The following is a 114,637-nucleotide window of genomic DNA, read 5'->3' as shown; positions in this document are numbered from 1 at the left end:
ACCGCCGCCACCCTGCCCGGATGCGGCCGCGGCTTCGGCGGCGGCGATGACGACGACGGCCGGATCGAGATCAACATGGTGTGGTGGGGCGACGCCCAGCGCGCCGAGTTCACCCAGAAATCGCTGGACCTGTTCCAGACCGCCAACCCCGGCATCCGGGTGCGCACCGAATACCAGGACAGCTCGCCGTACAAGGACAAACTCGCGGCGCGCTTCGCGGCCGGCGACCCGCCTGACCTGATGGCCATGCGCTTCGACAGCCTCCGCGAGTACGCCGACCGCGGCACCCTGCTCGACCTGGCGAAACACGCCGGCGCCCTGGACCTGACCGGCCTCACCGAGCCGGCCCGGGCGCTCGGCCAGGTCGGCCCGCAGATCTTCGGCGTGCCCTCCGGTCTCAACACGATCAGCTTCGTCGTCGACAAGGCCATCACCGATCGGTACGGCGTGAGCATCCCGGACGGCGACACCTGGACCTGGGCGGACCTCTCCGAGTTCGCCGCCGCCGTCACCAAGGCCAGCGGCGGCAAGGTCTACGGCGCCAACTTCGAACCGTGGACCGTCGCCAACCTGCTCGTCTTCGCCCGCCAGCGTGGTGAGGACTTCTTCACCGCGGACGGCAGACTCGGCGCGACCGCCGGCACCATCACCGCCTGGTTCGAACTGACCGAGGGCCTGCGCGCCGCCAAGGCGTTCCCGCCGGCCGGGTTCATCGACCAGAACAACGGCGCCTCACCGGCCCAGTCCTATCTGGCCAAGAAGTCGATCGCCTCGCAGATCATCCCGTCGAACAACCTGCTCGGCTACAACCAGGCGTGCGGTGGCAATCTCGTCATGCTGCGCATCCCGGGGGAGACCGCCCGCCGCGGGCAGTCCATCGACACCCCGGCCCTGTGGTCGATCGCCGCCACCTCGAAGCATCCCGACGAGACGCTCAAGCTGCTGAATTTCCTGATCAACGACGTGGAGGCGGCACGGGTCGCCGGTGCCACCCGCGGCGTGCCGCCGAACCGGAAGATCGCCGAGCAGATCGCGCCCGACCTGGACGCCGACAACAAGCGGGCCACCGAGTTCCTCACCGCGTTGCAGAACGAGAAATTGCCGCCCTCGTACCCGTACCCGGTCGGCGCCAGCAAGCTCACCAACATCCTCAAGACGATCAGCACCGAGGTCGAGTTCGGGCGGCTCAAGCCGGCCGCCGCCGGAGAGCGGTTCATCACCGAGGCCCGCAAGGAGATCAACGGATGACGGCGATCCGGCGCCAGGACCGGGCCGGCTACCTGTTTCTGCTGCCCTGGTTCGGCGGCATGCTCTTCATGATCGTCCCGTTCTTCGCGTCGCTGTACCTGGCGTTCACCGACTACGACCTGCTCACCGCCCCCACCTGGGCCGGACTGGACAACTTCCGGCGCATGTTCGACGACGCCAAACTGCACCAGTCGCTCAAGGTCACGATCACCTACACGGTCGTCTCCGTACCGTTGTCGTTGATCGTCGCCCTTGCCGTCGCCATGGTCCTGGACCGCGGCGTGCGGGGACTGGCCATTTACCGCAGCGTCTACTATCTGCCGTCACTGCTGGCCGGCAGCGTCGCGATCGTCATGCTGTGGCGCTACATCTTTGGCTACAACGGCATCGTCAACGACTTTCTCGCCTGGTTCGGCATTCAAGGCCCGGGCTGGGCCTCCGATCCCCGGTACGCGTTGAGCACGTTGATCCTGCTGCACGTGTGGACGTTCGGTTCACCCATGGTGATCTTCTTGGCCGGGCTGCGGCAGATTCCGGCCATGTACTACGAGGCCGCGTCGATGGACGGCGCCTCCGGGTGGCGGCAGTTCCGCTCGATCACGTTGCCGCTGCTCAGCCCGATCATCTTCTTCAACCTGGTGCAGGCGCTGATCGCGTCCTTTCAAACCTTCACCCAGGGGTACGTGATCAGCAACGGCACTGGCGGCCCAGGGGAGTCGACCCTGTTCTACAACCTGTACCTGTACCAGAAGGGCTTCGCCGAGTTCGACATGGGCTACGCCTCCGCGATGGCCTGGCTGTTGCTGGTGATCATCGCCGGGTTCACGGCGGTCAACTTCCTGGCGGCCCGCTTCTGGGTCTTCTACGACAACTGACAGGGCTTTCATGACGCTCACCATGACCCGGGAAACCTCCGTCGAGCCACCGGCCGATCAGCCGCCGCCGAAACGTTGCCGTCCCCGCTTCATGCGGCACGTGCTGCTCAGCGCGGTCGGTGTGATCATGATGTACCCGCTGCTGTGGATGATCTCCAGCTCGCTCAAGCCCAGCAACACCGTCTTCACCGACGAATCGCTGTGGCCGGCCGTCCTCGACCTCGGCAACTACTCGCGCGGCTGGACCGCGCTCAGCGAACCGTTCGAGATCTACCTGGTCAACTCGCTGGTCATCGTGGTCCTCAGCATCGTCGGCAACCTGCTGTCCTGTTCGCTCGCCGCGTACGCCTTCGCCCGGTTGCGTTTCACCGGCCGCAAACTGTTCTTCGCCATGATGCTCGGCACCATGATGCTGCCCGGCCACGTGCTGGTCGTCCCGCAGTACGTCATGTTCGACCGGCTGGAATGGCTCAACACCTACTACCCGCTGCTGGTCCCGCACTTCCTGGCCACCAACGGGTTCTACATCTTCCTGATGGTCCAGTTCATGCGATCGCTGCCGCAGGAGCTCGACGACGCGGCCCGCATCGACGGGTGTGGCCCCTTCCGGACGTTCTGGAAGGTCATCATGCCGCTCTGCCTGCCGGCCTTCGCCACCACCGCGATCTTCACCTTCATCTCGGTGTGGAACGAGTTCTTCGGCCCACTGCTCTACCTCACCGACCCCGAGCTGTACACCGTCCCGCTCGCTCTGCGGCAGTTCATGGACTCCGAGGGGCAGAGCCAGTGGGGCGAGATGTTCGCGATGTCGTTCCTGTCCCTGGCACCGGTCATCGGCTTCTTCATCGCCGGCCAGAAATACCTGGTTAAGGGCATCGCCACCACCGGCCTCCGGTAACCCCCGAACCCGGAAGGAAGGATCCCCATGATGCGCAAGGTGATGGTCCTCGCGCTCCTCGCCGCGGGTGTGCTGTTCGGCATGCCCACGGCGCCCGCCCAGGCGGCGCCGGTCACCGGTGTCGCCTATCAACTCAAGGTGACCAAGTCCGGTATGTGTCTCGATGTGCCGGGCGCGTCGACGTCTGATGGTGCCCTGTTGCAGCAGTGGGGTTGCACCGTCAACTCCACGTGGCAACAGTTCACATTGATCGCCTCAGGTTCGAACTATTTGATCAAGAATGTCAACAGTGGCAAGTGTGTTGACGTGCCGGGTTGGTCGACGACGTCGGGTACGCAACTGCAGCAGTACACGTGTGTATCCAGTCAAGCCAATCAACAGTGGCGACTGGTGGCGAGCGGGTCCAATACGTATCAGGTCGTCAATGTGAACAGTGGCTTGTGCATGTCGGACAAGGACGCCTCCACGTCGTCGGGCGGGGCGATCATCCAGGAGACGTGCACCGCCAACACCAACAAGCAGTGGGGCTTCGTCACCACCAGCACGGCCGGCGCGACGGTCGCGGCCGACGGCAGCGGTCAGTACACGACCGTGCAGGCCGCCGTCGACGCCGTCCCGGCCAACAACACCACCCGTCGTGTCATCACGATCGCCCCGGGCACCTACCGCGAGATCGTCACCGTCCCGTCGAACAAGCCCTACGTCACCCTCCAGGGCCTCGGCACCGCCCCCGGCCAGACGGTGATCGTCAACAACCACAGCTCGGCAGGCGGCTACGGCACCTCGGGCAGCGCCACCGTCTTCGTCAACGGCGCCAACTTCGCCGCCACCAACCTGACCATCGCCAACGACTACGGCGAGGGCAGCCAGGCCGTCGCCGCCAACCTCAACGGCGACCGGTCGGTCTTCGACAACGTCCGCTTCCTCGGCGCCCAGGACACGCTGCTGGTCAACAACTACCGGCACTACGTCAAGAACAGCTACGTCGAGGGCACCGTCGACTTCATCTTCGGCAGCGGCACGGCCGTCTTCCAGAGCACCGCGATCCACCAGAAGCGCAGCACCGGTGGCCCGATCACGGCGGCCCGGACCGACGCGGCCAACGCCTACGGATTCCTCTTCTACCGGTGCACGGTCACCGGCGCGACCAGCAACACCACCCAGCTCGGCCGCCCGTGGGGACCGGACGCCCAGGTCCTCTACCGGGAGACCAGCCTGAGCGCCACCATCGCCACCGCCCAGCCGTGGATCAACATGTCCTCCAACGTGTGGACCAACGCCCGGTTCTTCGAATACCGGAACACCGGTTCCGGCGCCACGGTCAACGGCAACCGGCCGCAGATGAGCGACGCCACCGCGGTCAACTACACCCCGCAGAAGTATCTGGCCGGCACCGACGGCTGGAACCCGGTCGGATGAGAGGGGAGTGATCATGCGTAGGTTCTTCGCGATCGTGCTACTGGGGGCGTCCGTACTGATCGGCCTCGGCTCCTCGCCGGCCCAGGCCGCCCCGGCAACGGGTGTCGTCTACCAGCTCAAGGTGACCAAGTCCGGTATGTGTCTCGATGTGCCGGGCGCGTCGACGTCTGATGGTGCCCTGTTGCAGCAGTGGGGTTGCACCGTCAACTCCACGTGGCAGCAGTTCACATTGATCGCCTCAGGTTCGAACTACTTGATCAAGAATGTCAACAGTGGCAAGTGTGTTGACGTGCCGGGTTGGTCGACGACGTCGGGAACTCAACTGCAGCAGTACACGTGTGTATCCAGTCAAGCCAATCAACAGTGGCGACTGGTGGCGAGCGGGTCCAATACGTATCAGGTCGTCAATGTGAACAGTGGCCTGTGCATGTCGGACAAGGACGCCTCCACGTCGTCGGGCGGGGCGATCATCCAGGAGACGTGCACCGCCAACACCAACAAGCAGTGGGGCTTCGTCACCACCAGCGCACGCACCTGGCCGTCGATCCCGGACGGCTTCGCGTCGACCGGCGGCGGCACCACCGGGGGAGCGGGCGGCACGACGGTCACCGTCACGACCCAGGCCGACCTGACCCGATACGCGGCCGCGTCCGGCTCCTACGTGATCCGGGTGGCGGCCGCCATCACCATCAGCCCGATCGGCACCGAGATGCCGGTGACGTCCAACAAGACGATCGTCGGCGCCGGCCGAAGCGGACAGATCGTGGGCGGCGGCTTCTTCCTCGGCGCCGGCACCCGCAACGTGATCATCCGGAACCTGACCATCCGCGACACCCGGATGGCCGACGACGACCCGGGCGACGACGTCTACGACTACGACGGCATCCAGATGGACACCGCAGACCACATCTGGATCGACCACAACCTCATCACCCGGATGAACGACGGCCTGATCGACTCCCGCAAGGACACCACCTACCTGACCGTCTCGTGGAACGTCCTCGCCGACGGCAACAAGGCATTCGGCATCGGCTGGACCGACAACGTCACGGCCCGGATGACGATCCACCACAACTGGATCCACAACACCGGCCAGCGCAACCCGAGCACCGACAACGTCGCCTACGCCCACCTCTACAACAACTACCTGCAAACCATCAGCGGCTACGGCAACTACTCACGCGGCGCCACAAAGATGGTCCTGGAGAACAGCTACTTCGACGGAGTGAAGGACCCCTTCTATCCGGACTCCACGGCACAACTGCGCCAGTCCGGCAGCATCCTGGTCAACTGCACCGGCAAGCAGACCACCCTCGGGTCGGCCTTCACCCCGGCGAGCTTCTACTCCTACACCCTCGATGCGGCCGCCGACGTGCCCGCCATGCTGCGGACCTACGCAGGCCCTCAGGCCGACATCGGAACCTGATCGACCCGGCTCCGGCCCGCGGAAAGATGGCCCGCGGGCCGGAACCGGAATCTGAACGACCCGAACGACGGCGCGTAGACCCCAGGACCCCCAAACCGGCATCGAAATCTGAAACCACGGCCCGCGGACCCACGGCCCGCGGGCCGGCTCGCTACCGCCGAGGACCGTGGATCTCGCGGTGCAGCCGCTCCATACGCTGATCGAGCCGTGCCGCGTCCTCAGCCGCCGCGGTCAGCTCGTCACGCAACCGCGGCGGTACCACGTCCGGATCGTGCTTGTAGTAGATCTTGTGTTCCAGGGTGGCCCAGAAATCCATGGCCACGGTCCGTAGCTGCACCTCGACCGGCACCGCCACCACCCGGTCCGACATGAAGACCGGGACCTCCACGATCAGGTGCAGGCTGCGGTACCCGTTGGGCTTCGGGTTGGTGATGTAGTCCTTCTCGACGACCAGGTGGACGTCCGGCTGACGGGTCAACATCTTCGCCACCGTGTAGACGTCCGACACGAAACTGCACACGATCCGGATCCCGGCGATGTCCCGAATCTTGTCACGTAGGTCTTCGAACGTGAGCGAGCAGCCCAGCCGCCGTGCCTTCGCCGTGATGCTGGCCGGCGTCTTCAGCCGTGGCAGCACGTGCTCGATCGGGTTGCTGCTGCCGCGATGGGTGAGTTCCTCGGCCAGGATGGTGATCTTCGTGTTGATCTCGGCCAACCCGAACTTGTACACCATGAGGAGGTGGTTGAGGTCGGTGAGCTGCTCGTGCCACGTCTCGGGATGGACCCGGCGGGCGATCTGTCCGGGATGATCGGTCGTCACGTCGCATCTCTCTCTACCCGATAGCGGCACGTCAGCGCTGCCGCGCCACGGACTTCGCCCGGTACATGGCGGCGTCCGCCTCGCGGAGCAGATAGTCGGGGTCCGAGGTGCCGTCGCCGGAGATCGCCGCCCCGATGCTGAGACCCACCTCGACGACGTGCCCGTCGATGGTGAACGGTTCGGTCACGGTGGCCTTGATCGCGGCGATGACCTCGTGAGTCCCACCCGACCCGGACACCCCGTCGATCAGTACGACGAACTCGTCCCCACCCAGCCGGGCCACCGTATCGGTGCGCCGCAACCGCTTCGTCAACCGCCGCGCCACCTGTATCAGCAGCTGGTCGCCGGCCGCGTGACCGTGGGTGTCGTTCACCGCCTTGAACCCGTCCAGGTCGAGCAGCAGGATAGCGAACCGGTATCCCGCCTCCCGGGCGGCCCGCCGTTCCGCCTGCGCCATCCGGTCCTCCAGCAGGACCCGGTTCGGCAGGCCGGTCAGATGATCGCGCAGCGCCGCCTGCCGCAGCTTCTCCTGCATCACCCCGTAGTCCAGGGCCTTGGCCAGCAGCGACCCGGAATGGTTCATCATCTCCCGGCCCGGCGGGGTGGTCGACTGGATCCGGCCGACGGCGGCCAGCAGGCCCCAGTCCTGAGCCGGTGTCCGGATCGGCACCACGAACACGATCTCGCCATCCGCGCCGTAGGCCCGTTCGAACAGGTCCGCCGGCGGAAATTCATCCACCGGGAGGAGCCCGCCGGCCGGGAACCGGAACCCGCCTCGCACGTGCAGCGTGTCCGCGAGATCCGGTTGCCACAGGCCGAGGCAGCCGGCCGTCGCCGGGGTCAGTTCCAGCCAGGCCAGGTCCCGCGGGTCCCGCTCCTGGGTGCCGAGCAGCGCCACACCCAGCTCGTACTGGATGTTCAACGTCTCCTGCAGATAGCTGACCTGCCCGAACAGCGCGCGGGTGTGGGCCTCGGACACCGGAAGCCCGTCGTTGGTGCAGCCGCACGACTCCCGGTTCACGAAGACGGTCGGCACCTCGCGGCGGGGAACCGGGTGATCCATCAGCTCGTACAGTGCCCGGCCTAGTTCGTCGAGCGGCTGCCGCACGCTGGACAGCGCGGGTCGTAGATAGGCCGCGTCGGCGATGTCGTCGAATCCGACCACCGCGATATCACCCGGCACCGCGTATCCGGCCGCCCGCATCCGCCCGATCAACCCGATCGCGTTACGGTCGGTGCCCAGCACGATCGCCGACACCGGCATCCCGGCCCGGATCAGCAGGTCGGCGACCGCCTCCCCGCCGCTCTCGTGGTTGTCGCCGGTGTCCATGACCAGCGGTTCCAGGCCGTTAGCGGTGAGCGCCTCCGCGTACCCGGCATGCCGTTCCCGCAGGTCGAAGTGCGCCAGGTAACCGGCGAACGCGATCCGTTCGTGACCGTGTTCGATCAGATGTGCGACCGCGTCCCGTACCCCGCTGCGGTTATCGGCCAGGACCACCGACGAAGCCGGAGCCTCCTGCGCCACGAAGACCACCGGAAGCCCGGCCTGCCGGGCGTCCGTGGCGTAGCCGGTCGCGACAGCGCCCGGCAGCACCGCCAGCCCGGACAGGTGCCGCCACGCCAGCGGCCGATCGAAATCGGGCAGACCGCTGCGGTCGGCGCTGTGCGAACCCGGATTCAGGGTCTGCATCGCCATCACCCGGTCGCCGGCGGCCACCGCGGCGGCGTTGGCCCCCTCGATGATCGCGCCGTAGTAGTCGCCGCCGACGAACGGCGAGAGAATCCCGAACACACGCCCACTCACACCGCCCATGATTCCGCAAACCGGGCGGGCTCACGCCCAGGTCAGGACGATGCTCAGCGCAGACCCAGTGCGGACAGCGCGGAACGCACCGCCGCACCCGCGGGCCGCAGGATCTCGTCGCGCACCCAGCGCCCGGCCGGGGCCACGATGGCGCGCCATACCCACGCGAGGCCCCGGAACAGCAGCCCGAACGTGTACCGCCAGACGAACCGGATCACGATCCCGATCGGTCGCAGCACGAACCGGTAGGCGCCCTCCCAGCCGATCTTGAGGAACCACAGCAGCGCCCGGCCCACCGGGGCCAGCACCCACCGCCAGACGAACTCCAGGCTCACCGCGATCGCGATCCCGATGGGCCGCAGCACCCAGCGATAGAACGCCTCCGCGACCGGCACGATCACGGTGCGCCACAGCCACCGCAGCGGCACGGCGAGAACCGCGATGACCCACGCGAAAACGGCCACCAGACCTTTGCCCACCCAGCGCAGCACCGGCGCGAACACCGCCCGCCACAGCCACTCGAGCGGGATCACCACGAGATGACGCCACAGCCATGCGAGCGGGATGACCACGAGATGACGCCACAGCCAGACGACCGGCGTCATCAGGTAGGCGAGCGCCTCGAACAACAGGCGGAACGGCAGCACCACGAGGATGGCGACGACCCGGACCGGCCACAGGAACCACGGAAGCTCGGACTCGCGGGACTGATCGATGTTCGGCACGCGCTCAAGGTAGCCGATGGCGCAAACGATTACGGTGTTCAAGTGATCAAGATCGAACAGCACGCCGTGAGGGCCTGGCCCGCCATCGAGAACGAGCGGACCGACGGCTGGCTGCTGCGGCACACCCCCGGTGTGACCAGGCGCCGCAACAATGCCGCCCTGCCCCCGCCCGCCGACCGTCACCCGGAACGGTCCATCGGCGCGGTCGAGTCCTACTACCGGTCCCGCGGCGCGGCGGTGACCATCCAGGTCAGCCCCGCCGAGAAACACGCCACGCTGGACGCCGCACTGGCCGCGCGCGGCTACCGCCTCGACGCGCCCACGCTGGTCCTGAGCGCTTCAGCGGCCACGATCACCGACCGGTCCACGCCGGCGATCCCGGTGCAGATCACCCCGGAACTGACTTCCGCGTGGCGCGCCGCCTACGGCTCCGCCGCGGTCAGCGACCTCGTCCTCTCCCGCATCTGCGCCCCCACCGGCTTCGCCAGCATCACGGTCGATGGCGAGATCGCCGCGTTCGGCCTGTTTGTCGCCGGCGACGGCCTCACCGGCGTGTTCTGCATGGCCACCGCCCCGGCCCATCGCTGCCGCGGCTACGCCGCCGCCATCCTCCGCGCCGGCGCCGCCTGGGCCCTCACCCACGGAGCCCGCACCCTCTACCTGCAGGTCGAGGCCGACAACGACCCGGCAAGACGCCTCTACGAGGCCGCCGGGTTCACGCACTCCCACAGCTACCACTACCGCATTCTCTAAACCCCATTTCGTACGGGCTACACGAACCCGATCCTCCATTTCCGCGAGCAACTGCCACACCGGACCGTGCCGCGCCCGCCGGGCGTGAGTGGGTGGCCGGTCCACGATCACAAACCCGTCCGAACAGCAACCGAACATTCCCAGCCAGCTGGCCATTTCGGCTGGTCGTGAGCGCTGTTTCGGCGCAGCTGAGACAGCGCTGGGAACCCGCCGGTCGGTTCCATCTGGTTGTGTGAGGGTTGCTTCAGCACCGTTGAGAACGCACTGACGATTCCGGCCGGCCGTGAGTGCTGTCTCAAGCTCCGAAACAGCACTCACGGCCAGCCGGGCAAGACCGACCACAGCGCGCGGCCGCCTGGAAACGGACCGGACCATGATCACTTTCGCGATCCCAGGATCCACGTTGCGGGTGGTCGGGCGTGTTCACGTTCGTGATTTCCGGATCAGCGCGCTGGCGGGTGTGGCGTGGCGCTGCATGATGACGGGACGGTGACGGACTGGATCGGGTGGCGTGGCGCTCGCACGATGACGGGACGGTGACGGACTGGATCGGGTGGCGTGGCGCTCGCATGATGACGGGATGGCGACGGACTGGATCGGGTGGCACCGCGACTACGACGACCCCGGCTCCGAGTTGGCCCAGCGGCTTGGGGTGGTCCGGGCGCACCTCACGTGGGCACTGTCCGAGTTCGACGGTGAGATCCGAGTGATCAGCCTCTGCGCGGGCGACGGCCGCGACGTCCTACCGGTCCTCGCCCGCCACCCCGGCCCGGTCCGGGCGACCCTGGTCGAACTGAACCCCGATCTCGCGCGGCGCGCCCGGGAAACGGCCCACGAACTCGGCCTGACCGGCATCGACGTGCGCACCGGCGACGCGGGCCTGGCCGGAACCTACCTCGACGCCGCCCCAGCGCACATTCTCACCGCGTGCGGCGTCTTCGGAAACATCTCCGAAGCGGACGTACGCCGTACGATCGCTGCTCTTCGCTCTTTGTCGCATCCCGGCGGCGTGGTCGTCTGGACGCGCGGGCGCGGCGACGCCGGGCCGGACCCCAGCGACGACGTCCGCGCCTTCTTCGACCGCGACGGTTTCGAGGAGGTCGCGTTCACCCGCCCGGCCGGCGCCCGCTTCCGGGTCGGCGTGCACCGACTGATCGCCGCCCCGCAGCCGGTGGCCACGCTGGCGGGAAAGCGGCTGTTCAGCTTCGTTCGCTGAGTGCGGCCGCTTCGATGACGTCGCGAATCTCCCGGATGCCGACCTCCACCCGGGGCCGGACATGGGCGGCCATGGCATGCGGCAGCACGTCGGTCTGCCACACCAGACGGCTGCCGGCCTCGTCCTCGAACACCTGGAACGACGCGTGATGGTAGGTGAGCGGCATCCGCTGGCCCTCGACCACGGTGTACGCCATCCGCCGCAACTCGTGGTCGACGGAGATGATCAGCTCACGGACCTCGGCACCGTCCGGCATGGTCAGAATCCGGTGGTCGCCGTCGATCTGGACGTTCAGCACTCGGCGCGGCAACATCCGCTGATGCACCGCCCCGACGTCGGCCACCGCCTCCCACACCTGCTGAACCGGAACGGACAGGACAGTATCGACGCGTACGGTGGCCACCGGCCAACCCTAATCGCGCCGCCTGTCCGGTGGATCACCCGGGGCCGCGCCGCGAAAGCCGGCCGTCACAGCAACGAGTAGACGCTCTTCGGTGCTTGCCCCGCATTGATCTTGCCGGGCACCGGGGTCGATCCGAAGCCGGAGTACTCCACCCGGTACACGACACCGTCCGGCAGCGTCACGGTCATCCCGGAGACCACCTCGTCGGTGACGGTCACCTCGAACGGCACTTCGGCGGCCCGCTCGCCCAGCTGGTCGACGACGTCACGCGGCATGATCGAGTCGGTGCGGTCCACGGTACGCAGATCGACCGTTCCCGCGAAGCGGCCCGGCGCCGGCTCCCGGATCTCGGTCGCGAACTTCACCGTGTCCCGGATCTCCGCGACGTCGCCTCCGTCACCGTCCACCAGTACCGGGAACAGTTTCTCGGCGGGCAACCGGTTCTGGTCGAGCGCCATCCATTCTGTGGGCACGCCGAGGCGCCGATGCCACGATGCCGGCTCCAGTGCCACTCGGACCCACACCGGGGTGCCGACCCGTCGTGCGGTCACGGTCATCCGCAGGTCACGTCCCGGTACGGTTCGCTGCTGCGTGACCTGCATGACACTGTCCGCGTCGGAGAACACCCCGGCCACCGGCGTGCCGGGTCCGCTGATCCGGAAGGCGTAGGCGCCGTCGGCGAAGTCGGGAATCGCCGCCAGCAGGCCCTTCCGGTCAACCGTGGGCGCGGGTTGCGGCGTGCTCGCCGGCGGCTCGGCCGGGGCCGTGCATCCGGCCAGCGCACCCGCCATGAGAAGCGCGATCCCGATTCGCACGAGCACTCCCTACCCATCGACAAAATCAAGATCATAATTGGGTACGGGGCGCAGTGCGCCAGCCGGGTCCACTTCTCGTGGGCGTGCCCGGCCGGCGACCACCGGCCACCGCTCGGCCCCGATCCTTGACGGGCGGCGGCGTCGGCAAGGTCGCCGAGAAGCCGCCAGAAGGCGACAGCCGAAGCCGGGAACAGCGTGCCCGCACACGGCTGGCCGTGTGATCTTACGGGTGCCTGGCCGGGAACGGTGGGATCAGAGTGCCTGCACATGGCTGGCCGTGTGGTCTTACGGGTGCGCGGCTGGAGATGGCGGAATCAGCGTGCCCGCGCACGGCTGGCCGTGTGGTTCTACGGGTGCTTGGCTGGGGGTGGCGGGATCGGGGCGGTCGTGGGTGGCTGGCCGTGTGCTCTCCCGAGCACCTGGCCGGGAACGGTGGGATCAGCGTGTTTGTGAGCGGGCTGGCCGGGTGGTCTCACGAACGTGCGGCCGGGAACGGTGGGATCAGCGTGTTTGTGAGCGGGCTGGCCGGGTGGTCTCACGAACGTGCGGCCGGGAACGGTGGGATCGGCGTGTTTGTGAGCGGGCTGGCCGAGTGGTCTCACGAACGTGCGGCCGGGAACGGTGGAATCAGCGTGCTTGTGAACGGCTGGCCGAGCGGCCTCACGAACGTGCGGCCGGGAGCAGTGGGATCAACCTGCCGTGAACGGCCGGCCGAGTGGTTTCACGAGCGACCGGCCGGCTGTGGCTCGGTGCGCCGGGCGCGGCGCAGGACCACCAGCGACCACACCGACGGCAGCAGGAACGTGATGACGAACGGCACCCCGAACAGGAAGGTCAGGCCGACGCCGAAGTTGGCGCCGATCACTCCGGCCGTCCAGATGCGCTCGGCCCAGCCCAGGTAGGCGCCGATCGCGAGGACCGACACCGCGACACCCCACCAGGCGCGGTGCATCCGCCCGGTGACCGTGCCGTGGATCAGGACGCCGAGTGCGGCCAGCGCCGTCAGGAACGCGACCACGCCGAGGATCACGTCGCCGGCCTCGCCGAACGTGACCGGGTGGTAGGCGTAGTCCAGAACGATGTCGGCGGAGGTGTCGGTCAGGTCGCCGACCAGCCACCACGTGGCGACGGGAACAGCGGGGACCAGCGGGACGAGTGCGAGCGGGTACGCCTTCAACAGTGTTCAGCCTCGGTTTCGTGCACGTCAGGACGGTCCATGCTGACGATGATCAACTCAACCGTCAAGTGCACTCAACACGTACATCATCGGGTTGGAACCAGAGATAGGGTCGCGGCTCCAAGGCCGGGGACAGCACCCGCTCGCGCAGCCCGAGCCCCGCGAGGGCGACGCGGGAGGCGTGCTCGCCCGGCAGGATCCGGAAGACGTGCGACGGAAACGGCCAAGCGGTGAGCAGCCACTCGTGAACCGCGCGGGCGACCGTCGTGGCGAGATCCTGGCGGTCCTGCCGGATCCAGAACGTGACCATCGGAGCACCCGCCGGAAAACAGCCCCGCAAGCGCTCGCGCACCGGGTTCAGGTACAGGCAGCACAGTGACGTGGTGTGCGCCGGATCGAGCAGCGCGAACGTGTACGCCCGTCCGGCCCGGTGATCGTCCTCGTGCCCGGCGAGCTGCGCGAGATCCTGGTCGAGCGTGAACCCGTCGACCGGCCAGCGACCGTCACTGTGGATCCGGATCACGTCCGGGCTGGCCATGTAGGCGGCGTAGTCCAGCTCCGCCAGCGCCGTGGTCAGCGGAACCGCGTGGAAGTCGTCGTGCCGCAGCTCCATGGTCTACTGCCTCCGTGACATTGCTGTTGGTGGATCTCGACAACACGCTGATCGACCGGGACGCCGCCTTCCGTGCGGCGGCCGCCGCGTTCCTGGCCGAGCACCGGCTGCCCGCCGGCGATCTTTCCTGGCTGATGGGTGTGGACGCCAGCGGATACGCGCCCCGCGAGGTCGTCGGCAACGCCCTGATCGACCGGTACGGCGTCCCCGGCGCCGCCGTCCGCGCCCTTCTCGACACCGGCGCCGCCGACCGCGTCACCCTCGCCCTGGCCACCGCCGGCGCCCTCGCGACCGCCCGCGCCACCGGCTGGACCTGCGTGATCGTCACCAACGGCCGCACCGCCCAGCAGACGGCCAAGATCCGCAACACCGGGCTGGACCGGCTGGTCGACGGCTGGGTCGTATCCGAGGCGGCCGGCCACAAGAAGCCCGCTCCGCAGATCTTCCACGCCGCTGCCGCCGTAGCCGGTCTCCCGCTGCGCGACGCGTGGGTGATCGGCGACTCGCCGCACGCCGACATCGCCGGCGCTGCCGCGTGTGGCCTGCCCAGTGTCTGGATCTCAGCGGGCCGCCCGTGGACGGCGCCCGGCCCCCGCCCCACCCGAATCGCCCACGACGCGGCGGCCGCCCTGAAGCAGGTCACAGCCGGGCGGTGGCCGGCCAGGCCGTGACTACCGACAGCAGGACAAGGCCGATCAGCGGGGGCTCTTACAGCCAGGTGGTGGCCGACTAGGCCGTGACCACCGACAACAGGACAGGCCGATCAGCCGGGTCTTACAGCCAGGTGGTGGCCAGCCAGGCCGTGACCACCGACAACAGGACAAGGCCGATGTTCAGGCCGATCAGCCGAGCCTCGCCCCGGCGCAGGTGAGTGATGATCGCGCCCACCTGGAGCAGCGTGAGACCCACGGCGGCCGCCATGCCGAGGTACGGGGGCAGCAGCAGCCCGGCCGCACCCAGCAGTTCCAGCGCCCCGATGACCCGGACCAGCCGCATGGGGATCTGATCCACCCAGCCCATCATCGGCCGCAGCTGATCCTGACTCTGCGTGACCTTCTTGCCGCCCGAGTAGGCGTAGAACACCGCGAGCAGCACGGCGAGTACCCAGTACGCGATAAGCATGAGAGTTACCTTTCGTAAGTAGCCACATCATGCGGTACTAAGGTGAGGCGTACAAAAGGCACACGGATGTGCCCAAGGCACAGAGAGTTGTCACCGGTGGACTACGAACACACCTGCAAGATCCGCGGCGACGGCGGCCGCACGCTGCGTGCCATCCTTGACCAGATCTGCAACAAGTGGACGCTTCTGGTCGTCGCCACCCTCGACCAGGGCACTCTCCGCTTCGGCGACCTGCACCAGCAGGTCCCCGGCATCTCCCAGCGGATGCTCACCCTCACCCTGCGCAACCTCGAACGCGACGGCCTGGTAACCCGCACCGTCTACGCCGAGGTGCCGCCGCGCGTCGAGTACGCGCTCACCCCTGTCGGGAAAAGCCTCATCCCACCGGCTCTCGCCCTGGCCGCTTGGGCCATCGAGCACGTGCCGGGCATCGAGGCTCGGCGAGCCGATCATCTTTCGAGGGGTGCGTCGTGAGCGCATCGGCGTTCGGCTTGGCGGCGTGGGCCGTCGCCCATGTGCCGGGCATTGAGGCTCGGTGTGCTGATCACGATCTTTCGAGGGGTGCGTCGTGAGCGCATCGGCTTTCGTCTTGGCGGCGTGGGCCGTCGAGCATGTGCCGGGCACCGAGCCTCGGCGAGCCGATCACCCCTCGACGGGTACGCCGTGAGCGCACCGGCTCACGGAAGGCCCGGCCGCCGTGGCCGATCGGGACGCAGCGCGTGGTCGAGGGCGGCCTCGCAGTGCAGCCGGGTGGTCGGGAACACCGGGACCGCGCTGTCGCTCTCGCCGACCAGCAGCTCGATCTCGGTGCAGCCGAAGATGACGCCCTCCGCCCCGTCGGCGATCAGCCGGCCGATGATCCGGCGGTAGGCGTCGCGGGACTCCGGCTTGACGATGCCCAAGCACAGCTCGTCGTAGATGACGTCGTTGACGATCCGCTGGTCCTCGGTGGACGGCACCAGCACCGTGAGGCCGTGCCCGGCCAGCCGGCCGCGATAGAAGTCCTCCGCCATGGTGAATCGGGTGCCGAGCAGCCCCACCGTGGTGACGCCCCGCCGTTTCACCGCCTCGGCCGTGGTGTCACCCAGGTGCAGCAGCGGAATGCCGACGACGGCGGCCACCCGGTCGGCGACCTTGTGCATCGTGTTGGTGCACAGCACGACGAAGTCCGCCCCGGCCGCCTCCAGCGCCCGGGCCGCCTCGCCCAGTGCCGCCCCCGCCTCGTCCCACCGGCCCTCGGCCTGCATCACCTCGATGGCGGCGAAGTCGACCGAGTACAGCACGCAGCGCGCCGAGTGCAGCCCACCGAGCCGCTCGCGGGTCAGATCGTTGAGCAGCCGATAGTACTCGGCGGTGGACTGCCAGCTCATGCCGCCGAGAAGCCCAATCAGGCGCATCTGTCGACCTTATCCGAGGCTGCTGAGGAGCCCGATCAGGCGCATCTGCCGATCCTGTCCGAGGCTGCCGAGGAGCCCGATCAGGCGCATCTGCCGACCCTGTCCGAGGCTGCTGAGGAGCCCGATCAGGCGCATCTGCCGACCCTGTCCGAGGCTGCTGAGGAGCCCGATCAGGCGCATCTGTCGACCCTGTCCGAGGCTGCTGAGGAGCCCGATCAGGCGCATCTGTCGACCCTGTCCGAGGCTGCTGAGGAGCCCGATCAGGCGAATCTGTCGACCCTGTCCGAGGCTGCTGAGGAGCCCGATCAGGCGAATCTGCCGACCCCATCCGACGCCACCGGGAGCGGGGCGTCTCACGTGTAGAGGCAGAACGGATGCCCGGCCGGATCCAGCAGGACCCGGACGTTCTCCTGCGGCTGATGGCCGGGAAGTTCGGCGCCGAGGCGGAGAGCGTGCGCCACGGCCGCCTCCAGATCGGTGACCTCGAAGTCGAGGTGCACCATCATCTGCTGCCGGCCCGGAGCCGGCGGCCAGGTGGGCCGCACGTAGTCCGGGTTGTACTGGATGCTCAGGTAGGCGACACCCTCACCCAGGTCGAGGGCCGCCCCGGTCTCATCCTGTTTCCAGATCGCCCACCCGCGCAGTTCGGAGTAGAAGCGGGCGAGCACGGCCACGTCAGGCGCGTCCAGGACGACGCCCCACCAGTCGTGGCGGGCCGAGCGGTCGGCGGGCGGATTCTCCGGCATGTGGTCACGTTACCGGCGCTTCGGCGGCCCAGCGCAGCAGCCGAGCCAGGTGCGGGCCGGCGTCCGCGGTGGCCGTCTCGGCGACACCGAGGACGATCTCGCCTCCGGTGCCGTCGATGGTGACGACGGTGCCCTCCGGATGGGATCGTCCGTCCACGATGATGCGGTCGGCGGCGACGGTGACGGCGGCCGCGCCCACGACGGCGGGTTTGCCCATCGACCGGGCGACGACGGCGGCGTGGCTGGTCAGGCCCCCGGTCGTGGTGACGATCCCGGTCGCGGCGGCCAGCCCGTGCAGGTCGAGCGGGGAGGTGTGTGGCCGGACCAGGACGACCGGCCCGCCGGCGGCCATCCGGACGGCGCCGTCCGCGGTGACCGCCACCCGGCCGGTCGCCACGCCCGGCCCGGCTCCCCGCCCGCGAGCGAGGATCTGCGCGGTGCGGATCCGTGGGACGGCGGCCGCCCGCAGGTGACCCGGCGTGATCCGGCGGACGGCGGTGGCCCGGTCGATGAGCCCCTCGTCCACGAGGTCGACGGCGACCCGGACGGCCGCGTGCCCGCTCAGCCCGCCGGGACGGACCTGGAGCAGCCACAGGCGACCGGACTCGACGGTGAACTCGACGTGGCACACGTCCCGGTAGTGGCGTTCCACCCGGTCCAGCGCGTCCATGAGCGCCGCCCACACGGCCGGCTCGCGGCCGGCCAGGGTATCCAGGGGCAACGTCGGGACGGTGCCGGAGACGACGGCGTCACCCTGACGTCGCGGCAGCACGTCACCGTACGGCCGCCGCTCGCCGGTGCTCGGATCACGGCTGAACGCCACCCCGGCGCCGCTGTGCTCGTCCCGGTGGCCGTGGACCATCGCCTGCACCACCACGGCGGTTCCCCGATCGTGCGGGATGTCGTGCAACTCCCGGTAGGTGACGGCGCGCGGCGCGTTCCAGGAGGCGAACACCCGGCGCACCGCCGCTCGCAGGTCGTCGATGGAGTCCACGTCGAGCAGGGTGTCCATCATTCCGGGCATGGACACGGCGGCCCCGGAACGGACCGACACCAGCAGCGGCCGGGCCGGATCGCCGAATCCGCGACCGGTCACGGCCGCCAGCTCACCGACCGCTTCGGCCAGCTCGCCGCCGGGAAGGCGACCATCGTCCAGAAAGGCACGGCAGGCGGCGGTGGGGATGACGAACCCGGGCGGCACGGGCAGCCCGAGCCGCATCAGGGTGACCAGGCCGTGCGCCTTCCCACCGATCACCGACGGGTCCAGGCCCAGGCCGGGAGCGAGCGCGTGGATCGCACTCATCGGGGGATCCCCAGGGTGACCAGCAGATCCTCGTGGAGCTGGAACCACACGTTGTGGTACGACGAGGTGCTCTCCGCCAGATCGCCGCGCGCCAGGGCCGTGCTGAGCCGCGTCCGGTAGGAGCCGAACCGGGGCAGCGCCGCGGCCAGCGCCGCGCACACGGGGGAGACCCGCCGGTCCAGGTCGGTGAAGCGGGCCAGCACCCGGTCGTCATAGCCCGCGTCCGTGTGGTCGTTGGCCGCCGCGACGCCGTCGACGGTGCGCAGGTGCCAGGCCGTGGACAGGTCGAGAAGTTCCGGGTTGAGGACCATGAAATCCTCGTACGCGCTGGTCACGGCCGCACGTGCCCCGGCCTTGTCCAGCTCCTCGGCGACGAGGCGGGCGTCCTCGATCTTGCCGGCCTCGGTCGGCCCCCACCCGCCGAAGGCCCCCGGCGTACGGGTGACGAGCCCCTCGACCGCCAGGTCGATCAACCGTGACTCGGTCTCCTCCGGCGGCAGCCCGGCCACCGACGCCACCCGGTCGAGGTCGGTGAATCCCATGCACCGCAGCGTGTGCAGCACGCGCAGGTCGGTCATGCCGTCGCCGCCGCGTGCCCGGCGCCACGGCCGTCGGCGCGGGCGACGACGCGCCCGTCCCGGATCCGCACCGCCGCCTCCGTGTCGTCGCCGACCGGCGCCCCGATGGCGTGGGCGAAACCCTCCGCCCCGTCGACGATGACCCGGACGGGTGGTCGCACCCCGCCGGGGAAGATCTGCCGCAGCATGGCCATGGTCCCGTCGACCCGCAGCCGCACGAGCGCCCCGAGCTCGGCGGGATCGCCGGTCACGGCCGCGATGGTGACGTTGTCGGCGGCCCGCACCGTCTCCTCGGCCGCGCCGAGCCGCCGGGCGCCGAGCACCACCAGCACCCCGTCGTCGATCTCCTCGGGTGGCTGCCACGGGTCGTCGCAGGCCCGCGCCGCCGGAATGAACGGCAGGTGCGGCGGGTCCCACTCGTCGTGCAGCGCGATGGTGGCCAGGTGACCGCAGGCGCGCGCCAGATCGAACGGGTCGCCGAACCCGGGCGCGGACTCGGCCAGGTGGTCGGCCCCGTGCAGCAGGGTGAGGATCGTCTCGGCGAGCCGTACCCGCCGCCCACCCGGCGGCCGGCACGACTCCAGCGCCAGCCCGAGCAGGAGCCCTTCCAGACGGGTGATCTCGCCGAGCACCCGCCGGCCCGGCTCGTCGTCGAACACCCCGGCCACCGATCGCGCCCGCAACCGCGCCCCGGCGGCGGTGTCCCCGGCCAGCGGCAGCCGGTCCAGCCAGATCCGGGCGAACGCCTCGGCCGCCGCCGCGACGCCGAAGGCCGGGCCGTCCGCGATGCCGAACGCCGGCGAGGCGCCGGCGACGGGCCGGTGCGGCCACTCGTCGAGCAGCACCGCCAGATAGAGGGACCGCTTGCTGGAGAAGTTCGAATACACCGCCCCGCGGGTCAGCTCGGCCCGCTCCGCGATCCGGTCGACCTTCGCCTCCGCATAACCGTGCTCCTCGAACTCCGACACCGCGGCGGCCAGCACCGCGGCCCGGGTGCGCGCCTGCTGCTGCGCCCGCGTCAACCGAACCATGCCCACAGGATACTCACATCATCCCGATGACGAGAACATCCGAAAAACGGGTGGCGGCCGCGAGCATCACCCCGCTAGCGTGGCCGGCATGCATTCAGGGATCGCTTTCATGAGGTTGCGCCTCCGCCGCTGACGGCGGCGCGACTCGCACCATGCCCGCCGTCTCGGCGTCCTGCCGGGCGGCCCTCTCCGGCTACCCGGCTCCTCTTCGAGAGCTGCGGAGCAACCCTGTGTCCCTGGAAACCATCACGGCCGCGCACCTGCGCGCCGACGACATCACCGTCACCCTCGGCGCCCGCCGGATCCTCGACCACGTCTCGGTCACCGTCTCCCCGAGGTCCCGGCTGGCGATCGTCGGCGAGAACGGCCGTGGCAAGACCACGCTGCTGCACGTCCTGGCCGGCCTGCTCACCCCGGACGCCGGCACGGTGCGCCGGGTCGGCTCCGTCGGCCTGGCCGCGCAGGCGCTGGCGGCCGGCCCCGGTCAGACGGTCGGCGCCCTCACCGGCGAGGCCCTGCACGCGTCGCACGCCGCCCTGACCGCTCTCGATCAGGCCACCTCCGACCTGACCGCGGGCCGCCCGGGCGCCGGCGAGCGCTACGCGGCAGCGCTGGAGGCGGCCACCCGGCTGGACGCGTGGGACGCCGACCGCCGTGTCGACGTCGCCCTGGAGGCGCTCGGCGCCTGCGCCGACCGCGACCGCGAACTGTCCACCCTCTCGGTGGGCCAGCGCTACCGGGTGCGGCTGGCCTGCCTGCTCGGCGTACCCCATGATCTGTTGTTGCTGGACGAGCCGACCAATCACCTGGACGCCGGCGGCCTCGCCTTCCTGACCGCCCGCCTGCGCGCGCATCCCGGCGGCCTGGCGCTGGTGAGCCACGACCGGCAGTTGCTGCGCGACGTGGCGGGTGAGTTCCTGGACCTGGATCCGAGCAGCGACGGCCGGCCCCGCTGGTATGCCGGGGGCTACGACGCCTGGCGGGACGGCCGGCGCCGCGACCGGCGGCGCTGGGAGCAGGAGCACGAGGAGCAGCAGGCCGAGCATCGCCGTCTGGAGCAGGCGGTGGACCGGGCCCGGGCCCGCCTGACCACCGGCTGGCGCCCCGACAAGGGCGTCGACAAGCACCGGCGCCAGTCCCACACGCCCGGCGTGGTGCAGGCCCTGAACCGCGATCGGGAGGCCCTGGCCGCGCACCGCGTCACCGTGCCGCCACCCCCGCCGGCTCTGCGGTGGCCCGAGCCGCCGACGCGGCCCGGCCTTCCGATCATGCATACCCGGGGGGTACGCGTGAGCGGCCGCCTGACGAAGCCGGTGACCCTGCACCTGGCCGGTGGTCAGCGACTGCTGGTCACCGGTGCGAACGGCGCCGGCAAGTCCACCCTCCTGGCCGTCCTGGCCGGGCGCCTCGCCCCGACCGAGGGCACGATCCACCGGTCGGACGCGGCGAGCGTCGCGCTGGTCGCTCAGGAGATCCCGGACTGGCCGCCGGACGCCACGGCACGCCGGATCTGCCCCGCCGACGCGACCGGCCTGCTCGACGCGGAAGCCCGGCGTACCCCGGTGTCGCGCCTGTCGCTGGGCCAGCAGCGCCGCCTCGACCTGGCGTCGCAGCTCACCGCACGACCGGATCTGATCATCTTCGACGAACCGACCAACCACCTGTCGGCCGCCCTGGTCGACGAGCTCACCGCCGCCCTGCGGCGTACCTCGGCCGCGGTCGTGGTCGCCACCCACGCCCGCCGACTGCTCGCCGACCTGGCCGGCTGGCCGACCCTGAACCTGGATCGATAGCGGGATGTCAGCCGATCAGATGCAGGCCGGCGGCCGCGTACCGGGCCAGCAGGAAACCCACGATCCCGACCACCCAGCCCATCATGTCGCTGCGGGCCAGCCACTCACTGAACCTGGTCAGCACCGGCAGCAGCCGTTTGCCGGTGGCCAGGCGCACACCCAGCAGCGCCACCGCCGGGGTGATCATCACGAGGCAGTAGCCGGCCATCGTCAGGGTGATCTGCGCGGCGTTCATCGACGACGCGGTGATCAGGCCGATCGCCGCGATGTACGGCAGCATCGTCGTCACCTCGGCGGCGGCCGCCGCCAGCGCCAGCCCGGCCAGCGGCAGCAGGCTGCCCTCCAACGGCGGCGTGGGCAGCGGCTTCTTCCGGCCGTCCATCCGGAAGCTGTAGAAGAACATGCCGACACCGATCGCCAGCAGCGCCCACAGCACCGGCCGGCTGTCCAGCAGCCGGGTCAGCTGCGGCACGAACCGGTCGGCGCCCAGCGCCGCCGCCACCCCGATGCCGAAGTAGAACAGCGCCACCGTGCCCAGGAAGAACAGGACCCGGCTGGCGCGCACCGGTCCCGGCTGGATCAGGAACCAGATCGGGATCAGCAGGGTGCCGAAGCTGGTCGAGTCGATGAGAGCGAGCACGACCAATGACGCGAGATCCATGTCCGCCACTCTCGGACAGCGGGCCGGGCGCGCGCGTCGGCCGAAGGATGTACGACCATCGGACCCCGCCGTGGTGGGATGGGACGGTGCGGGAACGGTGGCGTACGGACATGCGGTTCCAGGACCGTGTCACCGCGGTGTCCACCTTCGCGGCCGGTGTGCTGCTGAACCTGGTCGGCCTCACCGGCCTGTGGCGGAGCCCGACCGACCTCCCCCCGGCGTGGCATCACGTCACCCTGTTCGCCGGCTGCCTCGTCATGCTCGGCAAACGCCGCCACCCGATGCTCGCCCTCGGCGCGGGCACCGTGATCCTGGGTGCGGACGCGCTGCTCGGCGGGAGTGTCGCGGTCATCCTGGTGCTGTTCGACCTGCTGTTCTCGGCCGGGCTGTTCGCCTCCGACCGGGCCCGTAACGCCCTCACCACCGTCGTGTTCGTGATCACCGGCACGGCGACCGTCGTGGGTGGGCTCGCCGCCGGGGAGTTCCGGGTCGCCGTGTTCATCTGCTTCCAGCTGGTGACGCTGCTGCTCGTACCACTGTGGTGGGCCGGCAACATCCGCCAGCAGCGGCGGCTCGGGGAACTCGCGGCCCGCGAGGCGGTCGTCGCCGAACGGGCCGCCATGGCCCGCGACCTGCACGACGTCATCGCGGCCCACCTCACCACCACGGCCATGCACTCCGGGGCGGCGCTGGCCCGCCCGCCCGACACCGACCGGGACCGGGCCGCGCTCCAGGCGGTCCGGACCAGCAGCCTGGCCGCCCTCGAGGAGATGCGGTCGATGATCCTGCTGCTGCGCGCCGACGACCCGGCGCCCCGCGACCCGGCCCTGCCCGGCGGGCTCGACCGGCTGCCCGACCTGGTCGCCGCCGCGGGCCCGCACGTCGAGACCCGCATCGCGGACCTCCCGCGGGTGCCGGCGGTGGTGGCGCAGACCGTCTACCGGATCGTCGGGGAGGCGCTCACCAACGCCGGGAAACACGCCCCCGGATCGCCGGTGACCCTCGACGTGCGGCCCGACGGCGACCGGCTGACGGTCACCATCACCAACACGCTGACCGGTACGAACGGTGTCGATCACCACGCGCTGACGGCCGGCACCGGGCTCGTCTCGATCCGCGAGCGGGCCGCCCTGCTCGGCGGCGACCTGACCGCCGCCCGCGACGGCGACCGCTGGCGGGTCCGGGCCACCCTGCCACTGCGAGGAGAGACATGATCCGGGTCCTGCTGGCCGACGATCACGCCGCCGTACGGGCCGGCATGCGGCTCATGCTGGAGGCGGCCGCCGACATCGAGATCGTCGGGGAGGCCGCCGACGGGGCGGTGGCCGTCCGGCAGGCGTCCGCGCTGCGGCCCGACGTGGTGCTCATGGACATCCGCATGCCCGGCACCGACGGTATCCACGCCACCCGCGAGATCACCGCCGCCGGGCACGCCGACGTGCTCGTCCTCACCACGTTCGACCTCGACGACTACCTGTTCGGCGCGCTCCGGGCCGGGGCCGCCGGGTTCCTCCTCAAGTCCGTCGAACCGGCCACCCTGATCGACGCCGTCCGCCGCGTCGCCGCCGGTGACGGCATCCTCGCGCCGGAGGTGACCCGCCGGCTGCTCAGCGCCTTCGCCGGGACCCCGGCGCCGAACGCCGCCCCGGCCGCCGTCGACCACCTGACCGGCCGGGAACGCGACGTGCTGGCCGCCCTCGGGCGCGGCCTGTCCAACGCCGACCTCGCCGCCGAGCTCGCCATCACCGAGGCCACCGCCAAGACGCACGTCTCCCGCGTCCTGGCGAAACTCGGGTGCACGTCGCGGGTCCAGGCCGCGATCCTCGCCAAGGAGGCCGGAATAGCCTGAGCGCATGAGGATCGTCGTCGCCGGGCTGGGCGGGACCATCGCGATGTCCGGGCATCGCGACGGCCGCCTTCGGTCACGCGTAGCAGTTCCGCTCGTCGTGTTCGAGGCCCCACTCGGCGACCCGGTTCGCGATCGGAGGGCACGGGTCGACAACGGCGGAATCCGGTACCCACACAGGTGGAAGTTTTCCGGGCGCCGGTCCGCCGGCCGCGGGTCGTGATCGGGTCGATGCTGTGCTGACGACGACGATGGCCCTGATCGGGATCCTGACGATGCTGACGGCGGGACCGGCGACCGGCCCGGGACCGGAGGATCCCGCCGCCCGGCTGGCCGCCGGCAACGCCCACACGTGCGTGGTGGACGGCGCGGGAAGGGCGTTCTGCTGGGGCTACAACTACGAGGGTCAGCTGGGGCACAGCGGCACCGCGAACCGGTCCCGCCCGATCGCCGTGCGGGCGCCCGCCGGGATCCTCTTCACCCAGATCACCGCCGGTGACGGGCACACGTGCGCGCTGGCCCGCGGTGCGCGGGCCTACTGCTGGGGTGACGGCCGGCTCGGTCAGCTGGGCGACGGCGGCACCGCGGACCGGCGGGTCCCGGCGGCGGTGAAGGGACCGGTGCTCGTCGCGCTCACCGCCGGCGACGACCACACCTGCGGGCTGGGCGCCGATGGCCGGGCCTACTGCTGGGGTGAGGGTGAGTACGGCCAGCTGGGCGACGGGGGACTCGGTCGGCGGCCGGTGCCCGGGGTGGTGCCGGGGCCGCTCCGGTTCCGGCAGCTCAGCGCCGGTGGTGGGCACACCTGTGGGGTGGCCGCCGACGGCCGGGCCTACTGCTGGGGCAACGGCGTCTACGGCCAGCTCGGCGACGGCGGCGTGGTGAACCGGTCGCGGCCGGTGGCGGTGCTGACTCCCGCCGGGGTGCGCCTGAGCGGGGTCGCCGCCGGCCGCTTTCACACGTGCGCGCTGGGCAGCGACGCCCGGACCTACTGCTGGGGCCAGGGCACCTCGGGTGAACTCGGCGACGGCGGGACGGCCAACCGGGCCCGGCCGGTGCCGGTGAAGTCCCCCGCCCGGGTGAGGTTCACCCGGCTCGCCGCCGGCAGCGGGCACACCTGCGCGCTGGGCAGCGACTCCCGGACCTACTGCTGGGGCCAGGGCGGTTCCGGTGAACTGGGCTACGGCGGCCGGGCGAACCGGGCGGTGCCGGTCGCGGTGCGGACCCCGGCCGGGGCCGTCTTCACCCAGCTCACCGCGGGGGAGAGCCACACGTGCGGGCTGGTCGGCGGCCTCCGCGTCTACTGCTGGGGCGAGGGCCTGGCCGGCCGGCTGGGTGACGGCACCAACGCGTACCGGAAGGTGCCGGTGGCGGTGACCACCCCGGACAGCCCGGCGGCCGCGCGGCGGCCGTGACCCGGCAGCGCCCGGTGCGAACAGGCGGAACGGCCACGTTTCGCCGGGGACGGGCATGCCCGTACCGAAAAGGGGGTCTGGCGGGTGACCCTCGCCTCCTGACGCCCCCCGGATGGGATAGGGGTCGGCAAGATCGGGATAGGTTTCTAGACTTCGGTGGCCGTGGCCGCCGGCCCGACGACCCTGAGGAAGGACGCCTCGACGTGACGTTGACCCAGCACGCTCCCGCGCCGCACCCGCACCCGCGGGCGGAGCTGCCGCAGACCGCCGACCAGGCCGTGCTGATCGTGCACGGGCGGGACAGGACCGGCATCGTGGCGGCGATCAGCGCGGTGCTCGGGCGGCACGGGGCGAACATCGTCTCGCTGGACCAGTACTCGGACAATCCGCACGGTGGGGCGTTCTTCCAGCGGACCGTCTTCGGGCGCGCCGACCTCAAGGCGGCTCTCCCGGCGATCGAGGCGGACCTGCGCGCCGAGCTGTCCGGCGGGTTCGAGCTGGAGTACACGCTGCGGGACCTGTCGGCGCCGAAGCGGGTGGCGATCTTCGCCTCCAAGACCGACCACTGCCTGCTCGACCTGCTGTGGCGGCACCGGCGCGGCGAACTGCCGATCAACATCGCGATGGTGATCTCGAACCACGCGCACTCGGCCGACGAGGTCCGCTCGTTCGGCATCCCGTTCTTCCACGTGCCGTCGCAGGGCGCGGACAAGTCGGCCGCCGAGGCGCAGCACCTCCAGCTGCTGACCGGCAACGTCGACTTCATCGTGCTGGCCCGCTACATGCAGATCCTGTCCGCCGACTTCATCGAGCGGGTCGGCGTGCCGATCATCAACATCCACCACAGCTTCCTGCCGGCGTTCATCGGCGCCGACCCCTACGCGAAGGCCAAGCACCGCGGCGTCAAGCTGGTCGGGGCGACCGCGCACTACGTGACCGAGGACCTGGACGAGGGCCCGATCATCGAGCAGGACGTGGTCCGGGTGAACCACGCGCACACCGTCGCCGAGCTGCGCCGCCGGGGTGCCGACGTGGAACGCGACGTGCTGTCGCGGGCGGTGCTGTGGCACGCCGAGGACCGGGTCATCCGGCACGGCAACCACACCATCGTCTTCCAGTAGCCGGTCACCGCCGCCACCAGGGGCGGCGCGGCGCCCGGGCGGCGCCACGGACGGCGGCGTGCGGGTCGGTGACGATGATCGGCACGGGCAGGCCGGCCCCGCGCAGCCCGGTCGCCAGCCCGGTCTCCTCGCCGGCCAGCACCACGGCGCCGACCTCGGCCGGGGTGACCTCGGCGTCGGCCAGCACCTGCTTGATCACCTCGGGCAGCCGGTCGACGTGGGCGGCGGCCGCGATGGCCAGGTCGTCGCGGGTCAGCACGAGCGCCTGATGCGGCTCGGGCAGCAGCATCGGCGCGCGTGGCTGCACGGCCAGCCGGGCCCGGGTCTGCTCGATCTCGCGGGTGAGCCGCCAGTCGTCGGGGTCGGCCTCGAAGCCGGCGCGGACCGCGGCGATCCGCAGCAGCGCCTCGTCGACGGCCGGGGCGCCCGGGGCGCGGACCGGGGCGGCGGCCAGCTGCCGGTAGCCGTCGTCGCCCCGGGCCAGCACGGACAGCTCCGGCCAGGCCGTGCCGGTGAGGGCGACCAGCACGACCCGGGTGCCGGCCAGGGCGGCGAGGGCGGCGCCCGCGGTGGTCACCCGGGGCCGGGGCAGGCATGCCGCGGACGCGGCCCGGGACAGTCGATGCAGGGCCGGCTGGCCCCAGGCCTGGGCGGTGACCACGGTGAGGGCGGTGATCCGGCCGGCGGCGTGGTCGGCGACGTGGGCCAGGACCGCGGCCACGGCGGTCACCGGGTCGAAATTCGGGTCCGAGGTGCCGCCGTGCCGCAGCAGCGTCATCGGGTCGGGCCGGTAGCCGTCCGGATGGTAGGTGCCGGCGGTCAGCGCCGCCGTGCCGGCCGTGAACTCCCCGCCGTCCTGGAAGACGCCGCTGGGGGAGCGGCCGCGACCGTCGACGACCAGTGGCTGGATCGTGCCGGCCGACTCGGACACCGCGGTGATCCACCAGGCGCCGATGTCGACGACGAGGTGAAGATCTGTCGCGGCCATGCCGGGAAGTGTCCCAAATAGACTGACCTTTCACGGCTCCGATCCGGATTTTTCCCCAGATGCTGAGAGATCGACTCTTTGGTCACTACTCGGCAATAGTTTGTTCACTTATGAACTTTGTGAGCCGCCGGAGGATCTCCTCCAGCACCGGGCGTGACGTCGCGAAGTTCAGCCGGGCGAAGCCCTCGCCGCCCGGCCCGAAATCCGGCCCCGGACTGAGCATCACCCCCGCCTCGGCGCGGATCCGGGCGGCCGGATCCGGGCCCCGGTCCCGCAGGTCCAGCCAGGACAGGTAGGTGCCCTCCGGCTCGGCCACCCGGCCGGGCAGGGCGTCCATCACCATCCGCCGGTTGCGCTCCAGCAGGGCCCGCACCCGCGCCAGCCACGGATCGCCGTGCTCCCAGGCGGCCAGCGTGCCCAGCAGCCCCAGGGTGCCGGGCTGGCCCAGCAGCATCGGCGGCAGCGCGTCCAGCCCCCGGCGGACCCCCGGCGCCGCCACGTCGGCGACCGCGCAGCGCAGCCCGGCCAGGTTGAACGCCTTGCTCGCCGAGGTGAGGGTGACCGTCCGGTCCGGCGCGAACGGGGCGAACGTCAGGAAACGGTGCGGCTCGTACGTCAGATCGGCGTGGATCTCGTCGGCGATCACCAGCAGATCGTGCCGCTCGGCCAGCCCGGCGACCGCGGCCAGCTCGTCGCGGGTGAACACGCGGCCGGTCGGGTTCTGCGGGTTCACCAGGATCAGCGTGCGGCAGCGGTGGGCGCGCAGGTCGGCGTCCAGGCGGTCGACGTCGAACGTGCGGTCGCCGCGCATCGGGACCGGCAGCAGACGGCGGCCCATCCGCTCGATCGTCTCCAGGAACGGCGGATAGCTCGGCGTGTGGATGGCCACCGCGTCACCGGGGTCGGTCGCCACGTACAGGACCGCCTGCAACGCCTGGATCACCTCGGTGAACAGGCGGACCCCGGCCGGGTCGGGCGTGTGGCCGTAGAGCCGGGCGGTGCGGGCGACGTAGGCGCCGACCAGCGGATTGTCCCGTGGATCCGGCTCCCAGACCGGATAGCCGAGGTCGGTGCGGGCCGCCTCGACGATCACGTCCCGCACCGGATCCGGGATCGGGAAGTCCATGTCGGCGATCCACGCCGGGATCGCGCCCCCGGCGTGCGCCCACTTGATGCCGGGCCGCCGCGACAGGGTGGGAACATCGATGTCGTCCAGCATCGAACCAGACTAAACGGTCGTACGGCGACGCGCGTCGAACCACAACCCGAGACCGGTGGCGACCGCGCCGACCGCCTCCCACGCCGCCACGCCGAAGAACGCCCGCGGCGCCGCCTCGGTCACCACCAGACCGGTGAACACCGTGAAGGTGAGCAACCGGAACGGCACCGTGAACGTGAAGAACGGCCGCCACTCGGTCGCCGTCGCCACCAGGTAGTAGACGCCCATGTTCAGCGACGCCATCGACGAGGCCGTCGCGAAGGTGCGGCCCGCGCCGTCCAGGTCGCCGAAGCCGGCGCCGGCCGCCACCGTCTCCGGCGAGATCAGCCCGACCACACCGAAGAAGACGGCCATCACGCCGAAGACGGCGATCGTCCACCCCGCGACCGAGCGCGGCAGCAAGATCCGAAACATATCGAGGACTGTAGAGTGCCCGGGTGCATCCACAGAGTCCGCCCACCTTTCCTGCCGCCCCGATCCGACCGGAGTGGAACGGCAAGACCAACGGTTTCTCCATCGCCGCGCTCGCCCTGTCGCTCATCGGCTGCGCCGGGATCTTCACCATCGTCTTCGGCATCGTCGGCCTCAAGCAGAGCCGCCGCAACGGCGACAAGCGAGGCAAGGTCTTCGCCATCATCGCGCTGAGCATCACCGGGGCGTGGCTGCTCGTCTTCGCCGTCGCCATCGGTGTCGCCGTCGCCCGCGACATCGCCGACGGGCCCGACCGGGACGCGGCCGGCGTCATCCGCGGCGAACGCTCCATCTCGCTCAGCGACCTGCGCGCCGGCGACTGCGTCAAGGACCTCGACGACCAGACCGGCACCTCCATCGACGTGCTGCCCTGCGCCTCGCCGCACAGCAGCGAGGTGGTCGCCGTCTACGACCTGCCGGCCACCGGCGTCACCGACCCGGAAGCCGCCGCCGAGGCCGGATGCGAGAAGGCGTACGAGAAGTACACCGGTCAGAAGGCGCCGGAGGACGCGAAGGTCTTCCTCTTCACCGCCCGGATGGCCGAACTCGGCACGACGAACGACCCGACCGTGCTGTGCTTCGCCCACCAGCTCACCGGCACCGTCACCGGCTCGCTCAAGCGCTGACCCCGCGCGTGACGATCACCCCGGCCCGGTCCGGGGTGATCGTCCGGCGCCGGTGTCAGCAGGCCGGTTCATACGGCAGGGACGGCACGTGCGCCGGCCACTCGGCGGGATCGAGGCCGCTCGCCCGGGCGCAGGCGGCGGCCAGTGGGTCGGCGAGCACCGCCCGCAGCCCGGCGAGGTCGAAGATCTGGATCCCGTCCACGTCGGCGGCCACCAGCTGCGGCCGCACCGGGCTGAACGCCGACCCGGTGTGCGCGCCCGGCAGCACCGCCACCGGCAGCGGATCCTCCCCGTCCGGCAGCGCCCACAGTTCGGTTCCGCTGCCGCTGGTCAGGGCCAGCAGCGACCGGTCCGCGCTCAGCGACAACGTGGTGACCACGGTGCCCGGGATGCGGTCGCGCGGGGCGGACCGCATCACCGGCACGCCGTTGCGTGACGACCAGGTCAGCACGTCCCGATGCACCCCGACGACCAGCCCGTCACGGGCGGTGACCTGGAGGAAGCCGCCCTGCCCGCCGAGCGACGCCGCCCGCCGCGGGCTGGTCGGGTCGGTCAGGTCCCAGATGGTCAGCGCCGACTCGGTGCCGCCGTTGTCGTCGGCCACGACCAGCGCCCCGGTACCCGGATCGAACGCCGCCACCGCGTTCTGTGAGGCGGGAACGGCCCCGAGGATCTCCGGACCCGGCCGCACCCGGTAGATCAGCACCCGCGATCCCCGGTCCAGCACCGCGGCCAGCCCGCGCTCCGGATCGAGGTCGAGCACCGGGAGCGTCCCGTCCAGCAGCACCCGCGGCTCGTCCCCGGACAGGTCGATCACCGCCCCGCCGGTCAGGACCAGCGTCCCGTCGCGCCCGAGCCGCAGCCGGGACGCCCCGCGCACCGCGAGCGGCGTCCGTGCCCGCGCCGGGTGAGCCGGATCCCGTACGTCCAGAAAGGTGGTCCGCGCCGCCGTGGACACCGCCACCAGCCCGTCCGCCGCCACCGCGACCTGCCGGAGCCGGTCCACCTCGCCGGGCAGCCCGGCCAGCCGCGGCGGCGTGAGCGGGTCCAGCCGCCACAGCGCCGCCGACGGGCGGGCCCCCTCCCAGCCGGCGGTCAGCACCCGGCTGCCGTCCGGCGTGAAGTCGATCGACGACACCCAGCCGCCGTCACGGCGCAGCAGCCGGATCGGCACCGCCTGCCCCGGCCGGGCCACACTCCACAGGGCGACGGTGCGTTCCCCGTTCCCGACCGCGAGCACCGTCCCGGTGCGGTCGAACGCCACCGCGGTGGGCGGCCCGTCCTCCTCCCCGACCGCACCCCGGTAGCGGGGCCGCGCCGGATCGCTCACGTCGTAGAACCGGATCCCGTCGGTGACGGTCGCCACCGCCAGGGTCCGGCCGTCCGGGCTGAACGCCAGGTGCAGCACCGCGTTCGCGTCCTCGATCACCGCGATCTGCCGGGCCGGCCCGTCCGGCGGCGTCGCCCACACGGTCAGCAGTTCCCCGGCCGCGACCGCCGCGAGAACCCGGCCGTCCGGGCGGAGCCGCGCCCCGCCCCGGGTGACCGCGCCCGCGTCCATCCGCCACACCGCCCGCGGCCGTGCCGGCTCCCGCACATCCCACAGCTCGATCCGATCGGAAACGGTCAGCAGCCGTTGACCGTCCCCACTGAACTGCACGCTGTCCCAGGCGCCGCCCGGAATCTCGGATCGCACCCTCGCTGCCGCGACATCCCAGATCCGCAGCCGCCCACCGGCCGTGGCCAGCAGTTTCCCGTCCGGGCTGAACGACAGATCGGTGGTCTCCCCGCCGTCGGCCGGCAGTGACGCGGCCGGGGTGAACCGGTGATCGGCGACCGTCCACAGGTCGACCCGGTCGGCGCCGCCGGTCGCGACCATCGCCCCGTCCGGCCGGTACTCCACCGTGTAGACCGCCGATCCGGCGCCCAGCTCACCGTCGTACCCGGTGGCCAGAACCCGGGTGACCGCGGCCCGGCCGCGCGCCGACGGGCTGATCGCCTCGGCGCTGACCGCGAGCCGCACGGCCAATCCCGGATCGGTGTCCAGCACCTCCGCCGACCGGTTCAGCAGATCCCGTTGCACCAGCGCCCGGTCCTGCCGTTCGGCCCGCTCGTAGGAACGGGCCAGCGCCATCCCGGACCCGGCCACCAGCGCGGTGACCAGGCCGGCCGCCAGCGACCAGGCGATCCACCGGCGCGCCGGGCGGCCGGCGGCCTGCGCGGCCAGGGCCACCTTCCGTAGCTCCGGCGTCATGTCCGGCCCCGGCCGGCCGGCGGTCAGCAGCGCGTCCAGCAGCTCGTGGGCGGCGGGCCGGTGCTCCGGATCCTTGGCGAGCGCCCGTTCGGCCAGGTGCCGCAGCGGACCGGTCAGTCCGTCCAGATCCGGTGGCTGGGTCAGGATCCGGCCGATGGTGGCCAGCGGCGAGTCGCCGTCGAAGGGGGTCCGGCCGGTGGCCGCGTACCCGACCAGCACGCCCCACGCCCACACGTCCGCGGCCGGACCGACCCGTCCGCGATCACCGGTGTCCAGGCATTCCGGCGCCAGATAGCCGATCGTCCCGATCACCTGATCGGGGCCGGTCAGATCGGCGCTCAGGTCGGCGCCCCGGGCGATCCCGAAGTCGATCACCTTGGGCAGCCCGACGGCGAGCAGCACGTTCGCCGGTTTCAGGTCCCGGTGCACCACGCCCGCGCCGTGGATGGCGACCAGCGCGGTGGCCACGCCGACGGCCACCGCGTACAGGTCGCCGGCGGTCAGCGCGCCGCGGTCCCGGACCACCTCGGCCAGGCTCGGCCCGTCCACGAACTCGACCACCAGATAGGGCGGATCGTGTTCCAGATCCGAGTGCAACACCGCGGCGGTGCAGAACGGCGGCACCTGCCGGGCCCGTTTCACCTCGCTGCGGAACCGGGCCAGGAACCGCGGATCCGCCGACACCTCGGGCCGCACCACCTTGACGGCCACCTGCCGCCCGTCCGCATCCCGTCCCAGATAGACGGTCCCCATGCCGCCCGACCCGAGCCGCCCGAGCAGCTCGACGTCACCGAGCCGGGCCGGGTCGCCGGCCACCAGCGGGGTCACCGGCACGCGTCTGCCCTCATGCCAGAAGTCTCGGCAGCCGCCGCCCGTCCCGTCAACGCCGGCCACCTAACCTGGACCGATGGCCGCCTCGCCGTTGCACCCGGTCGACGTACTGCTGATTCTCGCCGACGGCGACCGCGTTCTGCTGGGGCTGCGCGCCGGCACCGGTTTCGCCGACGGCCAGTGGAACCTGCCCAGCGGCAAGATGGAACACGGCGAGAGCGCCCTGACCGCGGTGCGCCGGGAGGCCGCCGAGGAGATCGGCCTGCGGCTCACCCCCGGCGAATTGCGCCTGGTCACCACCGTCCACCATCGGACCCCGTCCGGGCACGCCCGTGTCGGCCTGGCCTTCGCGGTCACGTTCACGCCCGGACGCCACGGCCGCCCGGTCAACGCCGAACCCCACAAATGCGCGCGCATCGCCTGGTTCCGCTGGGACGCCCTCCCACCCGAGACCTACCCCTATTCCGCGGCCTGCGTCGAGGCCTGGCGCTCGGCGGCGCCGCTGCGGCTCAGCGGTTGGTGACGAACCCCGATCGGGTACGCGCTCCGCGTACCCGATCGGGTATGTCCGCGAGCCGGTGCCGGGTCCGGACCGTGCCGCGCCCGCCGGGCGTGAGTGGGTGGTCAGGATCCGACGTGGATCCCGGGGCGGCGGGACTGGTCGGACTCGTGTTTGCGGATGATCTCCCGGACGACGGGGGCGGTGTCGCCGCGGCCGAGCAGGAAGTAGCGGACCATGTGCACCAGCGGGGAGCCCTCGGCCCAGGAGAAGTAGCAGTGCGGGCGTACGCCGGTGGCGTCGCGCAGCGCGAGCAGGATGGCCGCGATGGCGTTCGGCCCGGCCGGGGCGTCGGCGCGCAGTACCCGGTACCCGTCGACGGTGACCCCGTGCACGGTGAGGGTGTCGCTGAACTCGGACGGGTCCACGACGTCGATCTCGAGGAACAGGATGTCGGCCGTGCCCGGGACCGGGTTGTCGCCGCGCTGTTCGCGTTCCTTGAACCGGTATTCGGCGGCGTCGCCGGTCTGGCGGCGGTTGGCGATCAGGTTGAGGGCGCCGTCGTGGGCGAGCGAGTCGGTGACGAACCGGCGAGCCGCCTCGTCGAATTGGATGCGGTCCACCCGCAGTTCGGTGGTGCGGCTGACCCGGGAGACCAGCGAGACGGTGATGATGCCGGCGATGAACATGCCGGAGATGGCGATGCCGTCCGGCTTCTCGATCATGTTGGCGGTCAGGGCGTACGCCAGGATGGCGGTGAGCAGCCCGAAGCCGATGGCGGCCGGGCGGCGGTGCTGGCGGATCGCCCAGACGGCGACGGCGAAGGCGCCGGAGACCATCATCGCCAGGATGCCGGTGGCGTAGGCGCCGGCCTGGGCGTTGACGTCGGCGCCGAAGGCGATGGTGAGGACGACGCTGATGGTGGTGTAGACGAGCACCACCGGGCGCACCGCGCGGCCCCACTCCGGCGCCATGCCGTAGCCGGGCAGGTAGCGCGGCACGATGTTGACCAGTCCGGCCATCGCGGAGGCCCCGGCGAACCACAGGATCAGGATGGTGCTGATGTCGTAGGCGGTGCCGACCGCTTCGCCGAGATAGGCGTGGGCCAGCCAGGCCAGGGCGCGCCCGTCGGCTTCGCCGCCGGGCCGGAACTCCTCGGCCGGGATGAGCACGGTGGTGACCAGGCTGGCGGCGAGCAGGTAGACGCTCATGACCAGTGCGGCGGTGGTGAGCAGCTTGCGGCTGTTACGGATGCGGTTCGCCAGGCGCTGCTTCTCGTCGGCGCCGTCGGCGGCGACCAGCGGCATCATGCTCACGCCCGTCTCGAAACCGGACAGGCCCAGAACGAGCAGCGGAAACGCCAGGACGGCCGGTTCCAGGAGCCCGAAGCCGCCGCTCAGATCGGTCAGCGCGGACGTCCACCGCGACCAGGCGTCGGGGTGGCCGACCATCTCGGCCAGGCCGGCCCCGATGGTCAGCGCGTTCAGCAGGAGGAAGACGGCGACGAGTGGGATCGCGACGCCGACGGCCTCGCTGAAGCCGAGCAGGAAGACGAAGCCGAGCAGCAGGAGCAGCACGACGGTCAGGCCGACCTCGTGGCCGTGCAGGAACTCCGGAAAGAACGGGTTCTCCATCACGTGCACGCTGGCGTCCGCCGCCGACAGGGTGATCGTGATGATCCAGGACGTGGCGACGAAGCCGAGCAGCACCAGCACGAACAGCTTGCCCCGCCAGAACGGCAACAGCTTCTCCAGCATCGCCACCGAGCCGGCGCCGTGCGGGCTCTCACTCGCCACCCGCCGGTACATCGGCAGCACCCCGAACAGCGTCAGCGCGACGATCAGCAGGGTGGCCAGCGGGGAGACCACACCGGCGGCCGCCACGGCGATGGCCGGCACGTAGGCGAGGCTGGAGAAGTAGTCCACGCCGGTCAGGCACATCACCTTCCACCAGGCGTGCTGCTCGCCGTGCGTGGCCTCGGCGGCCGGCCCGACCGGCTGGACCCGGTGCCGCAGCAGCCAGCCCGCCACCCCGTGCGCCGGCGGAGCGGAACGGGCCGGGGACTCCATGACGGCGGGTACGGCGTGCGCGGGTTCGGCCGGCGCGGGGGCGCTCTCCTGGTTCACCGGGACAGCGTACGAACGCCGGGCACGCCGGTGGTGCCCGCGGCGGGTGGTGGCGGTCACTGGTGCGGCGTCGTACGCCGTACCCGTGCCCGGACCGGTGAATTCCTACCAGCAGGCCGGGTGGGTCGATAGAGTGTCCGCCCATGGGATCAGGGCACGTGACCCCGGCCCGGTCCGGCCGTGACCGGGCGGGCCTGCCGGTGGGAGGCTGAGCCGTGGCGCGGACCGGGACGATGATGCTCGGGGTGGCGGTCGCCGCGGCCCTCGGTGGCGGCGGCCTTATCGTGGCGCGGATGAACAGTGGGGGAGCACCTGCCACCGCGCTGACCGCCGGCGGCGCCGCCCTCGCGGCCGCCGTGGCCCCGCCGGTGTCGGCTCCGGCCGGTCCGAGCGCCGCCGACCTGGCGGCCGCCGACCGGGCGAAACAGGTCGAGCAGTTGGACGCGGCGCTGAGGAAGCTGGCCGGCGGCACCCCCGACTTCTCGGTGGCGGTGCTGGACCGCAGGACCGGGCAGTCCTACCACTACCGGGGCAAGGTCCGGTTCGACACGGCCAGCATCGTGAAGGTGCAGATCCTCACCTGCATGCTGCTCCGGGCGCAGGACGCCGGCCGTAGGCCCACGTCGGCGGAGATGGCGCTGGCCAAGCCGATGATCCGGCGCAGCGACAACGACGCCACGACGAGGCTGTACAACAGGCTCGGCGGCCGGACCGCGGTCACCAGGTGCAACAAGCGGCTCGGTCTGACCGGCACGGTTGTGAACAGCCGGTGGGGTCTCACCCGGACCACCGCGGCCGACCAGGTGCGGCTGCTCGCCGAACTGGCCGATACCAGGGGGCCGCTCAGCGCGTCGTCGCGCAAGACCGCGTTCACCCTGATGAACACCGTCGACAAGGCACAGGACTGGGGTGTCCCGGCGGTCGCCCGCAAGGGTGAGATCTTCACGGTCAAGAACGGCTGGGACACCCGGTCGGCCGACGGCGGCCTGTGGGCGGTCAACACGATCGGCCGGATCACCGCGAAGAACGGCGCCGTCGACGTGTCGGTCGCCGTCCTGTCGCACAACAACAGGACGATGGCCGCGGGCGTCACCCTGGTCGAGAAGATCGCCAAGCTGACCCGGACCCATCTCCGGTACTGAAGTGTCGTACCCGGCTGAGAGCATGCTCGGGTGAGGCTGAACAGTGTGGAATTCGGGTCGGGCGTGCCGGTGGTGGCCGTGCACGGGTGGACGGCCGATCACCGGCTGATGTCGGGTTGCCTGGAGCCGGTGTTCGGCGAGCGGCCCGGCTACCGGCGGGTCTATCTCGACCTGCCGGGGATGGGGCGGTCGCCCGCGCCACCCACACTGGACAGCTCGGACGGGCAGGTGGCGGCCGTGCACGAGTTCATCGGCGAGGTGCTCGGCGACGAGCCGTTCCTGCTGGTGGGGGAATCGTATGGCGGCTACCTGAGCCGGGCCGTCACCCGGGACCGCCGTGACCAGGTGCTCGGCCTGGCGCTGATCTGCCCGATCGGCGCCGAGGTGCAGCCGTCCCGGCGGTCGCTGCCGGCGCGGGAGGTGCTGCGGCCCGATCCGGCCGCCGTCACGGGGCTGGACCCGGCGACGGCGGCCGCCTTCCTCGAGATGGCGGTGGTGCAGAGCCCGGCGGCGGCGGCCCGCTTCCGCGACGAGATCATGGTGGGGCTGGAGATCGGCGACCAGGAGGCGATCGCCCGGGTCGAGCAGCGGTGGGCGTTGAGCGTCCCACCGGAGACCGGCGAGCCGTTCCGCCGGCCGACACTGATCCTCACCGGGCGGCAGGACCACGTCGTCGGGTGGGCGGACCACGTCGGGCTGCTGCCGCACTACCCACGCGCCACGTTCGCGGTCCTCGACGTGGCGGGGCACAACCTGCAGATCGATCAGCCGGTCCTTTTCGAGGCGCTGATGCACGAGTGGCTCGACCGGGTGAGGCGGGGGTGAGGCCGCGCAGCGGCCGGAGCGGCAGCTCAGCCCGGCGCGGGCGGCACGGGCCGGCCCCGCGCCCGGGTCGCGGTGCGCTACGGGCGGGGTTCGATGTGGTGGGGGGCGGGCTTCCCCGTACCGATGAAGAGGTTCTTGTCGTGGTGGATGAGAGGGTGATCCGGCTCGCCCAGGATGACCTCGATCACCTCGGCGATGACGAGGGTGGATTCGCCGACCGGGACGCGGTGCAGGGGAGTGGCGCGCAGCGCGGCGACCGCGTCCGGCAGGTAGGGCTCGCCGGTCGGGAGGTCGGCCCAGCCCTGACCGGGGGTGAACCGGGCGCCGCCGGAGGAGGCGAAGTCGCGGGCCAGCGTGGCGTGCCCGGGGCCGAGCAGGTTGATCACCAGGCTGGGGGCGCCGAGCAGCGCGCGGCCGGAGCGGGAGCCCATCACCGAGAAGGACAGCGCGGGCGGGGCCGTGGAGACGGACGCCACGCTGGAGGCGGTGAGACCGGCCGGGCCGGCCGCCGTGATCACCGCCACTCCCGCCGCGTGACGGCGGAAGGCGGCGCGGAACAATTCGCTGACCTGGTGGTCCGTGGAACGCACGGTGACGCTTGACACGGAGCAACCGTAGAACCTCAAGCCCGGTTGAGGTCAACTGGCGTGTTACGGTCCGACGCGGGAGGACGTCAACAATGCAGACGCGTACGGATCTCGTTGAAGATCTCATGGGGCGGTTCCCGCACGTGCCGCGCGAGGCGGTGATCAAGGAAGACCTGCTGCGGGGCGGGCTGGCGTTCGACGACTCGGCGCTCACCGACAACGAGAACGGTGACGTGAAGCCGAAGTCGTACTTCATCTTCTCGTTCGACCACCGCACCCTGCCCGAGCTGGGTGAGGCGGCGCTGCGGCGACCGCCGGAGGAGATCGTGCTCACCGGCGGGCCCTACGACCTGCGCCGCACGGTGGTGTCGGTGCGGATCAACCCCACCTCGCCGTACCGGGTGAAACCGGGCGACGACGGGCGGCTCAAGCTGTTCCTGGACGGGCGCGAGATCGCCGAGGTCGGGCTGCCGCCGATGCCGGACTACTACCGGCACACTCTCGCCAACGGCAAGCAGGTGATGGAGGTCGCCCCCACGATCCAGTGGGGTTACCTGGTCTACCTGACGGTCTTCCGGGTGTGCCAGTACTTCGGCGCCAAGGAGGAGTGCCAGTACTGCGACATCAACCACAACTGGCGCCAGCACAAGGCGGCCGGGCGCCCCTACACGGGGGTGAAGCCGGTCGACGAGGTGCTCGAGGCGCTGGCGATCATCGACAAGTACGACACCGCCAAGACGTCGCACGCCTACACGCTGACCGGCGGCAGTGTCACCAGCAAGGTCGACGGGCTGGCCGAGGCCGACTTCTACGGACGGTACGCGCAGGCCATCGAGGAGCGCTTCCCCGGCCGGTGGATCGGCAAGGTCGTGGCCCAGGCGCTGCCGAAGGAGGATGTGCAGCGCTTCTACGACTACGGCATCCGGATCTACCACCCGAACTACGAGGTGTGGGACAAATACCTCTTCGAGCGCTACTGCCCCGGTAAGGAGCGGTATGTCGGCCGGGAGGAGTGGCACCGCCGCATCCTCACCTCGGCCGAGGTCTTCGGGCCGCGCAACGTGATCCCCAACTTCGTGGCCGGCATCGAGATGGCCGCGCCGTTCGGCTTCACCACCGTCGACGAGGCGATCAAGTCGACCACCGAGGGCCTGCAATATTTCATGTCCCGGGGGATCACGCCGCGGTTCACCACCTGGTGCCCGGAGCCGACCACGCCGCTGGGCAAGATGAACCCGGAGGGCGCCCCGCTGGAGTACCACATCCGGCTTCTGGAGGCGTATCGGGCGACCATGGAGGCCAACGGGCTGACCAGCCCACCCGGCTACGGCCCGCCCGGCGCCGGCAACGCGGTCTTCTCGGTCAGCTCGTTCATGGACAGCCTGCCCGCCGAGTGACACCGATCGCATCGTTCCAGGCACTGCTCCGCATCCCCACGGTCTCCACCCGGGATGCGGAGGCCTGGGACCACTCCGTGTTCGACGCGTTCCACGCCGAGTTGCGTGCACAGTTCCCCCTGCTGCACAAGACGCTGGAGCTCACCCGGGTCGGCAGTCACGGCCTCCTGTTCCGCTGGCCGGGCCTCGCCAAGGACCGGCCGGTCGTGCTGATGGCCCACAGCGACGTCGTACCGGTCGAGGGCGAGTGGACCCATCCGCCGTTCGGCGCGGTCGTCGAGGACGGCATCATCTGGGGCCGCGGCACCCTCGACTGCAAGGGCAGCCTCGCCGCGATCTGCCAGGCCGTCGAGGACCTGCTCGCCGACGGCCACACCCCGGCGCAGGACGTGTGGCTGTCGTTCGGCTGCAACGAGGAGGTCGCCGGGGACGCGGCCCCGCTCGCCGTCGAGGAGCTGCGGCGGCGCGGGGTGATCCCGTGGTTCGTGCTCGACGAGGGCGGCGCGGTCGCGTACGACGCCTTCCCCGGCGTCGAGAAACCGATCGCGGTCATCGGCGTCACCGAGAAGGGCATCACCTCCCTCGAACTGCGCGTCGACGGCCGCGGCGGGCACGCCTCCACCCCGGCCCCGCTCGGGCCGACCGCGCGGCTCGCGCGGGCCATCACCCGGCTCGACCGGTCGCCCATGCGGGCTTCCGCGCCGGACGCCACCGTCGAACTCTTCCGCCGGGCGGCGCCCCATGCCAAAACCCCGATGCGGTACGCGCTGAGCGTCGCCGTCCGCAGCCGGGCGCTGCTGACCCGGCTGCTCCTGCTGGCCGGACCCGAGCCGGCGGCCATGGCCCGCAGCACGATCGCGGTCACGACGCTCAGCGGCTCGCCGGCGCTCAACGTGGTGGCCGCCCGGGCCACCGCCGGGGTGAACATCCGGATCCTCGTCGGCGACACGATGGCCGAGGCGATCGCGCACGTCCGCAAGGTCATCGACGACCCGGAGGTGCGGATCCGGGTGGTCGACGCGGGCGAGCCGTCGCCGTCGTCGCCGCTGGACGAGGCGTTCGACCTGATCGCGGCCACCACCGAGGAGCACTTCCCGCACGCGGTGACCTCGCCGTACGTGATGATGGCCGCGACCGACGCCCGCCACTTCACCAAGATCAGCGACCGGGTGTACCGGTTCACGCCGTTCGAGATGACGAAGGCGCAGCGCGAGTCGATCCACACCCACGACGAGCACATCACCGTCGACGCCTACCTCAAGGGCATCGCCTGGTACCGGACCTTGATCGAACGGCTGTAGCCGGGGCCGAGCCGGTGCCGTCGCGCTAACCCGAGCCGGCCGGCGGAGTCCCCGAGCCGGCGCCGGGGGCCGCGCTCGGCTCGGCGCCGGGGGCCGCGCCCGGCCCGGCGTCGAGGGCCGGAGCCGATCGGGCCGTCCCGTGCCGCTCGCCGTGCTGGGCCACCGCCTCGATCGCGGTCGCGACCGCGCTCGCGATGATCGCCGCGGGAGGTCCCGATGCGCCGGCCGAGGCCTGCGCGGCGGTGGACGCCGATGAATTCTGCGTCGCGGGCGGTGGCTTCGCGCCCGTCGTCCGCAGCGAGACCAGCCGGGAGAGCGCGTCGAACCAGAACGGCGCTCCCAGCATCAGCAGCAGGGCGGTGGCCAGCCAGCCGGCGACGTGCGACGTGGCCCACAGCGGGTTGTCCCAATGGGTGCCGCTCTGCCAGCCGACCGGAATGCCGATCCCGGACACGTCCTGCACGGCTTTCACGCTTTCGTCGATCAGGTCGTCCGGTGAGGTGCTCTTCGCGGCGGTCTGCTCGGCGGCATTGAGCGCCGCCTGCCGGATCGACGGTTGTTGCCAGAGAATCTGCGCCAGGTGGAAGATCGACACGTTGCCGGCCACCGCCAGAAAGAGGCCGACGGCGAACAGCACGCCGGTGGCCCACCGCTTGTAGGCGCCGCTGAGCCGGCTCATCGTCTCCTCGTACCAGTTCTCGATGGTCGCCCGCTTCTCGGCGCTGAGCCCTTGACGGTCGGTCTTGAGCATCGCCAGCCGGGCGTCCAGGCCCTTGGCCGGCGCCTCGGTCGCCTTGTCGGTCAATTCCTCGAGCGCGTTCACGAACGACTTCGCGGAGAGGTAGGCGGGGCCGGCGCCGGTTCGGAAGAAGCGCCGCCCCCGGGAGGCCGCGATGGTCGCGCTCTGGTAGATGGTGGTCTCCTTGAACCTCGCCAGGGCGTCCTTCGCCTCCTTGTCGAAGGACCCGCTGCCACTGAGCATCTGCCCGATCGTCTCTTCGAGGTCTTTGGACCGTTTTCGCAGAAGCCGCGCGGCCCCCTCGACCAGCCCTGAGGCGAGTGAGGACAGGACGAAGAGCACCAGCGCGAGCCCGATCGCGGTTTCCAGGGCCTGTGAGCCGAGCATCCGCGTTCCTTCCCTGCGCCGCGTGGGACGTCCGCGCGTTCCCACGCTAGAAGGCGGGTGCCGACCACCTTGATCGAATGCCGCACCGGTCGTTCCGGCGGGTGATCGTGCAGTCCTTCCTGCGGGCCCTGAAGGCCGCCGCCTGATCCGGACCGCCGGCTCGCCCGATCCGTCGAACAGCGTCAGCCGAGGTCGCCGAACTCCCAGAACGCCCGCAGCGCCGCGATCCGGCCCGCCCCGTCGCCGCGGTAGGTGAAGACGCCGTACACCCGGGTGGAGTGACCCCCGGGCAGGGTGATGTGGATGCTGCCGACGTCGGCCACCTCGTCACCGCACAGGTAGGACCGCTCGATCTCGAAACGCATCCCGTCGACCAGCCCGATCACGTCGTCGTAGAACCGGGCGATGGCCGCGGCCCCGCGATGCCCACGACCGTCCGGGCAGAGCGGGGACGGCCCCACCGGATCCTCGACGATCGCGTCGTCGGCGAACAGTCCGAGCCAGCCCGCACGGTCCTTCGCGCCGGCCGCCGCCTGCGACCGCCGCGCCAGGTCACGAACGCTCCATGCCACCCGCGTCATCGCCCGAGAATAGAACACGTTCTACCGGCGGGGAAGGCGAGCCCGGTGCGGCATGGCCGGGGCCGCGGCAACCGTTCAGCGGCGGTAGACCCGTTTGGTCGTGTACTTGACGTTGCCGGCCTTGTCGTACGCCCGGAGCTGGACGGTGAACCTCTTGCCGTACTTCTTGGGGTTGAGGGTGAAGGTGTAGGTGGCGTTCGTGTCGGTGGCGACGACCTTGCCATCGACCAGCAGCTGCACCCGGGCGATGCCGTTACGGTCGGCGGCGGTCGCGGTCAGCGTGGTCCTGGCCTTCAGTTTCGCGAGGTTCTTCGGGGCCTTCCGGTAGGCCACGGACGGCGCTGTGTTGTCGACGATCACCGTTCGCCAGACGAATCGTGCGTTGCCGAGGTTGTCCACGCTGAGCCAGGTGATCTGGCGTTTCCCATCCCTTCCGGAGGACACCGTGTGCGCGTCGGCCCGGGATCCGGCCGGGTTGTCCGGTGCTTGCAGCGCGACGTAGGCGACGCCGTGCGCGTCGGTGGCTTTGACGCCGGTTCGGAACGTGGCGCCGCGGATCAGCGCTCCCTCGGCGGGGTAGACGGTCATGGCTGGGGCGTCCTTGTCCAGGTTCACCGTGAACGAGGTCGACGCGGTGTACCCGAACGGGTCCCAGACCTGCAGGGAGATGTCAGCCGTGGCCGCGGGATGGTTGGCCGGGACCCAGCTCAGGGTGGGATCGCTGGAGACGATCCGGCCGTCCACCCGCCACTCGTAGCGGGCGATCCTCGACTTGTCGCGGATCACGGCGCGCAGGCGACTGACCTGCCCGACCCAGGCGCCGCCCAGATCCACCCGGCCCGGCGAGTACGCGCTCACCGAATCGACACGCTCGATGACCGGCGCCTCAGCGTCCACCACGTAGCGGCTGTCCTGGATGCCCGTGTTGCCGGCCCGGTCGGTGAGCCGGAAGTGCGGCCGGGTAGTGCCGCCGACAGCGTTCCAGGTGAACTCCCACGGCGCTTCGGTGCGCGTGGCCAGGACCTCGCCACCGTCGAACAAACTGGTCATCTCGACCTTGACGATGTCGTCGGCCATGCCCGACAGCCGCACGGTGACCGGTCCGCTGGGCAGTATGGAATTCACCGGCGGTGACAGGGTCACCGGCCCGATCTCCTTGTCGATGCGGACCGTGGTGGTCACGACCTCGCTCCTGTTCCCGGCCGCGTCGATCGCCCAGAGGCTGAGGGGCAGCTCCGCGTCGTGCTGGACCCGGTTGGTGGTCTCCACCGTGCAGGACACCGCTCCGCAGAACACGTGATCGCGCAGACCTCCGAGCAGGCCCTCGATCTTGACGACACCGACGTCATCGGTCACGACCGGTTCGAAACGGAACCTCCGCGGGATCAGTTGCCCCGGCTGAACCCCGAGGTCGACGATCACCGGCGCCGTGGTGTCCGGGTCCGGATCATCAGCGAGGGCGGGACTCGCCGAGGCGGCCACCAGACCGGAAACGACCGCCGCGACCAACACCGGGCCCTGCCTCCGATGACTACCGGCACTGAATACCATCTGAACCCCCGTGATCGAAACCGATCGCAGCGTAACGCATCGATACGACGATGCGGCGGCCGGAGAAGTGTCGGCCTCACGGCAGAGCCCCCGCTCACGCTCGGGGACCTTCGATGGTCGAGGTCCGGGCTCCTAAGCCAGGTCGGCCTGGAGACGGCGGGCGGTCGCGGGGGCGAGCGGGTACGGGCGTTCCGGGGGAAGCAGCCGTTGGGCCTTGGCGGCCTGACCGGACCGGATCAGCGCATCGATCTTGTGAACGGTGGGGGTGAGGTCGGTGAGGCCGACGACCCAGTGGTCGGCGTACGCGCGGATCAGCGCACGGCCGATGCCGACCTGGATGCTGTAGTGGTTGAGCGCCGCTCCCCGGGCCGACCGTTCCGGATCCCACTGCACGTGCACGTTCGCGGCGTCGAACGCCGTGTTCCAGGCGGCCGTGCCGCCGTGGATCCCGGGCACCGGTGCGGTGAGGACCGCCTGTGACAGCGCCTGCTCCCAGCCGGTGCGGGTGATCCGGACGGCCAGGACGCGTTCCTGACCGGGCTTGCGACCCCAGTTGCTCCGGTGCATCAACCACAGCAGAGACGGTTTGATCCACGTCATCCGGGTGAACGAGAACGGGGCCACGAATCGCCCGGCGGCCAGCGCCGGATCCGCGATCGCCGGCCCGAACGCCTGGTACATCACGATCGTGTCGGCATCGAAATCGGCGCGGATCTGGCGCAGCAACGTCATCGGCCCACCCTGTCGTCCGGTCTGATCGATGCCGAACTCTGCCACCCGGGCGCTGCCCGGCCCATCGATTTCGCCGGCAGGGTTCCCGCTCAGTCGTCGGCGGCTACACCGCGATCGCGGCCCGGTCGTCATGGACAGTGCCGCCTCGACCCTCATCGCCGTCCACGGCGCCACCGTAGCGCGATCCTCGGCGCACCTTCGGTGGACCCGGGGATGCCCGTCCGGACAATAGTGGATACGGCGAAGATCCACACCGGGTGGCCTGCGGTACGGTCGGCCGACCGCGGCGGCACGCCGTGCGTACGCGACCGATCGGCGACAGGTCACCGTGGACCGTCGTCGGCACGCGTACCTCGCCTTGACCAGAAGGACCACCGATGGCGGGAAAGCGCAACCCCGGAGTCCTCGACCTGCTGGTGGAGGCGCAGCGGCGCCGTCAGCGCGAGCAGCAGGCGCAGCAGCGCGCCTGGGAGGCCGCCCACGCGGAACAGCAGAAGGCGCATCGTGCCGCGCAGCGGGCGGCCGCCCGCGGGCACAAGGCCCTGCTGGAGGCCTACCAGCGTGATCGTGACGCCGATGCGGCCCGGCAGACGGCCGAGTTGGAGCAGCGCATCATGTCGCTGGGCCGGATCCTGATCGACGGTGTCGCCCTTCCGCCCCTGCAGCCGGCGTACCTGAAGACGACCGCACCGGAGGTGCCGTTCCAGCCCGGGGTCCTCGCCCAGCCGATACCGATGCCTGATCCCGCTCGCTACCAGGTGCCGTCGTTGCCGGCGTTGCAGGCGCTCCACCCCACGGCCCGGCGGGCGCACGCGGATCAGGTGGCTCACGCTCGCGGCCGGTTCCAGCACGACTGGCAGGCGGCACAGGCCGCGGAAGCCGACCGGCTTCGCCGGCTGGACGAGGCGCAGCGGCAGCATCAGGCCTGGCTGTACGCCCAGCAGCGGCAGGCCGCGGAATACAACGTGCGGGTCGACGCCCTGCCCGGGCGACTACAGGCCGGCGTACGCGAGGCGGTCGAGGAGTATTTCACCGCGGCCATGTACGTCGCGGCGGGGTGGCCGGCGCCGTTCCCGCGCCAGGTGGGGATCGAGTGGGACAGCGCCGATCGGCAGCTGATCATCGACTGGCAGCTGCCGGGCTTCGAGATCGTTCCGGACGCCGACCGGATCCGGTACGTGAAGACCAGCGACGAGCACAAGCGGATCGCGATGCCCGCCGGCCGGCGTGCCGCGCTGTACCGTGACGCGATCTGCCAGAGTGCCCTGCGTGTGGTCTCCGACCTGCTTCGCGCCGACCACTACGGATGCGTGACGTCGGTGGTGTTCAACGGTTACGTCATGGCGCGGGATCCGGCCACCGGCCAGGACACCGAGCGCTGCCTGATCAGCGCGACGGTCCGCCGGGAGGATCTCGGCGGAGTGCACCTCGCCGAGGTCGACGCGGCGGCTTGCCTTCGTCAGCTCCGTGCCCAGGTGTCGGCCCGCCCGGAGCGGCTGGAGCCGGTACGGCCCGGCCGCCGGGCCCGCGGTTCCGCTGAACCGCGGGGAGCGGCCGTCGACGACCAGGACGACCTCTACCAGATGGATCCCGGGCGCTTCGAGGAACTGGTGGCCGAGCTGTTCCGCGTTCGCGGACTCGAGGTGACGAAGACCGGCCGCAGCGGTGACGGGGGCGTCGATGTCGAGGCCCGCGATCCGGACCCCATCACCGGAGGACTCATCGTCATCCAGGCCAAACGGTATCGGGCCACCGTCTCACCCAGCGTCGTCCGGGACCTGTACGGCACGGTCCAGCACCGCGGAGCCATCAAGGGCGTCCTCGTCGTCACCTCCGGATTCGGTCCCGGCTCGCAGGAGTTCGCCCACGGAAAACCGCTGACGCTGATCAACGGCACCGAACTGGCGAACCTGCTCGCCCACCACGGTTTGCAGGGCCGCCTCGGAACCCTCGATCACCAGAAACCCTGAAACGCGGCCGTCGGTTCTCGTCCCGAGTCAACGGGGGATCTGCCGGATGAGGACGGCTATGAGCCTGGCCAGGCCCTCGGCGGCGTTGGCGTCGGACACCGGCCAGCGGGTCATCAGCAGCGGCGTGGCCCGGTCCAGCACCACGCCGTCGCGGGCCAGCACGAAGTACAGCGCGAGCGCCGCCGATCGCGCGTTGCCGTCGGCGAACGGGTGGAAGTGCAGCACGTCGAGGTAGACCCGCGCGGCCCGCGACGGCAGGGGTACGGCCGGGTCGGTGGCCTCGGCGAGACACGCCTCGAACAGTTCGGGCAGCTCGTCGCGGTACGCGTACCGTTCCCGGCCGGCCAGCGCCCAGGCGTGCGTGGTGCGAAACGGTGCGGCCGCCACGGCGAGCACCTTCCGTTGCCACACCTCCAGCCGCGCGAACGTGAGAGGGCCGCCCTCGGCCACGTCCGCGTCCACCAGGTCCAGTGCGGCGAGGACGCGGTCGGTGCTGTACTTCTGTTTCGAGAGGTAGTCGGCGATGCCGTCGCGTGCGGTGCGAGCCGGACCGGAGACGTGCTCGGTGGCGTGCTCCCAGCGGGCCGTCTGCCGGACCTGTCGCCAGGTCGTGAGAGCGTCCGGAGCCATCGGTGGCCAGATCCGTGGCGCCCGCATCGCCGTGGGTAGCTCGGTGCTGCGCCGACTCGGCCAGTCCTGCGGCCACGTGTCCGGCCACCCGTCCCGCGGTGGCGTGACGCCGGTCAGCCTCGCCGCCAGGGACTCCGCGGCATCGGCCACCTCCGCGCCCAACGGGGAGACGAAGCTCCAGAAACGCCCGCCGATCGCCTCGTCGACGAGCGCGTCGTGATCTTCGCCGGGCACCTCGGCGACGGTGAGGAACCATTTCAGGGCCAGGGCGCAGACGGGGTACCAGTGTTCGTCCGCGCCGGACCGGGCCGCCACCGTCGCGACCAGAGAGGTGATCGTGGCTTCCCAGGCGGCGGCGGCCGCGCGGGGTTCGGTGGGCAGCGGCAGGTGCCCGGTGAAGAGTTCGGCCAGGTCCTCGAGGAACGTCCGCCAGTCCAGCAGCGCCCCGGCGACGGCACTGAGCGTCTCCTCCGGCGTCGTGGTCGAATCCCGGGCGCCGTTCCATCGCACGATCAGCGCGCCGTCAGCCGTGTGTCCGGCCATCTCGGCGGTCCAGCCGCGGGCCCAGTCGCCGTACTGCTCGCCGAGAGCGACGGTCATCGCCCGCTGCCAGTTCCACCGCGCGTGGTCCGCGTCGTGGTCGAAGCCGCGCGTGGCGTCGTACCGGTAGGGCTCCGGCACGCCGCCCGCCGGAGCCACGGCCCGCACCACGTCCAGCACGGTGCCCGGGTCGAACGGGTGCCGAGCGGGGTCGACATCGGCCCAGGTGAGGGTGTCGATCCGCAGCCGCGGGTCGTCATGATCGATCGTCATCGCGGGCCATCGTGCCATGCGGCTTCGAAGAACATCGACCCTGTCGTCGGGCCCGTGGGGCGTCATGCCGGGCGAGGTATCTTTCCTGCGTGAGGACGCGCAGGTTCCCCCTGGTGCGGGCGGATCTGGATCAGTCCGTGTGCCCGCTGCCCGACGACATCGCCGAGACGCTGGCGGAGACCGTCGTCGTGGTGCTCGATCATCGCGTGCTGGGGACGACCCCGGCGCGGGAGACGTTCGAGGCCGGCGTCGTTCAGGATCCGGGGTGGCGGCTCACCGGGATCGCCTGGCCCGCTGACCTGCGGCCCGGCGTGCTGGTCACGGTCTCCCGCAAGGACGGGCAGGTGCTGCTGCGGACCGTCGTGCTGGACGAGCCGATGCGGGTGGACGGCGTCGACTACTTCCATGAGTACGACCCTCGGGTGATCACCCGCGAGTTCGACCCCGGCGTGTCCAATCGCGGTCAGGTGCTCAACGCGGTGCGGCGGCTCGGGCGGGTCTTCGAGGATGGCAGCGCCGTCTTCGCCGAGGCCGAGCTGCCGCGGCACTGCGGGCTGGGCCGGGGCAAGAAGGGGCAGTTCCTGCTGCGGAACGCGGTCGAGCAGCTGCTGCGCGAGGGCTATGTCACCCGGGTGACCGGCAGCACCGGGCCGGACGGGGAGCTGAACTATCCGGCGGTGGCCGGCGAGGAGACCCTGGACCTGCTGTTCTACGCGCCGCTGGTGGAGCAGGCGCCGCTGCCGGGGGAGTCCGGCGAACACGGCGACGGGCCCGGCGGGGAGCACCGGGCGCACTGGGTGAACGGGTTCGTCCGGCGGCTGCCGGCCGGCGCGCACGCGTCGAAGAAGCAGCTCAACCTGCATCAACAGGCGATGGAGACCGAGGAGATCGACGGATTCACGCTGGAGCCGGGCTACACCTTCGTGAAGAAGCACCACCGCGGCGGATGAGCGCGCCGCACAGGTTCAACCGAAAAACGCTCAAGTAGCGGGATTCAGTCGGACTTTTCAGGGCGTGCACCCGAAGGTCGGAGAAGTCGAACATACGTACCTTTTGGTGGTGTGTGGTATCGAACTCTGACCGTCGCCGTCGTCGCGGCCACGCTCTCCGGAGCGCACGCGGCGGCGCCCGCCCATGCCGAGCCGTCCGCGAACACCGTCACCATCGGCCTGCGTCCCGGCGCCACCGCCGCCGACACCGTCCGGGACCTCGACGCCACCCCGGGCGTCCGGGTCATCGACAGCGACGCCACCCCGCAGCTGGACGCGGTCACCGTGACCGTCACCGGTGACGCGGCCCGCGCGCTCGCCGGCAACCCGGACGTCAGCTACGTCGAGCCGACCCCCACCGCGTCGGCGCTGCTCACCCCCAACGACCCGGTGTACTCCGAGCAGTGGGGCACCAAGATCGTGAAGGCGCCGGCCGCCTGGAACGTCACCACCGGAAGCCCGGACGTCACGGTCGCCGTCGTCGACACCGGCGTCACCGCGGTCAGCGACATCGCCGGCCGCGTCCTGCCCGGCTACGACTTCGTCAACGACGACGCGGACCCCACCGACGACAACGGCCACGGCACCCTGGCCGCCACCGTGATCGCCGCCGCCGGCGACAACGACACCGGACTGGCCGGAATCTGCTGGACCTGCCGAATCCTGCCGGTCAAGGTCCTCGGCGCGGACGGCAGCGGCGGCCACGACGACATCGCCGAGGGCATCGTCTACGCCGTCGACCACGGCGCCGACATCATCAACCTGTCGCTCGGCGGGCAGGACGGTTCGACGATCCTGTCCGAGGCGGTCACCTACGCGGCCGGTCACGGCGTCGTGGTGATCGCGGCCGCCGGGAACGAGGGCGTCACCACCCCGGTCTACCCGGCCGCCTACCCGAAGGCGATCGCGGTGGCCGGATCCACCGAAACCGACGGCCGATTCGACTGGTCGAACTACAACGGTAGTTGGGTCGACGTCGCGGCCCCGGGCGACAACCCGGCGCAAGCCGACGACGGCGACTACTACTGGTTCACCGGCACCTCGTCGGCCGCACCCGTGGTCGCCGGCGTGGCCGCGCTCGGCCTCTCCGCCAGGACCGGCGTCACGGCCGCGCAGGTCCGTGCCGCCATCGAGGCGGCCGCCCACCCGGTCGGCTCCTGGGTCTCCTACGGCCGGGTCGACGCCGAAGCCACCATCAAGGCGCTGACCAGCGCCCCCACCATCGCCTGGACCGCGCCCGCGACCTCCTCGACCCCGCGCCGCGGAAAGATCACGGTCAGCGCGACCGCCGCCGGCGCCGCCCGGGTGGATCTGATCCGCGCCGGGAAGGTGATCGGCACGGACACCCGGGCGCCGTGGTCGTTCACGGTCGACAGCGCCGGGCTCACCGGCACGCACACGCTCACTCTGCGTGCCACCGGCCCGGCCGGTGACACCCGCTCGACGAGCCGTTCGCTGCTCTTCGACAACACCGCACCGACGATCTCCAAGGTCAAGGTGTCGAAAACCCGCACCACCGTAACGATCACGCCAACGGTCCGGGACACCACCGGCCTGAAGCAGGTCAAGGCCGTGATTACCGCCCGCTCGAAGAAGTACACACTGAGCTCGTCGAAGAGCCCGTGGAAAATGAAGTGGAAGCCGTCCGGCCGCCGCGGCACCTTCCCGGTCACCGTCACCGCGACCGACAAGGCCGGCAACACCAGGACCTACAAGACCAAATTCAAGATCTGATCCGGTACGCGCAACCACCGTCCTCCTCCGTTCGGACCGTTCCGCCCCGCCACGCGAGCGGGCTGCCCACTCCCGCCTGTGCCGCGCCCGCCGGGCTCAGATCGGTGGCCGGGGTGGAACGGTCCAACGGCATCGGGACAGCGCCCGGCGTACCGATGAAGGGGTTGTCACGAGCTGACGCCGAGGCTCATGGTCTTGCCGATCGGGTCGAGATCGAACGTGATGAGGCCGTTCTGGACGGCGGTGAGGCCGGCCAGGACGGCGGTGGCCTCGTCGGCCGACTCGGTCTCCAGGAACAGCACGACGCCGGGGACGTCGCCCACCTTGAGGGCATATTCGGTCACCACGCGGTGACGCACCAGGTTCCAGGCCGCCGCCGAGAATCCGTGCTCGCCGAAGAATTCGGCGAGCTGGCCCGCCGTGACACCGTCCGCCGGACGGGAATTCGCCATGAACCGCATGCCCACAATGGTCGGCCGCCCGGGTCAGGCGGGTCCTCATCCCTCGTGGATGATCCCGTCTACACGCGATCCAGGTCACGTAGGGCGAAGCGGAGGTGTTCCCACTCCTCGTCGAGGATTACGTGCAGACAGTGCAGGACCGGCTTCTCGCGGTCGGCGGACCAGGGAACGACGCGGGGCTCGGCGAGCAGATCCGGGGTGACGGTGGCGAGAAAGTCGCGGACCATCGCCTGACGGCCGGCGCGGTAGGCCAGGGTCTCCGGGTACGACGGCGGTTCCTTCACGAAGATCGACAGGTCGTAGCCGTCCGACTCGTACTCGGCGTGGGGCTGGCCGAACCGGTGGAACGGTTCGGAAAGCCGCAGGATGCCCTTGCCCAGCCACGCGTCGGTGGCGAACGCCAGGTGGCGCAACGTCTGCGCGAACGACCACTCGCCGTCGACCGACACGTCCACCGCGCCGGACGGCATCGCCCCAGCCCGGTCGACCGCGGCCCGCCAGGCCACCTCGACCGCCGCCCACGCCGCCCGCAACCCGTCCGGATCGGTCGCCGTGCGCAGGTCACGGCCCGGGAACCGGCGATTCAACTCCGCTTCGACCAGCGGCGCCACATCCACGCCGTTGACCAGCAGCGGGCCGTCGGCGAGCCACGGCGCGTCGATGTCCAGCCCGCGTACGTCGACGCCGCGCATCACGGCGCCGGCCAGCGTCGAGCGTTCGAACCGGGCACCCCGCAGGTCCCGGTCGGCGAATTCGGTCACCATGTCTCCCCGTCTCTTGGTGGTGCCAGCCCTACCCCCGGCGGGGAGGTACGCACCATGGTCCCGAGTCTCTCCGATTCGTACGGTCGATGGCAGTACACCGACGGGGAGAGGAAACCATGGCGGACCATCTGATGCCGCTGATCTGCTCGCCATGGCTGTACGTCATCGTCTTCCTGGCCGTGGCGATCGACGGGTTCCTGCCAGTCGTGCCGTCCGAGGCCGTGGTGATCGGACTGAGCGCCCTGTCCACGGCCGGGTCGCCGCACCTGCTCTGGCTGGCGGTGGCCGTGGTGACCGGCGGCGTGGCCGGTGACCGGGTGGCCTACCTGATCGGCAGCCGCGCGGGCGCCCGGGTCACGAACCGGGGACTGGCGGCCGCCCGGGCGCGGGCCGAGCGGGCGCTGACCCGGTACGGTGCGGCCGCCCTGCTGATCGGCCGATTCCTGCCCGGCGGGCGTACCGCCACCACCATGACGTCCGGTCAGGTGGCGTTGCCGCTGGGCCGGTTCCGCCTGTTCACCCTGTTGGCCGGGGTGGCGTGGGCGGCGTACACGATCGGCCTCGGCCGGCTGGGCGGCGCCCGATTCGCCGACTCGCCCCTGGTCGGCGCCGCGTTCGGGATTGTTCTCGGTGGCGTCCTCACCGCCGTACAGGCTCTCCTGGGCCGGTGGCGGAGTGGGCGGTTGTCGGGCCCTCGTGTGGGTCGGTGGCGGGGCGGGCGGTTGTCGTTTGCTCGTGTAGGCCGGTGGCTGGGCGGGCGGTTGTCGGGTGCTCTCGTGGGTTGGTGGCGGGAGCGGTCGTCGGATGCGGATGTTTCCGCGGGCGGGTGGTGGGCCGGGTGGCCGCCGGGCGCTCTCGTGAACCGGTGGAAGGGCGCGCGACGGTCAGGCCGGCGGGCGGCGGCCGGACCAGACGCAGGTTCGGCGGCGCAACAGGCCGTCGGAGAACGGCAGGGCCAGCAGGCGCTCCCGGAAACCGGCACGGTACGGGTCCGGCAGGCCCTCGATGAAGGCGCGGTAGCCGTGCGACAGCGCCCACGCCCACAGCTGCGCGGTGTCCGCGAAGACGATCTCGACCGTGGCGTGGTCCTCGTGCAGGTCCACGAAACCGGCCCCGTCCAGCAGGTCGGCCGCGTCGATCGGGGAACCCATGCCGCCACCGGGCGGGATGTGTGGCGCGAACTCCAGGAACAGCGCATCCACCCGGTCGGCCAGTGGGGACGACCAGACCGCCGGTTCGGCGTCGTGGTGGCGGGCGCTGCCGCCGGTCAGTGAGAACCGGCCGCCCGGTCGCAGCACCCGGAAGGCCTCGGCCACCCCGGTCGGCGGCGAATCCACCAAGTGGATCACGAAGGACGCCGCCACCTCGTCGAAACAACCGTCCGGCAGGGTCAGGGCCTCGGCGTCCATCACCCGGGCGTCCACCTCGGGATGATCGGTGGCCAGCAACGCGACCATGGTGGGTGCCGCGTCGACGGCCGTCACCACGCACCCCCGGGCCAGCGCGGCCGCGGTGAGGGCGCCCCGCCCGGCGCCGAGATCGAGGAAGCGGCTGCCCGCGGCCGGGCCGAGCACGTCGACGATGGCCTCGCCGTACTCCGCGAAGAACGGCACCACGCTGTCGTAGTCGGCCGCCACCCGATCGAAGACCTTCCACGTCGACGCCATGCCGCCATCCGACAACGCCGCCGCCACGGTGGCAACCCGATTGGGCGGCGCGTCCGAAACTACGGATTCCGCGTCTCCACGATCCGGACCCGACCCATCGTCTTGCGTTCGTGCGCCTGACGGCGGACCTGCGACATCCATTCACCCAGCTCCTTGTCGGCGGTGGGTGGGCGAATCCGGCGACATGAGCACGGCCGCCGCGTTCCGGCCGGTGATCGCGCTCGCGATGATCGTCAACCTGGCGGAACGCCGCACTCCACATGTAAGTGCCGGGGCTGACCTCGACGCCGTAGCTGGTGGCGGCGGTGCTGGGGGAGCTGTCCGCCGCTGGGCCGGGCTACGGCACGCCCGGACCAGCGAAAGCTACGGCTACCACTCGCGAACGTGCTTTTCAGCGTGGCTACGGCTCGCGGACGTGCTGATCAGCGTGGCTACCGCTCGGGCACGTGCTGTTCAGCGTGGTCACGGTTCGCGGACGTGCTGTTCAGCGTGGCTACCGCTCGGAAACGTGCTGTTCAGCGTGGCTACAGCTCGGGGACGTGCTGTTCAGCGTGGCTACGCTGCACCGTTGCGCCCGTTGCCTCCTTTCGCCGTCCGAATGATCCGGAAATCGGCAATGAAACATTAGGACATTCCCGATAAGTGTCAACAACGTCTTTATGGCCCAGGCTGTCTCGACGTGGGATGCGAATCGGCGCGGATCACGGCAGGATGCCGGGAATGAATGATCCCGGCGATGCTTCGGAGAACGGCGCGCGAAAAGGACTGGTGCTGGGTGGCCGGTACCGTCTGCTGGCGCCGATAGGCACCGGTGGGATGGCGGTGGTCTGGCAGGCCCACGACTCGGTGCTGGCCCGGTCCGTCGCCGTGAAGATGGTCAAACCGGGACAGGCCGCCGACAGCCGGTCGCGGGAACGCATCCGACTCGAGGCGCGGGCGGCCGGGGCGCTGTCGCATCCGAACATCGCCCACGTGCACGACTACGGCGAGGTGGAGATCTCCGGGCAGGTGCTGCCCTACGTGGTGATGGAGCTGGTCACCGGGGGAACGCTGCTGCGCCGGCTGTCCGCCGGGCCGGTGGTGGCGGGGTTCGCCATGCGCGTCGGGGCGGAGATCGCGGCGGCGCTGGCGGCGGCGCATGCCGAGGGGCTGGTGCACCGTGACATCAAGCCGGGCAATGTGATCCTGTCGCCGACCGGGGCGAAGGTGGTCGACTTCGGGATCGCCGCGGTGGCCCGGACCGAGTGGGCCGCACCGTTCGAGCCGGTGGACGAGGCGGATGACGACGCGCTGGGCGAACTGCTGGGGACGCCCGCCTATCTGGCGCCCGAACGGCTCGTCGGCGACGCGGTGGTGCCGGCCTCGGACGTGTACGCGCTCGGTGTCGTCCTCTATCTCATGCTGTCCGGGCGGTCGCCGTGGAACAGTGAGAACACCCGGCAGATGCTGGAGGCGCACCTCTACGTGCCGCCGTTGCCGTTGCCGCCGGTGGACGGAGTACCGGAGCGGGTGATCGACCTGTGCAATCGGTGCCTCGCCAAGGACCCGAACGAGCGGCCCAGCGCCGAAGAAGCGTCCGCGGTCCTTGCACAGAGCGCCGGGTTGCGCCCGGTGCCAGACGATCGTCCAGTCGATGCGATCAACCCACTGAATGCGGTCGCTCCGCTCAACCCGGCCGGTCCGTTGCACCCAGTCGGTCCCCTCAACCCGGTCGGCCCCGTCAATGTGGTCGGCCCAGTCAATGCGGTCGACTCGGTGAACCCGGTCGGTCCGTTCAACCCGGTCGGTCCGCTCAACCCGGTCGGCCCAGTCAATGCGGTCGGTCCGATCAATGCGGCTGACTCGGTCAATGCGGTCGGTCCGCTCAGCCCGGTCCGTCCAGTCAACCCGGTCCGTCCAGTCAATGCGATCGACCCGGTCAATGCGGTCAGTCCAGTCAATGCGTTCGGCCCGGTCAATGCCGTCAACCCAATCAATGCCGCTGGTCCGCTCAATGCAGACGGTCCAGTTAGCCCAGTCGGCCCAGTCAATGCGGTCGGTTCGGTCAATGCGGCTGACTCGGTCAATGCGGTCGGTCCGCTCAGCCCGGTCCGTCCAGTCAACCCGGTCGGTCCGGTCAATGCGGCTGACTCGGTCAATGCGGTCGGTCCGCTCAGCCCGGTCCGTCCAGTCAACCCGGTCGGTCCAGTCAACCCGGTCGGTCCAGTCAATGCGGTCGGTCCGGTCAATGCGGCCGACTCGGTCAATGCCGTCGACCCAGGCAATGCGGTTGGTCCGGTCCATGCGGTTGGGGCGGTTGACTTGGCTCACTCGCTCAAGCCGTTCAGGGCGGCGGGGCCGGGGGAGAACGGCTCGACTGGATCGCCGGTGCCGGTTGCGGGAACGGCGCCCCGGGACCGTCCCCGGGTGGCCCTCTGGGCAACCGCGGCCGCGCTGCTCCTCGTGGCGGGCGCCGGTGGCTGGCTGCTTCTTCGTGACGGCGGCGTGAGCGGCGAGGACGCCGCGGCCGGAACCGTCGCCGGGGCGGAGCCCGCCGCCGTGCCGGCGTCGGCGGCGAACCCCGGGAGCAGCGGTGCGCCCGAAACCACCGTCACCCGTACGCGGGCCGTCTCGACCCAGGAGGCGGTGCCCGGCGTCGAGACCTCGCCGCCCGCGCCGACGGCCGGAGTCACCCTGACGGCCCCGGCACCGCCGGAAGCGCTGCCCACCGCCACGACGACCAGCCCCACCCCGACGCCGACCGTCGAGGTCACGACCACGACGGCGGCTCCGGTTCAGCGCACCCTGTCCTCGACGGGCGGATCCGTGGTGGCGACCTGTCATTCGGGCGGGGATGCCGAGATCCTCTCCTGGAAGGCGGCCGGCTCGTACAAGATGCAGTCCGCCGATCCGGGTCCGGCGGCGGCTCCGTCGGTCACCTTCAAGCACGGCAACCGGCTGGTCACGATGACGGTGAGCTGCGATTCGGGAGCTCCGGCTCTGGTGTGACCGATAGACAGCGGCAATAATCGCACTCACCGTGCAACAATCACCGCTGTCTATCGGGAGAGTCGATGGGGATTACTCGCCGTACGCTGATCGCACTGCCCGCCGGCGCCGCGCTCGCCGCCGGAACAGCCACGCCGGCACATGCCGCCGCCGGATCGGGAAAGCCCGCGCACGCGGCCGCCGGATCGGGAAAGCCCGCGCACGCGGCCGCCCCACGCCCGGCCATCTTCATCCACGGCAGCGCCGGCTCCGCGATGCAGTTCCGGGTGCAGGCCAAACGTCTGGCGAGCAACGGCTACCCGGCGGGAGTCATCGAGGCGCACGAGTACGACTCCCCGAACATCGTCGCCATCCTCGCCGACGTGTGGGCCGGGCTCGACGCCCGCATCGACCGCCTGCTCGCCGCCACCGGCGCCGACCGGGTCGACCTGCTCGCCCACTCGCTCGGCACCTACGTCACCCAGGGTTACCTCAACAGCTCACCCGAGCGGGCCGCCCGGGTCGCGCACTACGTCAACCTGGACGGCCGGCCCGCGGCGGCGCTGCCCGGCGGGGTGCCGACGCTGGCCATCTGGGGTGAGGGCGACCCGGCCCGGACCGTGGTGGGCGCGACCAACGTTTCCTTCCCGGAACAGTCGCACACCCAGACCGTGTCGTCGGCCGAGTCGTTCTCGGCGATCCACCGGTTCCTGCGGGGCTGCGATCCCCGTACCGTCGAGGTCCGATCCACCCGGATCGCGCACGTCTCCGGCCGGGCCGTGCTGTTCCCCAGCAACGCGGGGGTCACCGACGCCGAGCTGGAGATCTACCCGGTCCACCACGCGACCGGGCGGCGACTGCGGCCCAGGCCGGTGGCCCGGATCGCGGTCGGCGCCGGGGGAGCGTTCGGCCCGGTGCCGCTCGACCCGCACGCCCGGTACGAGTTCGCCCTGCTCCGGGCCGGGCAGTCGGTGCATCACTTCTACTTCGAGCCGTTCCGCCGCACGGACACGTTCGTCCGTCTGCTCACCAGCCGTCCCGGCGAAGGGCTGGGCGCCCTGGTCGACACCAGCGACCGGCACACCGCGCTGACGATCCAGCGGCAGAAGGAGTGGTGGGGCGGCGAGGGCGACCACCTGTGGATCAACGGGCAGGACATCCTCAACCCGGCGACCGCCCCGCACAACCGGCGGGTGATCGGCATCTTCGCCTTCGACGACGACAGCGACGGCGTCACCGACCTGACCGCGCCGCTGCCCGAGTTCATCGCACAGCCGTTCATCTCCGGCGTCGACCTGTTCATCCCGGCGCACAACGGGAGAGCGGATACCGGAAAGGCGGACGCGGGGAGTCCGGACACCGGGAAGGCGGACGTGGGGAGTGCGGACGCGGCACGGGCGGACGCGGGGAGAGGGCACGCGGGCGCGACCGTCGAGGTGATCGCGCAGGAGCGCGGCGCCGGTCGGACCCGGCTCAGCGTGCCCGCCTGGCCGTCCAGCGGGCACCGGGTCAGCCTGGAATTCGGCTGAGCCGCTCCACCACCGGCACCACCTCGGGAAACGCGTCGATCGTCGCGGTCACGTGCCGGCCGTCGAAGTCCTCGATTCGGCGTACGCCGCTCTGCAGGCAGGCGATGAACGCCATCCCCGCGCCACCGGCCGCCACCGCGTCACCGGGCGAGTCGCCGACGTAGACACACTGCGCCGGCGACAACCCGGTGTGCGCCAGCAATTCGTCGAAGGCGCGCGGGTCGGGTTTGCCGTACCGGGTGTTGCCCCGGTGGTAGGCGCCGGACACCCGGCTCGCGACGGCGTGGCCGGGTTCCAGCATGTGCCGGATCTCCGATTCGGCCCGGGAGGTGAGCAGCAGCACCGACCGGTCCGCTTCGATCAGCGCGTCGAGGGCGTTCAGGTTCTCCTCGGGGATGACGTCGAGGAGCCCGTCGGCGACGTGCCGTTCCATGGCGGTCTGGAACAGCGGGCCGAAAATGTTCAGGTCGATGCCGGGGGAGCGTTTCGGCATGGCCTCCAGCAGCGGGTCACCCCAGGTGGCCAGGTGCAGTTCGCGTGTCATCGGCGGACGGCCCATGGCCGCGAGGACCTCGTTCTCCAGTACGAACGACGCCGCCTCGGTCATGCACAGGGTGTCGTCGACGTCGATGATGACGGCCCGGATCATCGGCGCGCCGCCTCGAGCAGGGTCCGCAGTTCGTCGTGCGGGAACGTGTCCGGCCCCTGACGGATGCTGTAGAAGTCCTTCTCCTGGTTCCAGTCCTTCTGCCTGGCCCAGTGCCGCCCCTGCCCGTCGGTGTGCCAGGTGACCGCCTGCCCGCGCAGGTCGTTGCGTTCCAGCCACTCGGCGGCGCTGGGCCAGTACCCGGTCCAGCCTTCGGGTCGCAGCGACGCGTAGGCGGCGTCCACCGTGGCCGCGGCGGCGTCCACGTCGTCGTCCTCGAACACCGCGGCGAACCGGCACAGCAGCGCCAGCGCCGGGCCGGGCGCCGGGTCGATCGCCCGACAGATCAGGTCGAGCTCGGACCAGCGCAGCGCGTGCGGATGCCATTGCACCATGTCGTCCCAGCCCAGCGTCTTGGGCTTCTTGCGGCCGGGCACGATCAGTTCCAACTCGTGCTGGTCGAGGTCGAGGGCGACGTCGAGCACCAGGCGACAGCCGCCGCCGACGTCGAAGACCACCTCGACACCCTCGATGTCCTCGTCGTCGTCATCGAGGTCGACGTCCTCGATCTGGTCCGCCAGGTCGCCGACGCGGTCCTCGTCCTCGTAGGCGAACGTGTACCGCGCCCAGAACAGCGGATCGTGCAAGGGAAGATCCATGTATAGATCATGCCCGAGCGTTGACCTCAACATTGATTGAGGTTCTACGGTCGTCAACATGCAGCTCACCGATGCCGAACTCGCCGGACAGCCCGCCGCCTACTGGACCGGTGTCGCCTACGAGGCGCTCATCGCCTTCACCCGGGCCCGCCAGGCCGAGGCCGGATTCTCCCAGCCGCAGTTCTGGCTGCTGCGCAACCTGTCCGCGAATGATCTGTCCCCGGACGAGCGCGGCCGGACCGTCCCCGAGCTGCGGCAGGCGATGAGCGACTACCTGCGGCCCGAGGACGATCTCGCCGCCGAGGCGGCGGTGCTGGCCGGGCGCGGCTGGCTCCGGGAGGACGACGGCCGCTGGTGGATCACGCCGGAGGGTGAGGCGGCGCGCGTCGGGATGAAGAGCCACGCCCCCGCGATCCGCGCCCGGATCCACGAGGGCATAGCCGACGCCGACTACGTGACCACGCTGCGGGTGCTGCAGAAAATGATCAGCAACGTGCGGTGATCAGCACGGACCAGGCCGCGAACCCGGCGGCCACCACGAAGATCAAACCCGCTGATCCGTACGCGAGTGAGGCTCCGAAAACCACACCCGCCGCCAGTGGCACCACCGTTTCGGCGGCCGCCCCGATTCCGGTCAGCGCCCCCTGGACGGCGCCCTGCTCGTCGTCGCCCACCACGCGGGAGATCCACGACTGGGCGGCCGCACCGCCGACCGAGCCCAGCACCCCGACGGCCAGAATCGTGTAGAGGTGCCACGGTTCGCCGGCGAACGCCGTACCGAGAAGGGTTGTCGCACTGACCAGACCGCCACCCACCGCGGCCCGCCGGTCGCCGAGCCGCCGGACGATCGGGCCGACGGCCCGGGCTTGGAAGAGTGCCCCGGCCAGCGCGGATGCCGCCATCACGGTGCCGACGTGCGCGGTGCTCCAGGAGAACCGGTGGGTGAGGAAGAACGCCCACACCGACTGGAAGATCATGCGGGAGACGTCCGAGCAGAGCCGGGCGTAGGCGAGCCGGCCCAGCACCGGCCGGCGCAGCACCTCGGCGATCGCCCGGAACGGGTTGGTCGCCCGCAGTGTCAGCGGGGTGGTGCGGTCGCCGGGCCGCGACTCGGGCAGCACGAACCAGCCGTAGGCGACGTTGGCCAGCGACAGGGCGGCCGCGGCGAAGAACGGCGCGCGCACGTCGACCGCGCCGAGCAGCCCGCCGAGCACCGGCCCGGCCACGAAACCCAGGCCGAAGGCGGAGCCGATCAGCCCGTACGCCCGGGCCCGTCCGTCCGGCGGCGTGACGTCGGCGATGTACGCGTTGACAACGGTGTTCGTCCCGGCGAACGCCCCGGCCAGCGCGTGGCACAGCAGCAGCGGCCACGGGCTCAGCGCGACGGCGTGGGCCAGCCAGTCGAAGCCGAGACACGCCAGCGAGACGAGCAGGACCGGGCGTCGTCCGTACCGGTCGGAGAGCCGCCCCAGCAGCGGCGACAGGACGAACTGGAGCAGCCCGTACACCGAGCCGAGCAGCCCGGACCAGAACGCGGCCGCCGTCACGTCGGCGGCGACGGCCGTCATCAGGGCAGGCAGGATCGGCACGACCAGGCCGAGGCCGAGCATGTCGAGGAAGACGGTGACGAGCAGGAAGGGGAGGGCGGGCGCCCGGCGCATTGCGGCTCCTGTGTGTCGAGAAGGGCAGGGCCCCTCCCGGCTCACCTACCGCAAGCACGGAGGATCAGAATATCGGCGGCGTCAAATCATTTTCCGATCCGCCTCATCGGGGAGCCGCTCTCCGATCGCGCCCAGCCGATCGATGATCTCCGCCGTGGTGGTCAGCGTGACGCCGATCCCGGCCAGGTCGGCGAGGCGTTCGGCGCTGGTCTGCGACACCGCGTCGGTGGCCAGAACGGTACGGAAGTCGCGCTCGCTCGCCTGGAACAGCGTCGCCCGCGGGCAGTTCGGCAGATTGCACCCGCACACCACCAGCGTGTCCGCCCCGTGGTCGCGCAGCCACTGCTCGAGGACGGTCCGGTAGAAGGCGCCCCATCGCGGCTTGAACAGCACGATCTCGTGGTCGCCGACCTCCTGGGGCCGTCCGCTCAGCAGCAGCCCGGCGTCCAGGCTCACCGGGGTGGCCGGCCCGGCGAGCAGGCCGGCGCCCGGTGTGCCCGGCGCCACGATGGTCGTCGCGCCACGCCGCGGCAGATCGACGTCGGGCGAACCCGGCGGGTACAGCCGCACGATGTGCACGATCGGCCGCCCCGCCCGCCGGAACGCGGCCGCCAGCTCGTCGACCCGGGGCGACACCTCGACCGTGCCGGCGATCGCGGCGAAATCGGCCTGCATGTCGATGACGACGAGGGCGGAGGAGTCCCAGTGTGGCGCGACGTGATCGGTCACCGTTACAACGTAAACGGTGCGCTCCGTTCTCGTCACCGGGCGCCGGGCGGCCTGACCGCTTGCGGGCTACAGACTGTCGATGCGGGCCAGCAGCTCCGCCTCGGTCAGGTTCTCCAGGGCCGCGTCCTGCTTGCGCCCCAGGACGGCCAGCAGCTTCTCCTTCTCCAGCTTCTTGGCCGCCGCCGCCTTCGCCGCCCGGTCCTCCGCGAGGCGGACGGCGATGACGTGCTTGACGACCTCCAGCTTGGTCTCCAGGGTCGCCTTGGCCGGATTGGTCTCGGTGGCCACGAACGACTCGGTGTCGACGGCCTTGAGTTCGGCGTTGACGGCCTTGGCCACGTCATCGAGGCTGAACCCGGACCTGGCGGTCAGCGGCAGCTCCCACAGCTGTTCCGTGGTCAGCAGGCCTTTGGCCGACGGGTAGCGGAACTTCTCCCGCGTGGCCTTCTCGAAAATGGTCACGGTGGCCTCTCTCGGATGTCCGGGTAGGGAATCAGAACTGGATGCTGATGAGGCGGCGCCGGCCGCTGGTCATGGTGACCTTGGCGACCACGGCATCGCGGACCGTGGAGCTGAAGCCGAGGCCGGACAGCTGATCCTCCGACGGCTCGCACTTGGTGCGGTCGCCGAGAACCTCGAACACCTTGCGGTGCGGTTGCAGGTCGCCGCGGAGGAACTCGTTGTAGATGCCCCGGGTCGGCTGGTCGTTCACGCACCCTTTCAGGATGAAGAAGTAGTGGCGGTTGCCGACCTCGTTGTCGTCGAAGTAGTTCGGCGAGTACATGATGGTGGACACCGGCACGAACTGTTCGGTGGTGATGCCCCAGCGGTCCCTGCCGACGCTGCCCGCCCGCATGGCCTCACCCGGCTGGAAAGCGGTGATCACCTCGCCGGCGACCGTCATCCGGCCCACCTCGACGGTCTCCTGGTGGCCGACCGCCCGCTCGTGGCGGTAATGCTCGATCTTCCCGTTGCTCTCGGTCTCGATCACGAAGCCGACGTCGGTGCTCTCCCGCTTGTGGTACTGGTTCACCTCGATCCGGTACACGCCGTCGGGGACCTTGCCGGCCCAGGTGACGTTCTCCACCGGTTCGCGGGAGAACCCGCCGCCCGCGTTCATGTCGACGTCCAGCTTGTTGCGCTTCTCCCGGTACCAGATGTGGTCGCCGTTGGGTTCGAACACGTGCAGGTCGAGGTCGTCGTGGTTGAACCAGGACAGGCTCACCCGCAGCTTGCCGGTGACGTTGCCGCCGGCCCGCTTGACCTTCTCCTTGATCGAGTCGGTGACGTTGCCGCCGTAGGACCAGCCGAAGTCGTTGTCCCACGTGAACAGCCGCGGCGCGTCCGGGTGCCGGCCGGTGGTGAGACTGACGAAATGCGGTTCGTGGCTGTTGCCGACCCACAGGTCGATGCTCGCGGCGCCGGGCAGGACGTCCTTCATGAAGGCGACCACCGGAACCTCCTCCGGCTTCGCGTCCCGAAGACGCGCACCCGACGACCCGGTGGTGGCCGCCCGCATGAGCAGCCCTTCGATGCCGTCCTTCATCCGCGACTGGGTGTCGTTGTCGACCCACAGCACGTTGGTGACCGACACGTCGGACAGCCGGGCGAAGCGTCGCTGCAACGACTCCTCGATGCCCAGCTCGCCGATGGTCTTCATGGCAGCCTTGACCATGGCCGGGGTGATCAGCGCCGTGGGGCGCTGGTAATTCTGCGGCGCCACCTTCGTCTCGAACGACCGGACCGCCTGCTCCAGGTCGACGCCCGCGGAGAGATCCTGAACGAGGGTGCCGATCACCGTGTTGCGGAACCGGGCCGCCGGGTTCATGGCGTTGGCGAAGACGAACGCCCGTCCGTCGGCCGCCTGCGTCCACCGGTTCTGCAACGACCGGAACTCGGTCACCGCCCGGCGATGCTCGGCGCCCCGGTAGAGGGCGTCGTCGTCGATGAGGTCGACGACGGTGTCCAGAGCGTGCTGGGTCAGCTCGGCCAGGCCCCGCTGGAACACCTGCACCGCGGCGTCGAAGGCGCCCCGTTCCGCGCCGGCGTCCCTGCTGCGATGCCGCTTCTCCACCCGGCCGTGCAGGTGGTGCCACACCTCGACCTGGCCGTCACGCAGCGTCCGGGTCGTCCTCGTCCCGTACTGCGCCTCGGTGGACCGGAAGACGCCGGACAACGGCAGCGTGCCGACGAAGGCGTCCATCGCGGCGGCGACGACGGAGAAGACCGGGTCGGAGGCGGAGACCCCGGACCAGACGGTACGAACCCGACCGTCGCGAATCTCCACGACGTTACCGAAGTTCCTGACGAACCCGCGGCAGGTCGAGCAGTCGTACTCGGACCGCTCACGGAACCGGCGATTGGTGCCGGCGGGGAAGGATTCGAGAAAGGTGAGCCAGAGCGAGTCCCGGTCGAGACCGTCGCCGACGACGTACAACTCGCCCTTGGACATCGCCGACAGACGTGTGGTCACATCCGCTGCGAACTGCTGAAAATCACTCACCGTGTCATCTCCCCTGATCACCGGAGATCCTAGGGAGCGCACGCCATCGGAGAAACGTATTTCCGGTGGTCCGCGCGGTCACGGACGGACGCCGACGTCCCGTCACTCCGGCGGGTGGCCGTCCTGCCGGTCGCCCCGGCGTGCTGCGTAGTCCCGTGGGGAGAGGCCGTGGAAGCGGGTGAAGGCGGAGCTGAACGTCGGCAGGTGGGCGTAGCCGACGCGGCGGGCGACGGCGCTGGGCTTGGCGCCGCCGCCGAGCAGGTCGCGGGCTATGCGCATGCGGGCGGCGTAGCGCCAGCGGGCGAACGGCATTCCGGTCTGTTCGCGGAAGGTTCGGTGGATGTCGGCGGGCACGTCGAACGCCGGCCCGCCGGAAGTGCCGATGCGGCGCAGGTAGTCCATGGCCGCTCTGCGTGCCCGGGGGTCGGTCGGCATCGGCACCGACAGCGCTCGCTGCGCGGCGACGTGCTCGGCGAACAGATCGAGGACATGGCCGGGGTCGTGGTCGTCCGGGCGCACCGGGGTACGGGCACTGATGGCGCAGAACATCAGGTAGTCGTCCCAGTCGGGCGAGAACTGGGCCTGCAGCGGCACGGTCAGTCGCAGGTCGTCGGTGGTGGCGTTCCCGAGCGACAGGGAGATCGAGTTCTCGCGGACCCCCGTGGTGTGCTCCACACCGGCCGGGATCCAGATCGCGCCGCCCCGGCCCCACTCGTAACGGCGATCGCCGATGTCCAGGTGTCCGCTGCCGCGGTACGCCCAGCAGAGCACGTGGAAATCGTTGGTGTGCGGGGGCGTGCGGGTCGCCGGCAGCAACGCGGGCGCGGCGGGTGAGGTGCGGCCTTCCCGCAGCAACGTGACGAGGTCGTCGGCCTGGCGCGCGGCCGTCGCGTGCTGCGAGAGGTCACCGCTGGCCTGCCGTGCGGAGAGCGCACGGCTGAACTCGTGGGGAGTCGACCCGAACTGCTGCTTGAACGCGCGGGCGAATCCGTTGCGGCTGGTGAAGCCCACCCGCGCGACCACCTGGTCGACGCCGTAACCGGCGACCAGGAACTCGACGGCCGCGCTCAATCGGCAGCGCAGCCGCCACTGCTCGAAGGTCAGCCCGGTGCCGGCGCGGAAGTCGCGGAGCAGGGTGCGCGGGCTGGACAGCACCCGGGCCGCCCACTCGGCGACGGTGAGGTCGAGCGCGGGATTGCGGAGCAGTTCGTCGGCCACCTCCCGGGCCCCGGCGGCTCTCGGCATGGCCGGCGGACCGACCGGGCACGGCTCGGTGTCCCCGCTTCGCGCAGGCGGTCGCCGATCGGAGCCGCGGAACAGATCGACGAGCACATCCTGGGAGTAACCGTGGCCGGTGAGCGGCGTGACCATGAGGTTGAAGTGCTGGATCAGCCAGTCCTGCCAGCCGTCGGGAACCACGAACCGCCTCGGCTCCGACAACGCCCCGGTCCCGATACCCGGATGTGTCAACAGCGGGAAGGCGACCGTGCCCGGCTCGGTGACGACCGTCCAGTGGCTGCCCATGTCCGCCGGAACCCAGACGCCCTCGCCTTCGGCGAGGCGAAACTCCGGATGGCCCTCCAGACGGAGGCACGCCGAGCCGGTACGGACCCAGAACAGAAGGTGCTCGGTCTGGTCCCATGAGCCGCTCGACCGGACCGGGGGGATCGGCGGCGGTCGACTCGTGCCGAGCGTAGGCAGATCCACGCCCAGCACGTCCTAACTATATGGCGACCTGCGCACGTCTTTTGAGGTGAGGTTAGCCTAACCTGATCCGCAGCCCTCCTGCTCACGAGGGTGCGCCACGCGAAAGGGCAGTTCCTCACCATGCCGAAGACCTCACGCCAACTCACCGTGCGTCCCGTGACCCTGCGGGAGGTCGCGGTCGTCCGGGTGGTGGACCTGACACCGGGGATGCGGCGGGTCACGCTGGCCGGCGCGCAGCTCGGCGAGTTCACGTCGTCGAACGGCTTCCCCCAGCCGGCGTTCGCGTCGACGGGCTTCGACGACGACATCCGGCTGGCGTTCTGCTACCCCGGCCAGACCGAGCCGGTGCTGCCGGTGCAGAAGGAGAAGGGCATCGAGGTGCCGAGAGATCCGCGGCCGCTGTCGCGGGTCTACACGGTGCGCCGCTGGGATCCGGTGGCCGGCGAACTGGACGTGGACTTCGTCAGACACGGCGTGGGCACCGCGACGACCTGGGCGTACCGCGCCCAGCCGGGGGACCGGATCCACCTCGCCGGCCCCGGCAGTTCGAAGGCCCTCCCCGCGGGGGCGGACTGGCTGCTCGTGGCGGGCGACGACACCGCGCTTCCCGCGATCGGCCGCCTGCTCGACGAGATCGGCCCGGACACCCGGGCACAGGTGTTCATCGAAATCGCCGAGCACGAACATCGCCAGGACTTTCCCGAGGGGCCCGGCGTCGAGGTGACCTGGCTCGTCCGCGACGGCGCCGAAGCGGGCACGACGCGGCTGCTGTCCGACGCGGTCCGGAACTGCGGCTGGTGGGACGGCCGGCCCTTCGCGTGGCTCGCCGGGGAACACACGGCGGTACGGGACCTCCGGCGCCACCTGGTCGAGGACCGGGGCATGCCGAAGGAGGACATCGACTTCACCGGGTACTGGCGTCGCGGCGAGGTCGTCACCCTCGACACCGACGAGGCGGTGCCCGACCCCGGCAAGACGAGGACGCCGTTCGAGAAGCTCCACGACCTGACCGAACTGATCGCCCCGACCGCCATCCGCACCGCCGTCGAGCTGGGCGTTCCCGACCTGATCTCCCGCGGTGTGACAGGCGTCGAGGACCTGGCCACCAGGGTGGACGCCGACGCGCGGGCGCTGGGCAAGCTGCTGCGCTACCTGCACGCCCTGGGCGTCCTGACCGAGACCGAACCGGGCCACTACGGTCTGACACCGGTGGGCGAGGTCCTGACCCTCGAATTCATCGTCGACTCCCTGCACCCCGCCGGGGTCGTGGGACGCGAGATGCTCGGCGTTCACGGCCTCACCGAGTCGGTTCGCACCGGCCGGGCGTCGTACGCCTCGGTCACCGGGCAGACCTTCACCGAGGTACGGACCGAGCAGGACTACGAGGACCGCTACCTGGAACGCCTGGCGAAGTTCCAGGCCTCGCTGGCCGAGCCGATCGCCAAGTCCGGCCTGCTCGCCGGGGTCGGGCACCTGGTGCTCCACTCCGGCGGCGCCGGCGCCCAGGCCCGGGAGTTCGTCGCCGCGCACGACAGCTTGCACGTGACGATCTGTGCGCTGCCCGCCCAGGCCGACTGGCTGCGCCGCGACCTGCCCGACACCATCCCCGACGAGCGGCAGCGTGCCCGGGTCAGCGTGGCCGGGCAGTCCGTCTTCGAGCCCAGCCCGCCGGCGGACGCCGTGTTCGTCATCCGCGCGTTCAAGACCCTCGCCGACGCGGACGCCGCCCACGCCCTGCGCCGAGCAGCCGAGAACCTCCTGCCCGGGGGCCGGGTGCTGCTGGTCGAAGACCTCCTCGACACCGACGACCTGGACGAGCACGACGGCGAAGCGGACCTGCTCGCCCTCACCGTGCACGGCTCCGGACTGCGTACCGCCGCCGAACTCGACGCCGTCATCGCGCGGGCCGGTCTCGTCCGCGCCGCGCGGCACACCGTCGGCTGGGGCACCACCGTCCACGAACTGGTGCCGGCCGGCACCCACTGACGTTCACCCCCGACGAAAGACAGAGAAAGAGAAGCACAACCATGACCATGACAACTCTGCGACGGGGCACGGCTCTGGCCGCCCTGCTGAGTGCCACGCTCGTCCTCTCCGCCTGCGGCGACAACAGCGGCGACGGCACCGGCGCCACGACTGTTCAGAAGCGCACCGTCACGGCCGGCAACGGCGCGGTCGAGGTTCCCGCCGAGCCGCAGCGGATCGTCACGATCGGCAACACGACCCTTCCGTTGATCGACATGGGTGGCAAACCGGTGGGCGTCACCGAGGTGGGCGCCTCCGACCTCGGTCTCATCCCCGCGGAACAGAAGGCCACGTACGAGGCGGCCACGATTCTCGGTTCCAGCGGCGACCAGGTCGACATGGAGAAGCTCGCCGCTCTGAAACCGGACGTCATCCTGGCCCAGATGCCCAAGAGCGAGTTCGAGGGGATCGAGAAGCAGCTGGCGTCGGTCGCCCCGACGGTCTTCTGGGGACTCGACGTCGAATGGAAGGCCCTCGCCGGCGGACTCGCCGAGGCCGGCAACGTGACGGGCGGGCTCAGCGGGCAGAAGGCGGAGTTCGAGAAGAAGATCGCCAAGATCAAGGAGACGTACGGCAAAGTCATCGCCGACACCGAGTTCGTCAACGTCGACCGCTGGGAGAGCTCCGATCCCGGTACGTTCTCCGTCGCGGACTTCGGTTGCGTCGAAATCGCCCAGGGCGACCTCGGGATGAACTTCCCCAAGGCGGCCGCCGGTGCGGACCCCCTGGGCTGGACGGCCCTGCCGTTCGAGCAGATCGCGGGGCTGTCCAAGTACGACGTGATCACCTATCCGGTCGACGCCGAGGGCAAGCCGAAGGCGCCGTTCGCTCCGGTGGTCGAGACCAACACCTGGAAGGCGCTGCCCGCCGTGAACTCCGGTCGCGCGCTCGGCGTCTTCTGCCCCGGTAACAACTCCTACGGGCCCGTCCTGCGCTACCTGGACTCGCTCGACACCGCCCTCGCGACCCTGCCCGCCAAGTAGTGACAGCTCTCGCCCTGCGCCACGACGGTCCGGGCACCGTACCGGTGCCCGGACCGCGTCGGCGTCTGATCGGGCTGGTCGTCGCGCTCGTGGTCCTGCTGCTCCTGCTGGTGCTGAGCGTGATGATCGGGTCGACGGCGATCGCACCGTCCGTGGTGTGGGACGCCCTGTTCCATCCGTCCGCCGACATCGATCAGTTCGCCATCCGTGACTACCGGCTGCCGCGTACCGTCGCCGGGCTCGTCGTCGGCGCGGCGCTCGGCGTGTCGGGAGCGTTGATCCAGGCGCTGACCCGCAACCCGCTGGCCGATCCGGGCATCCTCGGCCTCCACGCGGGCGCCTCCTTCGCGGTGACCGTCGCCGTGGGGCTGCTCGGAGTCCGCGACATCGGTGGCTACATGTGGTTCGCCTTCGCCGGGGCGCTGATCGTCACGCTCATGGTGCTCGCCCTCGGGGCGACCCGGCAGGGGCAGTCACCGGTGGTCATGGTGCTCGCCGGGGTCTGCATCGGCGCGGTGCTCAGAGGCGCCGGGTCGGCGCTCGAGCTGACCAACCCCGCCGCGTTCGACGTGATGCGGGCCTGGAACGCCGGTTCGATCGTGGCCCGGCCACTCGATCTGGTGTGGCCGATCGTGCCGTTCCTGGTGGTGGGTCTCGTCCTGGCCGTCGTGGTGTCCGGTTCGCTGAACGCCATGGCCCTGGGCGACGACCTGGCGGCCGCCCAGGGCGTCCGCCTGACGCGGACCCGCGTCCTCGCGATCATCGCGCTCACTCTGCTCGCCGGCGGAGCGACCGCGATCGCCGGGCCGATCGGCTTCGTCGGGCTCATGGTGCCGCACGTGGCTCGCTGGATCGTCGGCCCGAACCAGCGCTGGATCTTCGCCTACAGCGTCCTGCTGGCCCCGATCCTGCTGCTGGCCTCCGACATCCTCGGGCGCGTCGTCATGCACCCGAGCGAGATCCCCGTCGGCATCGTCACCGCGTTCGTCGGTGCTCCCGTCCTCATCGTGCTGGTGCGGCGGAAGAAGGCGAGCCGACTGTGAGCACAGGCGTTTCGTCCGCGCCCCCTCGCTCGGCGGGAGAGGCGCGGCGGGTGCTGGTGCTGCGGCACGGGAGGATCGCGGTACGGCTCGAGTGGCGTTCGGTCGTCGTCTGCGCCGTGCTCGCGCTGGCGGCCGCGGGCGTGGCGGTGCTCGCGCTGATGACCGGCTCGTACCAGCTCGGTCCCGGGCAGGTGGTCTCCGCGCTGACCGGCGGCGAGACCGGGCTCGTCCACGACATCGTGGTCGAGTGGCGGCTGCCCCGGGTGGCGGCGGCGCTGGTGTTCGGCGCCGCGCTCGGGGTGTCCGGTGCGGTCTTCCAGTCGATCCTGCGCAACCCGCTCGCCGACCCCGGCATCATCGGGTTCTCCCAGGGCTCCTACACCGGAGCGCTGATCGTGATCCTGGTCGTCAACGGCACCTACTGGCAGCTGGTCGGCGGGGCACTGGTGGGCGGCATGGCCACCGCCCTCGCCGTGTACCTGCTCGCTCACCGGCGAGGGGTGCAGGGATTCCGGCTGATCATCGTCGGCATCGGCGTCTCCGCCATGCTCGATTCGCTGAACACCTGGTTGATCCTCAAAGCCGAGCTGGAGCAGGCGATGGCCGCGGCCGCGTGGGGTGCCGGGTCGCTCAACGGTGTGTCGTGGGATCGCGTGGTCATCGGCGGGGCCTGCATCGCCGTGTTCCTGCTGATGGCGGCGATGTTGAGCCGGCCGATGCGGCAGATGGAGCTGGGGGACGATGCGGCCGCCTCTCAGGGGGTGCGGGTCTCGCCCGTCCGCCTCGGCCTGATCGCGGTGGGCGTGGCGCTGACCGCGACCGTCACCGCCGCATCCGGGCCGATCGCCTTCATCTCCCTGCTCGCGCCGCAGATCGCCCGCCGGCTCGCCCGCACCGCCGGGATCACCCTCGCACCCGCCGCCCTGGTCGGCGCGCTGTTGTGCCTGGCGGCGGACTACATCGCCCAGCACATCGCGCCCACGCCCCTGCCGGTGGGGATCATCACCGTCATGCTCGGCGGCGGCTATCTGGGCCGGCTGCTGTTCACCGAGGCCAGGAGACGCCTGTGAACCCGCACGCCGATCCGGCGGGACTGGGACGAGGACCACTGACCCGCCGACTCCCCGTCCTCCTGGACGCACCCGCCGAGCCGCTCCAGGCCCCGCCGTTCGCGGCTCCGGCGGGCACCACACCGGGCAGGTTCCTGCTGCGCGTGATCCTCTCGGTGCGGCGGGTCAGCGTTCCCGCGATGCTGCTGGCCATCGTGTGGCAGGTGGGCGAGTCGGCGGTCCCGGTGGTGATGGGGCTCGCGATCGACCGGGCGCTGGCGACCGGGGACACGGGACAGCTGACGCTGTGGCTCGGTGCACTGATCGCCCTGTACGTCGCGCTGACGTCGGCGGCGAAACTCTCGCTGCGGCTGACCGCCTATGCGGTGCAGCTGCTGCAACACCGGCTCCGGGGCACCCTGTCGACCGGCGTGCTGCATCCGGTCGACGGCGCCGCCCATGCGCCGGACGGCGGCGTCGTCTCGCTGATGACGAACGACGTCGCCCGCCTGGCCAACGCGGTGATCCTGGCCATCATGCCGATCGCGCGGATCGCGGCCATCGCATTCATCGCGGCATCGCTGGTGGCGGCGCACCGGCTGCTCGGACTCGTGGTGCTGATCGGAGCGCCGGTCGCGGTCTGGTCGATGGGCGTGCTCAGCGAGCGGTTCTCCCGGGACACCCGCGCGTACCAGGAGCTGCTGGCCGCCACCGTCGGGCGGGCCACCGACCTCGTCGCCGGCTACCGCGTCGTCAAGGGGATCGGCCGGCGCGCCGAGGCGGAGGCGACCAGACGGTACCGGCAGGCGAGTCAGGAGACCCTCGCCGGCGCCGAACGCAACGCCGGCCTGCTGGGACGGTTCCTCGTGGGCTCCGGGGTGGTCACCGGCGTGTTCGTCGCGACGGTGATGGGACTGGCCGGTTGGCTCGCCGTCGACGGACAGCTGAGCATCGGCGAGCTGATCGCCGCCGTCGGCCTGACCCAGGCACTCCTGCCGCAGATCGAGTCCATCGCGAACGTGTCCATCCCCAACCTCGCCGGAGCCCGCGCCTCGGCCGTGCGCATCCTCGGCGTGCTGCGGGACGACGGCACCCCCACGCCCGCACCCGGTGACATGACCCGGTGCGAGGTCGCGCTACTTCCGGCACTGGAGGTGTCCGTGCCGACCATCTCCGGGCACGGCGCATCGATCCGGGTGGAACCGGGCGAACTCGTCGGAGTCCGCACGGACGATCGGACTGCGGCCCGCATCGCCGACGCATTACTGAACCCGCGGGCACGCGACGCGGTGGACGTACGGCTCGACGGGCTCCCGGCGCGGGAGCTGCTGCCGGCCGAGTACCGTTCCCGGGTCACCGTCGCCCCGCACCGGGTGACGTTGTTCAGCGGCACGCTCCGCGGCAACCTCACCGTCACCGCCGACGCCCCCGAGCGTGTGGACGCCGCCCACCTGGATGCGGCACTGCGAGCCGCGGCGTGCGACGACTTCGCAGCCGATCTCGACGTCCCGGTCGGCGAGGGCGGCAACCGCCTCTCCGGTGGCCAGCGCCAGCGGGTCGCGCTCGCCCGGGCCCTGGCCGGCGAGGCGCCCGTGCTCGTGCTGCACGACCCGACCACCGCGGTCGACTCGGTCACCGAGCATGCCATCGCCGGCCGGCTGCGCGACATCCGTCAGGGGCGCTCGACGCTGCTGATCGCCTCATCCCCGGCATTGCTCGGTGCCTGCGACCGGGTCGTCGAGCTGTTCGTCGAGGTGCCGGTGGACGCGGGGAGGGCACAGTGAGTCCCGCATCCGCGGCCACCGATGCCGGGCTGCCGGTGGCGGGCGGGCGGGAGACCGCCGCGGAGGTGTGGCGGCTCAGCCGCGGGCACCGGCTCCGGCTCGCCGCGACCGGCGTGCTCGGGATCGTCAGCACCGGCATCGACCTGATCCCACCGGTGGCGATCGGATACCTCGTCGACCACGTGCGGGCCGGCACCGCCGACCTTCGCACCGTGCTGACCCTCACCGCCGTCATGGCGCTCTCGGCGATCCTCGGCGCGGCCGGCACCGCGGTGACGATCGTGCTCGCCACCAGGGTCTACCACACCATCCTCGCCGCGCTGCGCGAACGACTCGTGGGCCGCGCCATGACGCTGCCGCAACACATCGTCGAACGCGCCGGGACCGGAGACCTGATCTCCCGGTCCAGCGACGACGTCACCGCCGTGGCCGACGCCGCCCCCGCGGTCATCCCGGCGTTCACCGTGACCGCCTTCACCATCGTCGTGTCCCTGGGTGGGCTCGCGGCGCTGGAATACCCCTACGCCGCCGCCTTCGCCGTCGTGCTGCCCGTCCACGTGCTCGCCATGCGCTGGTACCTGCGTACCGGGCCGCAGGTGTACCGCGCCGAGCGGACGGCGATGAGTGCCCGCGCCCAGCAGATCCTCGAATCCCAGCGTGGCTACGCCACCGTGCTCGGCTTCGGGCTCGCCGAGCAGCGGCACCATGCCGTGATGAGCGCCTCCTGGAGTGTCGCGGTGCGGTCGCTGCGCGCCCGGATCGTGCAGAGCATGCTCAACGCCCGCCTCAACCTCGGCGAATGCCTGAGCCTGGCCGCCGTGCTCGTCGTCGGGTTCGTCCTGATCGACCACGGAGCCTCCACCGTCGGCGCCGCCACCACCGCGATGCTGCTCGTGCTGCGCCTGCTCGGACCGGTCAACCAACTGCTGTTCGTCATCGACACCCTCCAGTCCGCCCTCGCCTCGCTGAGCCGCATGATCGGCGTCGTCACGATGCCGGACGACGCGGCGGACAGGCTCGGCCCGGCCGCCGGCGCAGGCACCTCCGTCCGGCTCCACCAGGTCGCGTTCAGCTACGACGAAGGCACGCGCGTGCTGAACGATGTCACCCTCGACATCGGTTCCGGTCGGCGCGTCGCCGTGGTCGGGGCCTCCGGGGCGGGCAAGACCACGCTCGCCACCGTGATCGCCGGAATCCACCCGCCCGACGCCGGGACCGTGGCACGGCCGGAGCGCACCGCGGTCATCACCCAGGAGGTGCACGTGTTCGCCGGCTCCCTGCGCGAGAACTTCACGCTCGCCGCACCGGATGCCACCGACCGGGAGATTCTGGACGCACTGGAGACCACCGGGTCAGCCGGTCTGCTCGACCTGATGCCGGACGGCCTCGGCACCGTGGTCGGCATGGGTGGCCTTCCGCTCACCGATGCCCAGGCACAACAGGTCGCGCTCGCCCGGCTGCTGCTCACCGACCCTGACCTGGCGATCCTCGACGAAGCCACGGCCGAAGCCGGTTCCACCAACGCCGGCCTGCTCGACCGTGCCTCCGAAGCCGCCCTGGCAGGTCGTACCGGGCTGGTGATCGCCCATCGGCTGTCACAGGCCGCCGCCTGCGACCGGATCGTGGTCATGGAACACGGACGGATCACCGAGGAGGGTACGCACGACGAGCTCGTCGCGGCACACGGCGTCTACGCACGATTGTGGGAGGCGTGGGACTCCCGTCGAGGCGGCCCATGAGCCGAAGGCGCCCCATCGCGGCTTGAACAGCACGATCTCGTGGTCGCCGGTCCTGTGGGATCGTCCGTTCAGCAGCAGATCGGTGTCCAGGCTCGCCGGTGCCGCCGGTGCCGCCGGTGCCGCCGGTGCTCTGTCGATGACGACGAGGGCGGAATCTTTCCGGTGTGGCGTGACGTGATCGGTCACCGGTACAACGTAAACGGTGCGAACCGCTCTCGTCGTCGGCGGCACCGGCCTGATCGGCCGTGCCGTCGCCCGCCACCTGCTCCGTGACGGCTGGCTGGTCACCGTCACCGGCCGTGACCCGCGCCGTGTGCCCGCCGACCTGACCGATCTCTTCTTCCGCACCGACCGCGACACCTGGCCGTCCGGTGATTACGAACTGGTCGTGGATGCTGCGTGCTTCACGGCTGCGCATTCCCGTCAGGTGCTTCCACTCATGCGGGCGGCCCGGTCGGCTGTGTTGATATCCAGCAAGGCCGTCTATGTTGACGATGCAGGCAACCACGTCAACTCAATGATTCCGCCCCGGTTCCATGGGCCGATCAATGAGGATCAACCCACCCTGCCGCCCGGCGACATGCCCTACGACTCGCCGGAGGGTTACGGCCCGAACAAGGTCGCCGCCGAACAGCTTCTGCTCGACAGCGGCGCCCCGGTCACCGTGCTGCGGCCCTCCAAGGTCCACGGCGAGGGCGCCGCACCGGCCCGGACCTGGTGGTTCGTGAAACGCGCCCGGGATCGTCGGCCCGCCGTGCTGCTCGCCGGCCACGGCCGCGGCGTCGACCATCCGTCCGCGGCGGCGAACATCGCGGCCCTCGTCGCCTGCGTCGCCGACAATCCCGGGCGGCGCATTCTCAATGCCGCCGACCCGTCCGCGCCGGACGGCCTCGCCATCGCCCGGATCGTCGCCGCTCACCTCGGTCACATCTGGGAGGAGGTGCTGCTTCCCGGCTCGTCCCTCGGTTTGCATCCGTTCCACCGGCTTCCCGGCATCGTGCTGGACACCCGGGCGGCTTCGGCGCTCGGATATGTGCCGGTAGGGGATCTCACGACCGAGATCCGGTGGCTGGTCGACCACCCGCCCGTCTCGGATCCGGCGGGCTGGTTCGACTACGCGGCCGAGGATGCTTGGTTGCGGTCGCGGGGGAACGGCGGCGCCGAGGTGACGGCTCAAGGCGGTGGGCGGTGACGGAGGAGACCGTGGGTCGGTTGCCGGCCCACGGCCACCGGGATGAAGCGCCCGAATCGGGATCCGGCGTTTGTCAGTGAGCGCCCGGGTGCGGCGATCGGTGCCAGAAGTCGGAGGGGAGGGATTCGACCTCGGTGGCGGACTGGGCGAGGTTGGAGGCCACCGGGAGGAGGGCGGTGGCGGCCGGATCGCCGGAGGCGGCCATCTGGCGGATCACCTCGGACTGGCGGCGGGCGCGCTGGATCACCACCGTGCCGAAGGCGGCGCGGTCGCCGGTGTAGCCGTAGGCGTCCAGCAGCAGGTGCAATCGTCGGGAACGGTCATCGGGGTGGTGGAAGCCCAGGTGGTGGGCGGCGCCCGGGGTGTAGAGCGGCACCCAGGACAGGGCCGAGAACGCCAGGTCGAACTCGCGCGACGACGGGCCCGCGGTGTCCCAGTCGAAGAAGCCGGCCAGCCGGTCGCCGTCCATCACCGCGTTGTACGGCGCCGCGTCCTGATGGCCGACCACCATGCCGGGGCGCATCTCGCCGCCCGCGAACCAGGTCGCGCCCTCGGGCGGCTGGAAGTCCTCGGTCAGGTCGTGGAGGCGGCGCAGCCACTGCCCGACCTGGGTCAGGGTCTAATCGGCGAAGGCCCACTCCGGCCACGGAACGCGGTCGCCGATCACCTCACCGGGCAGATTGGTCAGCATCTCGCGGCCCTCGCCGTCGAAACCGAGAGCCCGTGGGGCGCCGTCGAAGCCGGCCGCCTCCAGATGGCGCAGCACCGCGTGCACCGTCGGCGTCCACGGTGCCGCACGCTTGTGCACCACGTCGCCGATCCGGGCCGCTCCGACAGTGTTCCCACCGCGCAGTTCCGTTTCACTCACCGCCTCTTCATACGCGACCGCGAGCGGCGGCGACACCGAATTCAGGCGGGACGCAGACGGCCCTCGGTGTGCAGGTGGTCGAGGATCAGCTGGTCGACCGGGGAGACGCGGGAGCGGTGGGCGTGGGTCAGCCAGGCGATCTCCTCGATCTCGTTGTCGGGGTGCGGGGTGCCCACGAACCCGGCGGTGTAGCAGGTCATCCGGACCGTGACGCCGGCTGCGTGGCCGTGCGCCTGTGCGCGGAAGGTGCCCAGGTGGCGGGCGGTGGACGGGTCGATCGTGACGGTCAACTCCTCCCGGATCTCACGGACCAGCGTGTCCACGTCGGTCTCGCCGGGCTCGCGTTTGCCGCCGGGCAGGTAGTAGACGTCCCGGCCGCGGGAGCGGGTGCTCAGGATCCGGCCGCCGATCAGGTGGATCCAGGCGATCTTGTCGATCTCGGTCACGGGGCGGCCGCCGTGAAGGCGGGCTGTTCCCCGGCCAGGCCGCGGATCAGGTAGGTGGTCACGGCCCTGCCGGTCGTGCGTTCGTCGTCGGGGTCGGTGGGCAGCGGCCAGCGTAACTGCCGGTAGAGGGTGGTGCGGTGCACGTCGAAGGCCGCCTCGAGGAGGTCGGCGTAGCGGGCGGCACGGTACGGCGCCCACAGCAGGACCGCCCACAGGGTGAGAGCGGCGCCGATCGGCAGCGCCCAGATGCTCCAGCCGGTGAACGACAGGAACGCCAGCGACCAGATGGCGGCCGCCACGGCCCGGTCCAGGCCGGTACGGGCGGCGCCGATGTCCGCCCGTACCGGCTCCGGCAGAACCAGCCACAGGTGCGGCCAGACGGTGGGCGTGTCCAGGCGGTACTTCTCGTACGGCCGGGTCTCGGCGGCCCGCAGCATGTTGCCGAGCCGGGTCGGCATCATCCACTGAGGGCTGGGCAGCCGCCGCAGCCGCTGCTCGCAGCGGGCGAAGTCGGCGTGCACCTGGTCGAGGTCGCTGCCGGCCGCCGGATCCCGCCGCTTGGTCTCCAGGTCGGTCAGCTGCTTGGTGAGGGTTTCGTGCCGCTTCTTCTTGCGGTTGACCAGGGACCGGCGCAGCGGCCGCGGCCAGTAGCCCTCCAGCAGGCGCAGGGCCGGGCGGGTCAGCAGGGTGACCAGCGCGGTGGAGGCGTAGGCGCCGGCCAGAATCAGCGCCACCACGGCCAGTACGGCCAGGACGGGCAACTCGGCGGCGTCGGCGCCGAGGGCGAGCAGCCTGTCCCAGCCGCCGTTGGTGGACAGCCAGGCCAGAGCGCCGCCGGTCCAGAAGATCAGGGCGGGGCCGATCCGGGTCAGCGCCCGCTCGACCACGTGCCCGGCCACCGCCTCGCCGATCGCGTCGATCATCGGCCGGGGACCAGCCGCAGCGGGATCTGGTGCTCGGGGCAGAGCGGCACCTCTTGCGACAGCGAACTGCGGAACCAGGTCGCATGCGGGCCGTACCGGCACTCGTACCGCTGGAGGGACGATCCGGCTCCGTCACCGGCGAGCGGCTCATAGGGCGTCTTGCCCGGGTTCAGCGGGTCGTCCAGGGCGTTGGTGACGTAGCGCTGGATCTCGGGTACGGACGAGAACAGCTCCGCCAGGCGGGTGTCGACGTCCTTGCCGTCGTCGTGCTCGCGGAGGAGCTGTTCGATGGCGGCGCTCAACCGGGTGGCCTCGGCGTCGTCCACCAGCATGCCCAGCGAGGGACGCAGGCTCCGGGCAAGATCGGTCAGTACGCTCACAGGCCCTCCGGTCGAGCGGCGGCAAACGGAGCTCCACTGTAAACGTCGTGAGGGTGACGGCGCGCTCACGCCCGGCGGGCGCGGCACGGCCGTGCCGGCGCTGCCGGCTTGCGGTGTCCGGCGGTTCCTCCTCCTGCGCGTACGAGAAAGGGTTTCGCGAACTGCTCAGCGTCCCGGCGTCGGACGCCGACGGATCGCCGGCGCCACCGCCGAACGGTGCAGCCGGCTACGCGCCGGACGGTCCGCCCGCCGCTGCCCGCTCCCGGATTCGCCGCCCTCACCGGCGCCACCGCCGAGACGGTGCAGCCGGCTACGCGCCGGACGGTTCGCCCGCCGCTGCCCGCTCCGGGATTCGCCGCCCTCACCGGCGCCGACCCCGACCGCCTCGACAAACTCGTCGAGACCGGCCTGCCGGAGACCCCGGCCATGATCACTACGGGACGCCCGGCCTGATCCGCCTCTGCGCCGCCGAACGCCTGCACGCCGAGGAGACCGCCGCGGCCCGGCGGCGGGTGATCGACGTGCTTTTCAAGGATTTCGTACGCTCCTGAGCAGTCCCGCCGTACCGCACGGCCTGACCGGCGGGTCCGGCCCGCGGGCCGCCGCCGGGCTGAGCTGCCCACTCACCCGGTGGTCAGCTCCGTCCCGCGGCGGTGTCCATCGAGCTGCGCGCCCGGCTCGCCGGGTGCCGTGGCATCCGGGTCACCTCCGGTTCGGTGTCGTCGTCGGCCGCCTCCTCCCGCCGGAACGCCCCGGCCAGCTTGTCCCCGTGAATCTTGAGCGACTCCTGTTGAGGCCGTGGTTCTTCCATGCCCCCATCGTCATCCCAGCCGGCCGCCCGCGACCCGGATTCGCGCAGAGTGCCGCCGGGCCCACTCGTATCCGGCTCGCACCTCGCCGCGACCCCAGCTCACCCAACCGCATCATCGCGGCCCACCCGGCCGTCGCCCCGGCCTGCTCGTTCGGCTGTCGTCCCGGCCTGCTCGTTCGGCTGTCGTCCCGGCCTGCTCGTTCGGCTGTCGTCCCGGCCTGCTCGTTCGGCTGTCGTCCCGGCCTGCTCGTTCGGCTGTCGTCCCGGCCGCCCTGGCGAGAATGCCTCGCCAGCAGCGTTCCTGCCACCACAGGATGGTGTCGACCAGAACCGCCCGGTCGGCCTCCGTCCCATCCACCCCCGGCTGATCTTGTCCCGCTGGCCCTCAGCGCTGTTTCGAGTGCTTGAGACAGCACCCGCGGCCAGCGGAGCAAGATCGACTACGGTGCATGGTCGGCTGCGGACAGGACGGGAGGATCTGCTGGGAAGCCGGTCGGGATGGGCAGGTCGAAGCGCAGCCGGTGGGGCTCGGGACCGGATACAGGGTTGGAGACCTGACGAAGGTCAGGGGTGCCGGGGTGTCGATCAGGTCCTGTGCGGGGCTGCCCGGATTTCTAGCGTCTACCGGCATGTGGCTGAACCGAATTCTCGTCGTCACCGCTGTCGCGCTCGCTGTTCCCGGGGCGCCGGCAGCGGCCGCGCCGGTCGTGGACACCGGGGCGGTGGAACGGGTCGTGACCGGGTTCGCGGACCGGTCCGGCTACCCCGGAGTGGCGATCGCCATCACCAAGGGTGACCGGGTGCTGCACACGGCCGGCTACGGGGACGTCACCGACCGGACCCTGTTGCCGATCGCCTCGGTGAGCAAGGCGTTCACCGCGCTCGCCGTGATGCGGCTGGTGGAGGCGGGGCGGCTGACCTTGGACACGCCCGTCGGGGAGCATCTTCCCGGGCTTCCGGAGCGGATCACCGTACGTCATCTGTTGCAGCAGACGTCCGGGATCACCGACCGCACGCTGCGGGAGAAGAGCCTGCCGCAACCGTCGTCGCCGGCCGAGGCCGCGGAGCGGGCGAAAGCCGCGACGACGGCGAGCGAGCCGGGCAGCGACTACTCGTACACGAACACGAACTATCACCTCCTGGCCCGCCTGGTGGAGGTGGTGACGGGGGAGCGGTTCGGTGATCACCTGTTGCGGAACGTGTTCACACCACTTGACATGACCGACACCGTCAACATTGATCAGACGCCGCGTGACTTGCCGAAAGAAGTCAAGCCAGGACATGTGTACGCCGTGGGCGTGTCCCTTGCCGCGACCGAGCCGACCCGGTTCGTCAGTGGATCGGACGGAGTGGTCACCACAGCACGTGACATGGGGCGCTGGCTGACCGCACAGCACGGGACCCGGTTGTTGTCGGCGGCCGGGATGACGACGATGCGCACGCCGTCCGGGCCCGGCCACTCGTACGCGATGGGCTGGGACACCGACGACGACGGCACGGTCAAACACGACGGCATCTGGTTCACCTACACCGCCAGCGTCCTGATGCGGCCGTCCGGGTACGGGGTCGCGGTCCTCGGCGACAGTGGGTTCAGCCTGGCCACCGAAGGCACCCCGGCCCTCGCCCGCGACCTGGCCCGGCTGCTCGAAGGCGGCGATCCGGGCACGCCCGCGCCGACCCGGCTGATCACCGACCTGGTGCTGCTCGCCCTGACCACCGGGACGGTGCTGCTCGGGATCCGGCGGCTGCGTGGCGCGGTCACCTGGCCGGACCGTCGCCTGCCGCTGCTGCGCCTGGTGCCGCGGGTGCTGCCGGTGGTCCTCTTCGTGAGCCTGCCGTGCGTATTGGGAGTCGGCGTCGGCGGCGGGCGGGACATCACGTTCGGTCAGGTGATGTACGTGGTGCCGATGCTGGTGCTGTGGAGCGCGGCGGCCGCCGCCATGAACGCCGCCACGATCGTCGCCCGTGGTACGGCCGTGTTCCGTCGCCGCCGGGTGGCTCCGGCAGCCGCGAACGTGAAAGCATGACGGGTGTGTGGCGGGTTTGGCGGGACACGGCGCCCGCCTGGGTGATCGGGCTGCTCGCCGTGCTGCTGCTCGCCGTCACCACCGGGTTCGGCGTGCTGCCGTGGCCGCTCGCGAGCGGTGCGCTGCTCGGGCCGGTGGTGGGTTTCGCTGTGCTGCGCCCGTACCCTCTCGTGTCCTTGACGTTGAGCGCGGCAGCGAGCGTGACCCTGCCGCTCGCCCTGACCACCGCGGTGCCGTTGTGGGCCGCCGCGCTCGGCGCGGTGAATGTGCTGGTCAGCGTGCTCGCCGGGCAGCGGATGCCGCACGCCCGCCCCGCGCTGGCCGTCTTCGCGGCAGCCGTGGTCGCGAGCCTGTTCGCGGAACCGGCCACCGGGGCTCTGCTACTCACCGTCACCGTCGTCCTGCCCTGGATGGCCGGCCGGTCCCTGCGGCAGCAGGCGGGGCTGGCCGCCGCCGGCATCGAACAGGCGCGTCTGCACGAGCGCAACCGGATCGCCCGCGACATGCACGACACCCTGGGACACGAGTTGAGCCTGCTCGCGCTCCGGGCCGGCGCCCTGGAACTGACCGTCGCCGAACCGCACCGTGCGGCGGCCGCCGACCTGCGGGAACGGGCGGGCGCGGCGGTCGCGCGGCTCGCCGGGATCGTCACCGTGCTGCGTGACGGTGAGCCGGCGCCGCTGGAACCGGACCGCGTCGAGGATCTCGTCGAGCGCGCGGCGCGGGCGGGCGCGCCGGTCACGCTGGAGTGGCACGGCAGCCGCTCGTTGCCGCCGATGGCCGGGCTGACCGCGTACCGGGTGGTTCAGGAGAGTCTCACCAATGCGCTCAAGCATGCGCCGGGTGCGCCGGTCCGGGTGTGTCTGCGCACCGCCGACGGGCTCACCACGGTGACCGTCAGTAATCGCGATGGGGTGCGGGGGCGGAAGGCGCCCGGCGCGCGGGCCGGGCTGGCCGGGCTGCGGGAGCGGGTACGGCTGGCGGGCGGCACGTTCCGGGCCGGCCCGAACGGTGACGATTTCGAGGTGGAGGCCCGGCTGCCGCATGCGGAGGCGCCGTGATCCGGATCCTGCTGGCCGACGACGAGATGCTCATCCGGGCCGGGGTTCGCGCCATTCTCGACACCGATCCGGAATTGTCGGTGATCGCCGAGGCGGGGGACGGGCGCGAAGCCGTGGAACTGGCGGCGGCGCGCCGGCCGGATGTGGCGCTGCTCGACATCCGGATGCCGCGGCTCGACGGACTGGCCGCGGGAACGGAGATTCTGCGGGCGATGCCGTCGACCGGAGTGGCCATGCTGACGACCTTCGGTGAGGACGAATACCTGAGCCGGGCGCTGTCCTTCGGGGCGCGGGGCTTCCTGCTCAAATCGGGGAATCCGCGGGAACTGCTCGCCGGGGTGCACGCGATCGCGGCCGGTGGGGCGTTTCTGTCGCCCGAGCTGACCGTACGGATGATCGATCGGCTCAACGGTCTGCATCCGGCGCCGAGCGCGCGGGCGCGGGTGGAGGCGCTCACCGGCCGGGAGCGGGAGGTGCTCGCCCTCGTGGGGGCCGGGCTCTCCAACGCTCAGATCGCGCGGCGTCTGCACCTGGTGGAAGGGACCGTGAAAGGGCACGTCAGTGCGATTCTCACCAGGCTCGGCGTCGGCAACCGGGTGCAGGCCGCGATCGTCGCCCACGAGGCCGGGATCCTGGATTGACCGGTCGCCGGGCCCGGCCGCCGCGGGTGCTGCGGCCGGGACCGGGCGATCGGTCGCGCCGTGTCTACGACGCTGTTCTCGACCATTGCTGGTTGGTGCCGGAACCGCAGCTGTACTGCTGGATGTCGGCGCCGTCGGCGGTGTTGGACGAGACCACGTCCAGGCATTTTCCGCTGTGCCGGGCCTTGATCTGGAAATAGCCGCCGGTCGCGGCCCACTGCCACTGCTGGTTGGTGCCGTTCCCGCAGGTGTACTGGATGATGTTGGCGCCGTCGGCGGTGGACGCGGAGGCCACGTCGAGGCATTTGCCGCTGTGCAGGGCGACGATCTGGAAATAGCCGTTCCCGGCGTCCCGGAATTCGAATCGCTGGTTTCCGCCGCTGTTCCAGGTGTACTGCTTGATCTCGGCGCTGTTGGCCATCGACGCGCTCACCACGTCCATCACCTTGCCGCTGTTGCGGTTCGTGACCCGGTAATAGGTGGCCGCGTTTCCGGTGACCGTTCCGGCGGCCGCGTCGACGGTGACCGTCGGGTACCAGGAGAGCGACATCGACGTGTTCGACGGGAAGCCGATCGGCAGCCAGACGTAACGGGAATCGTTGACCGGGCCGCCCCAGGCTCCGGCCCAGCGGTCGCCGAGATAGAGATAGCTCGTGCCGGACGTGCCCTGAACAGGCAGGACGTAGGCGGGCTGTGACCCGAACGTGGTGGAGTCGCCGACATTCGTCCAGCCGGACCACGGCCCGCTGATGCTGGTGGCGGTGGCGTATTTCGCCTGGTTCGGATTCCATCCGGAGGTGCCCGAGGTGAGCAGGAAATAGACGCCGTTGCGTTTGAACATGGCCGGCGCCTCGCGGGTCGCGTTGTCCCAGAAATTGCCGACCAGCGCCGCGATCTGGAGGTAGTCGGCGGTGAGCCGGTAGATCTGGAGGTCCCGGTTCTCGTCCGCCGCCGAGATCATGTAGGCGGTGCCGCCGTCCTCCCAGATAGTGATATCTCGGGACATGTACTGGTTCAGCGGCCGGAAGCTGCCGTGATAGGTGTAGGTGCCGTCGACCGTCGCCGAGGACGCCACCGCGGCCCGCGCCTCGCCGTAGTCGGTGCCGTTCTCCTTGTGCATCCACATCACGTAGCGGCCGGTGGACGCGTTGTAGATCACCTTCGGCCGTTCGATCTTGGAGCTGCCCAGCTCGGACGCCGATGACGAGGTGAGCACGTTGTTGCGGAACTCCCAGGTCCGCAGATCCGAGGAGCGGTAGACCGAGACGGCCCGGAACGTGTCGTCGGCGTTGCGGTTCTCGCCGAACCAGTACCAGTACGAACCCACCTTGATCATCCCGCCGCCGTGGGCGTGCACCCCGGCGCCGCTGGTGTCGGTGAACTGGACGCCGTTGGTGATGGTGACCGGTGCTGCCTGTGCCGGCGCGGGTGGCATCAACAGCAGCGCCACCAGCGCCGCCATGGCCGCGGCGAACAATCTCATCAGAATCCTTTCGTGGAAGGTCCGGCGTTGCAGGCCGGAGAGGAAACGGAATCGCCCGCGGAGTAGGGCAGGGACACCGATTCGCCGATCCCGCCGCTACCGCGGTCGTACGCCTGTTCCATCCTGTGTGGATGGTGATGGTGGTGGAACGCGGATACCGTTTCCGCTTCTATCCCACCCCGGCGCAGGCTGACCTGCTGACACGGACGTTCGGGTGTGTCCGGTTGGTGTACAACCTGGGGTTGCAGGCCCGCCGTGACGCGTGGCAGCAGCGGCAGGAGGCGCTCGGCTATGGTGCGACGTCGGCGTTGTTGACCGGCTGGAAGAAGACCGCCGAGTACAGCTTCTTGACCGAGGTGTCGTCTGTGCCGTTGCAGCAGGCGTTGCGGCACCTTGACACCGCCTACCAAAAGTTCTTCGGCGGTGAGTGCCGGTATCCGCGGTTCAAGTCGCGGAAGAGGTCGCGTCGGTCGGCGGAGTTCACCGCGAGTGCCTTCACCTACGAGTCTGGTGAGTTGCGGTTGGCGAAGCTGATGGATACGCCGCTGGCTGTGGTGTGGTCGCGGCCGTTGCCGGAGGGCGTGGTGCCGTCGACGGTGACCGTGTCCCAGGATCGGGCCGGCCGCTGGTTCGTTTCCCTGCGATGCAAAGCCCCGGCTGCCACCGCTCCCGCCACCGGCCAGATGGTAGGGATCGATGCCGGGTTGAACCGGCTGTTGACCTTCTCGACTGGTGAGGCGGTGGAGAATCCGCGGCAGGAGCGCCGTGAACGCGGGCGGCCGGCCCGGGCGCAGCGGGAGCTGGCGCGTAAGGAGAAGGGCTCCCGGAACAGGGAGAAGGCGCGGGTGCGGGTGGCGCGGGTGCAGGCCCGGGTCGCGGACCGGCGCCGGGACATGTGGCATCAGGTGACGACTCGGCTCGTGCGCGAAAATCAAGTGCTCGTGATCGAGGACCTCGCCGTCCGCAACATGCTCAAGAACCACACGCTTGCGCGGGCGATCAGCGACGCCTCCTGGGGCCTGTTCCGGATCCTGCTCGAATCCACGGCGACCGAGTATGGGCGGACGCTGATCGTGGTGCCACGCTGGTACCCGTCCACCCGGCTCTGCTCGCACTGCGGGGTGCGGGCGGCGAAGTTGGATCTGTCGGTGCGGGCCTGGACCTGCACCGGCTGCAATGCGAAGCATGATCGGGACGTGAACGCGGCCCGTAACATTTTGGCCGCCGGGCTGGCGGTGACGGCCTGTGGAGCTGATGTAGGACCTCAACGGGGAACACCTTCCGGGCGGGCGATCGGCGATGAAGCAGGAAACACTCTGGGGCGACCCAGTGGAATCCCCGTCCCTTCCGGGTAGGGAGAAGTCAACCGACTCTCCGATCGATGCGTAAGAATGTGCGTAACGTCTTCGTAAACGGTCGGAAACGGTGAGGCCATGGTGCGATCCCGCTCGGTCGGAAACGCAACCAATCGAACAACGCTGTTCTCGGTGCAGCGGCACGAGCACCTGCTCACCGAACTACGGCGCAGCGGCGCCGTACGGGTCAGTGATCTGGCCCGTGACCTGGGCGTCAGCGAGTTGACCATCCGCCGGGACATCGCCGCCCTGGCCGCCCGCAACCTGGTCCACCGGGTGCACGGCGGCGCCACCCTGCCCGCCGCGACCCGCCCGCTGCCGCCGCGGGCCACCCGCCCGGCCACGTTCACGATCGGCATGGTGGTGCCGTCGCTCGACTTCTACTGGCCGCCGATCGTCGCCGGCGCCCGCGCGGCCGGCGCGGCGCTCGGCGTCAACGTGCAACTGCGCGGCTCCAGCTACGACCCGGAGGAGGACCGGCGGCAGATCGCCCGGCTCGTCGACGCCGGCCAGGTGCAGGGCCTGCTGCTCGCGCCCAGCCTGGACGGCGAGGACGCCGACCGGATGATCGGCTGGATCACCCGCCTGCCGGTCCCGGCCATCCTCGTCGAACGCCAGCCGAGACGATGGACCGCCGCTCCGCGGCAGGTCGAATGGGTGCGCAGCGATCACTCTCTCGGGTTGGAGATCGCCGTCAATCACCTGTACGACCAGGGCCACCGCCGCATCGGCCTGGTCCTGTCCGGAGGCAGCCCCACGTCGGCCTACCTGCTGCGCGGCTGGCACCGCGCCTGCGCCGACCTGGGCATCCCCGACGACGCGGTGAACCCGCGCTACACCGTCGGCTCGGGCCTGACCGCGCTGATCGTGCACAGTGACCCGCAGGCCATCGCGGTCGCCCAGGCGTGCGCCGAGCAGGGCATCCGCGTCCCCGACGACCTGGCCATCGTCTCCTACGACGACGAGGTGGCCCACCTGGCCGAACCCCCGCTGACCGCGATCCGCCCGTCGAAGAACCACGTCGGCCGAACCGCCGTCGAACTCATGGTCTCCCGCCTGATCGACGGCGACCGCCGCCCGGTCCAGGGCGTCCTGGTCGCCCCCGAACTGGTGGTCCGCCAGTCCTCCCTCTCCCGCCGGGTCCGCGCCTGACCACCGGCATCCTCTACCCGGGCGACGCCGCCCGGGAGCCCGTCAGCCGGCGCGGTGATAGGCCTGCGCGACCACACGCAGCGCGTGGGTCAGGCCGGCGTAGCGGTCGTCGGCGGGGTCCATGACCTGCCACTCCTGTGCGAGGCTCTGGACCAGGTCGAGCATCGGGAGGTGGCTGTCGAGCAGCGCCTCCCCGCCGAACCGGTGCGCGACATCGGCATAGGCGTGGTTGTCGGCGTCGATGCAACGGATCAGGTAACTGATGAGCTCTCGGTCGTCCATCGGCTCATCATGACGTGACTACCGGCCGGTGACGCCGTCGACGAGCTCCCGCAGAATGTCGGCGTGACCGGCATGCCGGACCGTTTCGCTCGTCACGTGGGCGAGCACCCAGCGCAGCGTACGAGGCGCGTCACCGACCGGCTGCGCGGTGCGGACATCGAGGCCGCCGGCCGCGAGGATGTGCGCGTCGCTGTCCGCGATCGCGGTCCGGTAGCCGGTGATGATCTGCTCCGGGGACCGGCCCGGCTCGACCACCATGCCGAAGTCCACATCGGCGTAACGCCGGTCCCCGGCGAACGTGTAGCCGAACCAGTACCGTTCGGCATCGGTCAGATGCTGGACCAGACCCAGCAACGTGGTGTCCGAGACGACCAGACGGCGCCGCAGTTGCTCCTCATCCAAACCGGAGACCTTCTTCAGTACGCAGGAGCGCGCGAAAGACAGGAAGGCGAGGGTGACGTCGAGCTCACCACCGTCGTTGGAAGGCACCGCTTCACGTTGAGACTCGATCATCCCCAGACCTTACGTGCTCGCCATCCACGTGCCCCGGGAGCCGAAGGGGCTCGGTGCCGAAAGCGCGCCTGGCACCACGCTCATCGCCCGTGCGTCGATCATCGACAGCAGGCCCTCGCCGTCGACATCCCAGCTCGCATATGGCCCGTTCGGACCGCCGGCCGCGAGCTGGGCGCCGGACAGCTGCGGCCGCCCTCCCCGCACCACCCACCCTGATGCGCATCAACGCGTACCTGCTGTCCCTCAGCGGCAAGGCGGGGCGCGAGCGTGTCGCCGGCCGCCTCGCCGAGCGGGGCCTCCGCATGTGGCACATGGCCACCCTCGCCGCCCTGGCCGACTTCGGGCCACATTCCCAGCGCGACCTGAGCATCCGCCTCGGCATCGACCCCAGCGACATGACCAAGGTGATCGACCAGCTCTCCACCGCGGCCCACGTCGGGCGAACCCGCGACGGCACCGACCGGCGGCGTGTCCTGGTCAGCATCACCGATCGGGGACGTGACCTGCTGGCGGAACTGCTCCGGGACGCCGCCGCGGTCGACGACATGCTGCTGAGCGGCCTCACTCCCGGCGAACGCGACGAGTTGCACGCCCTGCTGCTCAAGGTGTTCGCCGCCGCGCGAGACGTCTCCCCGTAGAAGCGGTCCCCGGCGTTTGGCCGGACCTGGCGGGGGAACTCGCGCGACCATGACGACCGCGGACGATAACCGGCTCGAGCCGATCGGCGATCCGGACGAGGAGACCGGCGACTTCGCCGGTGAGCACGAGGACTTCACGACCGGCGAGCCGGAGGTCGAGCCGGAGCCGGAGAGCCCGGATCGCTACTCGGGCGGACTCGACCGCGAAGGACCGCCGTAGGCGATGCGCTCGCGCAACGTACTGTCCGGTGTATTCCTCGGCGTGGGCGTCGCGGCCTTCGTCGACGAAACGGTCTTCCATCAGCTGCTGCACTGGCATCACTTCTATGACCGGTCGACGCCGGCGGCCGGTCTCGTCTCGGACGGGCTCTTCCATGCGTTCGGCTTCTTCTGCACGGTCGGTGCGCTGTTCCTGCTGGCCGACCTGCGCCGGCGCAACGTCTTCGACCGCCGGCGCTGGTGGGGCGGCCTGTTCGCCGGGGCCGGCGCTTTCCAGTTGTACGACGGCACGGTCCAGCACAAGCTGCTGCGCCTGCACGAGATTCGCTACGACGTCGACATCGCCCCGTACGACTGGGCATGGAACGTCATCGCCGTGGCCCTGCTCGTGGTGGGATTCGGCCTGCTTCGGCGCCGTCGGCGCCCGGTCACCTAGCGGATGGTGTCGATGTCCGGCATGCCCGGCGGCGGCAGCCTCGAGGTGCTCGACGGTCTGCTGCTGATCGCGGCCCTCACGTACGCCGCCGGGATCCTCGCCGCGCGCCGCCGCGGACGCTCGTGGCCGGCCGCGCGTGCCGCCTGTTGGTACGCCGGGCTGACCGTGGCCGCGGCGGCTTCGGCCGGCCCGGCCGCCGCTCACGGATTCGTCCCGCACATGGCCGGGCACCTGCTGCTCGGTATGGCAGCGCCGCTCCTGCTCGTGCTCGCCGCCCCGGGCACGCTCGCTCTGCGAGCCCTGCCGGTTCGCCGTGCGCGCCGCCTGTCGCGTGCCTTCTCGGCCTGGCCCGTGCGTATCCTCACCCACCCGGCGGTCGCCGTCGTGCTCGCCGCGGGTGGGCTCTGGCTGCTCTACACCACCGGCCTCTACCCGGCGATGATGCACAGCCCGGCGATTCATCTCCTGGTCCAGGCGCACGTCCTCGGCGCCGGTGTGCTGCTGACCCACGCGATCGTCGGGGTCGATCCGATGACCCACCGGGCCACCCCACGGGTGCGCGCGGCGGCGTTGCTGGTCTTCATGGCGGCACACGGCATCCTGGCGAAATACCTGTACGGGCACCCGCCAGCGGGCGTGTCCGGCCCGGCCGGGCGCACCGGCGCCGAACTCATGTACTACGGCGGCGACCTCGCTGACCTTGCGCTCGTCATCGTCTTCTGCTGGCAGTGGTACGACCCGGCGAGGTTCCGCGTCGGTGCCCGCCGGCCTCCTCGACCGTGGACGTTGCACGACGACGCCCGGATCGGGAGGCTGGAACGCATAGATGCGCCTCAGCCGGGCAACCAGCGTCCATGACCTCATCGAGCGGAAACATGTTCGCCGTCGTCACGGGCGCGTCCAGCGGGATCGGGTTCGAGCTGGCCAAGCAGTTCGCCGAGCACGGTTACGACCTGCTGATCGTGGCCGAGGACGACGGCATCGACCAGGCCGCCGCGGATCTGCGCCGCGACGGTCGAAACCAGATCACGGCGGTACGCGCGGATCTGGCCACCTACGAGGGCGTGGAGCAGGTGTACGCGGCGGTTCTCGAGACCGGCCGCGGCGTCGATGCCCTCGCGCTGAACGCCGGGCGGGGGATCGGTGGTGACTTCACCCGTGGGACCGAGCTGGCCGACGAGCTGAACGTCATCGACGTCAACGTGACCTCGACCGTCCACCTGGCCAAGCGGCTGCTGCCGGACATGGTCGCCCGTGACGCGGGCGCGGTGCTGTTCACCTCGTCCGTCGCCTCGATGATGCCCGGCACCTATCAGGCGGTCTACAACGCGTCGAAGTCGTTCGTGCAGTCGTTCGCCGAGGCCCTGCGGGAAGAACTCGAGGACACTGCGGTGTCGATCACCGCGCTGATGCCGGGGCCGACCGACACCGACTTCTTCCATCGGGCCGAGATGGACGACACCAGGGTCGGCGCGGGCGCGAAGGACGACCCGGCGCTGGTCGCCAAGCAGGGCTTCGAGGCGCTGATGAAAGGCCGGGAGAAGGTCGTCGCCGGTTCGGTCAAGACCAAGGTGCAGGGCGCCGCCTCCAAGGTCATGCCGGACGCCGCGAAGGCTCGGATGCACCGGCGGATGGCCGAGCCCGGTTCGGCGTGACGGGTCGACGGTAGGGGGCCGCGCGTTTCGTACCCCTGTCTGAGGTTATTGGTTGGGAAAGGGGGCATTCCGGCGGCATGTCCGTTGACCTCGACCCGCCGCTCCCCGCCCACCTGCAGGTGGAGGTCACCTCGGCGTGCAATCTGCGGTGCACGATGTGCCTGGTCCGGTATCGTCCGCCGGTCAACAGACTGGCCGGGGCGATGGCGCCGCGGCTGTTTCACCGCCTGGTCGAGGACGTCGCACTGCGACAGCTCACCCTGCAGGGGCTCGGCGAGCCGCTGCTCTCGCCGTACCTCCCGGAGATGATCGAGGCGGCGGTGCGGCGCGGCATCCGGGTCGGGTTCAACACCAACGCGACGCTGCTGCACCGGCGCCGGGCCGAGGAGCTGGTCGCCAGCGGGGTGGACTGGCTGCACGTCTCGCTGGACGGGGCGAGCGCGGGAGCCTACGAGCGGATCCGCGACGGTGCGGACTTCGGCGCCGTGGTCGCGAACCTCGCCGGGCTGGTCCGGGCGAAACGGGCCGCGGGAAGCGCCACCCCCTGGATCCGGGTGGTCTTCGTGGCGATGCGCGACAACGTGGGCGAGTTGCCCGACCTGGTCCGGCTGCTCGGCGGGATCGGGGTGGACGAGTTACGGGTGCAGAACCTCTCGCACAGCTTCGACGACACCGACCCGGCCGGGCGGTACGCGCAGATCCGCGCGTTCACCGCGGACCAGGCGCTCTGGGGCGGCGCCGATCAGGCCCGGGCCGAAGCCGCCTTCGCGGAGGCCCGGCGGGCCGCCGCGGACGCCGGGGTACGGCTGCGGCTACCCCGGTTCAGCGACGAGGGCGGTGGTGGCTGCACCTGGCCGTGGGACGCCGCGTACATCACCAGCGCCGGGACGGTCCAGCCGTGCTGCATGGTGATGGGCGACGACCGGGTGTCGCTGGGCGACCTGAACGAGGCCGGGTTCCCGGAGATCTGGCGGAGCGAGCCGTACCGCGAGTTCCGGCGGCGGCTGGCCGGCGACGACCCGCCCGAGGTCTGCCGCGGCTGTTCGCTCTACCAGCACACCTTCTGACGGCCCGCGCCCACCGGTAGCGCACGCCACCGGAGGAAGCGCCGGAAAAAGTTCGAAGACGCGGGAACATCGGGGCCGGTACGCCTCTCTGATCTTCAACTACGGAGCAGGGAGGCAACACATGACCGAGTACATGGACAACGACGCCGACGGCTACTACGAGACGCTGGTCGCCGACACCGACGCGGACGGCCGCTACGAGACCGTGGTCGCCGACATGAACGCGGACGGCACCTACGACATGGGCGCTGTCGACACCAACGGTGACGACATGGTCGACCGGGTGGCCGCCGACCTCGACGGCGACGACGTCGCGGAGAGCTTCTTCGCCGACCGGGACGTCGACGGCGTGTTCGACGCGGCCGGGATCGACACCGACGGCAACGGCGTCGTCGACTACACGATCCTGGACGACGACGCCGACGGCATCGCCGACATGGTGATCGTCGACGCCGACGAGAACGGTGTCGACGACGCGGCCGAGACGGTCCCGGCCGCCGGGTACGCGCCCGGCTACGACGAGGTTCCGGGCGTGACCTTCGAGATCACCGACGCGGGACGGGCCTGACCGTCGTGCGTTTCGACCAGCCGGCGCCGCCGGAGGACCCGGCCCGGCACCTGGACCCGGCGGCGATCCGGCCGTGGCCGGGGCTGCTCTCGATCGACGTCGGCGACGAGTGGGCGGTCAGTTCGGTTCGCCGGCTGACCGCACCGATGCGGACCAGCGGCCGAGCCCTGCTGGACGAGGAGTCGTTCTCGCTGCTGCGGGCGGTCGCGCCGGACCGGGCACTGGATCCGGCGGACAGCCCGGGGCTGCCGGTGGCGGAACGGCTGCGACGGCGGTTCGGTGGCGGGCCGGCGGCCGGCGACGGCGAACCCTGCCGGATCGGGTCGCTGCCGGGCCGGTGCGACCGCCTGCACGAGCGTACGGGCGCGCCTCGCGGGTTCCTGCTGAGCGCCGGCACCGGCGAGGCCGACCCCGCCGGATCCCCGCTGGGACTGGTGGTGTCGGCCACCGGACCGTCGTCGCGCTACGACACGGTCGCCTCGACCGGATGGCGGCTCGCCACCACCACGGCGCCGGGCGCGCCGGCGCACCACTGGGTGCGGGTCAGCGGCTGGCAGTGGACGGAGACCCTGCGGTTGGACGCCGGTGACCGTACGGTGATCGTGTCCGCCGAACGCACCTGGGCCGAGGATCTGCGGCAGTGGACCGACGACGTGTTCGCGCGGGGGCCGTTCCCGCGCGGCATGCGGATGCTCGGCGAGCGGCCGGTCCACGTCGAGGGCCTGCCCGGCGCCCGGATGCACCGGTTCGACTGGCAACCGTCCGGCATGGCCCGGCTGCTGACCACCATGGTGGTCGGTGTCCGCGACGGCGTCGGTTTCCAGATGACGATGGAGCTGTCGCTGGACAGCGAGGCGGCGCTGTCGATGACGCTGGACGACCTGCTGCCGTCGGTGCGGCTGGCGTGAACGTGCGGCTCAGCCGGCTTCGGCGGTCAGCAACGCGGCCATGCCGGCACGGGCGCGGTACAGGCGGCTCTTGACGGTCTGCACACCGACGTCCTGGTGGGCGGCGATCTCCTCGTAGCTCAGCTCGCCGTACTCGCGCAGCACCAGGGCGGTCCGGAACGGTTCGGGGATCTGGGACAGGGCCGCCTGGATCCGGTCGCGTTCGGCGTACCGGTCGGCGGGGTCGTCGACCACGAGCAGATAGTCGTGTTCGTCGACGGCGACCGGGGTGTCCCGGCGGCGGCGGACGACGCCGAGCGCCGCGTTCGCGGCGATCCGGTACAGCCAGGTGCTGAACCGGGCGTCCTGCCGGAAGCCGCCGAGATGCTGCCAGGCGGCCATGAGCGCGTCCTGCAGGGCGTCTTCGGCGTCCGCGTGGTTGCCGGTGAGCCGCAGGCAGATGGCCCACACGCGGGTTCGGCACGCGCCGGCCAGCGCCGCGAAGGCGGCGCTGTCGCCGGCGCGTGCCCGGGCGACGAGCGCGGCGTCGCCGTCCGGTCCGGGGGTACGCGGTCCGGTGCCGGTCATGACCCGGCCCGCCGGGCGATCAGCTGGTACGACCGGGCCAGCACCCGGCCGGCCTCCGCCTCGGCGGGCAGCATCGCGAACGCGGCCTCGGACTGCGCGGCGGCGGCCCGGCCGCGCGCCTCGCCCGCGATGTCGCCGGCGGCCGCCGTCTCGGCCAGCCCGAGCCGGGCGGCGTCCGACGAGTCGGCGCTGACCCGCTCCAGTTCGGCCCGCAACGGCGAGGTGGGCGCCTCGGCGACCAGATGGCGCAGGGCACGCAGCTCGCGGACCGGATGCAGGGCGGGATCCAGCCGCGCCTGTTCGATCAGGGCGAGCACGGCGCCGGTGTCGGCCTGCGGGGCGTCCGCGGCGCGGGTCAGCACGGTCATCGCCCGCATGGCTTTCAGCGCGTGCGCCCGGCACAGCAGGCCGTGCCGTAGCAGGTCCTCGACCCGGCCGAGCCCGGACACGGTCTCCAGCCAGGTCACGAGCTGGTGGGCGCCGGCAGCGCAGTGATGCCGCCCCTCGTGCACACCGTGGACGCCCAGGGTGGTGTAGAGCCGTTCCAGCGCCGCCACGTCGATCCCGTCGGGCAGCGGCAGCCGGTGCCGCAGCCGCAGCCGCTGCTCCGGCACGTCCGCGGTGGCCGCGAGGGCCCGGGCGTCGCTTTCGCGGATCAGGCCGGTGCGGGCGGTCTCGGCGAGCAGGCCGGCCGCCGCGACGACCGCCGAGACGTCGGCGGCACGGGCGTCGGCGAGCCGGGCGGCCGCCGCGTCCGCCGCCGCGAACGGGTCCGAGCCGCCGTCGCCGAACAGGTCGGCCTGCGACAGCACCCCGATGGCGTTGACGGCGCTGGCGCCCAGCTCACCGGTGGCGGTGCGGAACTGGCGAAGGAACTCGACCTCGTCCTGCCGCTGTGCTTCACGGAACACGAACAGCACGGCGTCCGCCTGTCCGGCGGCGTACCGGGAGGCGGTGTCGGCATCGTCCGGGGCGGCGCCCAGCACGGCCGCGCGGGTGGCGTCCTCGTTCGAGGTGGTGAGGGTGGCCAGGCCCGGCGTGTCGATGAGGGTCTTCTCGCGCAGCGCGGCGGCCTGGAGATGAACGACGATCCGGGCCACCTCCTCGGCCGGCGTCCCGAGGGCCGCCGGCAGCCGCCCGTCGTGCAGCGGCAGATCACGCCGGGTGCCGTCGTGCAGGTGGAGTTCGGCGCGTTCCGGGGCGCCGTAGCGGTACCAGGTGACCGTCCGGGTGCACTCGCCCGCCGCGGTCGGCGCGATACGGCGCCCGACGAGCGCGTTGACCAGTGTCGACTTGCCGGCCTTGACCCGCCCGACGACGGCAACGCGCAGCGGTTCGGCCACGGTGTCGCGGAGGGTGGCGGCCGACTGCCGCCCCGCCTCGTCGAGCAGCGGGGCGACCTCGTCGCACAGCAGGGCGATCCGCGCCGCGACGGGATGCATCAGGGCCTGCCCAGGTGGGTGCGGATCTGGTTCGCCACCTCGGTGATCTGGTCCGTGCGCAGGTGCACGTCCACGCCGGGCGGCGGGCAGTCGGCTCCGGGCCGGTAGGTGGTGCCGACGACGATCCGCCGCTGCGCGTTGCCCCAGTCCACCTTGATCCGTACGCCGGTGACCACGTCGGGGGTGAGGATCACCGGTACGCCGTTCCAGCCGGCCCGGCCGCTGGTCAGGTCGAGCATCGGACCGGAGAGGGGGATCACCACGGCCGGTGGCCTGGCCCCGGCGGCGGGGTAGAAGAGCAGCTCGCTGGGCCAGCCGGTCATGCCCACGCCCATCACCGAGACCTGCCGGGTGTGGCGCGGTGGCAGACCGAGACAGGTACGGACGATCCGCGTCACGTCCGGCGGGCGGGCGGTGGCCGCGGCCAGCCCGCCGCCGGCCGGCGGCGCGTAGAGGTCGGCGAGGTCGCTCAGGTACGCCTGCTGCTGTGGCGTGGGGTGCGCGGGCCGGGAGATCGGGGTCCGGAACGGTGCGACGGCCGTGGGCGGCTCGGTGGCGGTCGACAGCCAGATCTGGTCGGGTTCGGGCGGGTCACCGTGGGTGAACGCGTCCAGGTAGTGGTTGCCGGGCGCCCAGGTCGACCAGTCCGGCCGCCTCAGGATCTCCTGCCGTTCGGCCTCGGTGGCGGTGCACCAGGTCCGCATGACGCACACGGCCCAGATGTCGCCGGGTCCGTGCTGGTCGTTCCAGCGCTGCCGGGCCGCCGGTTTCCAGTGGGCGGCGAGCCACGGCGGCGAGTCCCCGAAGAAGACCTTGACCGGCAGCGGCACGCCGGACGCCGGCGGCGGCGGGATCTCCACACCCGCATTGTCCTGGCGCATCCGGGCGATCAGGCCCGGATCGGCGATCACCCGTTCGATCAGCCCGGGTACGCACATCAGCGCGGCCAGGGTGACCAGGTCGTCGATGACCGCCGGGCCCTGCGGGGTGCCCGCCAGCGCGGCCGCCAGCTCGGGGTTGACCTGGAGAACCCGCTGCGCCGCCGCGCTGAGGCCCGGAACGTCGGCCGCCGGCGGCGGGCTCGTGACCACGGCGGGGGCGGGCACGGCGGGGGCGGGCCCTGCGGGCGCGGGCGCGGGTACGGCGGGCGCGGGGGCGGGCGCGGGTACGGCGCGCGCCGTCTCGGCCGTCGCCGTGACGGCGTGGTGTGCGCCCAGCGCCACGACGAGTTTCGGGTCCTCGAGCGTGGCCGGTGGGCGGCCCAGCAGCGCGGTCAGATCCCGCTGGACGGCGCGCAGGTGCGACGAGCCGCCGGTGAGGTAGAGCGCGTGCAGCTCCCCGGCGGTCAGCCCGGCCTGTGCCAGGGTCTGCGCGGTCAGTTCGGTGGCCCGCCGGACCTGCGGCGCGACCATCTCGTCGAACTCGTCCGCGGTGATCGTCACGATCTCTTCGGCGTCGGCGGCCACGACCGGGATGCCGGCGTACTCGTGCTCGCTCAGTTCGTGCTTGGCCTCGCGGACGTCGTTGCGCAGCGCCTGCAGTGCCCTGGCGTTGGCCGGGTCCCGCACCGCGCGTGCCAGGTCGCCGCGGTCGCGGTCCGCCAGCCGGGCCAGCACGGCCGTCAGCAGCAGGTGGTCGAAGACGTCGCCGCCCAGCGGGTCGGCGCCGGCCGACGCGAGCACCCGCATCGCGGACGTGTCGCCGTCGGCGCGCAGCAGGGCCACGTCGCAGGTGCCGCCGCCGAAGTCGAAGACCGCGACCGTGCTGCCGGCCGGCAGCGGCGTCGTGTGCGCGTAGTGCGCGACGGCCGCGACCGGCTCCGGCACCAGGCGCAGGATCTCGTCGGGGAAGCCCGCCTCGACCGCCGCGGCCCGCAGCACCTGTCGGCGTGGTTCCGCCCAGTCCTGCGGGTGGGTGAGCAGGACCGTGTCGGGCCGGTCGTCGCCGGCGACCCGGGCGGCCCGGGTGGCCACGACCCGCAGCACAGCGGCGACCAGCGTCACCACCGGGATGTCACGGCCGCCCAGCAGGACGGCGTCCTGCCCGATCAGGCGCTTGGGGGAGCGCTCGAACCCGTCCGGGTGCAGCCGCGCGGAGCGTACGGCGGTGGTGCCGACCTGGATGCCCTGCGGGGTGGCCAGCACGGCGGACGGCATCTGTTCGGCCGAGTCCGACAGCCGGACGGCCGTCGGCGGTCCGTCGCCGCGCCGGTAGGCGGCCGCGGTGTTGGAGGTGCCGAAGTCGATCGAGAGAGACCAGCCGGGCAAGTCAGTACGTCTCCGGTTCAGAGCCTGGTAGCCAGGGGGTGTCGGGTGAGGGCGGCTGCGCGTCATCGTGATCGTCGATCATGTCGTCGGTCAACTGCCCGGGAGGGTCGAGCCACCAGTCCGTGTCGTCATCGACCGGGTCCACCGGGGTGCCGCATTCCGCCTGGTCGGGCACCAGACCCGCGGCCGCGATCGGTTCCGCGTCCGGGTCGAGCGCCCGCGCCAGCGCCGCGGACCACACCGCCTTCGGGGGTGCCGGCGGCTCACCGAGCACCCCCTGTTCCGGCTCCAACGGGTCGTTCACAGGTGGCGCCTCAGCAGTGTCCGGCCCACCAGCAGGACCGGCAGGACCACGTACGGCCGCTCGACGAGCCACGACACGACGTCCGCCAACCGCCCCGAGGCCGGGTGCGGCGCCGGCTCCGCGGCCGGCTCCCGATCGGGCGGGAAGTCGCAGACGAGGGCCGTGTTCCCGGAGTCCGCCCAGGCGCCGGCGAGGACGTCCAGGTCCACCTCCATCCGGTTGCCGTCGGCGGTTCCGGGGTCGGAGAGGATCGCCACGCCGCGGTCGGCGTCGATGCCGGTCAGGACGACGGCGTGGTCGGCGCCGTCCGCGTCCTCCCGGCCGTACCAGATCTCGTCGCCGTCCACCGCGAGCATCACCCGCCGGCCCTCCGCGAGATAGCCGGCCAGGGTCTCGACCCCGATGCCCATCTGGATCTCGGCCGGCACGCCCGCGTCCTCCAGCAGCGCGTGCGCGCCGTCGATGCCCATGCCGGGCATGCCGCCGGGGGCGACCTCGAACAGGTGCAGCTCGTTGGCGCGGGCCACGAACGCGGATTCGTCCGCGTGGTGTACGCCGGTGTACTCCGACACGATCTGCGCGATGCTGGCCGGCACGCAGTAGCCGTTGGCGGCCTGCTCGAACCAGTGCTCGGCGTCCCCGGCCGGGTCACCGACGAGGTTGCCGTCCACCACCCCGCCGAAGGCCTCGACCTCGTCGTACTGCTCCCCGGGCAGGCCCAGGCGCAGGTCGGCGACGTCGTCGGCGTCGTCGGGCAGCGACGGCAGCAGCGTGTCCGCCCAGCTGTGGTCGTCGGTCATCGGTTCGCCCCCTGGGTGTTCTCCGGTCGTTGGGAGTCTGATGCGCCGGATTCCCGCGATGTTCCCGGCGGCGCCAGCGAAACGAGTTCCCGTTCGACGAGCTCCCGCTGGTCGGCCACGGCCTCGAGGTCGCGCTTCACCGCCGTCAGGCGTTCGCCGCGGTCGGCGGCGGACGCCCCGGCCGCGGTCTCGGCCTCCGCCACGATCGCCTCGATCCGCGCGATCTCCGCCTCCAGGTGGTCCTCGACGGCGATCATCAGCTCCGGGCGGCACTCACGGATCGCCGATTCCACCGCGGCCGTGAGGTCGCCGCGCAGCGCCGTGACGGTCTCGACGAGAGCGATGTCGAGCTTCTGCCGGCCGACGCGCACCTTACGGTAGCCCAGATTCAGCAGGAACCAGGCGCCCCCGGCCACCAGGCCCAGCGGCCCACCCACCGTCGTCCCGGCCAGGCCGAACTTGCCGGCGAGGCTCGCTCCCATCAGCGCCGAGCCGGCCAGAGCCGGATCGAATCCGCTGCCACGCGGGTCCAGGGTCCGGCGGCCGGGGGTGAGCGCGATCTCGAGCGAGGCGGTCACCGGTTGCAGCGCCGCGACCGCGGCGTCGACGTTGCCGAACAGCTCCGCGGCGGTCGCCACCAGGTCGCCGCGCAACCGGTCGGCGACGTGCGCCGCGATCAGGAGAACCTCGCTGTTCAGTTCCGCGAGCACGGCGGTGGCGCCGGTCTCGGTGACACCGCTCCACTCCCGGCTGATCCGCAGCCGCCAGCGGTCGCGCAGCTCGTCGAGCAGCCGGCCGATGTCACGGCCGGCGGATTGCCGTATCCGGCCGAGGTCGCGTTCCAGGTCGAGGCGCCAGCGGCGTTTACGGGCGCGCAGCCGCTCCAGGGCCGCGCGTTCGGCCTGAACCGGGTCGTCGTTCTCGGGCAGATCGGTGAGCGCCCGGCGGTGACCGTCCAGCTGCCCGGTGAGCCGGTTCAGCCCGGACAGGGCGGTACGCAGCACGTTGGCCAACCCGATCGTGTGGGCCTCGGACTCTCGCCCGCGAAGTGCCTCGGCCAGTGCCGCGATGTTCGACTCCTGCTCCAGCAGCGGCTGGATCTCCGGGTCGTCGACGGCGCGTGACTCGGCCGCGAGTGTCGCCGAGACGGCGAGCATCGGCGCGCCGGCGAACCGGGGGGCGTGCCGGCGCAGCAGCTCCCGGTTCGCCGCCACGATCTGCCGTCCCGCGTCGGCGTACCGGTCGGCCTTGGTGACCGCGAACACCACCGTCTCCACCTGCTCGGCGGCCTCGGCCAGGAACCGCAGCTCCGGAGCGGTGAGAACCTGCCCGGCGTCGGTGACCATGAGAAGCACACCGGCGCGGGCGGCCGCCCACCGGGCGAGACGGCTGTGCGCGGACTCGATCCCGCCGACGCCCGGGGTGTCGACCAGTGTGATGGCCGGCAGCCAGCGACTGGCCGCCGCCACCTCGGCGTGGCCGGGCGCGTCGGGGGAGTCGCCGGGGCCGGTTCGGAGGAACGCGACGGCGTCCTCGTACGGCACCGGCTGCCGCCCGGCCGGGCCGGCCAGCGCCCAGCCCTCGTCCGGCAGTTCCTCCGAGGGCGGCACCACGTACAGGAACGCCTCGGCCGCGACGTCGGCGCCGACCGGGGCCACGTCACGGCCGGTCAGCGCGTTGACCAGCGAACTCTTGCCGCGTTTCACCTCACCGACGACGACGATGACGAGCCGGTCGTTCGCCGCCCCGGCCGTGGCGGCGTCCAGGCGTGCCACGTGGTCGTCCAGCCGGTGCTGGTGGAACAGTTTGCGGGCGCCGATGATCGCCCGGTGCTGATCGCGGGTGACGGCGAGACGAGACGACGGCATCCAGGCTCCCTGTCTGGTGGCGGAGATGCTGGTCAGGCCCCGCGGTAGGACAGATGGTGCCACGGGCGCGGACCCCGGCCGGAGGCGGATGCCGACGTCAGGCGCCCGCCCACCGCACCCGCAGCCGGAACCAGCATCGCCGGAGCAGGAAGGAGAACTCGGCGGCGAACCGGTTCCGTACCCGCAGCATGAGCAGCAGCACCGGGATCGTCGTCAGCGGCGTGGCCACCGCCCGCAGCGCGGGATCGACGACGATCAGCAGCCCGCTCAGCGTGACCGCGGCCAGCCGCAGCACCGCGAACGCGAAGGCCGGGCGCAGGAGGTTACGGCGGATGAGCGTACGGGTCGCCGCCGCCAGCCGGCGCAGCCGCCACCGCAGGAACGCCCCGGCCGCGGCCACCCCGAGCAGCACACCCACGGTCCCGGCCACCCGGTCCCGGCCGGCGGCGGCCACGACGACCCCGGCGACCAACGGCACCGTCGCCGCGTCGGTGAGCAGCCACCATGCCCGGCGGGCAGCCGACGTGGCGGTACGCAGCACGTCCGGGTCGTGCGGAGCCGCCCGCAGGGTGTCGCCGAGCAGCGCCGACGAACGCAGCGCCCGGCCCCGGTCGGCATCGACGGCGCCCAGCCGGTGCAGCGTGTCGGCGTCCTCCGGGTCCAGCGCCAGGGCCGTGCGGTAGGCCTGCCGGGCACCCCGGAAGTCGGCCATCCGCCGCAGCGCGTCGCCGGCCACCAGATGTGCGACCGGTTCGTGCGGCGCCAGCCGCCGGGCCCGTTCGGCGGCCGCCGACGCGGCCACGATCCGGGCGGTCCCACCGGCCGCGAGCAGCGCCTGCGCCAGTGTGACCTCGTTGCGGAAGTCGGACGGGTCGAGCCGCCGCGCCTCGGTGGCGGCGTCGAGGGCCGCACGGGTGCCGCCCAGTTCCAGCAGTGCCGTGGCCCGCTGGCGATGGACGGCCGGATCGGCGGGGGCCAGCACGGCCGCCTGTTCGGCGACGGCGAGCATCTGGTCGTACCGGCCGGTCCGGTGCAGGCAGTGGGCGAGCGCCCGCAGGGCTTCGACATCGTCGGGGTCCTCGGCGAGCAGCCGCCGCAACATCGGTACGGCGGCGCTCGCCCGCCCGATCTGGGCCAGGTGCAGCGCCTGGCGGATCCGGTCGGCCGGATCCGCGGGGCCACCCATCAGGACAGCCCCGCGGCCGGGCTGCGGATCGGAGCGTCCTCAGTCATGATCCGCGCAGACTACCCAGCGGACGTCGAGGTCGTCGACGGGCGGCGGGACTTCCCGCTGCCGGACGGTTTCACCGATCCGGACGGGCTCGGAGCGGATGTCGCCGAGGGCGACGGCGACGGCGACGGGGAACCCGACGGTGTGGGCTTCACCGGCGCCGTGGGCAGCGGCTCCGAGCGCACCGTGCGTTCGGGGAGGTCGAACGTCCACCCCTTGCTCTTCAGCTTCGGAATGAGCCGGGTCAGCGCCGCGACGGTCTGGTCCCGTTCTCCGCCGCCGTCGTGCACGAGGACGACCGCGCGGGGTTGCAGCTGCTTCTCGATCCGGTCGGCGATCACGTCCGCGCCGGGCAGCAGCCAGTCGTCGGGGTCGACGACCCAGCCCAGCGGGGTGTGCCCGAGGTCGGTGCCGGCCATGGCCGATCTACCCCACGACCCGAACGGCGCGCGGAAGAACGGCACGGTGACACCGGGTACGGCCGCGGCGATGGCGGCGTCGGTGCGGGCGATGTCGGCCTTCGCCGCGGACGCGGACAGTTGACCGAGATCGTCGTGTTTCCAGGAGTGGTTGCACAGCACGTGACCCTCGGCGACGATCCGGCGTACCAGATCCGGGTATTTCTGCACCTCCTCGCCGACCACGCAGAACGTCGCCCGCACCTGCTGCTCGGCGAGCAGGTCGAGCACCTGGGCCGTGTACGGCGAGGGCCCGTCGTCGAAGGTCAGCGCGAGCCGCTGGCCCTTGCCGGCGGTGCGCACGACCGGGATGCCGCGGCCCGGTTTGGTGTCGGCGTCCTTCACCCCGCCGGTGGACTTGCCGGTCTTCTTCGAGCGTCCCGCGTCGCCGACATCCGTGCGCCCGACATGGACCGGCTTCGGCAGCGCGGTCTTCGGACGGTCGTTCAGGGCGACCTGGGTGAAATCCCGCCAGAGCTGGGCCGGCATGGTCCGCCCCTCGATCGCCCTGCCCAGACGGTCGCGGATCGGCCCCGGCCGGGCCTTGCCGATCCAGACCGCCGAGGCGAGTTCGGGCGTGTAGCCGACCATCCACGCGACCTGGTTGTCGTGGGTGTCGCCCCATTGCTGCACACCGGTCTTGCCGGCCGCGGGCCGGTTCGGCACGGCGCCGTCGCCGCGCACCACGGCGCCGAGCACGGCGGACACGTCGGCGGCGGCGCTGCTGTCCAGAACCCGTTTCGAGGCGGGTACGACATTCCACACCTGACGCCCGTCGGGTGCCGAGACGTTCTCGACGAAATGCCGGTCGTGCCGGACACCGCCGGCGGCGAAGGTCGCGTACACGCTCGCCAGGTCGTCCGGAGCGACCGGGTACCGCCCGAGGGCGATGTCCGAACGGGTCTTTCCGGGCATCGGCTCGCCCTCGGCGTCCACCAGCGACCGGGTGCCCGCGTACTTTCGCTGGACGCCGAGGTCGTACGCCATCGCCCGGACCCGGTCCGCTCCGATCTTCTCGGTGACCGCGTAGAAGGGGGTGTTGAGGGATTTCACCATCGCCTGTTCCAGCGTGCAGTCGGGGCACTGCTGGTTCGCGGGGTTCTCCAACGGCACGCCGAGACGGCCGGTGAACGTACGTGGCGAGGTGCCGTCCCAGCGCGACAGGTAGCCGATGCCCTCCCGCAGCGCCGCGGCGAGCACGATCGGCTTGAACGTGGACGCCGCCGGGTACGCCGCCGAGGCGTAGTCGAAGAAGCCCCGCCCCTGGTCGCCGCCGTAGTAGGCGCGGACCCCTCCGGAACCGGGGTCGACCGCGACCAGCGCGACCTGAAGGTCCTTCGGCTGCCCCGCCAGATGGCCCGCGACCTGCGAGACCGCCGCCTCCTGGGCGACCGGATCCAGCGTGGTGACGACCGACAGGCCCTGCGTGTGCAACGCCCGCGAGGTGATGCCGTGCGCGGCCAGCTCCTGCTCGACGCGGTCGATGACCAGGCCGTTCGCCCCGGTCTCGCGGGGCGCGACCGGGCTCACCACGGGATATTCGGGTACGGCGTCGAGCCAGCCCAGATCACGCTCCGACTCGATCACCCAGTTCCAGCGGGCCCGCGCCGCCTGGCTGTCGTTCGCCGGATCGAGCTGGTAGGGATCCCGGATCACCGCGGCCAGCACCGCACCCTGCGCGGCGGTGAGCCGTTCCGGGGCGACCCCGAAGTAGGCGTAGGCGGCCGCCGCGATCCCGTACGCGCCGCGACCGTAGTAGATGGTGTTGAGGTACCGCTCGAGGATCTCGTCCTTGGAGTACTCGCGCTCCAGCTGGACGGCGAGCGCGAACTCCTTGCCCTTGCGCTCCACCGACACCTCCTGGGTCAGGAACGCGTTGCGGGCGTACTGCTGGGTGATGGTCGACGCGCCCTGCCGGCCGCCGCTCACGTTGGCGACGACGGCGCGCAGCACCCCGCGGACCGAGACGCCGTGGTGGTCGTAGAAGTCGCGGTCCTCGGCGGCGAGCACCGCGTGCCGGACCTCCTCGGGCACCGCCGACAGTGGCACGTCATTGCGGTTGGTGGTCCCGACCCGGGCCAGGATGGTGCGGCCGTCGCGGTAGTACAGCGTCGACGCCTGCGGCTCGGATGGTTCGGTGGGCAGCGGCACCGACCGTACGTACGCCTCAGCGGCTCCGGCCGTCGTGGCACAGCAGACAACCGCAGCGATGGCCACCCTCGTCACTATCCGTCGCCATCTGCTTCCCCCGCGCGCAGTTTGTACATTTTCCACGCCCACTGGACGCGGCCCGGACCATGATCCGTGGTACCGATTTATCGACTACTTTGCGTACATGAATCGCCACATTTGCATTTACCGCGAGTGACCTGGCGTTTCGTGGAGGTTGCCTGATCGGGCTATGAATCTTGTCTCTTTCCGGCCCGCGATCGCGAACGGCCGACATGTACAGAGCGTGAAGGGGCCGGCACGTTGCCGCCCGGTTCGGCGATGCCCACGCTGACTACGCAGCGTGCGCGCGGCGCGGCGCGGCGCAGCCCGGCCGACGAGATCGCCGGTGTGCCGATTCGTGGTTCACGGGATCCGCCAGGAACCGACGGTGTCCGCCCCCAATCCGCCGGGTGCCCACTCGACGGTGCCGGACTTCATCCCCGTGTCGAACGCGATCTTTCCCGCGCGCTTCTGGCCGGACCGCAGATCCGCGGCGGCGAGGGCCGGATCGTCGCATCCGGAGAACGCCGCCGACAGCGCGTTCGCGCTCGTCCCGTCTTCGGCGACGAACGTGAAATCCAGCGGGTTGACCGAGCCGCGGCCTCTCGACTGGGTGACCAGGACGTCCACCACCACGTACAGGCCCTGCTCCGGGTCGACGTCGAGACTGTTGCAGCCCTGACGGTACGTCTTCACCGACCGCGCCACCGCTGTGACGACGTCCCCACCGTCCCGGTGGGTGATCACCGAACCCACCGGAATCCCGAACGTCTCCGCCGGCGTGCCGGTGGCGCTCTCCTCTCGGCCCGGTCCGGCCTGCAACGCCTCCGCGGTGCCGGCACGTGTCGCCTGTGTGGACGCGGTGGTGGCTTCACCGGTGCCGGTGTCGTCCGTCAGCGCCACCAGCCCGACCGTCACCACCGCGGCGACACCGGCGAGCAGCAGCGCGGCCCGGCGCCCACCCGACGGTCTGCCCGCCCCGGGGCCCGCCGGGAACCCCGGCTGAGGCGGCATCGGATAGCCCTGCGTGGGCGGCGGCTGGTACGGGGGTGGGTAGCTCATGCGGATGCTCCACGGACCGGGCCTGCTGGACTGGGTCGGCGGCCGGACTCCCGGTCCCAGACGCCCGGCCGCACCCGTCCAACCCGCCGCCGGACATGCCCGCGATGGGCTGATCCGGTCGCAACGAACGACGAACGGCTGAGCAATGCCCCGCCCGGGTGAATCGGAGCCCTCGCCCGCGACGGATGAGGGAACCCGCTGCTCACGTCGCTCCGCGACCGGGATGCGGGCCGTGCCGGGATCGCCTGTTTTCCCGGGGATCGACGAACTGAAATATTGCCATGGCATTTCGGCCAGGTCGGGCGCCCAAACTTAGTGATCGTTCGGGTGACTCGCGAGTAACCCCACCGTCGCCCGAGCGCCCACCGGCAGCCCCTCTCCACCGAGACGGGCCGTTCGAAGGAGCACCGGATGCCATCACACACCGGCCTCGCGCCCACCCGGCGCGCCACCGTCCGAACACTGGTCGTCGCGGCCTTCGCCGCCCTGACCGTACTCATCGGCTCCGGCCCGGCGTTCGCCGTGACCCCCGCCGAGAAGCTGGCCGCCCTCTCGTCGTTCACCCAGACCAGCGCCTCCAGCTACACCAGCTGGAACGCCGCCCGGCAGAACCAGGGCGCCTGGTCGGCGTACGCCTTCGACTGGAGCACCGACTACTGCTCCGCCAGCCCGGACAATCCGCTCGGCTTCGACTTCAAGCTCTCCTGCTGGCGCCACGACTTCGGCTACCGCAACTACAAGGCGGTGGGCGCCTTCAGTGCCAACAAGAGCCGCATCGACTCCATGTTCTACGCGGACCTCAAACGCAAGTGCGCCACCTACTCGGCGGTCGTCCGGCCGGCCTGCTACAGCCTGGCCTGGACCTACTACGAAGCCGTCTCGATCTTCGGCTCCCTCGCCGCGGTGACCGAGGAGGACCTGGCGGCGGCGGCCGAACTGAAGGCCGCGGCGACCGCCCGCTGAGCAGGGAGCCGCCGGGGCGGGGGAGTCCTCCCCTCTCCCCGGCGGCTCCTCCCGGCGTGTCCCGCGAAACCGCAGGGGCCTCTGGCGACCCGGCCCGCGCCCCGTCACCGCCGGGTGTCCACGAGGTCTCCGGCGCCGCTCGGTCGCGATTCGGCGTGACCGGCTCGGAACGGGCGGTGCCGGCGTCAGCGGGCGTCGCGGGTGGCGCGGGGCGGTGCCGGCGTCAGCGGGCGTTGCGGGTGGCGCGGGGCGGCGCTGGCGTCAGCGGGCGTTGCGGGTGGCGCGGGGCGGCGCCGGCGTCAGCGGGCGTTGCGGGTGGCGCGGGGCGGTGCCGGCGTCAGCGGGCGTTGCGGGTGGCGCGGCGGCGGCGCAGGTGGCGAAGCAGCCGGACCAGGTTGGCCACGGCGCCGGCCAGGAACAGGCCGCCGATGACGCGTATCCACAGTGGGTGGTCCGGGTCGAGGAGCGCGATCAGCCCGACGAGGAACATCACGGCCGGACGCCAGCGGTCGGCGGAGTCCTCCGTGGCGGCCTGGCTGAACGGGTCGCGGCCGATGGCGGCGCGGGCGGCGTCCCGCAGGCGGATCCGGCTGAACTCGCCGTCGCGGGCCGCGGCGGCGGTCTCCTCCAGGACCGGCCGCAGGCGGTCGAGCTCGTCGGCGGTGAGCACGGCCTCCAGCGGCCGGGGCCCGGCCTCGAGGACGACCAGGGTCGCCCGGCCGAGCGGCGCCGAACGCCAGTGGCCGGCGTTCATCGAACCTCCACGGCAAGACGGCCGATCACGCGGCTCGCGCCCGGCGCTGAGCACGCCGGCCGCTTCGACTGCCCCCACGCGAGGACGGCGCAGGCCCGGGGCATCGGGTTCGAGCGGCGCGTCGACAAGATCTTCACCAGAGCAAGGCTAGGCAACGGGCGCCATCGCGGGAGCGGCTCCGCATTCGTCGTAGTGGCGAACCCGTCGCGGAGCGGCGCAGCGGGCCTCTCCGGCTACCTGACTGCCGGGCGGTGGAGGGCGGCGACCGAGTCGCGGACGCGGAGGGAAGGGCTGATCATGACGCGGTGGACCGGGCGGCGCGGGTCGGCGAGCCGGTCGGCGGCCAGGCGGACGGCGGCCGCGCCGATCGATCCCCGGGGTGGTCGGACGGCGGTCAGGGCCGGGCTGAACAGGCCGGCCACCTCGTCGTCGTAGGCGATCACGGACAGGTCGCCGGGAACGGACAGGTGGCGTTCCTCGCAGCGTTCCACCAGGGCGATCGCCTCGGCGTCGGCGTGCACCAGCAGGGCGGTGGTGCCGGTTTCCAGGCAGCGGTCGATCACCCGGTCCAGGGCCGCGCGGCAGTCCGGGGACTGGGCGTCGGGGACCAGCATGTCGACCGTCCCGGTGACGTCGAGGCCGCAGTCGTCGGCGGCCTCCAGCCAGCCTCGGCGCACATGGGGGCGGGTGGGGCTGGGTTCGGCCAGGACCACGCCCACCTTCTCGTGGCCGAGGCCGGTCAGGTGCCGCACGGCCATGCCGGCGCCCTGCGCGTGGTCGGTGACGACCGATTCGAGGAAGGCGTGGTGCGGCCCGGCGTGGGCGGTGCGTTCCAGCAGGACGACCGGAAGACCGGTCCCGGCCAGCCACTCGATGGTGAGCCGGGCGGTCGGCACGTCCATCCGCGGTGCCACGATCAGCGCGTCGACGCCCTGGTCGACCAGCCGGTTGAGCTGGGGGCGGTCGTCCTCGGTCTGGTACGACGAGCCGCGCAGCACGATCTTCAGGTCCAGCTCGCGGGCGGCGCCCTCGGCGCCGCGGGCCACGTGCGGCCAGTAGTAGTCGAGCGAGGGCACCAGCATGCCGACGCTGCCGCCGGACGGGCTGTCCAGCTCCGGGTCGCGCGTGTCGTCGGCGGTGGGCAGGGCGACACCGCCGTGCACTCGCCGGACCAGGCCCTCGGAGGCGAGTTGGGCGATGTCGCGGCGGATCGTGACGGTGGAGGCGCCGAGAGCGTCGGTGAGGTCGGAGACGCGCAGCACGCCGTCGCGCTGCAACTGCTCCAGCAGCCGTGCCCGCCGGGCCACCTGTAGTGGCCCGCGCTTGTCTGAAGTGCTCACCGCGTCTCCTTGACGGTCAGTTCGAGGGTACCGACGGGGCCGAGCGCGGTGACGTCTATGTCCAGGCGTGTCAGCCGCTCGCCCCACACGCCGGACAGCATCGGGTCGTCCAGCTCCCGCACGACGACCGTGCACGGCGGCACGGTCCGGGTGCCTTCGTGATGCCGGTTCGCGGCCGGTGACCAGGTGACGACCACGCCGCCGGCCTCGGCGCGACCCGGCGACACGGTCACGTCTCCGGCCACCACCAGGTGGATCACGGTGGGATCGGCGGGGCCGGGGGCCAGATCCCAGGAGTCCCGGATGGTGACGGCGCCGGTCGCGCGGTCCAGCCGGGCGACCCGGATCCAGGAGCGGATGTCGTCGCGGGGGTAGGCGGCGGCGAGGTCCATGGTGAGCGTCGCGTCGCCGGCGAGCAGGGCCCGTGCGGCGAACCTTCGGCCGGGCGCCTGTTCCGTACCCCGGATGGTGGGTGTGTTGTGCCAGCTGGAGCGCATGGTCCAGATCTCGTAGCGGTGCGGGCCGAAGGTCTGCGCGGTGTAGGTGGGCCGGCCCGGGTCGACCAGCACGGGCTGCCCGTCGCGGGCCACGATGAAGCTGCCGACGTCGTTGTGGTTGTGGTTCTCGTCGTTGTGGCCACCCTTGACGGCGAGCGTGAGCCCGGCGGAGCCGCCCGCCTCGGGCCGGGCGAGCAGCACCTGTGTGGACGGGAACCAGACGTCGCGGGGCAGTGGCGACCGGCCGGGCCGGACCGCCGCCCAGTCGCGGTCGGTGAGCGCGAGCAGGAGATAGCCGAGTCCCGGGCCCTCGTGGGCGACCGGCTCGCCGGGTCGCCGATGCGCGGCCGCGTGCGCCTCGGCCTCCGCGTCGCCGTGGCGGCGGGCCAGCCGGTGCAGGACGTGCCACGGTTGCTCGTACGACGGGCGGGCCGGACCGTCGGCGTGGTTCACATACCACGGCCCGCCCAGGTGGACGCGGTGCGGGAAGGCGACCGCGGCGGGTTTCTCGGTGGTGGCGCCGAGCATCTCCAGGGCCTCCAGGTAGCGGCAGGCCCCATACCACCAGTAGTGGACGCCCTCGTCGATGGCACCGTCGCTGGGCAGCGCGGCGCCGAACCGGTCGAGGCCCTCGCCGATCAGGCCGATCAGCCGTTGCCGCCGGGCCGGGTCGTCGACCAGGACGAGCGTGGCGATCAGGACGTTGCTGTGGATCCACGGGTTCCAGTTGTGCACGTGGCCGTCGAGGCCCAGCCAGTGCCAGTTGCGCCGCTCGGTGAACGGGGTGAGGACGCGGCGGTCCACCTCGTGCCGGATGCGGGTGCGCAGGCCGGGCACGTGCTCGTCGAGCCGGCCGCCGAGGACGTGGTCGATCCAGGCGAGGTCGGCGGCGACCTCGCCGGCGCCCAGGTCGACGCAGGGGTCGGTGACGACCGGCAGGACCGAGCCGTGCCGGGTGTGCATGTCGTCGTGGCCGGGCCAGCACCAGGTGCTCTGCTCGCAGAACAGGATGACGCCGTCGGTGACCTCGTCCAGCCACACCGGATCGAGGGTGACGGCGGCCAGGGCGGTGGCGCGGGCGAGTCGCTCGTGCCGGGCCCAGACGGCCTGCTCGTAGGTGTCGCGGTCGCCGTCGCGGTAGAACCGGGCGAAGTCGTGGGCCAGGGGAGTGGGCCACGGCGTGCCGAGAGTGGCCCGGGCGCGTTCGGTGAGCGCCTGGAGTGTGGCGTCGTCCGCCGCCGTCCAGGCGTCACGGTCGTTGGCTGACGGAACGCGCATCTGACCTCCCCTGTGATCGAACGCGATCGTATCAGATCACTTCGGCCGCCCGGTGACGGCGATTTCGCGGCCCCTGTGGACGACCGTCGCCTCAGGGGGCGGAGTTCTGCCAGGTCGGAGGGGCAGGCGATCACTTTTGGCGATCGGTGAGCGAAGAACTCATTGACATGCTCGTTTGTGAGCGTTTTACTTCCCGGAAACCGATCACAGGTTCCGTCCGACCGACTTCGGAGCGTGACGTGCCACCCTCGACCGCTGCCCTCGTGACCCGTTCCGACTGGACCGGGTACGCCGACCGCCTTCTCGCCGCCGCCTCCCGGCACGCCTCGCCGGGCCACGCGCTGATCACGCTGCCCGGAGCCGAGGGCGGCTACGGCCGCGCGATCGACGGCCTGGAGGGGTTCGCCCGCACCTTCCTGCTGGCCGGGTTCCGCCTGGCCGGGGAGAACGGCCGCGGGCTCGGCGACCTGGCCGAGCGCTATGCCGCCGGCCTGGCCGCCGGGACGGATCCGGCCGCGCCCGCGACCGAGCGATGGGTCCGCCTGGAGGAACACGGCCAGGCCAAGGTGGAGGCCGCCTCGATCGCCCTGATCCTGGACATGACCCGCCCCTGGATCTGGGACCGGCTGGACGGCGCCGTCCAGGAGCGGATCGTGGACTACCTGTCACCCGCGGTCGGTGACGACACCTATCCGCGGATCAACTGGGTGTGGTTCCGCCTGGTCGTCCAGACGTTCCTGCGGTCGGTCGGCGGGCCGCACTCGACGGCCGAGATGGAGGAGGACCTCGCCACCCACGACACGTTCCGGCGCGCCGACGGCTGGCTGTCCGACGGGTCGTCGCGGGCGTTCGACCACTACACCGGCTGGGCGCTGCACCTCTACCCGGTGCTGTGGTCGCGGATGGCCGGCGTCGACGGTCCACGCCCGCAGGACGTGGCCCGTCTCGACCGGTTCCTCACCGACGCGCTCGCGCTGATCGGCGGGGACGGCTCGCCGCTGGTGCAGGGGCGCAGCCTGATCTACCGGTTCGCGGCCGCCGCCCCGTTCTGGGCCGGCGTGCTGGCCGGAGTGCCGTCGCACGGGCCGGGCCGGTTGCGGCACGCCGCCGGGCGGGTCGTCGGTCATTTCACCGGTGACGGCGACCTGCTCACCCTCGGCTGGCGCCGGCCGTGGCCCCGGCTGGCCCAGTCGTACTCCGGGCCCGGCTCGCCGTACTGGGCGAGCAAGGGCCTGCTCGGCGTCGCCCTCCCGGCCGACCATCCGGTGTGGGCCGCGCCCGCGGAGCCGCTGCCGATCGACACCGGCGACGTCCTGCACGCCGTCCGCGCCCCGGGCTGGCTGATCGCCGGCACCCGCGCCGACGGCATCGTCCGCGTCGTCAACCACGGCACCGACCACGGCGAGCCGGGCGTGCCCGGCGGCGACTCACCGCTGTACGCGCGGCTCGGCTACTCCACGGCCACCGCCCCGGTGCTCGACGAGAGCGGCTGGACCGACCCGGAGGACCAGTCGGTCGTCCTGGCCGACCCGGCCGGGCGCCGTTCGCACCGCACCGGCATGCGCCCGCTCGGCGTACGCGTGGAAGAGGGCCTGGGGGTTGCCGGGTCGGTCGCCGAGGCGCACTGGCTGGATCCGGATCCGCCCGGCCGCGACCACGGCGGCGGCCGTCCCGGCAAGCTGCGCCGGGCCGGCCGGATCACGACGTTCTCCCTGGTCCGTGGGCCGTGGGAGATCCGGCTCGTCCGCGTGGACGACGCGGAGCCGGCGGCCGTGCGGCTGCGGATCGGCGGCTGGCCGGTCACCGGCGGCACCCTGATCTCCCGGCTCACCCCACTGACCGGCGGCGACGTGACCGCCGGCATCAGCGAGCACCACGACGCCGGGCCGCTCGGTGACCCGGTCCGGGTGCCGTGGCTCGACCTCCCGGTCCCCGGACCGGGCACCTGGATCGCCGTCCTGGTCGAGCTCAGCGGCGAGCGGCACGAGACCACCTGCCGCGTCGAGATCCACGGAAAACAGGTGCGGGCCGTCTGGCCCGACGCCGTCCTCACACACACCCGTATCGACATAGAGGAGTAGGAATGAAGCGCTCCCTCGCCGCCCTCACTGCGCTCCTGCTGGCCCTCTCCGCCTCCGCGTGCAGCGGAGACGACCCCGAGGAGTCCGGCCCGGTCACCCTCACCCTGGCCGGCTGGAGCCTGGCCACGACCCCGGAGTTCAAGACCCTCGCCGACGGCTTCCGCGCCGCCCACCCGGACATCGCCGTCGAGCTCAAGGAGTACGACGCCAGCAACTACGACACCCAGATGATCGCGGACCTGGCCGCCGGCAAGGCACCCGACATCTACGTCCAGAAGAACCTGAAGAACTTCTACACCTACCAGAACGGCAAGCAGTTGCTGGACGTGTCCGACGTGGCCGGCAAGCTCGGCGCGGGCGTCGGCGGGCTCAGCTCCTACCAGGTCGACGGCAAGACGTGGGCCATCCCGTACCGGCAGGACTCGTGGGTGCTGTTCTACAACAAGGCGCTGTTCGACAAGGCCGGCGTCGAACACCCGGACGGCTCCTGGACGTGGGACGACTACGGGACCGTGGCCAGGGAGCTGACCACCAAGCTCAAAGCGGCCGGTGACAAGGCGCTCGGCGCCTACCAGCACACCTGGCAGTCCACCTCACAGGGCTTCGCGCTGGCCCAGACCGCCGGCGCCGACCTGCAGAGCGGCGACTTCGGGTTCCTCAAGCCCTACTACGAGAAGGCCCTCGCCCTCCAGGCCGCCGGAGCACAGGTCAGCTTCGGCGACGCCACCACCAACAGCCTCACCTACCAGGCCCAGTTCGGTAAGCAGTCGGCGGCCATGATGCCGATGGGCACCTGGTACATCGCCACCCTGCTCAGCCAGCAGGCCAAGGGCGACGCCGACACCTTCGAGTGGGGCATCGCCCCGGCCCCGCAGGCCACGAAGTCGACCACCGGCACCTCGGCCACCCCGGTCACCTTCGCCGACCCGACCGGCCTCGGCATCAACCCGAAGATCAGCGAACGCAAGATCGAGGCGGCCAAGAGCTTCCTGGCCTACGCGGCGTCGGCCGACGCGGCCAAGGCGCTCGCCGGGATCGGTGTCACCCCCGCCGACACGGCCACCGCCGCCGACACCATCTTCACGCTCAAGGGCGCGCCCACCGACGACCTGTCGAAGTTCACCTTCACCCGCCACGACACCAAGCCGGAGAACCCGGTCTCCAAATACACGGCGCCGCTGCAGAACATCCTCAAGGACCTGCACACCGCCGTGCTGTCCGGCAGCAAGCCGATCGACGCGGCCATCACCGAGGCACAGGACCGGGCCAAGAACGAGGTCCTGAGCAAGTGACCCTCCCGTGGGGGCGGGCCCCCCCCCCCGGCCCCCCCCCCCCCCCCGGCGCCGCCACAGGAAGACGAAAGCCGAAACCCGCCC

The 114,637-nt window shown here is 71.4% G+C and carries 107 protein-coding genes and 1 pseudogene (1 of these 108 only partly in view); 52 read left to right on the top strand and 56 right to left on the bottom strand.

The features are described from left to right. The 5 genes in view from J5X75_RS15000 to J5X75_RS14980 are tightly spaced (at most 30 nt apart) and all read left to right on the top strand, a layout consistent with a single transcriptional unit that may run on beyond the window. Positions 1-1,248: the 3' portion of an ABC transporter substrate-binding protein gene (locus tag J5X75_RS15000; RefSeq protein ID WP_208467971.1), read on the top strand. It extends 69 nt beyond the left edge of the window; 1,248 of the gene's 1,317 nt are visible here — the last part of the coding sequence; the start codon falls outside the window, past its left edge; the stop codon is at positions 1,246-1,248. Beyond that, positions 1,245-2,123 (top strand): carbohydrate ABC transporter permease, encoded by an 879-nt coding sequence (locus tag J5X75_RS14995; protein WP_208467970.1) that lies wholly within the window; start codon positions 1,245-1,247, stop codon positions 2,121-2,123. The genes J5X75_RS15000 and J5X75_RS14995 overlap by 4 nt, the downstream gene beginning before the upstream one ends. Before the next feature lie 10 nt (positions 2,124-2,133). Beyond that, entirely contained in the window at positions 2,134-3,021 is an 888-nt protein-coding gene (locus tag J5X75_RS14990; RefSeq protein ID WP_238487966.1) for a carbohydrate ABC transporter permease, read from the top strand. 30 nt (positions 3,022-3,051) lie between these two features. Next, positions 3,052-4,440 carry a pectinesterase family protein gene (locus J5X75_RS14985; protein ID WP_238487964.1) on the top strand — a complete coding sequence of 463 codons (1,389 nt, stop codon included), beginning with the start codon at positions 3,052-3,054 and terminating at the stop codon, positions 4,438-4,440. A gap of 13 nt (positions 4,441-4,453) precedes the next feature. Further along, entirely contained in the window at positions 4,454-5,866 is a 1,413-nt protein-coding gene (locus J5X75_RS14980) for an RICIN domain-containing protein (protein WP_208467968.1), read from the top strand. A gap of 151 nt (positions 5,867-6,017) precedes the next feature. On the opposite strand, the gene J5X75_RS14975 is transcribed toward J5X75_RS14980, so the two are convergent. Genes J5X75_RS14975 through J5X75_RS14965 form a run of 3 tightly spaced genes read right to left on the bottom strand, consistent with a single transcriptional unit; the run spans position 6,018 to position 9,215 of the window. Further along, positions 6,018-6,686: a GTP pyrophosphokinase gene (locus J5X75_RS14975; RefSeq protein ID WP_307798088.1), complete on the bottom strand. Its 669-nt coding sequence runs from the start codon at positions 6,684-6,686 to the stop codon at positions 6,018-6,020. A gap of 31 nt (positions 6,687-6,717) precedes the next feature. Further along, complete coding sequence (locus J5X75_RS14970; protein ID WP_208467967.1) at positions 6,718-8,490, bottom strand: substrate-binding and GGDEF domain-containing protein; 1,773 nt, start codon at positions 8,488-8,490, stop codon at positions 6,718-6,720. A 53-nt stretch (positions 8,491-8,543) separates the two neighbouring features. Further along, entirely contained in the window at positions 8,544-9,215 is a 672-nt protein-coding gene (locus tag J5X75_RS14965) for a hypothetical protein (RefSeq protein ID WP_208467966.1), read from the bottom strand. 42 nt (positions 9,216-9,257) lie between these two features. Here J5X75_RS14965 and J5X75_RS14960 point away from each other — a divergent pair, with 42 nt between their 5' ends. Together J5X75_RS14960 and J5X75_RS14955 are read left to right on the top strand one after the other, a co-directional pair. After that, the gene (locus tag J5X75_RS14960) at positions 9,258-9,968 is read left to right on the top strand and encodes a GNAT family N-acetyltransferase (RefSeq protein WP_208467965.1); all 711 of its coding nucleotides are present in this window, start codon (positions 9,258-9,260) and stop codon (positions 9,966-9,968) included. Positions 9,969-10,548: 580 nt separating this feature from the next. After that, positions 10,549-11,184, top strand: a complete 636-nt coding sequence (locus J5X75_RS14955; protein WP_208467964.1) for a methyltransferase domain-containing protein — start codon at positions 10,549-10,551, stop codon at positions 11,182-11,184. Here the strand turns inward: J5X75_RS14955 and J5X75_RS14950 are convergent. From J5X75_RS14950 to J5X75_RS14935, 4 genes are all read right to left on the bottom strand, one after another. Continuing rightward, the gene (locus J5X75_RS14950) at positions 11,168-11,587 is read right to left on the bottom strand and encodes an SRPBCC family protein (RefSeq protein WP_208467963.1); all 420 of its coding nucleotides are present in this window, start codon (positions 11,585-11,587) and stop codon (positions 11,168-11,170) included. The two genes, J5X75_RS14955 and J5X75_RS14950, sit on opposite strands and share 17 nt — an antisense overlap. A gap of 65 nt (positions 11,588-11,652) precedes the next feature. Beyond that, positions 11,653-12,402 carry a hypothetical protein gene (locus J5X75_RS14945; protein ID WP_208467962.1) on the bottom strand — a complete coding sequence of 250 codons (750 nt, stop codon included), beginning with the start codon at positions 12,400-12,402 and terminating at the stop codon, positions 11,653-11,655. 721 nt (positions 12,403-13,123) lie between these two features. Beyond that, the gene (locus J5X75_RS14940; protein ID WP_208467961.1) at positions 13,124-13,579 is read right to left on the bottom strand and encodes a hypothetical protein; all 456 of its coding nucleotides are present in this window, start codon (positions 13,577-13,579) and stop codon (positions 13,124-13,126) included. A 64-nt stretch (positions 13,580-13,643) separates the two neighbouring features. Next, positions 13,644-14,192, bottom strand: coding sequence for a hypothetical protein (locus J5X75_RS14935; protein WP_208467960.1), 549 nt, complete (start codon positions 14,190-14,192; stop codon positions 13,644-13,646). A gap of 14 nt (positions 14,193-14,206) precedes the next feature. Between J5X75_RS14935 and J5X75_RS14930 the strand changes: the two genes are divergently transcribed. Beyond that, the gene (locus tag J5X75_RS14930) at positions 14,207-14,863 is read left to right on the top strand and encodes an HAD family hydrolase (RefSeq protein WP_208467959.1); all 657 of its coding nucleotides are present in this window, start codon (positions 14,207-14,209) and stop codon (positions 14,861-14,863) included. Between the two features lie 103 nt (positions 14,864-14,966). On the opposite strand, the gene J5X75_RS14925 is transcribed toward J5X75_RS14930, so the two are convergent. After that, positions 14,967-15,314 carry a DoxX family protein gene (locus J5X75_RS14925; RefSeq protein ID WP_208467958.1) on the bottom strand — a complete coding sequence of 116 codons (348 nt, stop codon included), beginning with the start codon at positions 15,312-15,314 and terminating at the stop codon, positions 14,967-14,969. A 96-nt stretch (positions 15,315-15,410) separates the two neighbouring features. Here J5X75_RS14925 and J5X75_RS14920 point away from each other — a divergent pair, with 96 nt between their 5' ends. Beyond that, positions 15,411-15,788, top strand: coding sequence for a winged helix-turn-helix transcriptional regulator (locus J5X75_RS14920; RefSeq protein WP_307798087.1), 378 nt, complete (start codon positions 15,411-15,413; stop codon positions 15,786-15,788). Between the two features lie 203 nt (positions 15,789-15,991). Here the strand turns inward: J5X75_RS14920 and J5X75_RS14915 are convergent, their stop codons facing one another. Next, a complete protein-coding gene (locus J5X75_RS14915; protein WP_238488080.1) occupies positions 15,992-16,684 on the bottom strand; it encodes an aspartate/glutamate racemase family protein in 693 nt (230 codons plus the stop codon). On the opposite strand from J5X75_RS14915, the gene J5X75_RS14910 reads away from it, so the two are divergent. Continuing rightward, a complete protein-coding gene (locus J5X75_RS14910; protein WP_208468026.1) occupies positions 16,610-17,074 on the top strand; it encodes a hypothetical protein in 465 nt (154 codons plus the stop codon). The genes J5X75_RS14915 and J5X75_RS14910 overlap by 75 nt on opposite strands. Here the strand turns inward: J5X75_RS14910 and J5X75_RS14905 are convergent. Genes J5X75_RS14905 through J5X75_RS14890 form a run of 4 tightly spaced genes read right to left on the bottom strand, consistent with a single transcriptional unit; the run spans position 17,065 to position 20,369 of the window. Next, a complete protein-coding gene (locus J5X75_RS14905) occupies positions 17,065-17,457 on the bottom strand; it encodes a VOC family protein (RefSeq protein WP_208467955.1) in 393 nt (130 codons plus the stop codon). The two genes, J5X75_RS14910 and J5X75_RS14905, sit on opposite strands and share 10 nt — an antisense overlap. A gap of 4 nt (positions 17,458-17,461) precedes the next feature. Next, positions 17,462-18,760: a PEP/pyruvate-binding domain-containing protein gene (locus tag J5X75_RS14900; protein WP_208467954.1), complete on the bottom strand. Its 1,299-nt coding sequence runs from the start codon at positions 18,758-18,760 to the stop codon at positions 17,462-17,464. Next, entirely contained in the window at positions 18,757-19,338 is a 582-nt protein-coding gene (locus J5X75_RS14895; RefSeq protein WP_208467953.1) for a transcriptional regulator, read from the bottom strand. Before J5X75_RS14895 ends, J5X75_RS14900 begins: the two co-directional genes overlap by 4 nt. Further along, positions 19,335-20,369, bottom strand: a complete 1,035-nt coding sequence (locus J5X75_RS14890; protein ID WP_208467952.1) for a TetR family transcriptional regulator — start codon at positions 20,367-20,369, stop codon at positions 19,335-19,337. Before J5X75_RS14890 ends, J5X75_RS14895 begins: the two co-directional genes overlap by 4 nt. 230 nt (positions 20,370-20,599) lie before the next feature. On the opposite strand from J5X75_RS14890, the gene J5X75_RS14885 reads away from it, so the two are divergent. After that, positions 20,600-22,162, top strand: coding sequence for an ATP-binding cassette domain-containing protein (locus J5X75_RS14885; protein ID WP_307798086.1), 1,563 nt, complete (start codon positions 20,600-20,602; stop codon positions 22,160-22,162). A gap of 7 nt (positions 22,163-22,169) precedes the next feature. Here the strand turns inward: J5X75_RS14885 and J5X75_RS14880 are convergent, their stop codons facing one another. Continuing rightward, complete coding sequence (locus J5X75_RS14880; protein ID WP_238487958.1) at positions 22,170-22,823, bottom strand: GAP family protein; 654 nt, start codon at positions 22,821-22,823, stop codon at positions 22,170-22,172. Positions 22,824-22,933: 110 nt separating this feature from the next. Between J5X75_RS14880 and J5X75_RS14875 the strand changes: the two genes are divergently transcribed. From J5X75_RS14875 to purU, 4 genes are all read left to right on the top strand, one after another. Next, a complete protein-coding gene (locus J5X75_RS14875; RefSeq protein WP_208467950.1) occupies positions 22,934-24,037 on the top strand; it encodes a sensor histidine kinase in 1,104 nt (367 codons plus the stop codon). Next, positions 24,034-24,672 (top strand): response regulator, encoded by a 639-nt coding sequence (locus tag J5X75_RS14870; RefSeq protein ID WP_208467949.1) that lies wholly within the window; start codon positions 24,034-24,036, stop codon positions 24,670-24,672. Before J5X75_RS14875 ends, J5X75_RS14870 begins: the two co-directional genes overlap by 4 nt. Positions 24,673-24,905: 233 nt before the next feature. Then, a complete protein-coding gene (locus tag J5X75_RS14865; RefSeq protein ID WP_208467948.1) occupies positions 24,906-26,084 on the top strand; it encodes an RCC1 domain-containing protein in 1,179 nt (392 codons plus the stop codon). A 203-nt stretch (positions 26,085-26,287) separates the two neighbouring features. Next, the gene (gene purU / locus J5X75_RS14860; protein WP_208467947.1) at positions 26,288-27,205 is read left to right on the top strand and encodes a formyltetrahydrofolate deformylase; all 918 of its coding nucleotides are present in this window, start codon (positions 26,288-26,290) and stop codon (positions 27,203-27,205) included. Between the two features lie 4 nt (positions 27,206-27,209). Here purU and J5X75_RS14855 read toward each other — a convergent pair whose 3' ends face one another. The 3 genes from J5X75_RS14855 to J5X75_RS14845 all read right to left on the bottom strand — a co-directional run bounded on the left by J5X75_RS14855 (position 27,210) and on the right by J5X75_RS14845 (position 29,817). Then, positions 27,210-28,193, bottom strand: a complete 984-nt coding sequence (locus tag J5X75_RS14855; RefSeq protein ID WP_208467946.1) for an Hsp70 family protein — start codon at positions 28,191-28,193, stop codon at positions 27,210-27,212. Positions 28,194-28,278: 85 nt separating this feature from the next. Continuing rightward, on the bottom strand, positions 28,279-29,412 hold the full coding sequence (locus J5X75_RS14850; RefSeq protein ID WP_208467945.1) for a MalY/PatB family protein: 1,134 nt from the start codon (positions 29,410-29,412) through the stop codon (positions 28,279-28,281). A 9-nt stretch (positions 29,413-29,421) separates the two neighbouring features. Continuing rightward, complete coding sequence (locus tag J5X75_RS14845) at positions 29,422-29,817, bottom strand: hypothetical protein (RefSeq protein ID WP_208468021.1); 396 nt, start codon at positions 29,815-29,817, stop codon at positions 29,422-29,424. Positions 29,818-29,849: 32 nt separating this feature from the next. Between J5X75_RS14845 and J5X75_RS45965 the strand changes: the two genes are divergently transcribed. Continuing rightward, the gene (locus J5X75_RS45965; protein WP_208467944.1) at positions 29,850-30,509 is read left to right on the top strand and encodes a DUF4190 domain-containing protein; all 660 of its coding nucleotides are present in this window, start codon (positions 29,850-29,852) and stop codon (positions 30,507-30,509) included. Positions 30,510-30,564: 55 nt separating this feature from the next. Here J5X75_RS45965 and J5X75_RS14835 read toward each other — a convergent pair whose 3' ends face one another. Then, a complete protein-coding gene (locus J5X75_RS14835) occupies positions 30,565-33,597 on the bottom strand; it encodes a WD40 repeat domain-containing serine/threonine protein kinase (RefSeq protein ID WP_307798085.1) in 3,033 nt (1,010 codons plus the stop codon). A gap of 73 nt (positions 33,598-33,670) precedes the next feature. On the opposite strand from J5X75_RS14835, the gene J5X75_RS14830 reads away from it, so the two are divergent. Then, positions 33,671-34,117, top strand: a complete 447-nt coding sequence (locus J5X75_RS14830; protein WP_208467943.1) for an NUDIX domain-containing protein — start codon at positions 33,671-33,673, stop codon at positions 34,115-34,117. Between the two features lie 101 nt (positions 34,118-34,218). On the opposite strand, the gene J5X75_RS14825 is transcribed toward J5X75_RS14830, so the two are convergent. Next, the gene (locus tag J5X75_RS14825; protein ID WP_208468019.1) at positions 34,219-36,162 is read right to left on the bottom strand and encodes an APC family permease; all 1,944 of its coding nucleotides are present in this window, start codon (positions 36,160-36,162) and stop codon (positions 34,219-34,221) included. 272 nt (positions 36,163-36,434) lie between these two features. Between J5X75_RS14825 and J5X75_RS14820 the strand changes: the two genes are divergently transcribed. Together J5X75_RS14820 and J5X75_RS14815 are read left to right on the top strand one after the other, a co-directional pair. Further along, entirely contained in the window at positions 36,435-37,361 is a 927-nt protein-coding gene (locus J5X75_RS14820) for a serine hydrolase (RefSeq protein WP_307798084.1), read from the top strand. A 30-nt stretch (positions 37,362-37,391) separates the two neighbouring features. Continuing rightward, entirely contained in the window at positions 37,392-38,186 is a 795-nt protein-coding gene (locus J5X75_RS14815) for an alpha/beta fold hydrolase (protein ID WP_307798083.1), read from the top strand. A 77-nt stretch (positions 38,187-38,263) separates the two neighbouring features. Here J5X75_RS14815 and J5X75_RS14810 read toward each other — a convergent pair whose 3' ends face one another. Beyond that, positions 38,264-38,791, bottom strand: a complete 528-nt coding sequence (locus J5X75_RS14810) for a flavin reductase family protein (RefSeq protein WP_307798082.1) — start codon at positions 38,789-38,791, stop codon at positions 38,264-38,266. A 74-nt stretch (positions 38,792-38,865) separates the two neighbouring features. Between J5X75_RS14810 and J5X75_RS14805 the strand changes: the two genes are divergently transcribed. Next, entirely contained in the window at positions 38,866-40,170 is a 1,305-nt protein-coding gene (locus tag J5X75_RS14805; RefSeq protein ID WP_208467942.1) for a radical SAM protein, read from the top strand. Next, positions 40,167-41,471, top strand: a complete 1,305-nt coding sequence (locus J5X75_RS14800) for a M20/M25/M40 family metallo-hydrolase (RefSeq protein WP_208467941.1) — start codon at positions 40,167-40,169, stop codon at positions 41,469-41,471. The genes J5X75_RS14805 and J5X75_RS14800 overlap by 4 nt, the downstream gene beginning before the upstream one ends. A gap of 25 nt (positions 41,472-41,496) precedes the next feature. Here J5X75_RS14800 and J5X75_RS14795 read toward each other — a convergent pair whose 3' ends face one another. The 4 genes from J5X75_RS14795 to J5X75_RS14780 all read right to left on the bottom strand — a co-directional run bounded on the left by J5X75_RS14795 (position 41,497) and on the right by J5X75_RS14780 (position 45,461). Continuing rightward, a complete protein-coding gene (locus tag J5X75_RS14795; protein ID WP_208467940.1) occupies positions 41,497-42,597 on the bottom strand; it encodes a hypothetical protein in 1,101 nt (366 codons plus the stop codon). Positions 42,598-42,779: 182 nt separating this feature from the next. Next, positions 42,780-43,178 carry a nuclear transport factor 2 family protein gene (locus J5X75_RS14790; RefSeq protein WP_208467939.1) on the bottom strand — a complete coding sequence of 133 codons (399 nt, stop codon included), beginning with the start codon at positions 43,176-43,178 and terminating at the stop codon, positions 42,780-42,782. Positions 43,179-43,253: 75 nt separating this feature from the next. Next, positions 43,254-44,690, bottom strand: a complete 1,437-nt coding sequence (locus tag J5X75_RS14785) for an Ig-like domain-containing protein (RefSeq protein ID WP_208467938.1) — start codon at positions 44,688-44,690, stop codon at positions 43,254-43,256. Positions 44,691-44,861: 171 nt separating this feature from the next. Beyond that, a complete protein-coding gene (locus tag J5X75_RS14780) occupies positions 44,862-45,461 on the bottom strand; it encodes a DUF4291 domain-containing protein (protein WP_208467937.1) in 600 nt (199 codons plus the stop codon). A 377-nt stretch (positions 45,462-45,838) separates the two neighbouring features. Between J5X75_RS14780 and J5X75_RS14775 the strand changes: the two genes are divergently transcribed. After that, positions 45,839-47,431 (top strand): restriction endonuclease, encoded by a 1,593-nt coding sequence (locus J5X75_RS14775; RefSeq protein ID WP_208467936.1) that lies wholly within the window; start codon positions 45,839-45,841, stop codon positions 47,429-47,431. A 27-nt stretch (positions 47,432-47,458) separates the two neighbouring features. On the opposite strand, the gene J5X75_RS14770 is transcribed toward J5X75_RS14775, so the two are convergent. After that, positions 47,459-48,874, bottom strand: a complete 1,416-nt coding sequence (locus tag J5X75_RS14770; RefSeq protein WP_208467935.1) for a Fic family protein — start codon at positions 48,872-48,874, stop codon at positions 47,459-47,461. An 89-nt stretch (positions 48,875-48,963) separates the two neighbouring features. On the opposite strand from J5X75_RS14770, the gene J5X75_RS14765 reads away from it, so the two are divergent. Together J5X75_RS14765 and J5X75_RS14760 are read left to right on the top strand one after the other, a co-directional pair. Then, the gene (locus tag J5X75_RS14765; protein WP_208467934.1) at positions 48,964-49,824 is read left to right on the top strand and encodes a hypothetical protein; all 861 of its coding nucleotides are present in this window, start codon (positions 48,964-48,966) and stop codon (positions 49,822-49,824) included. Between the two features lie 111 nt (positions 49,825-49,935). Further along, on the top strand, positions 49,936-51,597 hold the full coding sequence (locus J5X75_RS14760) for a S8 family serine peptidase (protein WP_208467933.1): 1,662 nt from the start codon (positions 49,936-49,938) through the stop codon (positions 51,595-51,597). A 167-nt stretch (positions 51,598-51,764) separates the two neighbouring features. On the opposite strand, the gene J5X75_RS14755 is transcribed toward J5X75_RS14760, so the two are convergent. Both J5X75_RS14755 and J5X75_RS45960 read right to left on the bottom strand, forming a co-directional pair. Continuing rightward, positions 51,765-52,058, bottom strand: a complete 294-nt coding sequence (locus J5X75_RS14755) for a hypothetical protein (protein WP_208467932.1) — start codon at positions 52,056-52,058, stop codon at positions 51,765-51,767. Positions 52,059-52,117: 59 nt separating this feature from the next. Beyond that, positions 52,118-52,819 (bottom strand): DinB family protein, encoded by a 702-nt coding sequence (locus tag J5X75_RS45960; protein WP_208467931.1) that lies wholly within the window; start codon positions 52,817-52,819, stop codon positions 52,118-52,120. 89 nt (positions 52,820-52,908) lie between these two features. Between J5X75_RS45960 and J5X75_RS46390 the strand changes: the two are divergent. Further along, positions 52,909-53,379 (top strand): annotated as a pseudogene (locus tag J5X75_RS46390) (DedA family protein); the annotation flags it as partial. Between the two features lie 327 nt (positions 53,380-53,706). On the opposite strand, the gene J5X75_RS44280 reads toward J5X75_RS46390, so the two are convergent. Further along, the gene (locus J5X75_RS44280) at positions 53,707-54,489 is read right to left on the bottom strand and encodes a class I SAM-dependent methyltransferase (protein WP_238487954.1); all 783 of its coding nucleotides are present in this window, start codon (positions 54,487-54,489) and stop codon (positions 53,707-53,709) included. Positions 54,490-55,209: 720 nt separating this feature from the next. Between J5X75_RS44280 and J5X75_RS14740 the strand changes: the two genes are divergently transcribed. Both J5X75_RS14740 and J5X75_RS14735 read left to right on the top strand, forming a co-directional pair. After that, positions 55,210-57,477: a protein kinase domain-containing protein gene (locus J5X75_RS14740; RefSeq protein ID WP_238487952.1), complete on the top strand. Its 2,268-nt coding sequence runs from the start codon at positions 55,210-55,212 to the stop codon at positions 57,475-57,477. A gap of 65 nt (positions 57,478-57,542) precedes the next feature. Then, positions 57,543-58,985, top strand: coding sequence for an alpha/beta hydrolase (locus J5X75_RS14735; protein ID WP_238487950.1), 1,443 nt, complete (start codon positions 57,543-57,545; stop codon positions 58,983-58,985). Here J5X75_RS14735 and J5X75_RS14730 read toward each other — a convergent pair. Both J5X75_RS14730 and J5X75_RS14725 read right to left on the bottom strand, forming a co-directional pair. Further along, positions 58,966-59,634: an HAD family hydrolase gene (locus J5X75_RS14730; protein ID WP_208467928.1), complete on the bottom strand. Its 669-nt coding sequence runs from the start codon at positions 59,632-59,634 to the stop codon at positions 58,966-58,968. The two genes, J5X75_RS14735 and J5X75_RS14730, sit on opposite strands and share 20 nt — an antisense overlap. Then, positions 59,631-60,290 (bottom strand): hypothetical protein, encoded by a 660-nt coding sequence (locus tag J5X75_RS14725; RefSeq protein WP_208467927.1) that lies wholly within the window; start codon positions 60,288-60,290, stop codon positions 59,631-59,633. The genes J5X75_RS14730 and J5X75_RS14725 overlap by 4 nt, the downstream gene beginning before the upstream one ends. Before the next feature lie 58 nt (positions 60,291-60,348). On the opposite strand from J5X75_RS14725, the gene J5X75_RS14720 reads away from it, so the two are divergent. Continuing rightward, positions 60,349-60,792: a winged helix DNA-binding protein gene (locus J5X75_RS14720; protein ID WP_208467926.1), complete on the top strand. Its 444-nt coding sequence runs from the start codon at positions 60,349-60,351 to the stop codon at positions 60,790-60,792. Here J5X75_RS14720 and J5X75_RS14715 read toward each other — a convergent pair. The 5 genes from J5X75_RS14715 to J5X75_RS14695 all read right to left on the bottom strand — a co-directional run bounded on the left by J5X75_RS14715 (position 60,776) and on the right by J5X75_RS14695 (position 66,890). Then, the gene (locus J5X75_RS14715; RefSeq protein ID WP_208467925.1) at positions 60,776-61,951 is read right to left on the bottom strand and encodes an MFS transporter; all 1,176 of its coding nucleotides are present in this window, start codon (positions 61,949-61,951) and stop codon (positions 60,776-60,778) included. The two genes, J5X75_RS14720 and J5X75_RS14715, sit on opposite strands and share 17 nt — an antisense overlap. An 81-nt stretch (positions 61,952-62,032) precedes the next feature. Then, positions 62,033-62,680 (bottom strand): cysteine hydrolase family protein, encoded by a 648-nt coding sequence (locus J5X75_RS14710; protein WP_307798081.1) that lies wholly within the window; start codon positions 62,678-62,680, stop codon positions 62,033-62,035. 66 nt (positions 62,681-62,746) lie between these two features. Continuing rightward, positions 62,747-63,142, bottom strand: coding sequence for a hypothetical protein (locus J5X75_RS14705; RefSeq protein WP_208467924.1), 396 nt, complete (start codon positions 63,140-63,142; stop codon positions 62,747-62,749). 31 nt (positions 63,143-63,173) lie between these two features. Next, positions 63,174-65,183 carry a DUF8224 domain-containing phage-derived protein gene (locus J5X75_RS14700; protein WP_208467923.1) on the bottom strand — a complete coding sequence of 670 codons (2,010 nt, stop codon included), beginning with the start codon at positions 65,181-65,183 and terminating at the stop codon, positions 63,174-63,176. Between the two features lie 102 nt (positions 65,184-65,285). Continuing rightward, positions 65,286-66,890 (bottom strand): AraC family transcriptional regulator, encoded by a 1,605-nt coding sequence (locus J5X75_RS14695; protein ID WP_208467922.1) that lies wholly within the window; start codon positions 66,888-66,890, stop codon positions 65,286-65,288. A 156-nt stretch (positions 66,891-67,046) separates the two neighbouring features. Here J5X75_RS14695 and J5X75_RS14690 point away from each other — a divergent pair, with 156 nt between their 5' ends. The 7 genes from J5X75_RS14690 to J5X75_RS14660 all read left to right on the top strand — a co-directional run bounded on the left by J5X75_RS14690 (position 67,047) and on the right by J5X75_RS14660 (position 76,705). Further along, on the top strand, positions 67,047-68,876 hold the full coding sequence (locus J5X75_RS14690; protein WP_307798080.1) for an SIP domain-containing protein: 1,830 nt from the start codon (positions 67,047-67,049) through the stop codon (positions 68,874-68,876). A 41-nt stretch (positions 68,877-68,917) separates the two neighbouring features. Next, the gene (locus J5X75_RS14685) at positions 68,918-69,898 is read left to right on the top strand and encodes an ABC transporter substrate-binding protein (protein WP_208467920.1); all 981 of its coding nucleotides are present in this window, start codon (positions 68,918-68,920) and stop codon (positions 69,896-69,898) included. 44 nt (positions 69,899-69,942) lie between these two features. After that, a complete protein-coding gene (locus J5X75_RS14680) occupies positions 69,943-70,941 on the top strand; it encodes a FecCD family ABC transporter permease (RefSeq protein ID WP_307798079.1) in 999 nt (332 codons plus the stop codon). Next, complete coding sequence (locus J5X75_RS14675; protein ID WP_208467919.1) at positions 70,938-72,011, top strand: FecCD family ABC transporter permease; 1,074 nt, start codon at positions 70,938-70,940, stop codon at positions 72,009-72,011. Before J5X75_RS14680 ends, J5X75_RS14675 begins: the two co-directional genes overlap by 4 nt. Beyond that, the gene (locus J5X75_RS14670) at positions 72,008-73,774 is read left to right on the top strand and encodes an ABC transporter transmembrane domain-containing protein (protein WP_208467918.1); all 1,767 of its coding nucleotides are present in this window, start codon (positions 72,008-72,010) and stop codon (positions 73,772-73,774) included. The genes J5X75_RS14675 and J5X75_RS14670 overlap by 4 nt, the downstream gene beginning before the upstream one ends. After that, positions 73,771-75,513: an ABC transporter ATP-binding protein gene (locus J5X75_RS14665; RefSeq protein ID WP_208467917.1), complete on the top strand. Its 1,743-nt coding sequence runs from the start codon at positions 73,771-73,773 to the stop codon at positions 75,511-75,513. Before J5X75_RS14670 ends, J5X75_RS14665 begins: the two co-directional genes overlap by 4 nt. Positions 75,514-75,715: 202 nt before the next feature. Then, entirely contained in the window at positions 75,716-76,705 is a 990-nt protein-coding gene (locus J5X75_RS14660) for an NAD-dependent epimerase/dehydratase family protein (RefSeq protein WP_208467916.1), read from the top strand. A gap of 73 nt (positions 76,706-76,778) precedes the next feature. Here J5X75_RS14660 and J5X75_RS44275 read toward each other — a convergent pair whose 3' ends face one another. From J5X75_RS44275 to J5X75_RS14640, 5 genes are all read right to left on the bottom strand, one after another. Continuing rightward, complete coding sequence (locus J5X75_RS44275) at positions 76,779-77,216, bottom strand: phosphotransferase (RefSeq protein ID WP_238487948.1); 438 nt, start codon at positions 77,214-77,216, stop codon at positions 76,779-76,781. A 108-nt stretch (positions 77,217-77,324) separates the two neighbouring features. Beyond that, positions 77,325-77,573 carry a hypothetical protein gene (locus J5X75_RS44270; RefSeq protein ID WP_238487946.1) on the bottom strand — a complete coding sequence of 83 codons (249 nt, stop codon included), beginning with the start codon at positions 77,571-77,573 and terminating at the stop codon, positions 77,325-77,327. 41 nt (positions 77,574-77,614) lie between these two features. Further along, positions 77,615-78,019: an NUDIX hydrolase gene (locus J5X75_RS14650; RefSeq protein WP_208467915.1), complete on the bottom strand. Its 405-nt coding sequence runs from the start codon at positions 78,017-78,019 to the stop codon at positions 77,615-77,617. Beyond that, on the bottom strand, positions 78,016-78,942 hold the full coding sequence (locus tag J5X75_RS14645) for a hypothetical protein (RefSeq protein WP_208467914.1): 927 nt from the start codon (positions 78,940-78,942) through the stop codon (positions 78,016-78,018). Before J5X75_RS14645 ends, J5X75_RS14650 begins: the two co-directional genes overlap by 4 nt. Next, positions 78,939-79,322, bottom strand: a complete 384-nt coding sequence (locus J5X75_RS14640) for a hypothetical protein (protein ID WP_208467913.1) — start codon at positions 79,320-79,322, stop codon at positions 78,939-78,941. Before J5X75_RS14640 ends, J5X75_RS14645 begins: the two co-directional genes overlap by 4 nt. Positions 79,323-79,538: 216 nt before the next feature. On the opposite strand from J5X75_RS14640, the gene J5X75_RS14635 reads away from it, so the two are divergent. Then, the gene (locus J5X75_RS14635) at positions 79,539-79,775 is read left to right on the top strand and encodes a hypothetical protein (protein ID WP_208467912.1); all 237 of its coding nucleotides are present in this window, start codon (positions 79,539-79,541) and stop codon (positions 79,773-79,775) included. Between the two features lie 181 nt (positions 79,776-79,956). Here J5X75_RS14635 and J5X75_RS14630 read toward each other — a convergent pair whose 3' ends face one another. After that, positions 79,957-80,133, bottom strand: a complete 177-nt coding sequence (locus J5X75_RS14630) for a hypothetical protein (protein ID WP_208467911.1) — start codon at positions 80,131-80,133, stop codon at positions 79,957-79,959. A 629-nt stretch (positions 80,134-80,762) separates the two neighbouring features. Here J5X75_RS14630 and J5X75_RS14625 point away from each other — a divergent pair. Genes J5X75_RS14625 through J5X75_RS14615 form a run of 3 tightly spaced genes read left to right on the top strand, consistent with a single transcriptional unit; the run spans position 80,763 to position 83,862 of the window. After that, positions 80,763-82,160, top strand: coding sequence for a serine hydrolase domain-containing protein (locus J5X75_RS14625; RefSeq protein WP_208467910.1), 1,398 nt, complete (start codon positions 80,763-80,765; stop codon positions 82,158-82,160). After that, complete coding sequence (locus J5X75_RS14620) at positions 82,157-83,221, top strand: sensor histidine kinase (protein WP_208467909.1); 1,065 nt, start codon at positions 82,157-82,159, stop codon at positions 83,219-83,221. Before J5X75_RS14625 ends, J5X75_RS14620 begins: the two co-directional genes overlap by 4 nt. Then, the gene (locus J5X75_RS14615) at positions 83,218-83,862 is read left to right on the top strand and encodes a response regulator (RefSeq protein ID WP_208467908.1); all 645 of its coding nucleotides are present in this window, start codon (positions 83,218-83,220) and stop codon (positions 83,860-83,862) included. The genes J5X75_RS14620 and J5X75_RS14615 overlap by 4 nt, the downstream gene beginning before the upstream one ends. Before the next feature lie 64 nt (positions 83,863-83,926). On the opposite strand, the gene J5X75_RS14610 is transcribed toward J5X75_RS14615, so the two are convergent. Further along, entirely contained in the window at positions 83,927-85,345 is a 1,419-nt protein-coding gene (locus tag J5X75_RS14610) for an RICIN domain-containing protein (protein ID WP_208467907.1), read from the bottom strand. Positions 85,346-85,476: 131 nt separating this feature from the next. Here J5X75_RS14610 and J5X75_RS14605 point away from each other — a divergent pair, with 131 nt between their 5' ends. Beyond that, on the top strand, positions 85,477-86,700 hold the full coding sequence (locus J5X75_RS14605; protein WP_208467906.1) for an RNA-guided endonuclease InsQ/TnpB family protein: 1,224 nt from the start codon (positions 85,477-85,479) through the stop codon (positions 86,698-86,700). A gap of 132 nt (positions 86,701-86,832) precedes the next feature. Next, the gene (locus J5X75_RS14600) at positions 86,833-87,852 is read left to right on the top strand and encodes a substrate-binding domain-containing protein (RefSeq protein ID WP_307798078.1); all 1,020 of its coding nucleotides are present in this window, start codon (positions 86,833-86,835) and stop codon (positions 87,850-87,852) included. A 42-nt stretch (positions 87,853-87,894) separates the two neighbouring features. Here the strand turns inward: J5X75_RS14600 and J5X75_RS14595 are convergent, their stop codons facing one another. Together J5X75_RS14595 and J5X75_RS14590 are read right to left on the bottom strand one after the other, a co-directional pair. After that, on the bottom strand, positions 87,895-88,134 hold the full coding sequence (locus J5X75_RS14595) for a hypothetical protein (protein WP_208467904.1): 240 nt from the start codon (positions 88,132-88,134) through the stop codon (positions 87,895-87,897). A gap of 18 nt (positions 88,135-88,152) precedes the next feature. After that, complete coding sequence (locus J5X75_RS14590; RefSeq protein WP_208467903.1) at positions 88,153-88,647, bottom strand: DinB family protein; 495 nt, start codon at positions 88,645-88,647, stop codon at positions 88,153-88,155. A gap of 215 nt (positions 88,648-88,862) precedes the next feature. Here J5X75_RS14590 and J5X75_RS14585 point away from each other — a divergent pair, with 215 nt between their 5' ends. From J5X75_RS14585 to J5X75_RS14550, 8 genes are all read left to right on the top strand, one after another. Next, positions 88,863-89,285, top strand: a complete 423-nt coding sequence (locus J5X75_RS14585) for a MarR family winged helix-turn-helix transcriptional regulator (protein WP_208467902.1) — start codon at positions 88,863-88,865, stop codon at positions 89,283-89,285. A gap of 49 nt (positions 89,286-89,334) precedes the next feature. Next, positions 89,335-89,505, top strand: a complete 171-nt coding sequence (locus J5X75_RS14580) for a hypothetical protein (RefSeq protein ID WP_208467901.1) — start codon at positions 89,335-89,337, stop codon at positions 89,503-89,505. Positions 89,506-89,508: 3 nt separating this feature from the next. Beyond that, the gene (locus J5X75_RS14575; RefSeq protein WP_208467900.1) at positions 89,509-89,940 is read left to right on the top strand and encodes a DUF2243 domain-containing protein; all 432 of its coding nucleotides are present in this window, start codon (positions 89,509-89,511) and stop codon (positions 89,938-89,940) included. 12 nt (positions 89,941-89,952) lie between these two features. Further along, positions 89,953-90,798, top strand: coding sequence for a cytochrome c oxidase assembly protein (locus J5X75_RS14570; protein ID WP_238487944.1), 846 nt, complete (start codon positions 89,953-89,955; stop codon positions 90,796-90,798). Continuing rightward, complete coding sequence (locus tag J5X75_RS14565) at positions 90,795-91,595, top strand: SDR family NAD(P)-dependent oxidoreductase (RefSeq protein WP_208467899.1); 801 nt, start codon at positions 90,795-90,797, stop codon at positions 91,593-91,595. Before J5X75_RS14570 ends, J5X75_RS14565 begins: the two co-directional genes overlap by 4 nt. 77 nt (positions 91,596-91,672) lie before the next feature. Further along, entirely contained in the window at positions 91,673-92,662 is a 990-nt protein-coding gene (locus J5X75_RS14560) for a radical SAM protein (protein ID WP_208467898.1), read from the top strand. A 121-nt stretch (positions 92,663-92,783) separates the two neighbouring features. After that, positions 92,784-93,230 carry a hypothetical protein gene (locus J5X75_RS14555; RefSeq protein ID WP_208467897.1) on the top strand — a complete coding sequence of 149 codons (447 nt, stop codon included), beginning with the start codon at positions 92,784-92,786 and terminating at the stop codon, positions 93,228-93,230. 5 nt (positions 93,231-93,235) lie between these two features. Next, on the top strand, positions 93,236-94,138 hold the full coding sequence (locus J5X75_RS14550) for a hypothetical protein (RefSeq protein WP_208467896.1): 903 nt from the start codon (positions 93,236-93,238) through the stop codon (positions 94,136-94,138). 9 nt (positions 94,139-94,147) lie between these two features. Here the strand turns inward: J5X75_RS14550 and J5X75_RS14545 are convergent, their stop codons facing one another. The 9 genes from J5X75_RS14545 to J5X75_RS14505 all read right to left on the bottom strand — a co-directional run bounded on the left by J5X75_RS14545 (position 94,148) and on the right by J5X75_RS14505 (position 106,348). Then, positions 94,148-94,705: an RNA polymerase sigma factor gene (locus J5X75_RS14545; protein WP_208467895.1), complete on the bottom strand. Its 558-nt coding sequence runs from the start codon at positions 94,703-94,705 to the stop codon at positions 94,148-94,150. After that, positions 94,702-96,147: a dynamin family protein gene (locus J5X75_RS14540; RefSeq protein ID WP_208467894.1), complete on the bottom strand. Its 1,446-nt coding sequence runs from the start codon at positions 96,145-96,147 to the stop codon at positions 94,702-94,704. The genes J5X75_RS14545 and J5X75_RS14540 overlap by 4 nt, the downstream gene beginning before the upstream one ends. Then, entirely contained in the window at positions 96,147-98,414 is a 2,268-nt protein-coding gene (locus tag J5X75_RS14535; RefSeq protein ID WP_208467893.1) for an Hsp70 family protein, read from the bottom strand. Before J5X75_RS14535 ends, J5X75_RS14540 begins: the two co-directional genes overlap by 1 nt. 1 nt (position 98,415) lies before the next feature. After that, positions 98,416-98,718, bottom strand: coding sequence for a hypothetical protein (locus J5X75_RS14530; protein ID WP_208467892.1), 303 nt, complete (start codon positions 98,716-98,718; stop codon positions 98,416-98,418). After that, positions 98,715-99,518 (bottom strand): C39 family peptidase, encoded by an 804-nt coding sequence (locus J5X75_RS14525; protein WP_208467891.1) that lies wholly within the window; start codon positions 99,516-99,518, stop codon positions 98,715-98,717. Before J5X75_RS14525 ends, J5X75_RS14530 begins: the two co-directional genes overlap by 4 nt. Further along, positions 99,515-101,386: a dynamin family protein gene (locus tag J5X75_RS14520; RefSeq protein WP_208467890.1), complete on the bottom strand. Its 1,872-nt coding sequence runs from the start codon at positions 101,384-101,386 to the stop codon at positions 99,515-99,517. Before J5X75_RS14520 ends, J5X75_RS14525 begins: the two co-directional genes overlap by 4 nt. A gap of 97 nt (positions 101,387-101,483) precedes the next feature. Then, a complete protein-coding gene (locus J5X75_RS14515; RefSeq protein ID WP_208467889.1) occupies positions 101,484-102,572 on the bottom strand; it encodes a tetratricopeptide repeat protein in 1,089 nt (362 codons plus the stop codon). Between the two features lie 59 nt (positions 102,573-102,631). Then, positions 102,632-105,292 carry a transglycosylase domain-containing protein gene (locus tag J5X75_RS14510; RefSeq protein ID WP_307798077.1) on the bottom strand — a complete coding sequence of 887 codons (2,661 nt, stop codon included), beginning with the start codon at positions 105,290-105,292 and terminating at the stop codon, positions 102,632-102,634. A 357-nt stretch (positions 105,293-105,649) separates the two neighbouring features. Further along, positions 105,650-106,348 carry a DUF4352 domain-containing protein gene (locus J5X75_RS14505; RefSeq protein WP_208467887.1) on the bottom strand — a complete coding sequence of 233 codons (699 nt, stop codon included), beginning with the start codon at positions 106,346-106,348 and terminating at the stop codon, positions 105,650-105,652. A gap of 411 nt (positions 106,349-106,759) precedes the next feature. Here J5X75_RS14505 and J5X75_RS14500 point away from each other — a divergent pair, with 411 nt between their 5' ends. Next, complete coding sequence (locus tag J5X75_RS14500; protein ID WP_208467886.1) at positions 106,760-107,311, top strand: phospholipase; 552 nt, start codon at positions 106,760-106,762, stop codon at positions 107,309-107,311. 337 nt (positions 107,312-107,648) lie between these two features. On the opposite strand, the gene J5X75_RS14495 is transcribed toward J5X75_RS14500, so the two are convergent. From J5X75_RS14495 to J5X75_RS14485, 3 genes are all read right to left on the bottom strand, one after another. After that, a complete protein-coding gene (locus J5X75_RS14495; RefSeq protein ID WP_208467885.1) occupies positions 107,649-108,065 on the bottom strand; it encodes a hypothetical protein in 417 nt (138 codons plus the stop codon). 233 nt (positions 108,066-108,298) lie between these two features. After that, positions 108,299-109,405 carry a substrate-binding domain-containing protein gene (locus J5X75_RS14490; RefSeq protein WP_307798076.1) on the bottom strand — a complete coding sequence of 369 codons (1,107 nt, stop codon included), beginning with the start codon at positions 109,403-109,405 and terminating at the stop codon, positions 108,299-108,301. Beyond that, positions 109,402-111,180, bottom strand: a complete 1,779-nt coding sequence (locus tag J5X75_RS14485) for a heparinase II/III domain-containing protein (protein WP_208467884.1) — start codon at positions 111,178-111,180, stop codon at positions 109,402-109,404. Before J5X75_RS14485 ends, J5X75_RS14490 begins: the two co-directional genes overlap by 4 nt. A 239-nt stretch (positions 111,181-111,419) precedes the next feature. On the opposite strand from J5X75_RS14485, the gene J5X75_RS14480 reads away from it, so the two are divergent. Together J5X75_RS14480 and J5X75_RS14475 are read left to right on the top strand one after the other, a co-directional pair. Continuing rightward, positions 111,420-113,261, top strand: a complete 1,842-nt coding sequence (locus J5X75_RS14480) for a DUF2264 domain-containing protein (protein ID WP_307798075.1) — start codon at positions 111,420-111,422, stop codon at positions 113,259-113,261. Between the two features lie 2 nt (positions 113,262-113,263). Further along, positions 113,264-114,553, top strand: coding sequence for an ABC transporter substrate-binding protein (locus J5X75_RS14475; RefSeq protein WP_208467883.1), 1,290 nt, complete (start codon positions 113,264-113,266; stop codon positions 114,551-114,553). Positions 114,554-114,637 lie beyond the last annotated feature (84 nt).

Source organism: Actinoplanes flavus (assembly GCF_017592555.1).
GTDB lineage: Bacteria > Actinomycetota > Actinomycetes > Mycobacteriales > Micromonosporaceae > Actinoplanes > Actinoplanes flavus.
The sequence above is the reverse complement of the archived record's forward strand: the minus strand, read 5'-3'. Positions and strand labels throughout refer to the sequence as shown.

Excerpts from the sequence above, each read along its gene's own strand:
- J5X75_RS14585 (WP_208467902.1), top strand. The coding sequence starts at position 88,863 with ATGCGCATCAACGCGTACCTGCTGTCCCTCAGCGGCAAGGCGGGGCGC.
- J5X75_RS14620 (WP_208467909.1), top strand. The coding sequence starts at position 82,157 with ATGACGGGTGTGTGGCGGGTTTGGCGGGACACGGCGCCCGCCTGGGTG.
- J5X75_RS14990 (WP_238487966.1), top strand. The coding sequence starts at position 2,134 with ATGACGCTCACCATGACCCGGGAAACCTCCGTCGAGCCACCGGCCGAT.
- J5X75_RS14575 (WP_208467900.1), top strand. The coding sequence starts at position 89,509 with ATGCGCTCGCGCAACGTACTGTCCGGTGTATTCCTCGGCGTGGGCGTC.
- J5X75_RS14475 (WP_208467883.1), top strand. The coding sequence starts at position 113,264 with ATGAAGCGCTCCCTCGCCGCCCTCACTGCGCTCCTGCTGGCCCTCTCC.
- J5X75_RS14870 (WP_208467949.1), top strand. The coding sequence starts at position 24,034 with ATGATCCGGGTCCTGCTGGCCGACGATCACGCCGCCGTACGGGCCGGC.
- J5X75_RS14500 (WP_208467886.1), top strand. The coding sequence starts at position 106,760 with ATGCCATCACACACCGGCCTCGCGCCCACCCGGCGCGCCACCGTCCGA.
- J5X75_RS14890 (WP_208467952.1), bottom strand. The coding sequence starts at position 20,369 with ATGGTTCGGTTGACGCGGGCGCAGCAGCAGGCGCGCACCCGGGCCGCG.
- J5X75_RS14570 (WP_238487944.1), top strand. The coding sequence starts at position 89,953 with ATGTCCGGCATGCCCGGCGGCGGCAGCCTCGAGGTGCTCGACGGTCTG.
- J5X75_RS14565 (WP_208467899.1), top strand. The coding sequence starts at position 90,795 with ATGACCTCATCGAGCGGAAACATGTTCGCCGTCGTCACGGGCGCGTCC.
- J5X75_RS14795 (WP_208467940.1), bottom strand. The coding sequence starts at position 42,597 with ATGCTCGGCTCACAGGCCCTGGAAACCGCGATCGGGCTCGCGCTGGTG.
- J5X75_RS14900 (WP_208467954.1), bottom strand. The coding sequence starts at position 18,760 with ATGAGTGCGATCCACGCGCTCGCTCCCGGCCTGGGCCTGGACCCGTCG.
- J5X75_RS14520 (WP_208467890.1), bottom strand. The coding sequence starts at position 101,386 with ATGCCGTCGTCTCGTCTCGCCGTCACCCGCGATCAGCACCGGGCGATC.
- J5X75_RS14595 (WP_208467904.1), bottom strand. The coding sequence starts at position 88,134 with ATGGACGACCGAGAGCTCATCAGTTACCTGATCCGTTGCATCGACGCC.
- J5X75_RS44280 (WP_238487954.1), bottom strand. The coding sequence starts at position 54,489 with ATGGCGTCGACGTGGAAGGTCTTCGATCGGGTGGCGGCCGACTACGAC.
- J5X75_RS14755 (WP_208467932.1), bottom strand. The coding sequence starts at position 52,058 with ATGCGGTTCATGGCGAATTCCCGTCCGGCGGACGGTGTCACGGCGGGC.
- J5X75_RS14985 (WP_238487964.1), top strand. The coding sequence starts at position 3,052 with ATGCGCAAGGTGATGGTCCTCGCGCTCCTCGCCGCGGGTGTGCTGTTC.
- J5X75_RS14685 (WP_208467920.1), top strand. The coding sequence starts at position 68,918 with ATGACCATGACAACTCTGCGACGGGGCACGGCTCTGGCCGCCCTGCTG.
- J5X75_RS14775 (WP_208467936.1), top strand. The coding sequence starts at position 45,839 with ATGGCGGGAAAGCGCAACCCCGGAGTCCTCGACCTGCTGGTGGAGGCG.
- J5X75_RS14875 (WP_208467950.1), top strand. The coding sequence starts at position 22,934 with ATGCGGTTCCAGGACCGTGTCACCGCGGTGTCCACCTTCGCGGCCGGT.
- J5X75_RS14560 (WP_208467898.1), top strand. The coding sequence starts at position 91,673 with ATGTCCGTTGACCTCGACCCGCCGCTCCCCGCCCACCTGCAGGTGGAG.
- J5X75_RS14525 (WP_208467891.1), bottom strand. The coding sequence starts at position 99,518 with ATGACCGACGACCACAGCTGGGCGGACACGCTGCTGCCGTCGCTGCCC.
- J5X75_RS14935 (WP_208467960.1), bottom strand. The coding sequence starts at position 14,192 with ATGGAGCTGCGGCACGACGACTTCCACGCGGTTCCGCTGACCACGGCG.
- J5X75_RS14720 (WP_208467926.1), top strand. The coding sequence starts at position 60,349 with ATGCAGCTCACCGATGCCGAACTCGCCGGACAGCCCGCCGCCTACTGG.
- J5X75_RS14610 (WP_208467907.1), bottom strand. The coding sequence starts at position 85,345 with ATGAGATTGTTCGCCGCGGCCATGGCGGCGCTGGTGGCGCTGCTGTTG.
- J5X75_RS14540 (WP_208467894.1), bottom strand. The coding sequence starts at position 96,147 with ATGCATCCCGTCGCGGCGCGGATCGCCCTGCTGTGCGACGAGGTCGCC.
- J5X75_RS14780 (WP_208467937.1), bottom strand. The coding sequence starts at position 45,461 with ATGACGTTGCTGCGCCAGATCCGCGCCGATTTCGATGCCGACACGATC.
- J5X75_RS14725 (WP_208467927.1), bottom strand. The coding sequence starts at position 60,290 with ATGGATCTTCCCTTGCACGATCCGCTGTTCTGGGCGCGGTACACGTTC.
- J5X75_RS14855 (WP_208467946.1), bottom strand. The coding sequence starts at position 28,193 with ATGGCCGCGACAGATCTTCACCTCGTCGTCGACATCGGCGCCTGGTGG.
- J5X75_RS14730 (WP_208467928.1), bottom strand. The coding sequence starts at position 59,634 with ATGATCCGGGCCGTCATCATCGACGTCGACGACACCCTGTGCATGACC.
- J5X75_RS44275 (WP_238487948.1), bottom strand. The coding sequence starts at position 77,216 with ATGGTGGTCGGCCATCAGGACGCGGCGCCGTACAACGCGGTGATGGAC.
- J5X75_RS14895 (WP_208467953.1), bottom strand. The coding sequence starts at position 19,338 with ATGACCGACCTGCGCGTGCTGCACACGCTGCGGTGCATGGGATTCACC.
- J5X75_RS14830 (WP_208467943.1), top strand. The coding sequence starts at position 33,671 with ATGGCCGCCTCGCCGTTGCACCCGGTCGACGTACTGCTGATTCTCGCC.
- J5X75_RS14880 (WP_238487958.1), bottom strand. The coding sequence starts at position 22,823 with ATGGATCTCGCGTCATTGGTCGTGCTCGCTCTCATCGACTCGACCAGC.
- J5X75_RS14555 (WP_208467897.1), top strand. The coding sequence starts at position 92,784 with ATGACCGAGTACATGGACAACGACGCCGACGGCTACTACGAGACGCTG.
- J5X75_RS14605 (WP_208467906.1), top strand. The coding sequence starts at position 85,477 with ATGGTGATGGTGGTGGAACGCGGATACCGTTTCCGCTTCTATCCCACC.
- J5X75_RS14625 (WP_208467910.1), top strand. The coding sequence starts at position 80,763 with ATGTGGCTGAACCGAATTCTCGTCGTCACCGCTGTCGCGCTCGCTGTT.
- J5X75_RS14770 (WP_208467935.1), bottom strand. The coding sequence starts at position 48,874 with ATGACGATCGATCATGACGACCCGCGGCTGCGGATCGACACCCTCACC.
- J5X75_RS14590 (WP_208467903.1), bottom strand. The coding sequence starts at position 88,647 with ATGATCGAGTCTCAACGTGAAGCGGTGCCTTCCAACGACGGTGGTGAG.
- J5X75_RS14925 (WP_208467958.1), bottom strand. The coding sequence starts at position 15,314 with ATGCTTATCGCGTACTGGGTACTCGCCGTGCTGCTCGCGGTGTTCTAC.
- J5X75_RS14995 (WP_208467970.1), top strand. The coding sequence starts at position 1,245 with ATGACGGCGATCCGGCGCCAGGACCGGGCCGGCTACCTGTTTCTGCTG.
- J5X75_RS14645 (WP_208467914.1), bottom strand. The coding sequence starts at position 78,942 with ATGATCGACGCGATCGGCGAGGCGGTGGCCGGGCACGTGGTCGAGCGG.
- J5X75_RS14580 (WP_208467901.1), top strand. The coding sequence starts at position 89,335 with ATGACGACCGCGGACGATAACCGGCTCGAGCCGATCGGCGATCCGGAC.
- J5X75_RS14805 (WP_208467942.1), top strand. The coding sequence starts at position 38,866 with ATGCAGACGCGTACGGATCTCGTTGAAGATCTCATGGGGCGGTTCCCG.
- J5X75_RS14790 (WP_208467939.1), bottom strand. The coding sequence starts at position 43,178 with ATGACGCGGGTGGCATGGAGCGTTCGTGACCTGGCGCGGCGGTCGCAG.
- J5X75_RS14915 (WP_238488080.1), bottom strand. The coding sequence starts at position 16,684 with ATGAGCTGGCAGTCCACCGCCGAGTACTATCGGCTGCTCAACGATCTG.
- J5X75_RS14630 (WP_208467911.1), bottom strand. The coding sequence starts at position 80,133 with ATGGAAGAACCACGGCCTCAACAGGAGTCGCTCAAGATTCACGGGGAC.
- J5X75_RS14505 (WP_208467887.1), bottom strand. The coding sequence starts at position 106,348 with ATGAGCTACCCACCCCCGTACCAGCCGCCGCCCACGCAGGGCTATCCG.
- J5X75_RS14485 (WP_208467884.1), bottom strand. The coding sequence starts at position 111,180 with ATGCGCGTTCCGTCAGCCAACGACCGTGACGCCTGGACGGCGGCGGAC.
- J5X75_RS14905 (WP_208467955.1), bottom strand. The coding sequence starts at position 17,457 with ATGCCGGAGAATCCGCCCGCCGACCGCTCGGCCCGCCACGACTGGTGG.
- J5X75_RS14715 (WP_208467925.1), bottom strand. The coding sequence starts at position 61,951 with ATGCGCCGGGCGCCCGCCCTCCCCTTCCTGCTCGTCACCGTCTTCCTC.
- J5X75_RS14850 (WP_208467945.1), bottom strand. The coding sequence starts at position 29,412 with ATGCTGGACGACATCGATGTTCCCACCCTGTCGCGGCGGCCCGGCATC.
- J5X75_RS14955 (WP_208467964.1), top strand. The coding sequence starts at position 10,549 with ATGGCGACGGACTGGATCGGGTGGCACCGCGACTACGACGACCCCGGC.
- J5X75_RS14545 (WP_208467895.1), bottom strand. The coding sequence starts at position 94,705 with ATGACCGGCACCGGACCGCGTACCCCCGGACCGGACGGCGACGCCGCG.
- J5X75_RS14740 (WP_238487952.1), top strand. The coding sequence starts at position 55,210 with ATGAATGATCCCGGCGATGCTTCGGAGAACGGCGCGCGAAAAGGACTG.
- J5X75_RS14495 (WP_208467885.1), bottom strand. The coding sequence starts at position 108,065 with ATGAACGCCGGCCACTGGCGTTCGGCGCCGCTCGGCCGGGCGACCCTG.
- J5X75_RS14825 (WP_208468019.1), bottom strand. The coding sequence starts at position 36,162 with ATGGAGTCCCCGGCCCGTTCCGCTCCGCCGGCGCACGGGGTGGCGGGC.
- J5X75_RS14515 (WP_208467889.1), bottom strand. The coding sequence starts at position 102,572 with ATGGGTGGCCCCGCGGATCCGGCCGACCGGATCCGCCAGGCGCTGCAC.
- J5X75_RS14735 (WP_238487950.1), top strand. The coding sequence starts at position 57,543 with ATGGGGATTACTCGCCGTACGCTGATCGCACTGCCCGCCGGCGCCGCG.
- J5X75_RS14980 (WP_208467968.1), top strand. The coding sequence starts at position 4,454 with ATGCGTAGGTTCTTCGCGATCGTGCTACTGGGGGCGTCCGTACTGATC.